The 95,325-nt window shown below is 74.3% G+C and carries 90 protein-coding genes, 1 tRNA gene and 2 pseudogenes (1 of these 93 cut by a window edge); 52 read left to right on the top strand and 41 right to left on the bottom strand.

Annotation, left to right across the window (positions count from 1 at the left end; all coding sequences use genetic code 11):
- The 6 genes and pseudogenes from A3CO_RS38480 to A3CO_RS34530 all read right to left on the bottom strand — a co-directional run.
- Positions 1-104, bottom strand: a pseudogene (locus tag A3CO_RS38480) (IS481 family transposase); the annotation flags it as partial.
- Positions 105-318: 214 nt separating this feature from the next.
- Positions 319-786, bottom strand: a complete 468-nt coding sequence (locus tag A3CO_RS0126810) for a methylated-DNA--[protein]-cysteine S-methyltransferase (RefSeq protein ID WP_018335348.1) — start codon at positions 784-786, stop codon at positions 319-321.
- A 38-nt stretch (positions 787-824) separates the two neighbouring features.
- Positions 825-1,103 carry a MoaD/ThiS family protein gene (locus A3CO_RS0126805; protein ID WP_018335347.1) on the bottom strand — a complete coding sequence of 93 codons (279 nt, stop codon included), beginning with the start codon at positions 1,101-1,103 and terminating at the stop codon, positions 825-827.
- Positions 1,103-2,182: a GTP 3',8-cyclase MoaA gene (gene moaA / locus A3CO_RS0126800; protein WP_018335346.1), complete on the bottom strand. Its 1,080-nt coding sequence runs from the start codon at positions 2,180-2,182 to the stop codon at positions 1,103-1,105. Before moaA ends, A3CO_RS0126805 begins: the two co-directional genes overlap by 1 nt.
- 1,307 nt (positions 2,183-3,489) lie before the next feature.
- Positions 3,490-4,839, bottom strand: coding sequence for a heparin lyase I family protein (locus tag A3CO_RS36390; protein ID WP_018335344.1), 1,350 nt, complete (start codon positions 4,837-4,839; stop codon positions 3,490-3,492).
- 37 nt (positions 4,840-4,876) lie between these two features.
- Entirely contained in the window at positions 4,877-6,187 is a 1,311-nt protein-coding gene (locus A3CO_RS34530) for a hypothetical protein (protein WP_018335343.1), read from the bottom strand.
- 196 nt (positions 6,188-6,383) lie between these two features.
- Here A3CO_RS34530 and A3CO_RS34525 point away from each other — a divergent pair, with 196 nt between their 5' ends.
- On the top strand, positions 6,384-7,037 hold the full coding sequence (locus A3CO_RS34525) for a helix-turn-helix transcriptional regulator (RefSeq protein ID WP_018335342.1): 654 nt from the start codon (positions 6,384-6,386) through the stop codon (positions 7,035-7,037).
- Here the strand turns inward: A3CO_RS34525 and A3CO_RS0126775 are convergent.
- Positions 7,021-8,226, bottom strand: a complete 1,206-nt coding sequence (locus A3CO_RS0126775; protein ID WP_018335341.1) for an acyl-CoA dehydrogenase family protein — start codon at positions 8,224-8,226, stop codon at positions 7,021-7,023. The genes A3CO_RS34525 and A3CO_RS0126775 overlap by 17 nt on opposite strands.
- A gap of 138 nt (positions 8,227-8,364) precedes the next feature.
- Between A3CO_RS0126775 and A3CO_RS0126770 the strand changes: the two genes are divergently transcribed.
- From A3CO_RS0126770 to A3CO_RS34520, 5 genes are all read left to right on the top strand, one after another.
- A complete protein-coding gene (locus A3CO_RS0126770) occupies positions 8,365-8,769 on the top strand; it encodes a TOBE domain-containing protein (RefSeq protein WP_018335340.1) in 405 nt (134 codons plus the stop codon).
- 23 nt (positions 8,770-8,792) lie between these two features.
- Positions 8,793-9,560, top strand: a complete 768-nt coding sequence (gene modA / locus A3CO_RS0126765; RefSeq protein WP_018335339.1) for a molybdate ABC transporter substrate-binding protein — start codon at positions 8,793-8,795, stop codon at positions 9,558-9,560.
- A 10-nt stretch (positions 9,561-9,570) separates the two neighbouring features.
- Positions 9,571-10,347: an ABC transporter permease gene (locus A3CO_RS0126760; RefSeq protein ID WP_026205047.1), complete on the top strand. Its 777-nt coding sequence runs from the start codon at positions 9,571-9,573 to the stop codon at positions 10,345-10,347.
- Positions 10,344-11,420: a sulfate/molybdate ABC transporter ATP-binding protein gene (locus A3CO_RS0126755; protein ID WP_018335337.1), complete on the top strand. Its 1,077-nt coding sequence runs from the start codon at positions 10,344-10,346 to the stop codon at positions 11,418-11,420. Before A3CO_RS0126760 ends, A3CO_RS0126755 begins: the two co-directional genes overlap by 4 nt.
- 139 nt (positions 11,421-11,559) lie before the next feature.
- Positions 11,560-12,867, top strand: coding sequence for a sensor domain-containing phosphodiesterase (locus tag A3CO_RS34520; RefSeq protein WP_018335336.1), 1,308 nt, complete (start codon positions 11,560-11,562; stop codon positions 12,865-12,867).
- A 6-nt stretch (positions 12,868-12,873) separates the two neighbouring features.
- Here A3CO_RS34520 and A3CO_RS0126745 read toward each other — a convergent pair whose 3' ends face one another.
- Entirely contained in the window at positions 12,874-14,064 is a 1,191-nt protein-coding gene (locus A3CO_RS0126745) for a phosphorylase family protein (protein ID WP_245561609.1), read from the bottom strand.
- Positions 14,065-14,178: 114 nt separating this feature from the next.
- On the opposite strand from A3CO_RS0126745, the gene A3CO_RS0126740 reads away from it, so the two are divergent.
- Together A3CO_RS0126740 and A3CO_RS0126735 are read left to right on the top strand one after the other, a co-directional pair.
- Positions 14,179-15,819, top strand: a complete 1,641-nt coding sequence (locus A3CO_RS0126740; RefSeq protein WP_018335334.1) for an AMP-binding protein — start codon at positions 14,179-14,181, stop codon at positions 15,817-15,819.
- 188 nt (positions 15,820-16,007) lie between these two features.
- Positions 16,008-16,394 (top strand): cold-shock protein, encoded by a 387-nt coding sequence (locus A3CO_RS0126735; RefSeq protein WP_026205046.1) that lies wholly within the window; start codon positions 16,008-16,010, stop codon positions 16,392-16,394.
- 28 nt (positions 16,395-16,422) lie between these two features.
- Here A3CO_RS0126735 and A3CO_RS36385 read toward each other — a convergent pair whose 3' ends face one another.
- The gene (locus A3CO_RS36385) at positions 16,423-16,941 is read right to left on the bottom strand and encodes a DUF2771 family protein (RefSeq protein ID WP_018335332.1); all 519 of its coding nucleotides are present in this window, start codon (positions 16,939-16,941) and stop codon (positions 16,423-16,425) included.
- Complete coding sequence (locus A3CO_RS34505) at positions 16,941-18,494, bottom strand: MFS transporter (RefSeq protein WP_051086100.1); 1,554 nt, start codon at positions 18,492-18,494, stop codon at positions 16,941-16,943. Before A3CO_RS34505 ends, A3CO_RS36385 begins: the two co-directional genes overlap by 1 nt.
- Positions 18,495-18,665: 171 nt before the next feature.
- Between A3CO_RS34505 and mfd the strand changes: the two genes are divergently transcribed.
- A complete protein-coding gene (mfd, locus tag A3CO_RS0126715) occupies positions 18,666-22,319 on the top strand; it encodes a transcription-repair coupling factor (protein WP_018335331.1) in 3,654 nt (1,217 codons plus the stop codon).
- Positions 22,320-22,393: 74 nt separating this feature from the next.
- On the opposite strand, the gene A3CO_RS0126710 is transcribed toward mfd, so the two are convergent.
- Entirely contained in the window at positions 22,394-22,627 is a 234-nt protein-coding gene (locus A3CO_RS0126710; RefSeq protein WP_018335330.1) for a hypothetical protein, read from the bottom strand.
- Positions 22,628-22,698: 71 nt separating this feature from the next.
- Here A3CO_RS0126710 and A3CO_RS0126705 point away from each other — a divergent pair, with 71 nt between their 5' ends.
- The 7 genes from A3CO_RS0126705 to A3CO_RS39865 all read left to right on the top strand — a co-directional run bounded on the left by A3CO_RS0126705 (position 22,699) and on the right by A3CO_RS39865 (position 30,426).
- Positions 22,699-23,655 carry an asparaginase gene (locus tag A3CO_RS0126705; protein ID WP_033415077.1) on the top strand — a complete coding sequence of 319 codons (957 nt, stop codon included), beginning with the start codon at positions 22,699-22,701 and terminating at the stop codon, positions 23,653-23,655.
- A 19-nt stretch (positions 23,656-23,674) separates the two neighbouring features.
- Positions 23,675-24,685 (top strand): hypothetical protein, encoded by a 1,011-nt coding sequence (locus A3CO_RS0126700; RefSeq protein WP_157647860.1) that lies wholly within the window; start codon positions 23,675-23,677, stop codon positions 24,683-24,685.
- Positions 24,682-25,608, top strand: a complete 927-nt coding sequence (locus tag A3CO_RS34500; protein ID WP_018335327.1) for a nucleoside triphosphate pyrophosphohydrolase — start codon at positions 24,682-24,684, stop codon at positions 25,606-25,608. Before A3CO_RS0126700 ends, A3CO_RS34500 begins: the two co-directional genes overlap by 4 nt.
- A gap of 81 nt (positions 25,609-25,689) precedes the next feature.
- Complete coding sequence (gene efeU, locus A3CO_RS0126690) at positions 25,690-26,535, top strand: iron uptake transporter permease EfeU (protein ID WP_018335326.1); 846 nt, start codon at positions 25,690-25,692, stop codon at positions 26,533-26,535.
- Positions 26,536-26,571: 36 nt separating this feature from the next.
- The gene (gene efeO, locus A3CO_RS0126685; protein WP_018335325.1) at positions 26,572-27,714 is read left to right on the top strand and encodes an iron uptake system protein EfeO; all 1,143 of its coding nucleotides are present in this window, start codon (positions 26,572-26,574) and stop codon (positions 27,712-27,714) included.
- Positions 27,711-28,943: an iron uptake transporter deferrochelatase/peroxidase subunit gene (gene efeB, locus A3CO_RS0126680; RefSeq protein WP_018335324.1), complete on the top strand. Its 1,233-nt coding sequence runs from the start codon at positions 27,711-27,713 to the stop codon at positions 28,941-28,943. The genes efeO and efeB overlap by 4 nt, the downstream gene beginning before the upstream one ends.
- A 64-nt stretch (positions 28,944-29,007) precedes the next feature.
- Positions 29,008-30,426: a lytic transglycosylase domain-containing protein gene (locus A3CO_RS39865; protein WP_018335323.1), complete on the top strand. Its 1,419-nt coding sequence runs from the start codon at positions 29,008-29,010 to the stop codon at positions 30,424-30,426.
- Positions 30,427-30,570: 144 nt separating this feature from the next.
- Here A3CO_RS39865 and A3CO_RS0126670 read toward each other — a convergent pair whose 3' ends face one another.
- Positions 30,571-30,966, bottom strand: coding sequence for a tetratricopeptide repeat protein (locus A3CO_RS0126670; RefSeq protein WP_018335322.1), 396 nt, complete (start codon positions 30,964-30,966; stop codon positions 30,571-30,573).
- 147 nt (positions 30,967-31,113) lie between these two features.
- Here A3CO_RS0126670 and eno point away from each other — a divergent pair, with 147 nt between their 5' ends.
- The 8 genes and pseudogenes from eno (at position 31,114) to A3CO_RS36370 (ending at position 39,242) form a co-directional block, all read left to right on the top strand.
- Positions 31,114-32,400: a phosphopyruvate hydratase gene (gene eno / locus A3CO_RS0126665; protein WP_026205044.1), complete on the top strand. Its 1,287-nt coding sequence runs from the start codon at positions 31,114-31,116 to the stop codon at positions 32,398-32,400.
- Positions 32,401-32,408: 8 nt separating this feature from the next.
- Positions 32,409-33,005, top strand: coding sequence for an FtsB family cell division protein (locus A3CO_RS36380; protein ID WP_018335320.1), 597 nt, complete (start codon positions 32,409-32,411; stop codon positions 33,003-33,005).
- A gap of 21 nt (positions 33,006-33,026) precedes the next feature.
- Positions 33,027-33,506: pseudogene (locus A3CO_RS0126655) on the top strand (DUF501 domain-containing protein); the annotation flags it as partial.
- Positions 33,507-33,886: 380 nt separating this feature from the next.
- Complete coding sequence (locus A3CO_RS0126650; protein WP_018335318.1) at positions 33,887-34,858, top strand: Ppx/GppA phosphatase family protein; 972 nt, start codon at positions 33,887-33,889, stop codon at positions 34,856-34,858.
- Positions 34,855-35,559 carry a uracil-DNA glycosylase gene (locus A3CO_RS0126645; protein ID WP_211214569.1) on the top strand — a complete coding sequence of 235 codons (705 nt, stop codon included), beginning with the start codon at positions 34,855-34,857 and terminating at the stop codon, positions 35,557-35,559. The genes A3CO_RS0126650 and A3CO_RS0126645 overlap by 4 nt, the downstream gene beginning before the upstream one ends.
- A gap of 10 nt (positions 35,560-35,569) precedes the next feature.
- Positions 35,570-35,643 (top strand) — tRNA-Leu (locus tag A3CO_RS0126640).
- Positions 35,644-35,901: 258 nt separating this feature from the next.
- Complete coding sequence (locus A3CO_RS36375) at positions 35,902-36,780, top strand: PIG-L deacetylase family protein (RefSeq protein WP_018335316.1); 879 nt, start codon at positions 35,902-35,904, stop codon at positions 36,778-36,780.
- A gap of 242 nt (positions 36,781-37,022) precedes the next feature.
- On the top strand, positions 37,023-39,242 hold the full coding sequence (locus A3CO_RS36370) for a SpoIIE family protein phosphatase (RefSeq protein WP_157647859.1): 2,220 nt from the start codon (positions 37,023-37,025) through the stop codon (positions 39,240-39,242).
- A gap of 72 nt (positions 39,243-39,314) precedes the next feature.
- On the opposite strand, the gene A3CO_RS34480 is transcribed toward A3CO_RS36370, so the two are convergent.
- Positions 39,315-39,578: an antitoxin gene (locus A3CO_RS34480; protein ID WP_018335314.1), complete on the bottom strand. Its 264-nt coding sequence runs from the start codon at positions 39,576-39,578 to the stop codon at positions 39,315-39,317.
- 268 nt (positions 39,579-39,846) lie between these two features.
- On the opposite strand from A3CO_RS34480, the gene A3CO_RS0126620 reads away from it, so the two are divergent.
- Positions 39,847-40,650 carry a Bax inhibitor-1/YccA family protein gene (locus A3CO_RS0126620; protein ID WP_018335313.1) on the top strand — a complete coding sequence of 268 codons (804 nt, stop codon included), beginning with the start codon at positions 39,847-39,849 and terminating at the stop codon, positions 40,648-40,650.
- Between the two features lie 69 nt (positions 40,651-40,719).
- On the opposite strand, the gene A3CO_RS0126615 is transcribed toward A3CO_RS0126620, so the two are convergent.
- The gene (locus A3CO_RS0126615) at positions 40,720-41,958 is read right to left on the bottom strand and encodes an acetyl-CoA C-acetyltransferase (protein ID WP_018335312.1); all 1,239 of its coding nucleotides are present in this window, start codon (positions 41,956-41,958) and stop codon (positions 40,720-40,722) included.
- Between the two features lie 128 nt (positions 41,959-42,086).
- On the opposite strand from A3CO_RS0126615, the gene A3CO_RS0126610 reads away from it, so the two are divergent.
- Together A3CO_RS0126610 and A3CO_RS0126605 are read left to right on the top strand one after the other, a co-directional pair.
- Positions 42,087-43,463, top strand: coding sequence for a cystathionine beta-synthase (locus A3CO_RS0126610; RefSeq protein WP_018335311.1), 1,377 nt, complete (start codon positions 42,087-42,089; stop codon positions 43,461-43,463).
- A 112-nt stretch (positions 43,464-43,575) separates the two neighbouring features.
- Positions 43,576-44,727, top strand: coding sequence for a cystathionine gamma-synthase (locus tag A3CO_RS0126605; protein ID WP_018335310.1), 1,152 nt, complete (start codon positions 43,576-43,578; stop codon positions 44,725-44,727).
- A 97-nt stretch (positions 44,728-44,824) separates the two neighbouring features.
- Here the strand turns inward: A3CO_RS0126605 and A3CO_RS0126600 are convergent, their stop codons facing one another.
- Positions 44,825-45,067, bottom strand: coding sequence for a hypothetical protein (locus A3CO_RS0126600; protein ID WP_018335309.1), 243 nt, complete (start codon positions 45,065-45,067; stop codon positions 44,825-44,827).
- A 308-nt stretch (positions 45,068-45,375) separates the two neighbouring features.
- On the opposite strand from A3CO_RS0126600, the gene A3CO_RS0126595 reads away from it, so the two are divergent.
- Positions 45,376-46,596, top strand: a complete 1,221-nt coding sequence (locus A3CO_RS0126595; protein WP_018335308.1) for a threonine ammonia-lyase — start codon at positions 45,376-45,378, stop codon at positions 46,594-46,596.
- 6 nt (positions 46,597-46,602) lie between these two features.
- On the opposite strand, the gene greA is transcribed toward A3CO_RS0126595, so the two are convergent.
- Positions 46,603-47,097 carry a transcription elongation factor GreA gene (greA, locus tag A3CO_RS0126590; protein WP_018335307.1) on the bottom strand — a complete coding sequence of 165 codons (495 nt, stop codon included), beginning with the start codon at positions 47,095-47,097 and terminating at the stop codon, positions 46,603-46,605.
- Positions 47,098-47,396: 299 nt separating this feature from the next.
- Between greA and mca the strand changes: the two genes are divergently transcribed.
- The 4 genes from mca (at position 47,397) to A3CO_RS0126570 (ending at position 51,494) form a co-directional block, all read left to right on the top strand.
- Complete coding sequence (mca, locus tag A3CO_RS0126585) at positions 47,397-48,308, top strand: mycothiol conjugate amidase Mca (RefSeq protein ID WP_425393427.1); 912 nt, start codon at positions 47,397-47,399, stop codon at positions 48,306-48,308.
- Complete coding sequence (locus tag A3CO_RS0126580) at positions 48,308-48,622, top strand: hypothetical protein (protein WP_018335305.1); 315 nt, start codon at positions 48,308-48,310, stop codon at positions 48,620-48,622. Before mca ends, A3CO_RS0126580 begins: the two co-directional genes overlap by 1 nt.
- 45 nt (positions 48,623-48,667) lie before the next feature.
- Complete coding sequence (locus A3CO_RS0126575) at positions 48,668-50,677, top strand: thioredoxin domain-containing protein (protein WP_018335304.1); 2,010 nt, start codon at positions 48,668-48,670, stop codon at positions 50,675-50,677.
- A gap of 163 nt (positions 50,678-50,840) precedes the next feature.
- Entirely contained in the window at positions 50,841-51,494 is a 654-nt protein-coding gene (locus tag A3CO_RS0126570) for a hypothetical protein (RefSeq protein ID WP_245561607.1), read from the top strand.
- Here A3CO_RS0126570 and trhA read toward each other — a convergent pair.
- A complete protein-coding gene (gene trhA, locus A3CO_RS0126565; RefSeq protein WP_018335302.1) occupies positions 51,485-52,156 on the bottom strand; it encodes a PAQR family membrane homeostasis protein TrhA in 672 nt (223 codons plus the stop codon). The two genes, A3CO_RS0126570 and trhA, sit on opposite strands and share 10 nt — an antisense overlap.
- Positions 52,157-52,261: 105 nt before the next feature.
- Between trhA and A3CO_RS0126560 the strand changes: the two genes are divergently transcribed.
- Entirely contained in the window at positions 52,262-53,041 is a 780-nt protein-coding gene (locus tag A3CO_RS0126560; protein ID WP_018335301.1) for an isoprenyl transferase, read from the top strand.
- A 139-nt stretch (positions 53,042-53,180) separates the two neighbouring features.
- Here the strand turns inward: A3CO_RS0126560 and A3CO_RS0126555 are convergent, their stop codons facing one another.
- Positions 53,181-53,690, bottom strand: coding sequence for a hypothetical protein (locus A3CO_RS0126555; RefSeq protein WP_026205041.1), 510 nt, complete (start codon positions 53,688-53,690; stop codon positions 53,181-53,183).
- 342 nt (positions 53,691-54,032) lie between these two features.
- On the opposite strand from A3CO_RS0126555, the gene A3CO_RS34475 reads away from it, so the two are divergent.
- Both A3CO_RS34475 and phoH2 read left to right on the top strand, forming a co-directional pair.
- A complete protein-coding gene (locus tag A3CO_RS34475) occupies positions 54,033-55,316 on the top strand; it encodes a hypothetical protein (protein ID WP_018335300.1) in 1,284 nt (427 codons plus the stop codon).
- A gap of 352 nt (positions 55,317-55,668) precedes the next feature.
- Complete coding sequence (gene phoH2, locus A3CO_RS0126545) at positions 55,669-57,000, top strand: RNA 5'-3' helicase PhoH2 (RefSeq protein ID WP_018335299.1); 1,332 nt, start codon at positions 55,669-55,671, stop codon at positions 56,998-57,000.
- Positions 57,001-57,148: 148 nt separating this feature from the next.
- On the opposite strand, the gene A3CO_RS0126540 is transcribed toward phoH2, so the two are convergent.
- The 6 genes from A3CO_RS0126540 to glpX are packed head-to-tail and all read right to left on the bottom strand — an operon-like array spanning position 57,149 to position 64,131.
- Positions 57,149-58,588: a GuaB1 family IMP dehydrogenase-related protein gene (locus tag A3CO_RS0126540; RefSeq protein ID WP_018335298.1), complete on the bottom strand. Its 1,440-nt coding sequence runs from the start codon at positions 58,586-58,588 to the stop codon at positions 57,149-57,151.
- Positions 58,589-58,618: 30 nt separating this feature from the next.
- Positions 58,619-58,840, bottom strand: a complete 222-nt coding sequence (locus A3CO_RS0126535) for a hypothetical protein (RefSeq protein ID WP_157647858.1) — start codon at positions 58,838-58,840, stop codon at positions 58,619-58,621.
- Between the two features lie 47 nt (positions 58,841-58,887).
- Positions 58,888-60,054 carry a glycosyltransferase gene (locus tag A3CO_RS0126530; protein WP_018335296.1) on the bottom strand — a complete coding sequence of 389 codons (1,167 nt, stop codon included), beginning with the start codon at positions 60,052-60,054 and terminating at the stop codon, positions 58,888-58,890.
- A 29-nt stretch (positions 60,055-60,083) separates the two neighbouring features.
- The gene (locus tag A3CO_RS0126525) at positions 60,084-61,583 is read right to left on the bottom strand and encodes an ATP-dependent DNA ligase (protein WP_018335295.1); all 1,500 of its coding nucleotides are present in this window, start codon (positions 61,581-61,583) and stop codon (positions 60,084-60,086) included.
- 2 nt (positions 61,584-61,585) lie between these two features.
- On the bottom strand, positions 61,586-62,995 hold the full coding sequence (locus A3CO_RS0126520; RefSeq protein WP_018335294.1) for a class II fumarate hydratase: 1,410 nt from the start codon (positions 62,993-62,995) through the stop codon (positions 61,586-61,588).
- 53 nt (positions 62,996-63,048) lie between these two features.
- Positions 63,049-64,131, bottom strand: coding sequence for a class II fructose-bisphosphatase (gene glpX, locus A3CO_RS0126515; protein WP_051086098.1), 1,083 nt, complete (start codon positions 64,129-64,131; stop codon positions 63,049-63,051).
- Positions 64,132-64,190: 59 nt separating this feature from the next.
- Here glpX and A3CO_RS36365 point away from each other — a divergent pair, with 59 nt between their 5' ends.
- Positions 64,191-64,739: a DUF4245 domain-containing protein gene (locus tag A3CO_RS36365; RefSeq protein ID WP_018335292.1), complete on the top strand. Its 549-nt coding sequence runs from the start codon at positions 64,191-64,193 to the stop codon at positions 64,737-64,739.
- 77 nt (positions 64,740-64,816) lie between these two features.
- Here A3CO_RS36365 and A3CO_RS0126505 read toward each other — a convergent pair whose 3' ends face one another.
- From A3CO_RS0126505 to A3CO_RS0126490, 4 genes are read right to left on the bottom strand one after another with little or no spacing between them, the layout of a single operon-like run.
- A complete protein-coding gene (locus A3CO_RS0126505) occupies positions 64,817-65,785 on the bottom strand; it encodes a hypothetical protein (RefSeq protein WP_018335291.1) in 969 nt (322 codons plus the stop codon).
- 6 nt (positions 65,786-65,791) lie between these two features.
- Positions 65,792-66,037 (bottom strand): exodeoxyribonuclease VII small subunit, encoded by a 246-nt coding sequence (locus tag A3CO_RS0126500; protein WP_018335290.1) that lies wholly within the window; start codon positions 66,035-66,037, stop codon positions 65,792-65,794.
- On the bottom strand, positions 66,034-67,308 hold the full coding sequence (gene xseA / locus A3CO_RS0126495) for an exodeoxyribonuclease VII large subunit (RefSeq protein WP_018335289.1): 1,275 nt from the start codon (positions 67,306-67,308) through the stop codon (positions 66,034-66,036). The genes A3CO_RS0126500 and xseA overlap by 4 nt, the downstream gene beginning before the upstream one ends.
- Positions 67,305-67,853: a lipid droplet-associated protein gene (locus A3CO_RS0126490; RefSeq protein WP_018335288.1), complete on the bottom strand. Its 549-nt coding sequence runs from the start codon at positions 67,851-67,853 to the stop codon at positions 67,305-67,307. Before A3CO_RS0126490 ends, xseA begins: the two co-directional genes overlap by 4 nt.
- Positions 67,854-67,961: 108 nt before the next feature.
- On the opposite strand from A3CO_RS0126490, the gene A3CO_RS0126485 reads away from it, so the two are divergent.
- Positions 67,962-68,957 carry a 4-hydroxy-3-methylbut-2-enyl diphosphate reductase gene (locus A3CO_RS0126485; RefSeq protein WP_018335287.1) on the top strand — a complete coding sequence of 332 codons (996 nt, stop codon included), beginning with the start codon at positions 67,962-67,964 and terminating at the stop codon, positions 68,955-68,957.
- Between the two features lie 78 nt (positions 68,958-69,035).
- On the opposite strand, the gene A3CO_RS36360 is transcribed toward A3CO_RS0126485, so the two are convergent.
- From A3CO_RS36360 to A3CO_RS0126470, 3 genes are all read right to left on the bottom strand, one after another.
- A complete protein-coding gene (locus tag A3CO_RS36360) occupies positions 69,036-70,196 on the bottom strand; it encodes a DUF6542 domain-containing protein (protein ID WP_157647857.1) in 1,161 nt (386 codons plus the stop codon).
- Positions 70,197-70,300: 104 nt separating this feature from the next.
- The gene (locus tag A3CO_RS34460; RefSeq protein WP_018335286.1) at positions 70,301-71,593 is read right to left on the bottom strand and encodes a DNA recombination protein RmuC; all 1,293 of its coding nucleotides are present in this window, start codon (positions 71,591-71,593) and stop codon (positions 70,301-70,303) included.
- 46 nt (positions 71,594-71,639) lie between these two features.
- On the bottom strand, positions 71,640-72,146 hold the full coding sequence (locus tag A3CO_RS0126470) for a methylated-DNA--[protein]-cysteine S-methyltransferase (RefSeq protein ID WP_018335285.1): 507 nt from the start codon (positions 72,144-72,146) through the stop codon (positions 71,640-71,642).
- Between the two features lie 95 nt (positions 72,147-72,241).
- Here A3CO_RS0126470 and ychF point away from each other — a divergent pair, with 95 nt between their 5' ends.
- The 3 genes from ychF (at position 72,242) to A3CO_RS0126455 (ending at position 74,961) form a co-directional block, all read left to right on the top strand.
- Positions 72,242-73,315: a redox-regulated ATPase YchF gene (gene ychF, locus A3CO_RS0126465; protein ID WP_018335284.1), complete on the top strand. Its 1,074-nt coding sequence runs from the start codon at positions 72,242-72,244 to the stop codon at positions 73,313-73,315.
- 163 nt (positions 73,316-73,478) lie between these two features.
- A complete protein-coding gene (locus tag A3CO_RS0126460) occupies positions 73,479-74,663 on the top strand; it encodes an FAD-dependent monooxygenase (RefSeq protein ID WP_026205038.1) in 1,185 nt (394 codons plus the stop codon).
- Between the two features lie 25 nt (positions 74,664-74,688).
- Positions 74,689-74,961, top strand: coding sequence for a hypothetical protein (locus tag A3CO_RS0126455; protein WP_018335282.1), 273 nt, complete (start codon positions 74,689-74,691; stop codon positions 74,959-74,961).
- A 37-nt stretch (positions 74,962-74,998) separates the two neighbouring features.
- On the opposite strand, the gene A3CO_RS0126450 is transcribed toward A3CO_RS0126455, so the two are convergent.
- The gene (locus tag A3CO_RS0126450; protein ID WP_018335281.1) at positions 74,999-76,018 is read right to left on the bottom strand and encodes an LLM class flavin-dependent oxidoreductase; all 1,020 of its coding nucleotides are present in this window, start codon (positions 76,016-76,018) and stop codon (positions 74,999-75,001) included.
- A gap of 82 nt (positions 76,019-76,100) precedes the next feature.
- On the opposite strand from A3CO_RS0126450, the gene A3CO_RS0126445 reads away from it, so the two are divergent.
- A complete protein-coding gene (locus A3CO_RS0126445) occupies positions 76,101-76,589 on the top strand; it encodes a VOC family protein (RefSeq protein WP_018335280.1) in 489 nt (162 codons plus the stop codon).
- Between the two features lie 31 nt (positions 76,590-76,620).
- Here the strand turns inward: A3CO_RS0126445 and A3CO_RS0126440 are convergent, their stop codons facing one another.
- Together A3CO_RS0126440 and A3CO_RS0126435 are read right to left on the bottom strand one after the other, a co-directional pair.
- Positions 76,621-77,280, bottom strand: a complete 660-nt coding sequence (locus A3CO_RS0126440) for a phosphonatase-like hydrolase (RefSeq protein ID WP_018335279.1) — start codon at positions 77,278-77,280, stop codon at positions 76,621-76,623.
- Complete coding sequence (locus A3CO_RS0126435; RefSeq protein ID WP_018335278.1) at positions 77,277-78,383, bottom strand: TIGR03364 family FAD-dependent oxidoreductase; 1,107 nt, start codon at positions 78,381-78,383, stop codon at positions 77,277-77,279. Before A3CO_RS0126435 ends, A3CO_RS0126440 begins: the two co-directional genes overlap by 4 nt.
- 61 nt (positions 78,384-78,444) lie before the next feature.
- Between A3CO_RS0126435 and A3CO_RS0126430 the strand changes: the two genes are divergently transcribed.
- Positions 78,445-79,164 carry a GntR family transcriptional regulator gene (locus A3CO_RS0126430; RefSeq protein ID WP_018335277.1) on the top strand — a complete coding sequence of 240 codons (720 nt, stop codon included), beginning with the start codon at positions 78,445-78,447 and terminating at the stop codon, positions 79,162-79,164.
- A 72-nt stretch (positions 79,165-79,236) separates the two neighbouring features.
- On the opposite strand, the gene A3CO_RS0126425 is transcribed toward A3CO_RS0126430, so the two are convergent.
- Positions 79,237-80,430, bottom strand: coding sequence for a methyltransferase (locus A3CO_RS0126425; protein ID WP_018335276.1), 1,194 nt, complete (start codon positions 80,428-80,430; stop codon positions 79,237-79,239).
- 112 nt (positions 80,431-80,542) lie between these two features.
- The gene (locus A3CO_RS0126420; RefSeq protein ID WP_018335275.1) at positions 80,543-81,310 is read right to left on the bottom strand and encodes an isocitrate lyase/PEP mutase family protein; all 768 of its coding nucleotides are present in this window, start codon (positions 81,308-81,310) and stop codon (positions 80,543-80,545) included.
- A 303-nt stretch (positions 81,311-81,613) separates the two neighbouring features.
- Here A3CO_RS0126420 and A3CO_RS0126415 point away from each other — a divergent pair, with 303 nt between their 5' ends.
- Positions 81,614-82,321, top strand: coding sequence for a GPP34 family phosphoprotein (locus tag A3CO_RS0126415; RefSeq protein ID WP_018335274.1), 708 nt, complete (start codon positions 81,614-81,616; stop codon positions 82,319-82,321).
- Positions 82,322-82,432: 111 nt separating this feature from the next.
- The gene (locus tag A3CO_RS36355; RefSeq protein WP_018335273.1) at positions 82,433-83,047 is read left to right on the top strand and encodes a hypothetical protein; all 615 of its coding nucleotides are present in this window, start codon (positions 82,433-82,435) and stop codon (positions 83,045-83,047) included.
- Between the two features lie 2 nt (positions 83,048-83,049).
- On the opposite strand, the gene A3CO_RS0126405 is transcribed toward A3CO_RS36355, so the two are convergent.
- The 3 genes from A3CO_RS0126405 to A3CO_RS0126395 form a co-directional block, all read right to left on the bottom strand.
- Positions 83,050-83,505, bottom strand: coding sequence for a hypothetical protein (locus A3CO_RS0126405; protein WP_018335272.1), 456 nt, complete (start codon positions 83,503-83,505; stop codon positions 83,050-83,052).
- Between the two features lie 61 nt (positions 83,506-83,566).
- Positions 83,567-84,721 (bottom strand): MFS transporter, encoded by a 1,155-nt coding sequence (locus A3CO_RS34450; RefSeq protein WP_084682210.1) that lies wholly within the window; start codon positions 84,719-84,721, stop codon positions 83,567-83,569.
- A 4-nt stretch (positions 84,722-84,725) separates the two neighbouring features.
- Entirely contained in the window at positions 84,726-85,019 is a 294-nt protein-coding gene (locus A3CO_RS0126395) for a 4a-hydroxytetrahydrobiopterin dehydratase (RefSeq protein WP_018335270.1), read from the bottom strand.
- An 8-nt stretch (positions 85,020-85,027) separates the two neighbouring features.
- Here A3CO_RS0126395 and A3CO_RS0126390 point away from each other — a divergent pair, with 8 nt between their 5' ends.
- Positions 85,028-85,462, top strand: a complete 435-nt coding sequence (locus A3CO_RS0126390; RefSeq protein ID WP_018335269.1) for a (deoxy)nucleoside triphosphate pyrophosphohydrolase — start codon at positions 85,028-85,030, stop codon at positions 85,460-85,462.
- An 8-nt stretch (positions 85,463-85,470) separates the two neighbouring features.
- Here the strand turns inward: A3CO_RS0126390 and A3CO_RS38475 are convergent, their stop codons facing one another.
- Positions 85,471-85,746: a hypothetical protein gene (locus A3CO_RS38475; protein WP_157647856.1), complete on the bottom strand. Its 276-nt coding sequence runs from the start codon at positions 85,744-85,746 to the stop codon at positions 85,471-85,473.
- 156 nt (positions 85,747-85,902) lie between these two features.
- On the opposite strand from A3CO_RS38475, the gene A3CO_RS36350 reads away from it, so the two are divergent.
- The 6 genes from A3CO_RS36350 to A3CO_RS0126355 all read left to right on the top strand — a co-directional run bounded on the left by A3CO_RS36350 (position 85,903) and on the right by A3CO_RS0126355 (position 94,025).
- Positions 85,903-87,978 (top strand): ABC transporter substrate-binding protein, encoded by a 2,076-nt coding sequence (locus A3CO_RS36350; protein ID WP_169510974.1) that lies wholly within the window; start codon positions 85,903-85,905, stop codon positions 87,976-87,978.
- A gap of 153 nt (positions 87,979-88,131) precedes the next feature.
- A complete protein-coding gene (locus A3CO_RS0126375; RefSeq protein ID WP_033415028.1) occupies positions 88,132-89,913 on the top strand; it encodes an ABC transporter family substrate-binding protein in 1,782 nt (593 codons plus the stop codon).
- 80 nt (positions 89,914-89,993) lie between these two features.
- Positions 89,994-90,992: an ABC transporter permease gene (locus A3CO_RS0126370; RefSeq protein WP_018335265.1), complete on the top strand. Its 999-nt coding sequence runs from the start codon at positions 89,994-89,996 to the stop codon at positions 90,990-90,992.
- The gene (locus tag A3CO_RS0126365; RefSeq protein WP_026205031.1) at positions 90,985-91,923 is read left to right on the top strand and encodes an ABC transporter permease; all 939 of its coding nucleotides are present in this window, start codon (positions 90,985-90,987) and stop codon (positions 91,921-91,923) included. The genes A3CO_RS0126370 and A3CO_RS0126365 overlap by 8 nt, the downstream gene beginning before the upstream one ends.
- 3 nt (positions 91,924-91,926) lie before the next feature.
- Positions 91,927-92,970: an ABC transporter ATP-binding protein gene (locus A3CO_RS0126360; protein WP_018335263.1), complete on the top strand. Its 1,044-nt coding sequence runs from the start codon at positions 91,927-91,929 to the stop codon at positions 92,968-92,970.
- On the top strand, positions 92,967-94,025 hold the full coding sequence (locus A3CO_RS0126355) for an ABC transporter ATP-binding protein (RefSeq protein ID WP_018335262.1): 1,059 nt from the start codon (positions 92,967-92,969) through the stop codon (positions 94,023-94,025). The genes A3CO_RS0126360 and A3CO_RS0126355 overlap by 4 nt, the downstream gene beginning before the upstream one ends.
- A 64-nt stretch (positions 94,026-94,089) precedes the next feature.
- Here the strand turns inward: A3CO_RS0126355 and A3CO_RS0126350 are convergent, their stop codons facing one another.
- Complete coding sequence (locus tag A3CO_RS0126350) at positions 94,090-94,947, bottom strand: aminoglycoside phosphotransferase family protein (protein WP_018335261.1); 858 nt, start codon at positions 94,945-94,947, stop codon at positions 94,090-94,092.
- 17 nt (positions 94,948-94,964) lie between these two features.
- Between A3CO_RS0126350 and A3CO_RS0126345 the strand changes: the two genes are divergently transcribed.
- On the top strand, positions 94,965-95,325 hold the beginning of the coding sequence (locus tag A3CO_RS0126345; protein ID WP_018335260.1) for an MFS transporter. Its footprint extends 845 nt past the window's final position; 361 of the gene's 1,206 nt are visible here — the first part of the coding sequence; its start codon is at positions 94,965-94,967; the stop codon falls past the right edge of the window.

Below are 95,325 nucleotides of genomic sequence, written 5' to 3'. Positions count from 1 at the left end.
TGGAAGCGGATCGCGGCCGCGGCGATCGGCCAGTTCTGCTCGACGATCAGACGCGCGAGCTTCAATCGGCTGCGCGGGGTCAGTGCCGCGTTAGCGTGGGCCACGGAGGACCTCCCGGTGGTGATGGGTGCCGTCAGACAGCTCCACAGCACTCCCGAGAGGTCCTCCCCTCAAGATCATTCAGACCGTGTCGTCACACCGGTTCAACCAACGTGTCCGGTCAGTACACCTAGCCGCGCGCCGAGTGGTCCCGCAGCGTCGTGAGGAACCCCCGTCGGCAGCGACGCGGGACCACTCGACGGTGCACCGGGTGCTCGGTCAGAAGAGCATGGTGTCGGCGGCCTCGAGGTCGAGCAGCGCGCGCTTGGTCCCCAGGCCGCCCGCGTAGCCGGTGAGCGAGCCGTCGGCGCCGACCACGCGGTGGCACGGCACGACGATCGCCACGGGGTTCCGCGCCATCGCACCGCCGACCCGGCGGGAGTCCGAGAGCGGGAGCCCGACCTTCGTCGCGAGCGCGCCGTAGGTGATCGTCGTGCCCCACCCGACGTCGCGCAGCCCGTCGAGGATGCGGCGGTCGTGGGCGCCCGCCAGGTCGACCGGGACGGTGAACTCCCGCAACCCGCCGTCGAGGTAGGCGTCGATCTCGCGGCGCGCGAGGTCGAGGTGCTCCGTCCCGACGTCGGGCGGGGTGGGGCTCGTCGGGGCGGTGAACCCCAGGAGCGTCAGCCCGTCCGCCGAGGCCGCGAGGTACAGCGGCCCGATCCGTGTCTCGTGCACGACCGTCATGTCCGGGAGAACACCCCGAGCCGCCCGGGTGTTGCGGGTCAGCCCCCGGCGAAGGGCGGCAGCACGTCGACGACGGCGCCGTCGGCGAGGACCTCGTCACGCGAGTGCACGGCGGTGCCGTCGAGCAGGAACGACGACGCGGCCAGCACCTTCACGAGTGCCTCGCCGTGGTCCGAGGCGATCGCCTCGACCAGCGCGGCGACGGTGGTCCCGGTCGGCACCGTCAGTGCCTCCGAGCCGCAGCCCGCGGCGGCCTTCGCGCCGGCGAAGTAGCGGACCGTGACGGTCAGGGTGCGGGTCTCGAGCGAGCTCGTCATCATCCTCCGATCGCGCTCATGGGACGGTCGGGCTGCAGGAACCCGGGGTCGTCGATGCCGTGGCCGGGCTTCTTGCCCCACATCGCGACCCGCCACGCCGCGGCGATCTCGGCATCGGTGCCGCCGCCGCGCAGGAGGGACCGTAGGTCGTTCTCGGAGCGGGCGAACAGGCAGGTGCGCACCTGACCGTCGGCGGTCAGCCGCGTGCGGTCGCAGGTCCCGCAGAACGGGCGGGTGACCGACGCGATGACGCCCACGCGGGCCGGGCCGCCCCCGGGGCGCTCCCACCCGTCGACGAGGAACCGCTCGGCCGGGGCGCCGCCGCGCTCGGCCGGGTCGGGTCGCAGCGAGAACCGGGTCTGCAGCGAGGCGAGGATCTGCTCGGCGGTGATCATGCGGTCGCGCTGCCAGGAGTGACCGGCGTCGAGCGGCATCTGCTCGATGATGCGCAGCTCGAAGCCCTCGGCCAGGGCCCAGCCGAGCAGGTCCGGGGCCTCGTCGTCGTTCAGACCCGGCATGAGCACCGTGTTGATCTTGATGGGACCGAGGCCCGCGTCACGGGCGGCCGCGAGGCCGTCGAGGACGTCCCCGAGCCGGTCGCGCCGGGTGATCTCGGCGAACCGCTCCGGGCGCAACGTGTCCAGCGAGACGTTGACCCGGTCGAGGCCGGCGTCCGCGAGGCGCCGGGCCCGCTTCGTCAGGCCGAGGCCGTTGGTGGTGACCGACATGTCGGGCTTCGGGGTCAGCGCCGCCGTCGCCGCGACGATGTCCTCGAGGCCGCGCCGGAGCAGCGGCTCCCCGCCGGTGAACCGGATCTCCTGCACGCCGAGGTGCTCGACCGCGATGCGCACCAGTCGGACGACCTCGTCGTCGGTGAGGGCCTGCTCGGTCGGCATCCACTCCAGGCCCTCCGCGGGCATGCAGTAGGTGCAGCGCAGATTGCACCGGTCGGTCAGCGAGACCCGCAGGTCGGTCGCGACCCGGCCGTAGCGGTCGACGAGGCGGGCGTCGGAGGGGCGGTCCGCGGCGGTGTCCGACGTCCCCGGAACGGACGGGACGCCGAGGTCGAGGATGGTCATCGCCGTCCACCCTAACCACGATCGAGGACCTGCGTGAGCAGCATCTCCGCAGGTCGGGGGCATGACCCGCAGATGCGGGGACCACCCCGAGGTGATCACGCACCTGCGGCTCGGGTCGGCCGGAACCGTACGATCGGAGGGGAGCGGGACAGCCGAGGCCCAGCGCGCCGCCGGGGTCGCGGATCCGGGGCCCGGGCGTCCGGATCCGCGACCTCCGCCCGCCGGTGGTGAGGTCGCCGTCGGCGCCGCCGCCCTCCGGACCGGCACGCGTCGGCCGTCCCCCAGCCGGGTGACACGCCGAACGAAGCGGACGTCCCGGGACGCCCGGGCGGGCGTCACTAGCGTCGGACCGTGACCACCACGGCGATCCGGCCGCCCACGACGGGTCCGGGTCCCGCCCGACGCCGGCGGCGCGGACGCGGCGTGCTGGCGGTCCTGCTGCTGCTCGTGGTCGTCGTCGTCCTCGGGGGCCTGGCCCTCGCCGCCGACGCCCCGCTGCGGCCGGTGACCGCGACCGTGGTCCGCGGCAGCGTCGTGCTGTCGGCCCACGTCGACGGCACGGTGGTGAGCCGGCGGAGCTCGGCCGCGTCCTTCCCGGTCGACGGCGTCGTCGCGTCGGTCGACGTCACGACGGGCGGTGAGGTCCGGGCGGGGGACGTGCTCGCGACCCTCGACGAGAGCGCCGTCCGTCCCCGCCTCGACGCGGCGCGCGCCGCGCTCGTGGCCGACCAGCGGGCCCGCGACGCCGCGGCCCGGGCGCCGGTGCCCGTGCCCGTATCGGTGCCTGCGCCCGTGCCGCCGCCGGTGCCCGACCCGGTCGCGATCGCCCGCCTCGACGCCACGATCTCCGCCGACCGGGCGACGCTCGCGGAGGCGCAACGGGTGCTGGACGGCGGCGTGCTGCGCGCCGCCCAGGACGGCACGGCGACCGTGGTCCGGGCGCAGGTGGGCGACCGTGTCACCGCGACCTCGCCGCCCGTCGTCGAGATCGCGGACCTCACGGGGCTCGCCGTCCGCGTCGGGATCGAGCCCGGCCAGGTCGCCGCCGTCCCCGTCGGGCGGCCGGCCGTCGTGACCACGACCGGCCCGCCGCGGTGGGGCGAGGTCGCCGACGTCGCCCCCGTGCCCGGACCCGACGGGCGCTACGCCGTCACCGTCGACGCCCCGCTCGGGGGCGCCGACCGGATCGGCGTCCCGGCCCGGGTGGACATCGTGCTCGAGCGCCGGGACGGGGTGCTCGTCGTGCCGGTCGCCGCCCTGCACCCGGGACCCGCCCCGGGTACCGCGACCGTCGAGGTGCGGCGGGATCAGGGCACGGGGACGGTGACCCGGACGGTCGGGGTCGGGCTGGTCGGCGACGGCGCCGCGGAGGTGCTCGTCGGCCTCGCGGCCGGTGACGAGGTGGTGCTCGGCGCCGGGCTCCCAGCGACGGCGGAGTAGGTCTCGCCGAGCCGGGCGACGCCGAGGTCGGCGGTCGCGGTGCCCGCGTTCGCCGTGTCGCGGTAGAGCCCGACCTTCCAGTAGCTCTGCTTCCCCGGGTAGAGCGTGCCGCCGGGCGGGCGGAAGCCGGCCACGGTCTGCTTCCCGTCGAGCCAGACGTCGACCCGGCCCTTGCCGGGGTCGGAGGAGAAGACGATCCCGACGACGATGTCCACGGGCCGCCCGGTCACGGCCGGCCCGACGTCGGTGGCGAACAGACGCGAGCCCCCGGGCCGGCCGAAGCCACCGCCGAGCCGGAACTTGCCGTCCTCGACCCGCAGTTCCAGGGGCGGCGAGCCGGTGCCGTCGTTCTTCCACTGCGTGGCGAGCTGGAAGCCCGACGGCTTCAGCGGGAACGACGGCGGCAGGGTGTAGGTCAGACGGAAGAACCGCGTCTCGCCCTCGGAGAACTCGGCGACGTCGGGCTCGACCTCGGCCCGCTGCGAGCCGCTGGGCACCGTGAACCGGATGGCCCGCGGCGGCCCGTCGACGACCTTCACCGACGAGCTGCCGGTGATGTTGTACGGCGTGTCCTTGAACCCGCCCAGGCCCTTCGTCGCGATCGCGCCGTCCCAGACGAGGCCCGTGGTCGACGGGGCGGGGGTGGCCCCGCTCGTCACGGCGGCCGGCCGCGCGGTGGGGACCGTCGTGGTGGTCGCCGGGGCCGTGGGCTCGGCGGTCAGCCAGACCCCATGGGCGGCAGGGACCGCGGACCCGTCGGCGGCGCCGCGCAGGAGCAGCCGGACCTGCACCTCCGCGGTGGGGGCGGCGAAGCGCGCGGGCGCGGCGTCCCGGACGGCGAGCCACGGTCCCCACGTGCCGTCGGGGGCCAGGCCGCGGGCCTGGAGGTCGACCGCGGTCCCGGCCGGGGTGTCGGCGGCGACGGTGCCCGCGAGGCCCGCGGCCGGCGCGAGCAGGCGGCGCGGGGCCGTCGTCAGGACCCCCTCGGTGCCGGGTCGGGCGGGGCGGACGCCACCGTCCGCGACGAGCACACCGGAGTCGTCGCCGCCCCCGAGGGCGAGCTCGGCGGCCCAGCTCTCGCCGGGCCCGGTCGGGGTGACGATGGCCGGGCCCGCGGTGGCCGTCGTGCCGGCCAGCAGGAGGGCCGCAACGACGGCGCCGCCGAGTCCCGCGATCCGACGGCCGGCCCTCGGTGATCCGGCGGCCGTCCCGACCACCGCAGGTGCTCGATGACCGTCGGCCGGTCGTCGGCGCTCAGCACGTCGGGACATCGGGGACCTCCAGAGCGGTGGCGGGGACGTACTGACCGGTGCCGAGGCGCAGCCAGCGCGCGGCGGGCGACGTCGTGGTGGTCGACGGCCTGGTGGTCGACGGCGCGGAGATGGTCGTGGGTGCGGTGGTGGGCGTCGGACGGGCCACGGCCGCCGGGTCCACCGCGGCGGCGGTGACGGGGGAGGTCGTCGGCGGTGGACCGGCCGGGGCGGAGCACTCGACGAGGACCCGGGAGCGGGGTGCGATCGCCCCGATGTCGGCAGCGTCGGGCGAGGGCGCGGAGCGGACCGTCAGCGGGTCGTCGCCGCGGGTGGTGCCGGCGGGCCCGGTGCCGGTCCAGAGGTAGGTGACGTCGACCGGGGAGTTGTCCGCGAGGCGGAGATCGCGGCGGAACGTGCCGTCGGCGAGGTCGATCCCGGCGGGGTTCGCCACCTTCCGGCCGAAGCCGTCCCGGCCGTCCGCGTACCCGTCGTCGTGCGCGGCCTGGGCCTGGGGCACGCCCCGGCGGAGGTCGCCGAAGGACTGGCGGTCGGTGTTCCAGTAGTCGTCGCGGACGTTCCACGGCCCGACGTCCCAGACCGGCGCCCACGTGCAGCGACCGTTGTCGGCGCAGATGCGGACCGTGTAGTCCCCGGCGCCGTCGGGGGCGAGGCCGCGGCGGGAGGGCAGGGCGACGAAGCGGTCCTCGGTGACGATGCGGTGCCCGTTGGCGGTGGTGTTCCCGACGAGCCCGATGCGGGTGGCGAACACCCGGGCCGTGAAGGGCGCGGTCGCGACGGTCGTCGCGAGCCGCCGCGGCGCGGGGGTCGCGTCCGCGGTGAGCCAGAGGCGGCGCAGCGCCGGGCCCACTCCGCCGTCCCCGGCCACCAGGGTCACCCGCACCTGCACCTGGAGGGTCGCGGCGGGCAGCTGGGCCGGCCCCCGGTCGGCCGTCGGGATCCACTCGGACCAGGACCCGTCGTCGCGCAGTCCCCGGACCGCCACCAGGACCTGGGAGCCCGGCGGCGTGTCCGCGGTGGCGGCCGCGGACACCCGGTCGGCCACGGCGCCGAGCCGGCGCGGGGCGAGCAGCAGCGTGCCCTCGGCGGGGGCGGGGCCGGCCGTCGTCGTGCGGGCTGTGGTGTCGCGCAGCCGCACGGCGCCGTCGGTGGCGACGACGTCGACGTCGTCGCCGTCCGCGACGGCGAGCTCGGCCGCCCAGGTCTCCCCGGAGGGCAGTGCGGGCAGTGCGGGCAGTGACGGCAGGGCTCGCGCCACGGGGGCCGCGGGGAGGGCCAGCAGCGTCGCGGCCACCGTCAGGACCAGCCTCCAGCGCTTCGCTCTCCGCACTCGATCATGCAATCGGGCACTGCCCTGCACACGCAATCGATGCACGCGTGACGCATGTGAGTGATGACCCGCGGGGTGAATTACATCGGTGTCGTCATGATCGGCGCGCCACCGGCGCCACGGTCGTGCCACCCGGTAGAGCTACGACGTCCACGATCGTGTGAAGGAGCTGCGCGCGATGGGGCGCACCTGTCTGGTGCACGACGAGCGGGAGCAGACCCGTCGGCGCCTCGAGCTGTTGCTCGCGGGCTCCGGCGAGGCCGACGAGGTCGTGGCCGCGACCGACCTGGCCGACCTGCTCGCCCGGGTGGCGGCCGGCCCGGCGGACGTCGTCGTGCTGGGCATCTCCCGGTCGGGCACCGTCGCGTCGACGCTCGCCGCGGTCCGGGGTGCGGCGCCGGGCGTGCCGGTGCTCGTGGCGGGTCCGTCGGACGATTCCGCCGCGGTCGCGGAGGCGCTCGCGGCCGGGGCGGTGGGCTACCTGCGGTGGGACGCACCGCGGGCGATGACGCGCACGCTGGCCGCGCTCGCGGCCGGTTCCTCGCCGGAGGAGGAACTGCTCACGCCCCCGGCCGAGGGCGTCCACCTGGACCGGGCCACCCAGCGGGAGCTGGACCTGTCGGCGCGCGAGGTGCAGGTGCTGATCGGGCTGAGCCGGGGGATGACCCACGCCGACATCGGCGGGCGGTTGTACGTGTCCGCGTCGACCGTGAAGTCGCACGCGGCGCGGCTGTTCCGCAAGCTCGACGCGACCGACCGCGCGGAGGCGGTCGGCCGCGCCTGGGCGCTCGGGGTGTTCAGGCGCGGCTCTTGATCTCCACGCGGGCGACCGAGCGCAGGTGCACCTCGTCGGGCCCGTCGGCGAGGCGGAGCGCGCGGGCCCAGGCGTAGGCCGAGGCGAGCGGGAAGTCGTCGGACACCCCGCCACCCCCGTGCACCTGGATTGCACGGTCGATGACGCTGCACGCCATCCGCGGGCAGACGACCTTGATCGCGGCGATCTCGCTCGCCGCGCCCCGGGACCCCACCTTGTCGATGAGGTCCGCGGCCTTCTGCACGTAGAGGCGGGCCTGGTCGATCTCGATGCGGCTCTCGGCGATCTGCTGCTGGACCACGCCCTGGTTCGCCAGCGGGCCGCCGAAGGCGATCCGCTCGTTCGCCCGGCGCACCATCGCGTCGAGGGCGCGCTCGGCCATGCCGATGAGGCGCATGCAGTGGTGGATACGGCCGGGGCCGAGGCGGGCCTGCGAGATGGCGAAGCCGCCGCCCTCCTCGCCGAGCAGGTTCGACACCGGGACCCGCACGTCGTGGAACTCGATCTCGCAGTGCCCGTGCTGGTCCTGGTAGCCGAACACCGGCAGGGCCCGGACGATGTTCACGCCCGGGGTGTCGCGCGGCACGAGCACCATCGACTGCTGGCGGTGCTTCGAGGCCTCCGGGTCCGTCTTGCCCATGACGATGAAGATCGCGCAGCGCGCGTCCGCGGCACCGGAGCACCACCACTTCTTGCCGTTGATGACGTACTCGTCGCCCTCGCGGCGGATCTCGGTGGTGATGTTGGTGGCGTCGGAACTCGCGACGTCGGGCTCGGTCATCGCGAAGGCCGAGCGGATCTCGCCGGCGAGCAGCGGGACGAGCCAGTCCTGCTTCTGCTCGGCGGTGCCGAACAGGTGCAGCGTCTCCATGTTGCCCGTGTCGGGCGCCTGGCAGTTGATCGCCTCCGGTGCGATCACCGGCGACCACCCGGTCACCTCGGCGACCGAGGCGTACTCGAGGTTGGTCAGACCGGACTCGGACGGGAGGAACAGGTTCCAGAGGCCGCGGTCGCGGGCCTCGGCCTTGAGGGTCTCGACGACGGGCGGCAGCTCGTGCTCGGCGGGGGTACCTCGGCGCGCGTCGCGAAAGGCGTCGTACTCGGCCTCGGCGGGGAGGATCGACTCCTCCAGGAAGGCGCGCATCCGCTTGGTGTAGTCGTCTGCCACGGCGCTGGGGGCGAAGTCCACGTCCGCGACTCTCCCACCGGTGGGTGCGGTGCGCGAGGGTGGTGATCCACGCGATCTCCACCACGGTCACCCGCCGTCCCGAAGATGCTCCCCCTTCCGGGTCACCACAGCCGTACCTACGTGCCTAGACTGCGCGCCGTGACGCACTTCCGGATCGCCGAGGCGGCTCGTCTGCTCGGGGTCAGCGACGACACGGTCCGTCGCTGGACCGACGGCGGCGCCCTACCCGTCGAGGCCGACTCCAGTGGCCGCAAGGTCATCGCCGGGGCCGACCTCGCGGCGTTCGCGCGGGCCCAGGCCCACGCCACGCCCGACCCGTCGGGCGTCGGGCGCTCGGCCCGGAACCGCTTCGTCGGCCTGGTGACCGACATCCAGAGCGACAAGGTCATGTCGCAGGTCGAGATCCAGTGCGGTCCGCACCGCGTCGTGTCGCTCATGAGCACCGAGGCGGTGCACGAGCTCGCCCTCGAGGTCGGCTCGCTCGCGGTCGCCGTCGTCAAGGCCACCCACATCATCGTCGAGACCCCTGGAGGAACCGCGTGAGGACCCGCTTCCGTGCCGCGCTCATGGCCGGCACCGCTGCCGTGCTCGGGCTCGCCCTGACCGCGTGCGGCGGATCCGATTCCGGCTCCGGCGCGCAGGCGCAGGCGCCCGCCCGCACCCTCACGGTGTCGGCGGCCGCCTCGCTCACGAGCGTCTACCAGCAGCTCGGCACCGAGTTCCAGAACGCGAACCCCGGCACCACCGTGAAGTTCAACTTCGGCGGCTCGGACGCGCTGGCCCAGCAGGTCGTGCAGGGTGCGCCGGCCGACGTGCTCGCGACGGCGAGCTCGAAGACGATGCAGACCGCGGTGCAGGCCGGGAAGATCCAGGGCGAGCCCGTCGTCTACGCGACGAACTCGCTGCAGATCGCGGTGGCCCCGAACAACCCGAAGGGCATCACCTCGCTCCAGGACCTGACCAAGCCCGGCGTCGTCTCCGTGGTCTGCGCTCCCGCCGTCCCGTGCGGCGCGGCCGCCCAGGCCGCCGAGAAGGCCGCGAACGTCATTCTGACGCCCGCCAGCGAGGAACAGGACGTCAAGGGCGTGCTCAACCGCGTCCAGACCGGCAACGCCGACGCGGGCCTCGTCTACGTCACCGACGTGAAGTCCACCGCCGGCAAGGTCGCCGGCGTGAGCTTCCCGCAGGCCTCGGCGCAGGGAGCGATCCAGTCCTACCCGATCGGCGTGGTCACCGGCTCGCAGAACGCCGACCTCGCGCAGAGCTGGATCAACTTCGTCCGCAGCCAGCAGGGCACCGCGGCGCTGCAGCAGGCGGGGTTCGTCACCAAGTGACCCCCGCTTCGTGAGGACCACGGTCCCGCGGTTCCTCTGGGTGCCGGCGGCGCTCGCGTGGCTCCTGGTCGCGATCCCCGTCGCGGGGCTCGTCCTCCGGGTGGACTGGCCGAACTTCCTCGGCCTCGTCACGACGCCGTCGGCGCTCGCGGCCCTGCGTCTCTCGCTGGAGACCGGGCTCGCGACGATGGCGCTCTGCCTGCTGTTCGGCGGTCCGCTCGCCGTGGTCCTCGCGCGGTCGTCACTGCCCGGCCTGCCGTTCATCCGGTCGGTGGTGCTGCTGCCCCTGGTGCTCCCACCCGTCGTCGGGGGCCTGACGCTGCTGTTCCTGTTCGGGCGCACCGGCCCGGTCGGCGGGTTCCTCGACCGCGAGTTCGGGATCACCATCCCCTTCTCGACGGGGGCGGTGATGCTGGCCCAGACCTTCGTCGCCATGCCGTTCCTCGTCGTCTCGCTCGAGGGGGCGTTGCGGACGGCGGGGGAGCGCTACGAGGCGGTCGCGGCGACGCTCGGAGCCTCACCCGCGACCACGCTGTGGCGGGTGACGGTGCCCGTCGTCCTGCCGGGCCTGATGTCGGGGAGCGTGCTCGCGTTCGCCCGCGCGCTCGGTGAGTTCGGCGCGACGATCACGTTCGCGGGCTCGCTCGAGGGCACCACCCGCACCCTCCCGCTGTTCATCTATCTGGAGTCGGAGAGCGACCTCGACGGTGCCGTCGCGATGTCGCTCGTCCTCGTCGTCGTGGCGATCCTGGTGATCGTCGTCAGCCGCACCCGGGATTTGCGGTGAGCCGCCTCGAGGTCGACGTCGCGGTCACCCGCGGGTCGTTCGCACTCGACGTCTCGGTGACCGTGGAGTCCGGCGAGGTCGTCGCGGTGCTCGGCGCGAACGGCGCCGGGAAGTCGACGTTCCTCGGCGCGCTCGCGGGGCTGTACCGCCCCGACCGGGGCTCGATCGTGCTCGCCGGCCGCGCCCTCGACGACGTGCCCGTGCACCGCCGGCGGGTCGGTCTGCTGAGCCAGTCGGCACTGCTCTTCCCCCACCTCACCGCCCGCGACAACGTCGCCTTCGGGCCGCGCTCCACCGGTTCCCGACGACGGGCCGCGCGGGAGACCGCGGACCGCTGGCTCGCGATGGTGGACGCCACGGCCCTCGCCGACCGGCGGCCCGCCGAGCTGTCCGGCGGCCAGGCCCAGCGCATCGCCATCGCGCGCGCGCTCGCCTGCGACCCGGAACTGCTGCTGCTCGACGAACCCTTCGCGGCGCTCGACGTCGACGTCACCCCGGCCGTCCGGTCGCTGCTGCGCCGCGTGGTGCGCGCCGCCGGGGTGACCACGCTGATGGTCACCCACGACGTGCTCGACGCCGTCGTCCTCGCCGACCGCCTCGTCGTGCTCGACGGCGGCCGCGTCGTCGAGTCCGGCCCGACCGCCGAGGTGCTGCGCCGGCCGCGGTCCGCCTTCGCGGCGCGCATCGCGGGGCTCGACCTCGTCCCGGGCCGCTCCTGCCGGGAGGGCCTGCGGACCGCGGAGGGCACGGTGATCGGAGGCGTGCACCCGGAGCCGGTCGCCGACGGGGAGCCGGCCGTGGCGCTGTTCTCCCCGGCCTCGGTGGCCGTGTTCCGCGACCCGCCGAAGGGATCGCCGCGCACGATGGTGCCGGTCCGGCTCGCCGCGATGGAGCCGCACGGCGAGCTCGTCCGGCTCCGCGCGGGCGTTCCCGACGACGGGCCGGGCTGGGTCGACGGCCTCGCCGCCGACGTCACCCCGGCCGCCGTCGCCGACCTCGGCGTCGAGCCGGGCGACGAGCTGTGGTTCACGGTGAAGGCGGCCGAGGTGGAGGTCTACCCGGCGGGCCGGTGAGGACCGGACTCACTCCGTGCAACGCCCGCATCACCCCAACGTGTCGGTGGTTGGACCCCGTCGGCGGTTACCGTGGCCCTCAAGCGAAGTCGATATACCGGATCCGAGGATCGGGGCGGACGCCGGAGGAGGGGGCGGGATGGCGGTCGAGACCACGGAGGACGTGGACGCGGACCTGCGCGCCGTCCTCGCCGAGCGGTCGATCCGCACGGTCTTCCAGCCGATCGTCGAGCTCCCGACCCGTCAGGTCGTCGGCGTCGAGGCCCTCACCCGGGGACCGCGCGACACGGCCCTCGAGCGCCCGGACGCCCTGTTCGCCGCCGCGCGGGCGGCGGGGCTCACGGGGGAGCTCGACCGGCTCTGTCACGACGTGGCCCTCACCTGGTGGGAGACGGCACGGCCGCCCGCCGAGCTGCGGCTGTTCCTCAACTGCGAGCCCGCCGGCCTGGGCGCCACCTCGTGGGCGGCCCTCCTCGCCACCATCGCGCGGTACCCGGAGGTGCAGGTCGTCGTCGAGATCACCGAGCGCGACCTGGCCCGCGACCCCGCGGAGCTGCTCACGTTCACCGAGCACCTGCGGGCGGCGGGAGTGGGGATCGCCCTGGACGACGTCGGGGTGGACGCCGACTCGCTCGCGCTCATGCCGTTCCTCATGCCCGACGTCGTCAAGCTCGACATGGGCATGCTGCGCCGAACCCCGGACAACGCCCTCGTGCGGGTGCTCTCCGCGGTGCGGGCCCATGCCGAGCGCCGGGGGGCGCTGGTCCTCGCCGAGGGGGTGGAGACCCTCGAGCACGAGCGCCTGGCGATCGCCTTCGGCGCCACCCTCGCGCAGGGCTGGTACTACGGGGCGGCGCGCCCACTGCCGGAGCACTGGCTCCCGGGCGGACTGCCGCGGCCCCGGTGGCCCCTGCCGCTGCACGGCCTGGACCAGGTGACGCCGGTCGGGAGCCCCTACGAGCTGGCGACGGCCCGGCACCCGGCGGTCCGCGTCCCGGTCGATCTGTTGATCGCGATGCGGCGGGAGCTCGAGGACGTCGTCGGCCGGAACGCCGGCCTCGCCGTCGTGCTGATCACGTGCCTCGATCCGCGCAACACGCCCGCCGAGCTCGCCGAGCACTACGCGGCCCTCGCGACGCACGCCCGGTTCGTCGGCGCCCTCGGGGCCGACATGCCCGCGGAGCTCGTCCCCGGGTTGCGCGGCTCGGCGCTCGCCCCCGGCGACCCGATCGCGCGCGAGGCGACCCTCGTCGTCGTGAGCCCGCACTTCGCCGCGGCCCTCGTCGCCCGCGAGCGCCGCGACGTCCACCCGGGCGAGCGCCGGGTCTTCGACCACGTCCTCAGCTACGACCGCACCCTCGTCGTCGAGATCGCCCGGTCCCTCATGGCGCGGGTGCTCCCGCTCGCCGACGACGAGCCGCTCCCGGAGGAGCGCCGGTCGGCGTGACGCGTCCTACGTGTCCGACGGCCCGCCGAACAACGGCTCGTCGACCGAGCGGATCTCTTGGCCGGGCAGCCCGCCCGGGTGCTCGCGGCGTACCCGGTCGAGCGCGGCAAGCGCGATCCCGAGGTGGTGGCGCTTGGAGGTCTCGTAGAACGTCTGGGCGTCGGCGGAGAGCTTCGGCGAGCCGTGCAGCGGCTTGTCCGAGACGCAGAGCAGCGTCGCGTTCGGGATGCGGTAGCGGAACCCGTTGGCGGCGATCGTCGCGGACTCCATGTCGACGGCGACGCTGCGGCTGGTCTGCATGGCCGCGAGCGTCAGCTTCTGGTTGAGCTCCCAGTTGCGGTTGTCCGTGGTGTGCACGGTGCCGATCCGGTACTCGGCCCCCGCGTCCTCCAGCGCCTCGAGCAGGAACGTGTTGAGCCGGTGGTTCGGGATCACCGGCACGTTGAGCGGCAGCACCTCGTCGAGCACGTGGTCGAAGCGCTGGTAGCCGGTCGCCAGGACGAAGTCGCCCTTCTGCTGGTGGTTCCGCAGCCCGCCGCAGTGCCCGATCATGATCATCGTGTCGGGGCGCAGGACCGCGACGTGGTCGGTCGCGGTCTTCGCGTTGGCCGGCCCGACACCGATGTTCACCAGGGTCACGCCGTCGCCCTCGGGCAGCACGTGGTGGTAGGCGGGCATCTGGACGTCGTGGTCCGGGCGGACGGCGTCGGGCCAGCGCTCCAGGAACGCCTCGACGTGCATCCCGTAGTTGGTGAACAGCACGTGCCGCTGGAAGGCCGCCGCGGGCGTGCCCGTGTAGTGGCCGAGCCGGTCGGTCGAGAGCTGCATCCGCTCGGGACCGAACAGGAAGAGCTTCTTGGAGCGGGCGTCGACCCGGTCCTCGTCGAGGGCGGCGAAGAACGACGGGTCCTCGAAGGCCAGCGCGGGCCGCGCCGGTCGCACCGTGATCCGGGCGCCCGCGCGCAGGAGCGCCTCGAGCTCGCGGCACAGGTAGCGCCGGATCGCCGCGGTGCGGGAGAACTCGCCGGTCAGGCGCGGGTTGACCGCCGACCAGGGGCGCACGACCTCGATGGTCGAGTACCAGCCGTCGTCGTCGATGGCGCCGAGCGTGTCCACCAGGCGGGCCACGGCGTCGTCGTAGGTGTCCAGGGCCGCGCCGTCGGCGCTCGCGGTGGTCCGGGGGTGGGTGGCGGTCACGGCACCCGATGCTCCCAGCTGGTTCCCGACGGCGGGGCGGCGAGGGTTCACGCTGTCGGTGGGTCGTGCGATCGTGAGGTGGACCACGATCGGATCCGTCATGGAGGTCATCCGGTGAGCGCCCCAGCCGTCCCGTCCTACGCATCCGGAATCTCGGACGAGCCGCTGCTCGGCGACACGATCGGCGACAACCTCGACCGCACGGTCGCCCGCGTCCCCGACGGCGAGGCGCTCGTGGACCGGGCGCAGGGGCTGCGCTACACGTGGTCGGAGTTCCTCGCGGAGGTCGACGCGCTGGCGCTGGGCCTGCTGGACCTCGGGATCGTCAAGGGCGACCGGGTCGGCATCTGGGCGCCGAACTGCGCGCAGTGGACGCTGCTGCAGTACGCGACGGCGAAGGTCGGCGCGATCCTCGTCAACGTCAACCCGGCCTACCGCACCCATGAGCTCGAGTTCGTGCTGAACCAGGCCGGGGTGCGGCTGCTGGTGGCGGCGCGGGAGTTCAAGACCTCGAAGTACGCGGAGATGATCGAGGAGGTCCGGCTGGGCTGCGCCGCGCTGGAGACGGTGATCATCACCGACTCGCCCGAGTGGTCGGCGCTGTTCGTCGACGGCGACGTGTCACGGGTGCGCGCGGTGCAGGCGGAGCTGTCGGCCGACGACGCGATCAACATCCAGTACACCTCGGGCACCACCGGGTTCCCGAAGGGTGCGACGCTCTCGCACCACAACATCCTCAACAACGGCTACTTCGTGGGCCGGCTGTGCGGCTACACCGAGGCCGACCGGGTGTGCATCCCGGTGCCCTTCTACCACTGCTTCGGCATGGTCATGGGCAACCTGGCGTGCTCCAGCTCGGGCGCGACGATGGTCATCCCGGCGCCGGGGTTCGACCCGAAGCTCACGCTCGAGGCGGTCGCGCAGGAGCGCTGCACCTCGCTGTACGGGGTGCCGACGATGTTCATCGCCGAGCTCTCGCTGCCCGACGTCGACTCCTACGACGTCTCGAGCCTGCGCACCGGGATCATGGCGGGCTCGCCGTGCCCGGTGGAGGTGATGAAGCAGGTCGTCGAGCGGTTCGGGATGACCGAGGTGTCGATCTGCTACGGGATGACCGAGACCTCGCCGGTGTCCACGCAGACCCGCGCGAACGACTCGCTGGACCGCCGCGTCTCCACCGTCGGGCGCACGATGCCGCACCTGGAGTCGAAGGTCATCGACCCCGAGACCGGCCTGACGGTGCCGCGCGGGACGCCGGGTGAGCTGTGCACCCGCGGCTACTCGGTGATGCTCGGGTACTGGGAGCAGCCCGACAAGACCGCCGAGGTGCTCGACCGGGCGCGCTGGATGCACACCGGCGACCTCGCGGTGATGGACGACGAGGGCTACGTCAACATCACCGGCCGGATCAAGGACATGGTCATCCGCGGCGGCGAGAACGTGTACCCGCGGGAGATCGAGGAGTTCCTCTACACCCACCCCGACATCCTCGACGCGCAGGTGATCGGGGTGCCCGACCAGCGCTACGGCGAGGAGCTCATGGCGTGGGTGCGCCTGCGCGACGGGGTCGACGGGCTCACCGCCGAGCAGGTCCGTGAGTTCGCCGCCGGCAAGCTCGCGCACTACAAGATCCCGCGCTACGTGCACGTCGTCGAGGAGTTCCCGATGACCGTCACCGGCAAGGTCCGCAAGGTCGAGATGCGCGCCGCGTCCGTGGAGCTGCTGGGCCTCGAGGCCGCCGCGCCGACGGCGTAGGCCGCCTCCCCCGGAGGCAGCGGAGCGTCGTCGCTGCCACGGGACGACAGCCACGACGCTCCGCTGTCACCGACGGCGCGCGGCCCTCATCTCCGACGACTCGGCGGGCCGTGCGGGATACGATGGTGGGACGCGCTCCGGCACACTGCCGGGGCGCGTTCTCGTCGACGAGAGAACGGGTGAGCACGGTGCCGACCGGCAAGGTCAAGTGGTACGACGCCGAGAAGGGGTTCGGGTTCCTCTCCCAGGAGGAGGGGGCCGACGTCTACGTCCCCAAGGGGTCCCTGCCGCGTGAGGTGGAGTCCCTGAAGTCCGGTCAGCGGGTGGAGTTCGGCATCGCCGAGGGACGCCGCGGCCCGCAGGCGCTGCAGGTCCGCCTGGTCGACCCGCTGCCGTCGGTCGCGGAGGCCAAGCGGCGGTCGCCGGACGAGCTGCACGGGCTCATCGACGACATGATCAAGCTGCTCGAGATCAAGGTCCAGCCCGACCTGCGGCGTGGGAAGTACCCCGACCGGCGCAACACGAAGAAGCTCGCCGAGGTCGTCCGCGCCGTCGCCCGGGAGCTGGAGGGCTGAGCGCCGGCCGGACGGGCCCGGCCGACGGTCAGCCGGGGCCCGTCGCGGTCAGCACCCACGTCGAGCGGGTGGAGAACAGGCTGCCCTGCGGCGTGACCGTCTGGCTGGCCCCGAACTGCTGCACCTCCACGCGCTGGAGGCGCCAGCGGGGGTCGGGGAGCACCAGCCGGAACTGGCCGCGCGCGTTCGGCGGGAACACCTGGCTCCGCCCGCTCTGCTGGGTACCGGTCTCGTCGAGGTAGGCGAAGGCGACCTGCCACGGCGTCGCCAGCACGGCGTCGGGAACGGTCAGGTCGAGCGCCACCCCGGCCGGCAGCGGCAGCGTCGCGACGTTGCCCGGGTCCGTCCGGCAGTCGGTGACCATGAGGTCGCAGTAGACCGTGGGCTCGGCCTGGACCGTGGCGCCGCCCGCGGCGAAGGTCACCGCACCCGGATCGTCGGGACCGGAGGAGACCACGAGCACGGTCACCACCGCGACCACCACCACCACGATCGCGACGACGGCGATCCAGGCCCAGCGGGGCACCGCCCGCAGCCGGGTGAGCATCAGGCGGAACGGCGGGGGAGCAGCGAGCGGCCGCGTGAGGTCATCACGGTCTGCACGGTACCGATCACCAGCACGCCGCTGATCACCGTGAACCCGATCCACCACGTCGGGGGCAGCAGCACCCCGAGCGTGCCGCCGAACACCCACGTGAGCTGCAGGATCGTCTCCGACCGCCCGAACGCCGAGGCGCGCGCGGCCTCCGGCATGTCCTGCTGCACCACCGCGTCCAGGCACACCTTGAGCAGCGCCGAGGCGGTCGCGCCGACGAGGCCGACCACGGCCGCCGTCGCGAGCCCCACCAGGACCGCGGCGGCGACGGTCGACGCGAGGGCCGCGCACAACGCGGTGATCAGCAGCCGGTCCGGCCGGTCGAAGCGACGCCGCGCGCCGAGCGCGTTCCCGAGGAACCCGCCCGCCCCCGCCGCGGCACCCACGACGCCGAGCAACAGCAGCTGGCGGCCCGGCGTGCCCTCGGTCTGGGCCTTGACGACGAACGCGGCGAAGAGCGTCAGGAACCCGGTGAGCGCGCGGATCGTCCCGTTCGCCCACAGGGCCGTGACGACCTGCTGACTCATCCGCACCCGCCGTCGGGACGTCCCGGGGCGGTCCCGACGGCCCGGCTCCGCTTCGCTGCGCGGGCGGGGGATGAGCACCGTCTCCATCTCGCCCGCGGTGACCTCGACCCACCGCGGGATGCGCAGGCAGAGCCAGACGGCGAAGAAGCAGATGCCTGCCGTCAGCCACGCCGCGCCCGGCGAGCCGAACAGGTACGACACGCCGGCGGCGATCGCCCCGAACACCCCGGACGCGACCAGGCCGAACACCGTGAGCCGGGAGTTGGTGGTGACCAGCGTGACGCCCGGTGGCAGCACGCGGGGGGTGACCGCGGCCTTGAGCACGCCGAAGGACTTCGACAGCACGAGGATTCCCAGCGCCGCGGGGTAGAGCGCCCAGCTGTCCAGGTACAGCGCGAGGACGACCGCGAGGGCGCCCTGACCCGCCGTCGAGACCGCGAGGGCGACCCGTCGGCCGCGCTGGACGCGGTCGAGCAACGGGCCGACCACCGGCGCGATCAGGGCGAACGGCGCGACCGTGATCAGCAGGTAGAGCGCGACCTTGTCCTTCGACTCCGCGCTCGCGGCCGAGAAGAACAGGGTGTTGGCGAGCGCGACGGCCAGCGTGGCGTCGGAGGCGTAGTTGGCCATCCACGCGTAGGTCAGCGCGGTCAGCCCGGAGCGGTCGGCCCCGTCGGCGGAGGCGGCGCGGTGGAAGGCCCGGATGCCCGCCCGGGTCAGGTTCCGCGTCCGCCACGCGGCGACCCGGGTGACGGTGATCTTGCGCGGTCCGGTGTCGCCCTCGTCCTGGCCGGTGAGCCGCCGCGTGGGCCGGGGTTCCCGACGGGTGTCGCGGTCGGTCTCGCGGTCGGTCTCCCGATGGGTCCCCCGGTCGGTCCCTCGGTCGGTCTCGCGGTCGGTCCCGCGCTCGCGCCGCCGCCCGGCCGACCAGCCGGCACGGCCGGTGTCGGCGTCGGGGTCGGGCTCGGGGCGGGACACGGGTCCATCGTCGCCCACGACGGCCGGATGATCACCGACGATGTGTTCCTGGCGTCGGGTGACGGCGGTGACGCATCGCTCTCGTGGGCCGCCGGGAAGCCCGGAGGCTGTCGGGGTGTTCTCGTAGACTGGCCATCGATCCTCCCCACCTGCTCAGGAGTCGGTTCCCGGGTGTCTCCCGCTGCGCTGTCCGAACTCACCGCGGTCGTGCTCGCCGATCCCGGCCTGCGCGACGTCGTCGACGCCGCCGGGCGCGACGCCGCAGTCGAGGGCCCCACGGCCCTGCGCCCGCTGCTCGCGGCGGCCCTGGCGTCCGGGGCGCAGCGCACCGTGCTGGTCGTGTGCGCCACCGAGCGCGAGGCCGACGAGCTGGCCGCCTCTGTCGGCGAGCTGATCGGCCCGGAGGTCGTCGCCTACCTGCCCAGCTGGGAGACGTTGCCCCACGAGCGGCTGTCCCCGCGGGCGGACACGGTCGGTCGGCGGGTCGACATCCTGCGGCGCCTGGCCCACCCCGGCGACGCCCCGCTGCGCATCGTCACCACCGCCACACGGTCGCTGATCCAGCCGCTCGTGCCGGGCCTGGGCGACCTCGAGCCGGTCGTGCTCCGCGAGGGCGTGGAGATCGAGCTCGGCGAGCTGTCCGAGCGTCTGGTCGGCCTGGCCTACGCGCGCGTCGAGATGGTGGAGAAGCGCGGCGAGTTCGCCGTGCGCGGCGGCATCGTCGACCTCTTCCCGCCGACGGCCGACTCCCCGGTGCGCGTCGAGTTCTGGGGCGACGAGGTCTCGGAGATGCGCTGCTTCTCGGTGGCCGACCAGCGGTCGCTGCCCGACGGGCCGAACGCCCGCCCCACCGAGGTCGTCGCGCCGCCGTGCCGCGAGCTGCTGCTCACCCCCGAGGTGCGCGAGCGTGCCGCCCAGCTGCACACGGTGCACGGGAACGACGCCGCGCTCGGCGAACTGCTCGGCAAGGTCGCCGCCGGCATCCCCACCGAGGGCATGGAGTCGCTCATCCCGGCGCTGCTGCCCGGCGAGCTGCGCCTGCTGCCGGAGTTCCTTCCCGACGACGGGTCGGTCGTCGTCTGCCACCCCGAGCGGGTGGCGCGGCGCGCGGCCGACCTGGTGCGCACCGGGCAGGAGTTCCTCGAGGCCAGCTGGCTGGTCGCGGCCGACTCGGCCGAGGGCCGCGCCCCGATCGACCTGGGCGCCTCCGCGTACCGCGACCTCGACGTCGTGCGCGCCACCACGCGCGAGGCGGGCCACCCCTGGTGGACGCTCTCGAGCCTCGCCACCGACCCGGACCTCGAGGACGACTCGGTGACGAGCGACGGGGTGCGCGTCCTGCGCACCGGGATCGTCGGCGTCGACTCCTACCGGGGTGACTGGGAGAAGGCCGCCGTCGACCTGCGGGCCCACGCGGCCACGGGCGGCGCGGCCCTCGTCGTGCTCCCCGCCGCGGGCACGGCCGAGCGGGCCGTCGAGCAGCTGCGCGAGTTCGTCGGCGAGGACGTGCCGGTGGTGTCGGGCCGCGCGGAGCCCCGCCCCGGCAGCATCGTCGTGACCCGCGGCCGCCTGGCCGACGGGTTCGTCGCCGAGGCGAGCGGCCTCGTCGTCGTGACCGAGGCCGACCTCACCGGCGCCCGGAACGCCGGCGCGGACACCCCCACCAAGCGGGCGGCCGTGAAGCGCCGCAACGCGGTCGACCCGCTGACGCTGCAGCCGGGCGACTTCGTGGTCCACGCCCAGCACGGGATCGGCAGGTTCGTCGAGATGACCCAGCGGACCACGGGCACCGGCAAGGCCGCCACCACCCGTGAGTACCTGGTGCTGGAGTACTCGTCGTCCAAGCGCGGGCAGGCGTCCGACCGGCTGTTCGTGCCCACCGACCAGCTCGACCAGATCAGCCGCTACGTCGGCGGCGAGCTGCCGACGCTCAACAAGCTCGGCGGCTCGGACTGGTCGAAGACGAAGTCGAAGGCCCGCAAGGCCGTCCGCGACATCGCCGCGTCGCTGGTGCAGCTCTACGCCGCCCGGCAGGCCGCGCCCGGCCACGCGTTCGCCCCGGACACCCCGTGGCAGCGCGAGATGGAGGACGCGTTCCCCTACACCGAGACGCCCGACCAGGCGAGCGCCATCGACGAGGTCAAGGCCGATATGGAGAAGGCGGTCCCGATGGACCGCGTCATCTCCGGCGACGTCGGCTACGGCAAGACCGAGATCGCGGTGCGCGCGGCGTTCAAGGCGGTGCAGGACGGCAAGCAGGTCGCCGTGCTCGTCCCGACGACGCTGCTGGCCCAGCAGCACCTGCAGACCTTCACCGAGCGGATGCGCAACTTCCCGGTCACCGTCCGCGGGCTGTCCCGGTTCACGGCGGGCAAGGAGGCCGAGAAGACGATCAAGGGGCTGGCCGACGGGACCGTCGACGTCGTCGTCGGCACCCACCGCCTGCTGCAGACCGGGATCACCTGGAAGGACCTCGGGCTCGTCGTCATCGACGAGGAGCAGCGCTTCGGCGTCGAGCACAAGGAGCACATCACCGGGCTGCGCGCCCACGTCGACATGCTCTCGATGTCGGCGACGCCGATCCCGCGCACGCTGGAGATGAGCCTCGCGGGCATCCGCGAGATGTCGACGATCCTCACCCCGCCCGAGGAGCGGCACCCGACGCTGACCTACGTCGGCGCCTACGACGACAAGCAGGTGGCCGCCGCGATCCGCCGCGAGCTGCTGCGCGACGGGCAGGTCTTCTACATCCACAACCGGGTGCAGTCGATCGACGACACGGCCGCGAGGCTCCGGCGGCTCGTGCCCGAGGCGCGCATCGCGACGGCGCACGGGCAGATGGCCGAGGAGCGCCTCGAGCGCACGGTCAACGAGTTCTGGGAGCGCGAGCACGACGTGCTCGTCTGCACCACGATCGTCGAGAACGGCCTCGACATCTCCAACGCCAACACGCTGATCGTGGAGCGGTCGGACACCCTCGGGCTCTCGCAGCTCCACCAGCTGCGCGGTCGGGTCGGCCGGGGGCGGGAGCGGGGCTACGCGTACTTCCTCTACCCGACCGACAAGCCGCTGACCGAGACCTCGCACGAGCGGCTCGCCACCATCGCGCAGCACTCGGAGCTGGGCGCGGGCACGGCGGTCGCGATGAAGGACCTCGAGATCCGCGGCGCCGGCAACATCCTCGGCGCCGAGCAGTCCGGGCACATCGCGGGCGTGGGCTTCGACCTCTACGTCCGCCTGGTCGGCGAGGCCGTCGAGGCGTTCAAGAAGCACACCGACGCCGCCGGCGACGACGAGCCGCTCGCCGAGGTGCGGGTCGACCTCCCGATCGACGCGCACGTGCCGCACGACTACGTCGACACCGAGCGGCTGCGCCTCGACGTGTATCGCAAGATCGCCGAGGCGACCGATGCCGCGGCGCTCGACGCGGTGAAGGAGGAGCTGGTCGACCGGTACGGCGAGCCGCCGGTGCCGGTGACCAACCTGCTCGCGGTCGCCGCGTTCCGGCAGGCGTGCCGGCGCTACGGGATCACCGAGGTGTCGGGGCAGGGCAACCAGATCCGGTTCGCGCCGGTCGACCTGCCCGAGTCCGCGCAGATGCGGCTCAAGCGGCTCCACCCTCGCGCCCAGCTCAAGGCGGCGTCGCAGACGTTGTCGCTGCCGAAGCCGACCGAGGGCTCGTCGGGCGCAGGTGGCCAGAAGGGCCCGGTGAAGATGGGCGCCCCGCCGCTGCGCGACCTCGAGCTCCTCGCCTGGTGCGAGCAGCTGTTCGTCGCCCTCTACGGCGAACGGCCCGCGGCCGCGAAGGTGCCGGCCGGGGTGTAGCGCTCGTCGCGAGGGTGACGCCGGGCAGGTTCCGCGGCACCGGAGCCTGCCCGGTGTGGACGTCGCGAGGCGCCCTACGGCCCGCCGAGCACGAGCAGGAACACGGTCCCGGTGGTCTGGCCGTTGCCACCGCCGGCGGTGCACGAGGCGCTGACGAACAGGATCACGGCGAGGATCACCAGCAGGGCGAGGACGCCGCCGAGGATCGCCCCCACCGGCAGACGTGAGCGTCCGCCGGCGGGCTTCTGCTCGGCGTCGGGGCGCTTCTCGAACAGCGTGGGGTCGGGACGGTCGTTGTCGCTACTCACGGGTCGGGCTTCCCGTCCCCGGCCCCGTCGATACACACCCTCGGGAGTGATGTCCGCCTAGGGTGCGCGGCGTGACCCGACTCGCGCTCCTGGCCACCGGCGGCACCATCGCGACCCGTGCCACCGCCGACGGGCGCGCCGTCTCCGCCACGGCCGCCGACCTGCTCGCCACGGCGGGCACCGACCTCGACGTCACGCCGGTCGACGCCGCAGGTCGGCTGAGCTTCGCCGCCACCCTCGACGAGCTCGCCGCCCTCGCCCGCACCGTCCGCGAGACGTGCGCGAGCTACGACGGCGTGGTCCTCACCCACGGCACCGACACCCTCGAGGAGACCGCGGCGCTGCTCGCGCTCACCCACGACGGCGCGACGCCGGTGACGATCACCGGGGCCCAACGTCCCTTCGACGACCCGGCGCCCGACGGCCCGACGAACCTCGCCGCGGCCCTGCGGTGGGCCGCCCACGGCCGTCCCGGGGTCACCGTCACCTTCGCCGGCCACGTGTTCCCCGCGATCGGCGTGCGGAAGGTCGACGCCGAGGCGCTCACCGCCTTCGCCGCACCCGGCCGGGGAGCCCTCGCGGCCGCCGACGTCGACCGGGTCCGCGAGCACGCCGTCGCCCCGCCCACCGAGCTGGCCGACCCGCCCCCGACCCTGCCGCGCGTCGACGTCGTCGCCCAGTACGTCGGCGCCGACGACCACGCGATCACGGCGGCCGCCGACGCCGGGGCGCGGGGAGTCGTCATCGCCGCGTTCGGCGCCGGGAACGCGACCCCACCGGTCGTCGGGAAGGCGCGGGAGCTGCTCGAGCGCGGGATCCCGGTGGCGGTGGCGAGCCGGACGGGATCGGGTCCCGTCGCCGGGCTCTACGCCGGCGGGGGTGCCGAGCTCGCCCGGGCGGGCGCGCTGTTCGCCGGCGACCTCTCGCCGTGGCAGGCCCGGCTGCTGCTCGCCGTGGCGCTGGCGGCGCACCCGGACGACCCGATCGGGGCGGCGCAGGAGTGGATGGTGCGCGTCGGGGTCGCGTGACCATGAGAAGGTGTCGCCCGTGCTGCGCCGGATCGTCCTCGCACTGGTCGCGCTGACCGCCCTGACCGCCTGCTCCACCACCACGGCGCCCCAGGTGGGAGCCGGGACGGCGGCCGTCGTCGGGAACGTCGCGATCCCCTCCGACCTCATCGAGAGCCGGCTGCGCACCGCGGCCCCGATCCTCGCGCAGGCGGTGGACCAGCAGGCGCAGCAGGAGGGACGCCAGGGCTCCGGGCTCGACGCGGCGACCCTCGCCGACCAGAGCCGCGAGCTGCTGACCACCTCGATCCTCCACGAGGTCATCGCCGAGGCCGGGCGGCGCGAGGGCATCGCCGTCGACCCGGCGCAGGTCGAGCAGCGGGTCGCGGCGGCCGGGGGCGTGCAGGCCGCGACGTCCGCGGGCTACGACCTCGACACGCTGCGCCAGCTCATCACCGACCAGCTGGTCGTCGCCGAGATCGGCCGCCGCCAGTTCGACCGGCTCCAGGTGACGGTCGACGTCGGGACCTTCGGCGACAAGGCCACCGCCCAGCGGGCCGCCGCGCAGCTCGCCGTCGACCCCGGGCCCGGACCGCTGGCGACGCTGCCCCCCGAGGCCCGCATCGTCGCCTCGACGCTGCGGCCCGGCACCACGCAGCCCGGCGAGCAGGTGCGCACGGCGTCGTCGCTGCTCTTCGGCCTGCCCGGCCGCACCGTCAGCATCTCCGCGCCGCAGCAGCAGACCGCGCCGGGGACACCGCAGCCGGACCCGACGACACAGCCGTGGACGGTCGTCCGCGTCCGCGACCGCTCGCTGAACGCCCCGGCGCCGAGCGGCTCCACCGTGCCCGCGGCGCTCGTCGACACCCGCACGATGATCCAGTTCGGGCTCCGGGCGATCCAGCCGCTCGCCGACGAGATCGGGGTGCAGGTCAACCCGCGCTACGGCACGTGGGACCCGACGCAGGTACGCGTCGTCGCCCCGCCGTCCGCGGCGGGGACCATCACCCCGCTCGCGCCGACCGTGACGTTCGGCCCCTCCTCCCCGTGACCCTCCCGCCCGGCCACCCGCTGATCACGGTCCCCGTCGACCCCCGGCTCGGCGCGGTCCTCCCCGCGGGCGCGGTCCGCCTCGTCGCCGCCGCCCCCGCGGTGCTGCTCGACCCGTCCCTGCCCGAGCCGGTCGCGGCGCGCTTCGCCGCGGAGCTCGGCGCCGTTCCCCTTCCCGACGACGGCTCGGGGCCGGAGGGGGCCGTCGTCCTCGTCGCGGGCGCGGACCCGCAGGCGCCGGCGGGCGCCGAGCTGCTCGCCGCGGTCGCCGTGATGGACCGATTGCGCTCGCCCGGCGGCTGCCCCTGGGACGCGGAGCAGACCCACGAGAGCCTGCTGCGCTACCTCGTCGAGGAGACCTACGAGCTCTACGACGCGGTCGCGGCGGGCGACGTGGCGGCCACCCGCGAGGAGCTCGGGGACGTGCTCCTGCAGGTGCTCTTCCACGCCCGGGTGGCGGCCGAGGCCGAGGGCTACGACGTCGACGACGTGGCCGCCGAGCTGGTCGCGAAGCTCGTCGGCCGCCACCCGCACGTGTTCGCGGGCACGGATGACGTCGCCACCGCGAGCGACCAGGACCGCCGCTGGGAGGAGCTCAAGGCCACCGAGAAGCAGCGGGAGTCGGTGCTCGACGGGGTCGCGCTCGCCCAGCCCGGCGCCGCGCTGCTGGCCAAGTACGTCAGCCGGCTCCGCCGCGCGGGCGTCCCGGACGACGTCCTCGCGGCCCTCGCGGCGACCGACTCGGAGGTCGCCCGTGCGGTCGTCGCGGCCGCCGGACCGGGCGGCGACCCGGAGGGCGAGCTGCGGGCCGCGGCGACGGCGTTCGCGGCGCGGGTGCGGACATTGGAGACCTTCGAGGCCGGTTCGTTCCGAGATGTCGCGTTCTGGCGTCGCGCTGCGCGACGTGCCGGTTTCGTGAAGTAGTCGCCGACCCGGCGCTTCCGTCACCGGCCAGAGAAGGCTAGCCTCACCTCACTTCGAGTGGATCGACGTGAGGACGGACGGATGCTGGGCAACGCTCTGATCGGCCTGCGAGAGGGCCTCGAGGCCTCGCTGGTGGTCAGCATCCTCGTGGCCTTCCTGGTCCAGACCGACCGACGCCGTGAGCTCCCCCGGGTGTGGCTCGGCGTCGGGGCCGCGATCGCGGTGAGCATCGGCGTCGTCCTCGTCCTCACGCTGACCGAGCAGGCCCTCACCTTCGAGGCCCAGGAGACGTTCGGCGGCGGCCTGTCGATCATCGCGGTCGGGTTCGTCACCTGGATGATCTTCTGGATGCGCCGGGCGGCGCGCTCCATCTCGACGGAGCTGCGGGGCGGCCTGGAGAAGGCCATCGCGATGGGTCCGGTGGCGGTCGTCGTGATGGCGGCCCTGGCGGTCGGCCGTGAGGGACTCGAGACCGCGATCTTCTTCTTCGCCGCGGTCCAGGCCGCGGGCTCGACGACGGGGCCCCTGATCGGCTTCGTCATCGGGATCGCCGCGTCCGTGGTCATCGCGTACCTGATCTACCGCGGCGCGCTGAGCCTGAACATGGGGAAGTTCTTCACCGTCACCGGCGTGCTGCTCGTCTTCGTCGCGGCCGGCATCCTCGCGTACGGCGTCCACGACCTGCAGGAGGCCGGCGTCCTGCCCGGGCTCTACACGCTCGCGTTCGACGTGAGCGCCGCCGTCCCGGCCGACTCCTGGTACGGCACGCTCCTCAAGGGCGTCTTCAACTTCTCGCCGCAGACCACCGTGCTCGAGGCGGCCGTCTGGGTCCTCTACGTGGCCGTCGTGCTCACCCTCTTCGTGCGGCCGGTGCGCCGGACGGCGCCGCCCGCCGACCGCGGGACCCCGGCCGCCAGCGCCGCCTGAAATTCCCCCCCACGCCTCGTCCTCGACAGGAGAACCGTGTCTGCACGTCCCGTCCTCGCGACGCTCGCCGCGACCCTGGCCGCCGTCGTCGTCTCCGGGTGCACCAGCACCGCGACCCCGCAGAGCGCCCCCGGGCAGCCCGGCCCGATCTCGGTCACCGCGAGCGACACGTCCTGCGACCTGTCCGCCGCGACCGCGCCCGCCGGGACGGTCTCGTTCACGATCCGCAACGCCGGGTCGAAGGTGACCGAGTTCTACCTCTACGGCGCGGGCGACCGCATCATCGGCGAGGTCGAGAACATCGGCCCCGGTCTCACCCGACCGCTCACCGTCGAGGTCCCGCAGGGCGGCACGTACACCACCGCCTGCAAGCCGGGCATGCTCGGCGACGGCCTCCGCGCGCCCTTCACCGTGACCGGCAACGCCGCCACGGCCGTCGAGGGCGACGCGGGACTGGCGGCCGCGGTGCAGGGCTACCAGCGCTACACCACCTCGCAGACCGAGGCCCTCGTCGCGAAGACCGGCGAGTTCACCGACGCGGTCAAGCGCGGCGACGTCCCCGCGGCGCAGGCACTCTTCCCCGTCAGCCGCACCTACTGGGAGCGCATCGAGCCGGTCGCCGAGTCCTTCGGCGACATCGACCCGAGGATCGACGGCCGGGAGGACGACCAGCGCGACCCGGGCGTCGCGTTCACCGGCTACCACCGCCTGGAGAAGGACCTGTGGGTCACCGGCCTGCAGCCCGACTCGGGCGCGATGGCCGACCGGCTGATGGCCGACGTGCGGGAACTGCAGTCGCGGGTCGGCACCGTGCAGCTGACCCCGCTGCAGATGGCGAACGGCGCCAAGGAACTGCTCGACGAGGTCGCCACCCGCAAGATCACCGGCGAGGAGGACCGCTACTCGCACACCGACCTGTTCGACGTCCGCGCCAACGTCGACGGCTCGCAGGCCGCGGTGTCCGCGCTGCGCCCGGTGATCGACCAGCGCGACCCGGTGCTCGGGCAGACCCTCGACCAGCGCTTCGCCGCCCTCGACGCGCTGCTGGAGAACTACCGCGCCGGTGACGGCTTCAAGCTCTACACCCAGCTGACGCCGGACGACACGAAGAAGCTGACCGAGGCCGTCGACGCCGTCGCCGAGCCCGTCAGCCAGGTCGCCGGGGTCATCGCGGCATGAGCCTGCGCGGCTTCACCCGGCGTCGGCTGCTCGGAGCGGCCGGCGCCGGGACCGCCCTGGTCGGCGCCGGCGTCGCCGGGGGCTACCTCGCCGGGTCGTCCACCGAGCCGGGCCCTCCGGAGCAGGCGGTCGTCCCGTTCCGCGGGGTCCACCAGGCCGGGATCGTCACCCCCGCCCAGGACCGGCTGCACTTCGTCGCCCTCGACGTGACCGCGACCGGCCCGATCCTGCGGCAGGCCGTCGTCGCGCTGCTCAAGCGATGGACCACGGCCGCCGAGCGCATGACGGCGGGCGCGGAGGCGGCGCCGGGCGGCGCGATCAACCGCAACCCGGCCGCCCCGCCGACCGACACCGGCGAGGCGCTCGACCTCCCGGCCGCCTCGCTGACGCTGACCTTCGGCATCGGCGGCTCGCTGCTCGACAAGCTCGGTATCCCGCGGCCGGCCGCGCTCGCCGACCTCCCGCCGTTCCAGCGCGATCGCCTGGACCCGGCGCTCTCCGGGGGAGACCTGTGCATCCAGGCGTGCGCCGACGACCCGCAGGTCGCCGTGCACGCCGTGCGGAACCTCGTGCGGATGGGCTTCGGGACGACGGCGGTGCGCTGGTCGCAGCTCGGCTTCGGCCGGACCTCCTCGACCTCGACCACCCAGCAGACCCACCGCAACCTGTTCGGGTTCAAGGACGGCACGAACAACCTCAAGGCCGAGGACACCGCCGCGCTCGACGAGCAGGTCTGGGCCACCCCCGCCGACGGCGCCCCGTGGATGGCGAACGGCACCTACCTCGTCGCGCGCCGCATCCGGATGCACGTCGAGACCTGGGACCGCACCTCCCTCACGGAGCAGGAGTCGCTCACCGGGCGCACGAAGGGGACGGGCGCGCCGATCGGCGCGGCCGACGAGTTCGCCCCGATCGACCTCAGCTCCCCGATGATCGCCGACGACGCCCACATCCGGCTCGCCTCGGCGTCCTCGCTCGGCGGCGTGCGGATCCTGCGGCGCGGCTACAACTTCGTCGACGGCAGCGACGGCGCGGGCCACCTGAACGCGGGCCTGTTCTTCCTCGCCTTCATGCGCGACCCGCAGCGGCAGTTCGTCCCGATGCAGAGTGCCCTGGCCCGGCATGACCGGATGATGGAGTACATCGAACACACCGGATCGGCCGTCTTCGCCTGCCCGGGCGGGCTCGCCGACGGCGCCTACTGGGGACAGTCCCTGCTCGAGGCATGACCCGCCGTGACACGGGACCGGGCCGGACGAAGATCGCGGTGACCGGCCCGTAACCTGATCCGCGATGAGCACGAGCGTCGACTCCCACCGCGGAGCGGGCCCGTCCGACGAGGACGGCGAGCCCGACGACGTCACCGCACCCCTCCGCCGTCCGGCGCCGGACGGCCCGGAGACCGAGCGCCTCCCCGTTCCCGACAACGGGTGGCGCGGCCGGGCGGGCGCGGCGCCCGCTCCCGCCGGGTGGTTCGACGAGGGACCGGCGCCCGCAGAGTCGCCCGATGTGGACCCGGCTGCGTCGCCCTCGTCCGTCGTGGACCCGGGCGAATCCGCCGCGCCGGTTTCGCCGGCGTCCGCCCCGCCCTCCGATCCCTCCGCCGAGGCCTCCGCGGGGATGCCGGTGGTCGAGGCGACGGGGGAGAGCCCGGCCGTCCGGTCGCGCCGCCGCTCCCGCGGGCTCCGTGTCCCGTCGGCGCCGACGGCCGCCGTGCGGGCGGGGGCCGCGACCCCGCCGCCCGTGGACGCGGTGGCGACCCCGTCGGACACCCCGACCGGCACCGGCCGGCCGCGGCCGACCCCGGGGCCCCGTCCCACCCCGGCCCCGCGCCCGACGGGGACGCCGGACCCGTCGTCGGGCGGTCCGGTGCTCCCGGTGGGCGGACCGCCCCCGCCGAGCACGCCGAAGGAGCCCCCGAAGAAGCACACCGCGGCACTCGGGCGGCTCGTGCTCGTGCTCGTGCTCGTGGCGGCGGTGGTCGGCACGGTCGTGGTGCTCCAGCAGCGCAGCCAGTTCGGACGCACCGACGCCGGTGCCGACGAGATCCCGGCGCTCGAGGTCGCGCCCGCGCAGGTCGACCTCAACACCGTCGGGCAGCCGACCGCGGTGGCGCCGCCGTCCGCCCTGCTGCCGGGGACCGCGACCGCGGCGGCGCCGGGCCGCGCGCCCACCATCTCGGCGTGGGCGAACGGGCTGGCGCCCCGGACGAACATCCCGCCGATCGCGCTCCAGGCCTACGGCATGGCGGACCTGGCGATGCGCAAGCTCGACCCCGGCTGCCACCTCAGCTGGGTGACCATCGCGGGGCTGGGGCGCATCGAGTCGAACCACGGCCGCTACCGGGGGGCGACGATCGCCCCGAACGGCGCCGTGTCGCCCCCGATCATCGGCGTCCCGCTCGACGGCACCAGCGGCAACCGGGCGATCGCCGGGAGCGGCGGCGGCTACGACCGCGCGGAGGGCCCGATGCAGTTCATCGAGTCCACGTGGGCGCGGTGGGGCTCCGACGGCAACGGCGACGGCATCGCGGACCCGAACAACATCTACGACGCCGCGTTCACCGCCGGCCGCTACCTCTGCGCGGGCAACCGCGACCTGGCCACGGGCGAGGGGTGGCGGGACGCGGTGCTCTCGTACAACTACTCCGACGACTACGGCCGCCGGGTCTACGCGGCCGCCCAGGCCTACGCCAACAGCACGTCGCCGTAGATCACCGGTCCTCCGGCGGGCTCCCGGGGCCCCCGGTGACCCCGCCAGGGGACCGTTGATCACGGCAGCGCGGCCCGGATGACAGCGAAGCGTCGTTGCTGCCACTGGGTGACAGCAACGACGCTCCGCTGTCATGGAGGTCGGCTACGCCCCCCGGCGCAGCGCGATGGACGCGCTCACCTCGCCGAGCGCCTCCTGGTACTCCGGACGCGGGTCCATGGCGGCGGCCATGCGGAGCTGGGCGCGCGCCTCGGGGAGCCGGGACTGGCGCTGCAGGCACCGACCGAGGGCGAAGCGGGCGTAGTGGTCGGCGGGGTCGAGCTCGAGGACCCGGAGGAACCCCGCCTCGGCGCGCCGCAGCTGGGCCGACGCGAGATAGGCGCGCGCGGCGAGCAGCTGCACCGACGCCGCCTCGCTCTCGGTCTCGGGGAGCGTGCCGAGGGCCTTCAACGCGTCGAGCGGACGTCGGTCGTCGAGCAGCTGCTCCGCCCGCCGGAAGGCGGTGACACCGGATTCGGAGGACCAACGCGGCGTCGACATTCCCGCACGGTAGGACCCGAACGGCGCCGACGCGAGGGGTGAACCGGGGTGCCCGCGGTGTGACGCTGCGTGGCGCGGCTCGATCACGCTGGTGGAGCGGTTAGAGTCGGCGCCCGACCAACGGCGAACAGCATGGAGGCGGAGCCCGTGGCGGTCATCGAGCAGGTCGGCGCACGGGAGATCCTGGACTCCCGCGGCACCCCGACGGTCGAGGTGGAGGTGGCGCTCGACGACGGGACGCTGACGCGCGCAGCCGTCCCCAGTGGCGCGAGCACCGGTGAGCACGAGGCCGTCGAGCTCCGCGACGGGGACAAGGGTCGTTACCTGGGCAAGGGTGTCGAGAAGGCCGTGTCCGGCGTGCTCGACGAGATCGGCCCGGGCATCGTCGGGATGGACGCCACCGAGCAGCGCGTCGTCGACCAGAAGCTGATCGACCTCGACGGCACCCCCGACAAGTCCCGCCTCGGCGCGAACGCCCTGCTGGGGGTCTCCCTGGCGGTGGCCCGGGCGGCGGCCGAGTCCGCCGAGCTGGACCTGTTCCGCTACATCGGCGGGCCGAACGCGCACGTGCTGCCGGTGCCGATGATGAACATCCTCAACGGCGGCGCCCACGCCGACTCCGGGGTGGACATCCAGGAGTTCATGGTCGCGCCGATCGGCGCCGAGACGTTCCGCGAGGCCCTGCGCTGGGGCGCGGAGGTCTACCAGGCGCTCAAGTCGGTGCTCAAGCAGAACGGCCTGTCGACGGGCCTCGGCGACGAGGGCGGGTTCGCCCCCTCGCTCGCGACGAACCGCGAGGCGCTCGACCTCATCGCCACCGCGGTCGGCCAGGCCGGCCTCACCCTCGGGCGGGACGTCGTCCTCGCCCTCGACGTCGCCGCGAGCGAGCTCTACTCCGACGGCACCTACACCTTCGAGGGACAGAAGCGCTCCGCCGCGCAGATGAGCTCGTACTACGCCGAGCTGATCGACGCCTACCCCCTGGTCTCGATCGAGGACCCCCTCGGCGAGAACGACTGGGAGGGCTGGGCGCGGATGACCGCCGACGTCGGCGACCGGGTCCAGATCGTCGGCGACGACCTCTTCGTCACCAACATCGAGCGGCTCGAGGAGGGCATCGAGCGCCGCGCCGCGAACGCGCTGCTGGTCAAGGTCAACCAGATCGGCACGCTGTCCGAGACGCTCGACGCGATGAGCCTCGCCGGCCAGTACGGCTACCGCTCGATGATGAGCCACCGCTCCGGCGAGACCGAGGACACCACGATCGCCGACCTGGCGGTCGCCACCAACTGCGGCCAGATCAAGACCGGTGCCCCGGCGCGCTCCGAGCGCGTGGCCAAGTACAACCAGCTGCTGCGCATCGAGGAGGCGCTCGGCGACGCCGCCCGCTACGCCGGCGACCTCGCCTTCCCGCGCTTCGACCCGGAGGCCTGAGGCCCCCGATGGCCGCCGCCCCCGCTCCCGACCAGGGATCCGTCCCGACGACGGGTGCGGGCGCGGCCCGGTCGCGGGGCCGGCAACGGGCCCGTCAGGGTCCGCGCCGCGATCCGCAGCGGGCCGCCCTGCGGCGGCACCCGTTGTCGGGTCGCGGGCGGAACACCCCGGCGGCGGCCCAGGCCGCGGCGCGGGCGGTCCACGCCACGCGCGGCGCGCTCGGGCTGTCGACGGCGCGGCGCGCGGCGCTGCTCGCCGTGGTGGTCTGCGCCCTGGCGCTGACCGTCGCGGTCCCGCTGCGCAACTACGTCTCGCAGCGCCACGAGCTCGCCGCCGTCGCCGCGCAGCAGCAACGGCTCGACGCCGAGGCCGCGCAGCTGCGCGCCGAGCGCACGGCGATGGACGACCCGGCCCACGTCGAGGCCCTCGCCCGCGCCCGCCTCGGGTACGCGCGGCCGGGGGAGACGCCCTACCGCGTGGAGCTGCCCGGGGACGCCGGCCGGGTGGCGGCGCAGGCCGCCCCGATCGCGCCGTCCGAGGCCGACCTGCCCTGGTACACCCGTGTCGCCCGGGGGACCCTCGGGACCCCGACCACCCAGCCCTGAGCGACCTGACGTCAGGAACCCATGGAGCCCGTCGTCGAGGGCGACCGCGAGGCGGTCGCCGCCCAGATCGGCCGCGCCCCGCGCGGCCTGCGTGCCGTCGCGCACCGGTGCCCGTGCGGCCTGCCCGACACGGTGCAGACCGCCCCGCGCCTCGAGGACGGCACGCCGTTCCCCACGCTCTACTACGCCACCTGCCCGCGCCTCACGTCCCGCATCGGGTCCCTGGAGGCGGAGGGGCTGATGCGCGAGCAGACCGACCGGCTCGCGACCGACGCGGAGTTCGCCGCCGCCTACCGCGCGGCCCACGAGCGCTATCTCGCCGAGCGCGACGCGATCGAGCCGCTGGGCACCGACGTCAGCGCGGGCGGCATGCCGGAGCGGGTGAAGTGCCTGCACGTCCACGTCGCGCACACCCTGGCCGCCGGGCCCGGGGTGAACCCGGCCGGGGACGAGGCGTTGGCCCTGCTCCCCGCGTGGTGGGCGGCGGGGCCGTGCGTGGCGGTCACCCCCGAGGAGTGGTCGTCCGGGTCGCCCGCGACGGGATTTCCGGACGGTCGGGGCGGCACGCAGCGTCGCGACGCCGAACGACACGGGTGATCACGTGCCACGGCCCGGTGTCGGAACCGGTTCCGGATTGCTCCGGGGGCCCGCGACGCGCGACCATGGTGCGGTCGCCGGGAACGGCGACCCGGTTCACCGGTGGTGCGGACGGCCCACCGGTCCGCGGGGTTCTCCGCCGGACCCCCGCGGGTGCCAGGACCGGCCCCCGGGAGGCGACACCCGCCGTCCGCCTCCCGGGGGCCGGTCCGTGCCCCGACGTCGGAGCGCCGTCGGACCCCTGCCGTAACCTCACGCGCGACCATCCGCCGGAGGGAGCGCCCATGCCGCGCGTCGCGGCCATCGACTGCGGGACCAACTCGATCCGCCTGCTCGTCGCCGACGTGACCGTCCGCGAGGACGGCTCGCAGTGGCTCACCGACGTGCACCGCGAGATGCGCGTCAACCGCCTCGGCCAGGGCGTCGACGCGACGCACCGCATCGCGCCGGAGTCGCTCGCGCGCACCAAGGAGGCGCTCCTCGCCTACGGGGAGATGCTGCGGCGCACCTCGACCACCACCGTGCGGCTGTGCGCCACCTCGGCGACGCGCGACGCGGAGAACCGCGACGAGTTCTTCTCGATGGTGCGCGACATCCTCGGGGTCGAGGCCGAGGTGATCACCGGCGAGGAGGAGGCTCGCCTCTCGTTCGCGGGCGCCGTGGCCGACCTCGATCCCGACGAGGGGCCGGCCGTGGTCGCCGACGTCGGCGGCGGGTCCACCGAGCTGGTCGCCGGGACGTGGGACGCGGTCGCGGCGGAGGTGGCGGCGGCGTACTCCGCGAACGTCGGCTGCGTCCGGCTCACCGAGAAGGTCCTGCACGACGACCCGCCGTCCGCCGCGCAGGTCGCCGAGGCCGAGGCGTTCACCCGCGAGACCCTCGCGCCGGCGTTCGAGGCGGTGGACGTCGCCGACGTGCAGACCTGGGTCGCGGTGGCGGGGACCGCGACCACGATCGCCGCGGTCGCCATGGGCCTGCGCACCTACGCACCCGAGAAGATCCACCTGGCCCGGCTCGGGCTCGACGAGGTCCGTGAGACCTGCCTGCGCCTCGAGGCGATGCCGCGCTCGGAGCGCGCCGCGCTGGGCCCGATGCACCCGGGGCGGGTGGACGTCATCGGCGGCGGCTCGCTCGTGGTGCGGGTCCTCGCCGAGGAGCTGGCCGAGCGGGCGGGCGTCACCGAGCTCGTCGTCTCCGAGCACGACATCCTCGACGGCATCGCCCGGGAGTGCGCGCGGGCGAGCCGCACGCAGTGAGCGCGCTCGACGCACTCGACCGCGAGATCAGCGAGTGCCGGGCCTGCCCCCGGCTCGTGACGTGGCGCGAGCAGGTCGCCCGCGAGAAGCGGGCCGCCTTCCGCGACCAGACCTACTGGGGCCGGCCCGTGCCCGGCTTCGGCCCGGGGGACGCCCGGCTCGCCATCGTCGGCCTCGCCCCCGCGGCGCACGGCGCCAACCGGACCGGGCGGATGTTCACCGGCGACCGCTCGGGCGACGTGCTCTACGCGGCCCTGCACGCGGTCGGCCGCGCGTCCCAGCCGACGGCGACGTGGCCCGGGGACGGCCTGGAGCTCTCCGGCGTCCGCATCGTCGCGCCGGTGCGCTGCGCCCCGCCCGAGAACAAGCCCACCCCCGCGGAGCGGGACACCTGCCGGCCGTTCCTCGAGCGGGAGCTGGCGCTGCTCACCGAGGTCCGGTCCGTCGTCGTGCTGGGCGGTTTCGGCTGGCAGGCGCTGCTCCCGGTGCTCGACGCCGGGTGGGTGGTCCCGCGGCCGCGGCCCCGGTTCGGGCACGCGGTGCAGGTCGAGCTCGCGTCCCGCCGGCCGGAGCGCGACCCGCTGCAGCTGTTCGGCTGCTACCACGTGAGCCAACAGAACACCTTCACCGGCCGCCTCACTCCCGCCATGCTGGAGGAGGTCCTGGCCGCGGCCGCGCGGGCGGCGGGCCTGCGAGACTGACGGAGGCAAGGCCCCTGTAGCCCAATCGGCAGAGGCAGGCGACTTAAAATCGCCGCAGTGTGGGTTCGAACCCCACCGGGGGCACGTCACCGAGCGTTCACCCGCTGTCGGCCCCGGGTCGGGCGAGTCGTCGTCATCTCATCACCGCAGCGTCGCTCCGGCGAGAGACGGCGGACGCGGCGACCTCACCCGGCCGCGTCATCCTCGTGGCGACGGAACCGAGGGGGTGCAGCACCGCGTGACCGTTCGCGTCCTGCCCCGGACCGCTCGGCGTTCCCGGTCGTGTGCTGCTCCGAACGGGCGACGTCCATGGGACAGACTTCCGACGGGGAGGTGAGCAGGGTGGCTGACTTCGCGGAGGCGTCCGACGCTGCGCGGGAGACCGACGCGTCCGTCCGGGCGCCCTGGTCCGCGCTCGAGACGCTGCGTCCGCTGACCCTGCGGTCGTGCCGCCGCATCGTCGTCGTCGCGCCGCACCCGCGGGACGAGATCCGCGCCGCCGGCGGGCTGCTGCGGCGGCTGGGGTCGCGGCACGCGGAGGTCGACGTGCTCAGCCTGACCGAGCGGCCCACCCTCACCTGCCCGCCGCCCTCCCTGGTCGAGGACACCGTGCGGGACGGGCGGCTCCCGGACGTCGTCGCCGACGGTCCGCTCGGCCTGGACGACCTGCTGGGCGCCGACCTGGACGACCTCGACGACGACCTGACCCCCGAGGACGACGACGTCGACCCGGACGAGGCGGCGGCCGAGGCGGCCTACCGCGCGCTCGGCCTCTCGGTCGTGCGCCGCCACCGGCTCGGACTGCCCGACGGCGGGGTGGCGGCGGCCGAGTCCGACGTCGTCGCAGCCATCAGCGAGATCGTCGGCTTCTCCGACGACCCGGGCGGCCTGTGCGTGCTCGCCCCCTGGTCGGGCGACGGGGACGACGACCACGAGGCGGCGGGGCGCGCCGCCGAGGTGGTCACCGCCGCCTACCGGGTGCGCCTGGTGCGCTGGCTGGACCGGGCGTGGACCTGGGCCGGGCCGGACTCGTCCGAGGTCCCGTGGCGCCGGGCGCGCCAGGTGCTGCTCACCGACACGCTGATCGAGCGCAAGCACGCGGCCAGTGCGGCCTTCACCGCGGCGCTGCGCGCACCGGGCCGCGACGCCTCCGACACCGAGCACGACGCCGAGCTGCCCGACGGGTGGGCCCCGGGGCCGCGCGAGGTCTTCCTCGTCTGACGGCCGGTCGCCGTGTCCCGTACACCGTCCGTTGCATCCCAGTCCGACGCATCACGGCGAGGACCCCGGTCCGGGGCATCCCCGCCATCCGTGTCGGGCCGAGCTTGCCGCGGGTGGCTAGGCTGCCCGGGGTGACGGGCAGGTCGAACGGGGACGGGCACGCCGGCGACGGTGCGGCCCCGACATCTCGTTCCCGGGGTGCCCGCGAGACGACGCTGACGGGAGGAGTCGGGATCGAGCACGTGGAGACCGCAGAGGGCGCGCAGTGGAGCCCGACGACGGACGCCCCCGGCACCGGGTCTGACGACTCCGGAATGGCCGACGCGGCTGCGCGGGTCCGCGACAGCGTGACCTCCGACGCGGGCGGCGGCGATCTCCCGCAGGTCCTGCACACGGCACCCGCCGCGGTCGCGCTGATCGACCTCGACGCCGGCACCGTCACCTACGCCAACGGGTCCGCGCAGGACCTGACCGGCGGCAAGGCGCAGCTCCCGCTCGACATCGACGCCTGGAGCGAGGCGGCCGGCCTCACCGACCTGTCCGGCCGGCCGATGCGCGATACCGCCTCCCCGCTCTCCCGCGTGGCCCAGGGGATCCCGGTCTCCGGGGAGCCGGTCGCGGTCGCCGACGCCGCCCGCAAGGGCTCCGAGGCCACGGTGGAGGAGCGGGAGGAGGCCGAGGGCCGCCTGCTCTGGGTCACCGGCTTCCCGCTCTCCGAGGCCGACGACGACGAGCGTCGCCGGCTCGCCCTCGTGGTGTTCCTGCAGCTCTCCGGGGCCGGCGCCCAGCGCCACCTCGAGATGATGCGCGACCGCGCCGTCGTCGCCACCGAGCTCTCCTTCACGATCTCCGACCCGAACCGCGAGCAGAACCCGCTGGTGTGGGTCAACCCGGCCTTCACCCGGCTCACCGGCTACGACCTCGACGAGGTGCTCGGGCGCAACTGCCGCTTCCTGCAGGGGCCCAACACCGACCCGACCTCGATCTCGCGGATCCGCAGCGCGCTCGCCGACGAGCGGCCGATCACCGAGGTGCTGCTGAACTACCGGCGCGACGGCACCGCCTTCTGGAACCAGGTGTCGATCTCCCCGGTGTTCGACGGCGGCGGACGCGTCGTCAACTTCGTCGGGGTGCAGGCCGACGTCACCGAGCGGGTGATGGTCGAGAACGAGCGCCGCGCCGCGCTCGCGGCCGCGGAGGAGACCCGCGAACAGCTCCGGCTGCTGACCGACTCCACGGCCGCGATGACCGCCTCGCTCGACTCCGGCGGCGCCGCCCGCGCCCTCGCCCGCATCGTCGTGCCCGCGCTCGCCGACTACTGCTGCGTCGACCTCCTCGAGGAGGTCGGGGACCCGTCGTCGTCGAACCGGGTGGCGGTCAACCACCGGGACGACTCGAAGACGGGCACCGTGTCCGCGCTGGGCCGCTGGATCACCCCCACCGAGGACGGCGACCCGGTCGACCGCGTCCTGGGCGGCGGCGCGCCGTCCCTGCTGCCGGAGCTCCCGGTGCGGCCCGAGGGGTTGCGGGAGGACACCGAGCTGCTCGGCCACTACGAGCAGCTGCGGCCGCGATCGGCGATCGTGGTCCCGCTGCGCGCCCGCGGCCAGGTGCTGGGGGCGCTGACCCTCGGCACCGAGCTGCCGTACGGCCGCCGCTACTCCCAGCGCGACCTCTACCTCGCGAGCGACCTCGCGGCCCGCGCCGGCCTCGCCGTCGACAACGCCCGGCTGTACGCGCGGGAGCACGGCGCCGCGGAGACCCTGCAGCGCAGCCTGCTGCCGGCCGTGCCCGAGGTCCCCGGCCTCACCGTGGCCTCGCGCTACCTCGCCGCCACCGACGGCGCCCAGGTCGGCGGCGACTGGTACGACCTGCTGCCGCTGCCCGACGGTGCCGTCGGCATCGCCGTGGGCGACGTCGTCGGCCACGACCTGCGGGCCGCGGCCGCGATGGGTGAGCTGCGCGGTGTGCTCCGCTCGTACGCGTGGGAGGGCCTGGGCCCCGACGCGGTGATCGACCGGTGCAACGACCTCGTGCAGGGCATGCACATGGCGGCGATGGCCACGGCCGTCTTCGGTCGCCTCGAGCGCCCGGAGGACGGCGAGGGCTGGATCCTCGGCTACTGCAACGCCGGTCACCCGCCACCGCTGCTGCGCCGGGTCGACGGCTCCGTCGAGATGCTCACCGGGAACCTGTCCCCGCTGATCGGCGCCACCCGCTCCGCGGCGCGTGACTGCACCGAGGTCCACCTGCATCCGGGCGACCTGCTCGTGCTGCACACCGACGGGCTGATCGAGGCGCCGGGCAACGACCCCGACGAGCGCACCGACCTCCTCGCCCGCACCCTCGCCGAGGCCCCCGACGTCGACGACGTCGGCGCGATCTGCGACCGGGTGCTCGAGGTGCTCGGCGCCGACGGGCTGCGCGACGACGCGGTGCTGCTCGCCGTCCGGCTGGGCTGACCCACCCCCCACACCACGACGGCCGGTGCCCCTCTCGTGTGGAGGGGCACCGGCCGTCGTCGTGTGGAGCTGCTACTGCTGCGGCGGGGGCGGCGGCTGCTCGCCCTGCGGCGGCGGGGGCGGGGCCTGCTCGCCCGCCGGCGGCGGGGCCTGCTCGCCCTGCGGCCCGTGCAGGTAGTCCTTGGCCTTCTGTGAGGCCTGGTCGAACTGCTGGTCGTGACCGGCGAACTTGCCCTTGAGGGCGTCGCTCCCCTTGTCGACGAAGCTGTCGGCCTTGTCGGGGTTCTGCCCCGCCCACTCCTTGGCCTTGTTCACCATGTCGCCGAGGCCTGCCACGACGAACCTCCTGGTGTTCTCGGGTACACGTACTCCGGACACTCGGAGGGTGACCCGGTCCGCCCGCTTCCATGCCCCGGCGGGCCGAACAGGATGGTCAAGTTCCCTCGTATGCTGGACCCGGTCACACAGCGCGCTGCCCGGTCCGTCCGGATCGCGTCGTTCAGTGCAAAAATTCTTTTACCCGTGCGGGAACCCGGGCCCCGGGTCGCGCGTTGGGACCAGTGAGAGCGGTCGACCGGCCGCTTTGTGCACGTGAGGAGGACGAGTGCGCACCAGCAGCAACCCGGCGTTCCGCAACCTGCCGACGTCACCCGGTGGGTACGCGCGGTTCGGGGACGCGCCGGCGGGCCTGGGCGGTGCCTTCGGGGGAGGCCCGGGCGGCCCCATGTCCACGGCGGGCGCGGGCGACCGGCCCCTGACCGTCGACGACGTCGTCCAGAAGACCGCGCTCAACGCCGTCATCACCATCGGTGTGGGCATCGCGGCCGCGATCCTGCTCAGCCCGATCCTGGGCATCCTGGGCTTCGTCGTCGGCCTCGTCGTCTCGCTGATCATCATCTTCAAGCAGAGCTCCAACCCGGCGCTCGTGCTGACCTACTCGGTGTCGCAGGGTCTGGCCCTGGGCACGATCACCGGATTCCTCGAGGCCTCGAGCAACCGGTACGCGGGCATCGGCTTCCAGGCCGTCGTCGGCGTGGTCGGCGTCTTCGTCGGCATGCTCGTCGTCTACAAGACCGGCGCGATCCGCGTGACGCCGCGCCTGACCAAGATGGTCGTCGGCGCCGTCATCGGCGTCGTGGTGCTCATGCTGGTCAACCTGGTGGTGTCGTTCTTCAGCGCCGGCGGCATCGGCCTGCGCGACGGCGGCCCGCTCGCGATCATCTTCTCGCTGGTCTGCATCGCGGTCGGCGCGTTCATGCTGCTGCTCGACTTCGACCAGGCCGACCAGGCGGTCAAGGCGGGCGTGCCGGCGAAGTTCGCCTGGTACCTCGCCTTCGGCTTCATGACGACGCTGGTCTGGCTCTACATCGAGATCCTGCGGCTGCTGAGCTACTTCCGCGGCGACTAGTCGCCCCGACCGACGACGGCCCGCCCCGGGGACTCCCGGGGCGGGCCGTCGTCGTCGTGGGACCCGCCGTCAGGACAGGCGCTCGAGCACCATCGCCATGCCCTGGCCACCGCCGACGCACATCGTCTCGAGCCCGATCGTCGCGTCCTTCGCGCGCAGGCCGTTCAGCAGCGTGGTGGCGATGCGCGCCCCGGTCATGCCGAACGGGTGGCCGACCGCGATCGAGCCGCCGTGGACGTTGAGCTTCGACTCGATCGTCTCGTCGGTGAGCCCGAGGCCGCGGGCCGAGGGCAGGACCTGGGCGGCGAAGGCCTCGTTGATCTCGACGAGGTCGACGTCGTCGATCGACAGCCCGGCGCGGCGCAACGCCTGCTGCGAGGCCCCGACCGGCCCGAGGCCCATGATCTCGGGCGAGAGCCCCGTCACGCCCGTGGAGACGATCCGGGCGAGCGGGGTGATGCCGAGGTCGGCGGCGCGGGTCGAGGACATGACCACCACGGCCGCGGCGCCGTCGTTGAGCGGGCACGCGTTGCCCGCGGTGATGCGCCCGTCGGGGCGGAACACCGGCTTGAGTCCGGCGACCGCCTCGTAGGTGGTGCCCGCCCGCGGGGAGTCGTCGGCCGAGACCACCGAGCCGTCGGGCAGCGTCACGGGCGTGATCTCGCGGGCCCAGAAGCCGTCGGCGTTCGAGCGCTCCGCGAGGTTCTGCGAGCGCACCGCGAACCGGTCCATCTCCTCGCGGGAGACGTCCTCCAGCAGCGCGACGTTCTCCGCGGTCTGCCCCATCGCGACGTAGGCGTCGGGGAGCAGGCCGTCGGCGCGCGGGTCGTGCCACTCCGACGCACCGGCGGCGGCGGTCTCGGCGGTCCGGGCCTGCGCCTCGTCGAACAGCGGGTTCTGCGTGTTCGGCAGCCCGTCCGAGGAGCCCTTCTCGAAGCGGGAGACGGTCTCCACCCCGGCCGCCACGAAGACGTCGCCCTCGCCCGCGCGGATCGCGTGCGCGGCCATGCGGATCGTCTGCAGCGACGAGGAGCAGTAACGGGTGATGGTGGTGCCGGGGACGGTGTCGAGCCCGAGCTGCACGGCCACGATGCGGCCCATGTTGTAGCCCTGCTCGCCCCCGGGCAGACCACAGCCGAGCATGAGGTCCTCGACCTCGGCGGGCGGCAGCGAGGGCACCTGGTCGAGGGCGGCGCGCACCATCTGCGCGGCGAGGTCGTCGGGGCGCATGCCGGCGAGCGTCCCCTTGCGGGCCCGGCCGATGGGGGAACGGGCGGCGGACACGATCACGGCGTCGGGAGTGGCCATGACCTGCACCTTAGGCGCGACGCCGGGCGACGGAGCGCCGCGGAGGTGCACCCCACGGACCGGCCCCGGTCGGCGGTGATTCGCCGCACAGCCACGTCGTGGCCGACGGTCTTCGGCAGGATGGTGCCATGCAGTACGCCGAGCACGTCGCCGACCTCGTCGGACACACCCCGCTGGTGAAGCTCAACAAGGTCGTGCCGACCGGGCCGGACGCGCCTCTGGTGCTGGCGAAGGTCGAGTACTTCAACCCCGGCGGCAGCGTGAAGGACCGCATCGCCGAGAAGATGATCGACGCCGCCGAGGCGTCGGGGGAGCTGAAGCCCGGCGGCACGATCGTCGAGCCGACCTCGGGCAACACCGGCATCGGGCTCGCGATCGTCGCCCAGCAGCGCGGCTACCACTGCATCTTCGTGTGCCCGGACAAGGTCTCGCCGGCCAAGCGGGACGCGTTGCGCGCCTACGGCGCCGAGGTGGTCGTCTGCCCGGCGGCGGTCGAGCCCGACCACCCCGAGTCGTACTACTCGGTCTCCGACCGCCTCGCCCGCGAGACCGAGGGCGGCTGGAAGCCGAACCAGTACGCGAACCCGGCCAATCCGGCGTCGCACGTGGAGTCGACGGGTCCCGAGATCTGGGAGCAGACCGACGGGCGCATCACGCACTTCGTCGCGGGCGTCGGCACCGGCGGCACGATCTCCGGCACCGGGAAGTACCTGAAGGAGGTGTCGGGCGGCCGGGTGCAGATCATCGGCGCGGACCCGCAGGGCTCGGTCTACTCCGGCGGCGACGGGCGGCCCTACCTCGTGGAGGGCGTCGGCGAGGACTTCTGGCCGACGACGTACGACCGCGAGATCGCCGACCGCATCCTCGCCGTCTCCGACGCCGACTCCTTCCACATGACGCGGCGGCTGGGCCGGGAGGAGGCGCTGCTCGTCGGCGGCTCCTGCGGGATGGCGACGGTCGCCGCGGCGCGGCTCGCCGCGGAGCTCGGGCCCGACGACGTCGTCGTCGTGCTCCTGCCCGACGGCGGGCGCGGGTACCTCTCCACGGTCTTCAACGACCAGTGGATGCAGTCCTACGGGTTCCTCTCGGCCGACACCGCGGAGTACACCGTCGGCGACGTGCTGCGCCTCAAGGACGGATCGATCCCCGACCTCGTGCACGGGCACCCGAACGAGACGGTCTCCGACATCGTCTCGATCATGCGGGAGTTCAGCGTCTCCCAGATGCCGATCGTGCAGGCCGAGCCGCCGGTGATGATGGCCGAGGTCCGCGGCGCGGTGACCGAGCGGGACCTGCTCGACAAGCTGTTCACCGGCAAGGCGGCGCTCACCGACAAGGTCGCCGACCACCTGGCGCCCGCGCTGCCCACGGTCGGCATCGCCGAGCCGCTCTCCGAGGCCATGGAGAAGCTGCAGGGCGGCGACGGCCTGCTGGTCATCTCGGACGGACGCCCCGCGGGCATCGTCTCGCGGGCCGACGTCCTCGCCTTCCTGGCCGGGCGGTAGGGCCCGGGGTCGTCAGCGGTGGCACACGGCTGACGGCCGGTGTCAGCGGTGGCACACGGCTGACGGCCGACCCGGCCCGACCCGTCGTCGGGAATCCGGGCAGACTGGCCCGGTGAGTCAGGACCACGGTTTCGCCACCCGCGCCATCCACGCCGGCCAGGAGCCGGACCCGACCACCGGCTCGGTCGTCGTCCCCGTCCACGCGACGTCGACGTTCGCCCAGGACGGGGTCGGCGGGCTGCGCTCGGGCTACGAGTACGCCCGCACCGGCAACCCCACCCGCGCCGCGCTGGAGACCCAGCTCGCCGCGCTCGAGGGCGGGCGGTTCTGTCGGGCGTTCGCGTCGGGCATGGCGGCGGAGGACACGCTGTTCCGCGCGGCGCTGCGCCCGGGCGACCACGTGATCATCCCGATCGACGCCTACGGCGGGACGTTCCGGCTCGTCTCCACCGTGCTCGCCGACTGGGGCGTGCGGTTCTCGGCGGTCGACCTGTCCGACCTCGCGGCCGTCCGCGCGGCGGTGCTGCCCGAGACGAAGCTGCTGTGGTGCGAGACGCCCACCAACCCGCTGCTCTCGATCGCCGACATCCCGGCACTGGCGGGGATCGCCGACGAGGTGGGCGTGAAGCTCGTCGTCGACAACACCTTCGCCTCGCCCTACCTGCAGCAGCCCCTCGGACTCGGGGCCCACGTGGTGCTGCACTCCACGACGAAGTACCTCGGCGGACACTCCGACGTGGTCGGCGGCGCGGTGATCACCTCCGACGAGGCGCTGGCCGCCGACCTGGGCCGGCTGCAGAACGGGATGGGCGCCGTGCCCGGGCCGTTCGACTGCTTCCTCACCACCCGCGGCATCAAGACCCTGGCCGTGCGGATGGACCGGCACTGCGACAACGCCGAGCGCGTCGTCGAGGCCCTCGCCGCCCACGACGCGGTCTCGACCGTGCTCTACCCGGGGCTCGCCACCCACCCGAACCACGAGGTGGCCGCCAAGCAGATGCGGCGCTTCGGCGGGATGGTGTCGATCCGGCTCGCCGGCGGGGAGCAGGCGGCGCGGGCGCTCTGCGCGGCCACGACCGTGTTCACCCTCGCCGAGTCGCTCGGCGGTGTGGAGTCGCTGATCGAGCACCCGGGCGCCATGACCCACGCGTCGACGGCGGGCTCCCCGCTGGAGGTGCCGTCGGACCTGGTGCGCCTGTCGGTCGGCATCGAGGACGCCGACGACCTCGTCGACGACCTGCTGACCGCCCTCGGCCGGCTCTGACCGCCCTCGGCCGGCTCTGACCGCCCTCGGCCGGCTCTGACTCCCTCCGGGCCGCTGGCTCTCTCTCGGGGCCGCTGGTTCGCGACGCCGGGGCGGGTCAGCCCCGGCGGGCGTCCGCCTGGTCGTCCGCGGAGCCGTGCGGGGCGGTGTGGCCCGGCGTCACCAGCCCCGGCACGCTGCAGCCACCGACGTAGACGGCGCCGTGCTGCGTGCTCACGAGCGTGCCCGGGTCGTCGCACCCGGCCTGCTCGACGGTGAACACGGCCGCCCCGGCCAGCGCGGCGGCGACGACGAGCGGCGCGACCATCCCGGCCCGGGTGGCACGTCGACGCGTCTCCATCCGATCCTCCCCTGGAATCTCACGCTCTCACCACAGGCTACCGAGGACGTCCGGTGCGCGGACCCGTTCGGTTCGGGCCGTCCGGTCGGCGTCGACGCCCACGCGGCGACCGGACCGTGGGACGGTCCGTACGGCATCCGGTTGCCCGCCCGTCGCGGCTCGGAACCGGTCGGCGACGTCACCGTGGTGCCGGGAACTCCCGCCCGATCGGCCCTCACGTCCCGCGTGAGGGGAACCCTCGCGCGCTCGTGCGGCCCGAGGGTTCCCCTCACGCGGCAACCGGGGCGGGCTGGGGCACCATGCACGACGTGCCGACCCTCGTCACCCGCGCCGACGTCGAGGCCGCCCGCGCGGACCAGCACGGCGTCGTGCGGCGCACGCCCGTCGAGCCGTCCCGGGTGCTGTCGGCCCCGGCCGGCGGACCGGTGCTGCTCAAGTGCGAGAACCTGCAGCGCACCGGGAGCTTCAAGATCCGGGGTGCGTACCGCCGCATCCAGCGGCTGTCCGACGCCGAGCGCGCCCGCGGCGTGGTGGCGGCCAGCGCCGGCAACCACGCGCAGGGCGTCGCCCTCGCCGCCGGCCTGCTGGGGGCCGAGGCCACCGTGTTCATGCCCGCCGGTGCGCCGCTGCCGAAGCTCGCGGCGACCCGCGGCTACGGCGCCCGGGTGGAGCTCGTCGACACGTTCGACGCCACGCTCGTCGCGGCGCAGGAGTTCGCGGACCGGACGGGTGCGGTGCTGATCCACCCCTTCGACCACCCCGACATCATCGCCGGGCAGGGCACCGTCGGGCTCGAGATCGCCGAGCAGGTCCCCGACGCGCGGACGGTGGTGGTGTGCACCGGCGGCGGTGGGCTCGTCGCCGGGATCGCGGCGGCCCTGCACGGCACGGGGATCCGGGTCGTGGGGGCGCAGGCCGAGGGCCTCGCGGCGTGGCCGGTCTCGCTGGCGGCGGGCGTCCCGACGACGGTCACCGGCGCCACCATCGCCGACGGCATCGCCGTGCCCCGCCCGGGCGAGCTGACGTTCGCCCAGGTGACCGCGCAGGTCGACGAGATCGTCACGGTCTCCGAGGAGGCCCTCAGCCGCGCCGTGCTGCAGTCCCTGGAGCGCAGCAAGCTCCTCGTCGAGCCCGCCGGCGCCGCGGCCGTGGCGGCGATCGCCGAGTACCCCGGGCGGTGGGAGGCGCCCGTCGTCGGGCTGGTCTCCGGGGGCAACGTCGACCCGCTGATGCTCGCCGAGATCGTCCGGCGGGGCATGGTGGCGGCCGGGCGCTACGCAGGCCTGCGCGTACGCATGCCCGACCGCGCGGGCTACCTCGCGGACCTGCTCGCCCTGGTCGGGCGGCTCGGCGGCAACGTGGTCGACGTCGAGCACCGGCGGCTCGGGGCGTCGGCCGACCTGGGCCCGCTCGCGCTGGGCACGGTCGAGGTGGCGCTGACGCTGGAGGCCCGTGGCCCCGAGCACCAGGACGCGATCCTCACGGCGCTCCGCGACGCCGGGCACGTGGTCGCGGAGGGAGCCGTCTGAGGCCGATCAGGGCGAGTACGGCTCCGCCGAGACCAGCGTGACCTCCATGGACCCGCCGTCGGGGAGGTCGTAGCTCACGGTGTCCCCGGCCTTGGCGCCGATGAGGGCGGAGCCGAGCGGCGAGTTGGGGGAGTAGACCTCGATCGAGCCGGCCGACCCCTCCTCGCGGGAGCCGAGCAGGAAGGTCTCGGTGTCGTCGTCGCCCTCGAAGCGCACGGTGAGCACCGTGCCCGGGACGGCGGTCCCCGACTCGGTGGGCGTCTCGCCGACCTTCGCGGTGTGCAGCAGCTCCTGGAGGTGGCGGATGCGGGCCTCCATGACGCCCTGCTCCTCGCGGGCGGCGTGGTAACCGCCGTTCTCCTTGAGGTCGCCCTCCTCGCGGGCGGCGTTGATCTTCTGTGCGATCGCCGGACGCTGGGCCACCAGGTCGTCGAGCTCGGCCTTGAGGCGGTCGTGGGCGTCCTGGGTCAGCCAGGTCACCTGGGTCTGCGTCTCGGTCACGGCGATCAACTCCTCGGGGTCCGGTCCCGCGGGCGCGGGGCGGCGGCCTGCACGCGCCGCGGCCGGGCGGGGTGCCCGGACGGAGGCGGCCACAGACGGAAAAACACGACCCGCGGCATGCGGGCCGTGTCGGTGGACACTAACACGGTCAAGGCCCCGGAGAGCCGGTACGAACTTCCCCGCCGAGAGGTTCCCGGATCTCCCGAGAAAGTCACACGACCCTGCCTACCTGCGACGATCGGCGTGACGGGGTGCGGTGACCCGGTGGGCGCGACGGGCTGTCGGGGGGTCGGGGGATGATGGTGTACGTGGGAGATCAGCTGCGACTGATGTCGGTGCACGCGCACCCCGACGACGAGTCGAGCAAGGGGGCGGCGACCTGTGCGCGCTACGTCGCCGAGGGCGTCGAGGTCATGGTCGTCACGTGCACGGGAGGGGAGGCCGGGAGCATCCTCAACCCGGCCATGGACCGCCCCGAGGTGCTCGCCGACATGGTGGGGGTGCGCCGCGAGGAGATGGCGCGCGCCGCGGAGATCCTCGGCGTGCAGCACCGCTGGCTGGGGTTCGTCGACTCGGGGCTGCCCGAGGGCGACCCGAAGCCACCGCTGCCCCCGGGCTGCTTCGCGCTCGAGCCGATCGAGGTGCCCACCGAGGCCCTCGTCCGGGTGATGCGGGAGTTCCGGCCGCACGTGGTGGTGACCTACGACGAGAACGGCGGCTACCCCCACCCGGACCACATCCGCTGCCACGAGGTGTCCATGGCCGCCTGGGAGGCGTGCGGCGACCCGGACCGGTTCCCCGGGGCCGGCGAGCCGTGGCAGCCGCTCAAGCTCTACTACTCGCACGGGTTCTCCCGGGCGCGCATCGTCGCCTTCCACGAGGCGATGCTCGCCACGGGCGAGGAGTCGCCGTACGCGGAGTGGCTGGAGAACTGGGACACGTCCTCGCGTCCCGACCCCGGCGCCCGCGTCACCACGCGCGTGCGCTGCGCCGAGTACTTCCCGGTGCGGGACCGGGCGTTGCTCGCCCACGCCACGCAGATCGACCCCAACGGGCGCTGGTTCCAGACGCCGATGGAGCTGCAGCAGCGGGTCTGGCCCACCGAGGACTACGAGCTGGCCCGCTCCCTCGTCGGTGACCCGGCGGACACCGAGTCCTCCGAGGACGGCGACCTGTTCTCGGGCGTGCGCGAGCAGGTGCTGACGTCGTGATGCCCGCCTCGCTCGTCATCCTCCTGGCGCAGGCCCAGCCGCCCGCCCCGGGCTCCGACCGCGGGGAGGAGTTCGGCAAGACCTCGCCGATCGCCCTCGTGGTCATCCTGCTGCTCGGCATCGCCACGTTCCTGCTCATCCGCTCGATGACCAAGCGGCTGCGCAACGTCCCGGAGTCGTTCGACCAGCCGGAGTCGTTCGACCAGCCGGGGGAGGGCGGCGAACCGGCCCCGGACGAGGACGGGACGCCCGACCCGTCGTCGGGACCCGTCGACTCCCCGTCACGGAGAGGCCGGACGACCCCCGACGGCTGACCCGACGGCGGAACGGTCCGGTGACGCCGTGCGACCATCGACGGCATGGCCAACCGGCTCGCCGACTCGACCAGCCCCTACCTGCGCCAGCACGCCGACAACCCGATCGACTGGCGGCCGTGGGAACCGGGCGCCTTCGCGGAGGCCCGTGAGCGCGGGGTGCCGGTGCTGCTGTCGGTCGGCTACTCGGCGTGCCACTGGTGCCACGTCATGGCGCACGAGTCGTTCTCCGACCCGGAGGTCGCGGCGTTCGTCAACGAGCGGTTCGTGGCGATCAAGGTGGACCGCGAGGAGCGCCCGGACGTCGACGCGGTCTACATGGAGGCCACCCAGGCCATGACCGGCCAGGGTGGCTGGCCGATGACGTGCTTCCTGACGCCGACGGGCGAGCCGTTCCACTGCGGCACCTACTACCCGCCCGAGCCGCGGGGCGGCATGCCGTCGTTCACGCAGCTCGTCGCGGCCGTGGCGAAGGCGTGGGAGACCGACAACGACACGGTGCGCGAGGCGGCGTCGGGCATCGCCGAGCGGCTGGCGGGGGTGGCCCGGTCACTGCCCGCGGCGCCCGTCGACGCCGAGGTGCTGGCGGGGGCCGTCGCCTCGCTGGAGTCCGGGTTCGACGCGAACCACGGCGGCTTCGGCGGCGCTCCGAAGTTCCCGCCGTCGTCGGTGTGCGAGTTCCTGCTGCGCCACCACGAGCGCACGCGCAGCGCGGCGGCCTGGCGGATGGTCACGGCGACGCACGAACGCATGGCCCGCGGCGGCCTGCTCGACCAGCTCGCCGGCGGGTTCGCCCGGTACTCGGTCGACGCCCGGTGGGTCGTGCCCCACTTCGAGAAGATGCTCTACGACAACGCCCTCCTGCTGCGCAGCTACGCGCACGAGGCCCGGCTCGGCGGCAGCCTGGCCCGGCACGTCACCGAGCTGACCGCCGCCTTCCTGCTCCGCGACCTCCGGACGCCCGAGGGGGCCTTCGCCGCGGCCCTCGACGCCGACGCGGCCGGGGTGGAGGGCTCGACCTACGTCTGGTCGCCCGCCGAGCTGGTGGAGGTCCTCGGTCCCGAGGAGGGCGCGTGGGCGGCGGACCTGCTCGGCGTCACCGCCGAGGGCACCTTCGAGGAGGGCCGCTCGACCCTCCAGATGCCGGTCGACCCGGTGGACCCCGCCCGGTGGCAGGCCGCGCGCAAGGCCCTGCTGGCGGCCCGGGCGACGCGGCCGCAGCCCGCGCGGGACGACAAGGTCGTCGTCGCGTGGAACGGGCTCGCGATCACCGGCCTCGTGGAGGCGGCCACCGCCCTCGGGCGTCCCGACCTGCTCGCGGCGGCCCGGCGCGCCGGCGGGATGCTGCTCAAGGTCCACCTCGTCGACGGGCGGCTGCGGCGGACGTCGCGCGACGGCGTGGTGGGGGACGCCCCGGGCGTCCTGGAGGACCACGCCGCCCTCGCCGAGGGTCTGCTCGCGCTCCACCAGGCGACCGGCGAGGCCCGGTGGCTCGACGAGGCGTGCCGGCTGCTCGACCTGGCGCTCACCCACTTCGCCGACGCCGACCCCGGCCTGTTCTGGGACACCGCGGACGACGCCGAGGCGCTGGTCACCCGTCCCCGGGAGATCACGGACGGCGCGACCCCGTGCGGGTCGTCGGTGCTCACGTCGGCGCTCCTGACCGCCTCGGTGCTGGTCGGGCCCGAACGCTCCGCCCGGTACCGGGAGGCCGCCGACGCCGCCCTGACGACGGCGGGCACCCTCCTCGCCCGCCACGCCCGGTTCGCGGGCGGCTGGGCCGCGGCCGCGGAGGCGGCGCTGACGGGGCCCCTGCAGGTCGCGGTGGTGGGGCCGAGCGCGGCCGACCGGGAGGCGCTGGTGAGTGCCGCCCGTCGGCACGCCCCGGGCGGCACCGTCGTCGTCGGCGGCGAACCCGACGCGCCGGGCGTGCCGCTCCTGGCCGAACGCCCCCTCGTCGACGGCCGGCCCGCCGCCTACGTCTGCCGCGGCTTCGTCTGCGAACGGCCCGTGACCACGCCCGACGAGCTCGCGGGGGCCCTGCACACGGGCTGACTCCCGATGGCAGCGAAGCGTCGTTGCTGTCGCCCGGTGACAGCAACGACGCTTCCCTGGCGCGGGGGGACGGTGTCCGCCCACCGCGAACCGACTCGACCGCTGCATGCTCGTAATGCTGTAATCACAGCATCGGCAGTGCAGGACGAAGGAGTCGATGATGATGGTGGGACGAGGACACCGGGGCCGTCCGAGCGGCGGCGGCCGGGTGAGCCGGGGCGGACGCCCGGCGGGCGATCTGCCCGCGACCGACGACCTCGAGGCGTGGCTGGCCGGGCGCCTGCCGGAGGGCTGGTTCCTGGGCGCCCCCGAGGTGACGGTGGACCGCGAGGAGATCCTCATCGTGGGTCAGCTGGCCGCCCCGGAGGTCGAGGGTGACGCCGCGGCGCGGGCCGCGAGCGCGGTGGGCCGGATCAGCCGGTTCCGCGAGGAGACCCGCGAGGACCGGATGGAGATCGCCCGGCAGGCCGAGCACCGCTACGGGCGCAAGGTCGCCTGGGGTGCGCGCATCGCGGACGGCGACGGCGGGGTCGAGGAGCTGTTCACCACGCTGTCGGTGCCGGTGATGACGCGGCTGCGCCAGCCCGAGCGCCGGGTGCTGGACACGCTGGTCGACGCCGGGGTGGCCCGGTCCCGCTCGGAGGCGCTGGCGTGGGCGGTGGCCCTGGTCGGCGAGCACACCGAACCGTGGCTCGCCGAGCTGCGCGAGGCGATGAGCACGGTCGACGAGCTCCGCACCCGTGGGCCGCGCCTGGACCCGCCGTCGGGAACCCCCGACGAGGGGCCGGGCGAGGAGCCGACCGACGATCAGGCGTAGAGCACGAGCCAGATCGCGATGTGGTGACAGATCGCGGCGATGACCGTCGCCGCGTGGAAGAACTCGTGGTAGCCGAAGGTGGCGGGCCAGCCGGCCGGGCGCCGGAAGGCGAAGCACAGCGCACCGAGCGTGTAGAACGCGCCACCCACCACGAGCAGCACGAACGCCGCCACACCCCCGCGCGCGAGCAGGTCGGGCAGCACGAACACCGCGACCCACCCCAGGGCGAGGTAGATCGGGACGCCGACCCAGCGCGGGGTGTGCGGGCGCAGCAGCTTCAGGGCCGCGCCCGCCACCGCGCCGGTCCACACCACGGCGAGCACCACCAGCCCGGTGGTCTCGGGCAGGGCCAGCACGGCGAACGGCGTGTAGGTCCCGGCGATGAAGACGAAGATCATCGCGTGGTCGAGGCGCTTCATCGTCGTGAGGGCGCGGGGTGAGACCCACGACCGCCGGTGGTAGAGCGCGCTGATGCCGAAGACGCCGAGGACGGTCGCCGAGTAGACGGCGACCGCGGCGGCGGCCCCGCCGGAGACGGTCGCCCCGGCGAGCGCGATGAGGGTCGCGCCGGCGGCGATGCCCACGGCGAAGGACCAGAGGTGCAGCCACCCCCGCAGCCGGGGCTTGCCGGGTGTCGTCGGAGCGGTGTCGACGATGGTCACGCCTCGGAAGAGTACGACAGCAGCCCGTGGAACCGGAGAACTCCTGGGGTCGGGCGGGTGACGAGGGGGTCGGTCCGCGGGGGCGGCGGCGTAGCCTGGTCGCCCGTGAGCGTCCGCGCAGGGGTCCGTGAGCTGGCGGTCTCGCTCTACGAGCGACGGCTGCGTCGCAAGGTCGCGGCGAGCCACCCGCCCCGTCACGTCGGGGTGATCCTCGACGGCAACCGGCGGTGGGCGAAGGAGGTCGGCCTCACCGATCCGAGCGACGGGCACCGGGTCGGGGCCCGCAAGATCGTCGACATGCTCGACTGGGCCGACGAGGCCGGGGTCGAGGTCGTCACGCTCTTCATGCTCTCCACCGACAACGTGGGGCGGCCGCCGGAGGAGCTCGAGGCGCTCCTGGAGATCATCGCCACCGCCGTCGAGGGCCTCGCGACGCCGGACCGCGACTGGCGGCTGCGCGTCGTCGGCGCGCTGGACCTGGTGCCGCCCGCGACCGCCGCGCGGCTCACCGCCGCGGCGGACTCCACCGAGGGACGCGGCGGGATGCAGGTCAACGCCGCGGTCGGCTACGGCGGGCGGCAGGAGATCGCCGACGCGGTGCGCAAGCTGCTGCTGCGCCACGCCGAGGCGGGGACGTCGATCGAGGAGCTCGCGGAGGTCCTCGACGTCGACCACATCGCGGAGAACCTCTACACCTCGGGCCAGCCCGACCCGGACCTGGTGATCCGTACCTCGGGTGAGCAGCGCCTCTCCGGATTCCTGATGTGGCAGTCGGTCTATTCGGAGTTCTATTTCACCGAGGCCTTCTGGCCGCAGTTCCGGCGTATCGATTTCCTGCGGGCGCTGCGGGACTACTCGGAACGCAACCGCCGTTTCGGCGGCTGATCGCGGACACGACGAACCGGCGTACCCGTGCCATCCCCCGATGGGCACGGATACGCCGGTGCGTCTTCTCATTCCTCCGGTCCCGACGGCGGGTGCGGGTCCGCTCCCACAGTGCGCACCCGCCGTCGCGGACCGTCGATCAGCCGGCGTTGTTGTACGCGCTGAGGAGGCCGAGCTGGTTGATCGGGGCCTGCACGTTGAGGCCGTTGGCGCCGATGAGCTGGTTGCCGAAGTTGTAGGAGTCGCCGTTGCGGGCCGAGGCGTTGCCGTTGCCGCCGCCGTCGCGCCCGTCGCGGGCGTCACCGGTGCGGGCGTTGCCGTTGCGGCCGTGCCCGTGGTCGCTGCTGTTGTCGTACGAGCTCAGGACGCCGAGCTGGTTGATCGGGGCCTGCACGTTGATGCAGTTCAGGCCGACGAGCTGGTCGCCGAAGTTCGCGCAGTCGCCGTTGCTGGCCGAGGCGTTGCCGTTGCCGCCGTGCGAGTGGCCGTGGCCGTGGTCCCGACCGTGGTCGCCGTCGTGGTCGTGGCCCCAGCTCTGGGACTGACCGCCCGAGTCGCCCGGCCAGTCGCCGGCGAACGCGGTCCCGGAGAGCGCCGCCACGCCCGCCGCAGCACCGAGGACGACCATTCCCGCCTTCTTGAGCAGCATTCCGAGAATTTCCCCTCGTCAGAGCGCGATTCCCCGATCAGGGACCGGGTGACCGCTTTCGTGTGTTCCAGCCCCACGGACGGTGCGGCTGATGACGTGAAACCTAACGGGCGACCCCGGCCGTGGGTATCGGCAGATCCCCGATCGAGTGGCACCTACTTCGTAGGGCGACTTGAGTGCATTCTCCGGGTGAGACGTGGGTGGAATCGCACGCAGCGCACTGCCCGGTGAGCGCATTCAGCTGGCGCTGCGTGATCCACCTCGACACCCGTCCGTCGTATTCAGCGACGCGGTGTCCGCTCCGAGGCCCGATCCGCCCACGACGGGTAACGTTCCCCGACGGTGGACGGAACGGACGGCGAGGGCCTCGACGGGGTCGCGTGGGACTACGTGCGGCTCGGGCTGCGCCTCGGACGCGTGGTGCCCGGCCTCGTCGACGCCCACCTCGGTGACGCCGCGGCGGCGGAGCGTGCGACGGCCGGGCCGTCGCCCATTCCGGAGGACCTGCGCCGCGAGGCGGTCGCGCTGCGCCACCGGCTCGCCGGCCACCCCGGGCGGCGGGCGGAGTACCTCGACGCCCAGCTCGCGGCGTGCGAGGTCGTCGCCTCCCGCGCCGCCGGGGCCACCGCGGAGTTCACCGCCGAGGTCCGCAGCTGCCTCGGCGTCGCGATCGCCGCGGGCGACGAGGACCGCTACCGCGCCGCGCACGACGCCCTCGCCGCCCTCCTCGGGGTCCCGCTGCGCCGCCTGCCCGCTGCCATGGCCGCGTTCCGTGACGCGGACCGGGTGCCGCCGGAGGTCCTGCGCGAGGCGACCGCCGCCGTGCTGGCGGGGCTGCGGGAGGCGACCGCGGCCGCCGTCGGGCTGCCGGCGGGGGAGCGGGTCGACCTCGAGGTGGTGACGGGCGCCCCCTGGGCGGGCTTCACCCGACGGACCGGGCCGCGGCGCTCGACGATGCAGGTCGCCGTCGACGCGGGGCACCGGTGGAGCCACCTGCCGCTGCTCGCCGCGCACGAGGCCTACCCCGGTCACCACTTGGAGGCGGCCCGGACCGAGGGCACGCCCCGGCCCGAGCGCACCCTCCTGCTCGCCCGGACGCCGCAGAGCCTCGTGGCGGAGGGCGCGGCCGAGCTCGGACTCGAGGCCGTCGTCGGGCCGGGCTGGGGACCGTGGGCCGCCGAACGCCTGGCGGGCGTCCCCGGGGCCCCGCGGCCCGAGCGCGCCGCGCTGGGCGAGGCCGTCGAGACCGCGAGCGAACCGTTGGCGAGCGTGCGGCAGGACGCGGCGCTGCTCCTGCACGGCTCGTCGGCCCCCGACCGGGAGGACCGGGCCCGGGCGCACCTGCGGCGGTGGCTGCTCGTCGACGACGACCGCGCCGGCCGGATGCTCGAGTTCCTCGTGCACCCGCGCTGGCGGATCCACACCTCGACCTACGTCGAGGGCGCCCGGCTCGTGCGCCCCTGGCTCGCGGCCCGCCCGCCCGGGACGACCCCGGGACAGCGCTTCGCGCGCCTGCTCGACGAGTCCTGGACCCCTGCGATGCTGCGCCGCGAGATCGACACCGCGGCTCGCGGCGAGCGGTACCCCCGACACGTCGACGACACGCCGATGTCGCCCAGCGTGTGACCTGCGACCCGAAATTGTCACGCTCGGCGCGCGACAACGACCGGTCACCGGCTGTACCGTCCGCCTCGACGGCGCCGTAGCGGATGCGGACCGTCCGGGGAGGCCGGAGAACGTGACGGGTCGGTTCGGGACACGGTGCCGCGGCACCGTCGGGGCGTGGACCCCGACGGCACGTGCGGTGCCCGACCCGGCCGACACGGCGGGAGGGCCGGCACCCGGTCCTCGCGCGCGGCGCCGGAGAGGGAGGTCCCCCGGCGGGGGACCGCCCCGACGGCACCGGATCACGACGTAGGTCTTCTCGTCCCAGCGAGGACGTGGTCGTGGGTGTCGCGACCGCCACGAGGGAGTAGCCGTGAGCGCAGAGCACGTCGCACAGCCCCCGTCGGTCACCCCGATCACGTACGTCCTGGACACCTCGGTCCTGCTCAGCGACCCGTGGGCCCCCACCCGCTTCGCCGAGCACGAGGTCGTCGTCCCGCTCGTCGTGATCACCGAGCTCGAGGGCAAGCGCCACCACCCGGAGCTCGGCTGGTTCGCCCGGGAGGCCCTGCGCCTCCTCGACGACCTCCGCATCACCCACGGCCGCCTGGACCAGCCGATCCCGATCACGCCCGAGGGCGGGTCGCTGCGCATCGAGCTGAACCACACCGACCCGTCGGTCCTTCCGGCGGGCTTCCGCACCGGTGAGAACGACGCGCGCATCCTGGCGTGCGCCGCGAACCTCGCGGCCGAGGGTTCGCGGGTCACGCTCGTCACCAAGGACATGCCGCTGCGCGTCAAGGCCGCGGCGGTCGGGCTGCCGGCCGACGAGTACCACGCCCAGGACGTCGTGACGTCGGGCTGGACCGGCATGGCCGAGGTCGCGGCCGAGCCCGGGGAGATCGCCGACCTCTTCGCCGACGGGCTCACCGAGGTCGAGGCGGCCCGCGAGCTGCCCTGCCACACCGGGCTGCGCCTGCTCGCCGGCGGTTCCTCCGCCCTCGGGCGCGTGACGCCGGACAAGCAGGTCCGCCTCGTGCGCGGCGACCGTGACGTCTTCGGGCTGCACGGCCGCTCCGCCGAGCAGCGCATCGCGATCGACCTGCTGACCGACCCCGACATCGGGATCGTCTCCCTCGGGGGCCGCGCCGGCACCGGCAAGTCCGCGGTCGCGCTCTGCGCCGGCCTCGAGGCCGTTCTCGAGCGCCAGCAGCACCGCAAGATCGTCGTGTTCCGCCCGGTCTACGCCGTCGGCGGGCAGGACCTCGGCTACCTGCCCGGCGGTGAGAACGAGAAGATGGCGCCCTGGGCGCAGGCCGTCTTCGACACCCTCGGTGCGCTGGTCTCGACCAACGTCGTCGAGGAGGTCATCGAGCGCGGCATGCTCGAGGTGCTCCCGCTGACCCACATCCGCGGGCGCTCGCTGCACGACGCGTTCGTCATCGTCGACGAGGCCCAGTCGCTGGAGCGCAACGTCCTGCTCACCGTGCTCTCCCGGCTCGGCACCAACTCGCGGGTCGTGCTCACCCACGACGTCGCCCAGCGCGACAACCTGCGCGTCGGCCGCCACGACGGCATCGCCGCGGTGATCGAGAAGCTCAAGGGCCACCCGTTGTTCGCCCACGTCACGCTCACCCGCTCCGAGCGCTCGCCGATCGCCGCGCTCGTCACGGAGATGCTGGAGGGCGAGGCGCACGGGGGCTGATCACCCGTGGCCGTCCTGAGCGAAGGGCCCCTTCGGTCGAACAGATCGACCGGGGGGGCCCGTCGCTCACCACGGGGCCGTTCGCGCAGGTGACGTCAGGCAGGCCGGCGGGCGCCGGGCACTGCCTGGTGTGCACCTCGGCGGGGACTCACCACCCCGTCGGGAGCGGCCTACCCTCCGCGAACCCGGACGCCGACTGGATCCCCAGCACGGCGCGGGCGTGGAACTCCTCGAGGGACGCAGCGCCCGTGTACGTGCACGCCGAGCGGACGCCGGCGCAGATGGAGTCGAGCAGGTCCTCGACGCCGGGCCGCGCCGGGTCGAGCCGCATCCGCGAGGAGGAGATGCCCTCCTCGAACAGTCCCTTGCGAGCCCGGTCGAACGCCGAGTCGGTGCGGGTCCGGGCGGTGACGGCCCGCTTCGAGGCCATGCCGAACGACTCCTTGTACGGCGCGCCGTGCTCGTCGCGCTGCAGGTCGCCGGGGGACTCGTAGGTGCCGGCGAACCACGAGCCGACCATGACGGCGGACGCGCCGGCCGCGAGGGCCAGCGCGACGTCGCGCGGGTGCCGCACCCCGCCGTCGGCCCAGATGTGCTTCCCGCGTGCGCGGGCGGCCGCGGCGCACTCGGCCACGGCGGAGAACTGCGGTCGGCCGACGCCGGTGGCCATGCGGGTGGTGCACATCGCGCCGGGCCCCACCCCGACCTTCACGACGTCCGCGCCCGCCTCGATGAGGTCCACCGTGCCGGCCGCGGTCACGACATTGCCCGCTACCACCACGGCGTCGGGCGCCGCCTCGCGGACGATGCGCAGCGCGGCGATCGTCTTCTCCTGGTGGCCGTGCGCGGTGTCGACCACGAGCACGTCGACCCCGGCGGCCACGAGTTCCTTGGTGCGGGTTGCAACGTCGCCGTTCACGCCCAGGGCCGCCGCCACCCGCAGCCGCCCGTCGGCGTCCACCGCGGGCGCGTAGACCTCCGCGCGCAGCGCGCCGGTGCGGGTGAGCACGCCGGCGAGGCGCCCGTCGGCGTCCACCCCGAGCGCGAGGTCGCCCGCCCCCGGGGCGGACAGCGCGTCGAAGACCTGCCGCGGCTCGGTGCCGACCGGCACCGTCACCGCCGGCACCAGCACGTCGGCGAGCCGGGTGAAGCGGTCGACCCCGGTGCAGTCGGCCTCACGGACGACGCCGAGCGGCCGCCCGCCCTCGTCGGCGACCACGACCGCGCCGTGGGCCCGCTTGCTCACCAGGTTCAGCGCGTCGGCGACGGCCTCCCCGGGGGCCAGGACGACGGGGGTGTCCCACACCGTGTGCCGCGACTTCACCCCGGCGACCGTGTCGGCGACCGCGGCCGGGTCGACGTCCTGCGGGATGACGGCCATGCCGCCGCGCCGCGCGAGCGTCTCGGCCATCCGGCGTCCGGACACCGCCGTCATGTTCGCCGCGATCACCGGGATCGTCGCGCCCGAGTGGTCGGCGACCGCGAGGTCGACGTCGAACCGGGAGGTGACGTCGGAGCGCTCGGGGACGAGGAAGACGTCGTCGTAGGTCAGGTCATGGGCAGGGATGTGCCCGTCGAGGAACCGCACGTGCGCACAGGTTACCGGCCCGGTGGGCCGTCAGCGACGAGCTTCGTCGACCCGGGCCTCGGCCTCGTCCACGAGCGTGTCGAGGTCGACGCCGACCACCCGCTCGCCGCGGTGCGCCTCGAGCAGCGCCTCCACCTCGGCGGCGACGTCGGGCTCGACGACGCGCACCTCGTCCGGCATGCCATCGGCGTCGCGGGCCAGGGAGATCGCGACGACGGAGGTGGGCCCGTGCGTGGTCAGGCGGAGCTCCATGTCCTCGAGTGTGCTCCGTCGGGGCCGGTGCTCCCAGGTCGCGACCGTCACGTCCCGACGAGCGAGACGAGCAGGTCGACGGCGGCCGTCACCGGCGGCAGCGCGAGCATGGCCCGCTGCGCGGCGCGGACCCGGTCGCGCGCCGTCGCGTCGTCGAGCACCGCGCTGAGGCCGGCCGCGAGCGTGGCGCCGTCCACCTGCCGGCCGAGGCCGAGTGCCGCGATCCGGCCCGCGCTCGCGAACTGGTCGCCGAACTGCGGGAACGCGACCAGCGGGACGCCGTGGCGGACGGCCTCGCGCACCGTGTTGTAGCCGCCGTGGGTGACCATCGCGTCGGCGACCTGCAGCAGCAGCGGCTGCGGCACCCACCGCTCGAGGTGGACGTGCGGTGCGGGCGCGACGTCGCACTCGAGCCCGCCCGTGGCGACCACGACCTCGGCGTCGACCCCGTTCACCGCGGACACGAGCGCCCGCAGCCCCGCGGCGGGGTCCGCCGGCGGCGCGCCCGGGGCCGCCCGCCGGTCCGCGCCCTGCATCATCGGCAGCGCGGTGCCGAGCGAGGCCAGCACGAGCCGCCGCCCGGCCGGGAGCGTCGCGACCCACTCCGGCAGCCGCCCGCCGCGGTCGACCTCGTCGTCCTGGCGGAAGGCGAACGCGTCCGGCAGCCACGGCGGGGCGAACGAGAACGCGGCGGGCATGCAGTCCAGCCGGCCGTACGGCGCCAGCGCGTGCGGGTCGCGGGGTGCCGGCAGCCCGAGCTCGGTGCGGCACGCGGTGAGCAGCGGGCCGACGTGCAGCGGGTCGAGCACGTGGGCGGCCCCGGACGGCGCGGGCAGGTGCGGTACCCGGAGCTCCTCGGCGTGGAGCATCCCGGCGAGCTCCCCGCCGTCGCGCAGCACGAGGTCGACCGGACCGAGCTCCCGCAACGCCCGGACCTCCTCGACGAGGTGCTCGCCGGCGAACACCCGCGCGACGACGGCCCCGGGTTCGGCGTCCGGCCCCAGGGCGCGGATGCGCGGGATGAAGCGGGCCGCGGCCTCGGCGAGCGGCACCAGCACCGGCGCGACCCGCACCGGCGACCCGTCGAACGCCGACGCCAGGTCCGGCGGGCAGGCCACCACCACGTCGTGCCCGGCGGCGCCGACGGCCCGCACGAACGGCAGGACGGCCCGGGCGTGGGACGGGGACCCGGTGACGGTCGCGAGGAGGCGCACGCGCCGGGGGTGCCCCGTCGTCGGGCCGGTCAGCGCCGCAGCGCCCGGAGAGTGTCGAGGGTGTCGGTCTCGGCGAGCGGCTTGTCGTCGCGGTAGCGGACCACCCGCGCGAAGCGCAGGGCGACACCGCCCGGGTAGCGCGTCGAGGTCTGCACCCCGTCGAGCTCGATCTCCACGACGATCTCCGGCCGCAGGTACACGGTGTACGCGTCCCGCGAGGTCTCGTACTGCGGGAACGTCTCGGTCTGCCAGCGCAGCGTCTCGTCGGTCATGCCCTTGAAGGTCTTCCCGACCATCACGAACCCGTCGTCGGTGCGGGCGCCGAGATGGATGTTCGACAGCCAGCCCCGCCGTCGTCCGGAACCCCACTCGCACGCCAGGACCACGAGGTCGAACGTGTGCGACGGCTTGATCTTCTGCCAGGCCTTCCCGCGGCGCCCCGCGGTGTAGGTCGAGTCGAGCGCTTTCACCATCGAACCCTCCTGGCCCGCGGCGAGCGCCTCGTCGATCGCCTGCGCCGCCCGCTCGGGCGTCGGCCGGACGACCGACGGGATCACCCGGTCCCCGACGATCTCCGCGAGTTCCCGACGACGGGTCTCCAGGGGTTCGTCGACCAGGTCCCGGCCGTCGCGGTGCAGGCAGTCGAAGAACCACGGCTGCATGGCCCCGTTGCCGAGCCCCTTCATCGACTCCTGGAACGCGCGCGGCCGCCCGTCCTCCGCGACGGCCAGCGTCTCCCCGTCCAGCACCACCGTGTCCACCGGCAGCGTGCGGGTGAGCGCGACGATCTCGGGCACCGCGTCGGTGATCTCGTGCAGCGTGCGCGACCAGACCCGCACGTCGTCGCCGGACCGGTGGACCTGGATGCGGGCGCCGTCGAGCTTGTGCTCGACGACGATCTCGGTGCCCAGGTCGGCGAGCGTGTCCGCCAGCGAGTCGCCGGGGGAGGCCAGCATCGGACGGACCGGGCGCATCACCTCGAGCCCGACCGCTTGCAGGGCGGCCACCGGGTCGTCCGTGGTCAGCGCCGTGCGCGCGGTCTCCGGCAGCTGCCCGGAGAGCATGAACGCCCGGCGCACCACCTCGGCCGGGACGTCAGCGGCCGCCGCCACGGCTTCGACCATCAGGCCCTCGAGCGCACCCTGCCGGAGTTCGCCGCCCAGCAGCCGGACCAGGAACCGGCCCTCGTCGGCGGTGGCGGCGCCGAGCAGCGCCTCGAGCTCCGCGGTGCGCCGGGCGCCCACCCCGCTGCCGGACCCGGCGAGCGCCGCGAGCCGGTCCAGGGACGCCTCGACGTCGGGAACCTCCAGCGACGGCTCGCTTGCGGGAGAGACGTCGAGGCCGGACAGCGTGCGCCACCCGATCCCGGTCCGGCCCTGGAGCATGAACCCCGCGAGCCACGCCGTGACGGGCGCGACCTCGTCGGGCGCCGCGTCGGCCAGGACCGCCGCGAGCGCGGCGGTCTTGGCCTTGCGCGACCGGGTCGCCCCGACCTCGCCGGAGGTCGCGACGACCCGGGAGAACAACATGCTCAGGAATCCACCCGCGTCATGGCCAACACGTCGAGCGCGGTGTCGAGCTGCTCCTGGGTGAGCTTGCCGTCGCGGACGTAGCCGTCGGCCTCGATGACCTCGCGGATCGTCTTCCGCTCCTTCATCGCCTTCTTCGCGATCTTCGCGGCCTCCTCGTAGCCGATGAGGCGGTTGAGCGGGGTGACGATCGCCGAGGACGACTCGGCGTAGCGGCGGCAGGCCTCCTCGTCGGCCTCGGTGCCCTCGAGGACGCGGTCGGCGAGCAGGCGCGCGGCGTTGGCGAGCAGGCGGGCCGACTCGAGGATGTTGCGCGCCATGACCGGCATCATGACGTTGAGTTCGAGGTTGCCCTGGGTGCCGGAGAAGCCGACGGTGGCGTCGTTGCCGATGACCTGGGCGCAGACCATCATCGTGGCCTCGCAGATCACCGGGTTGACCTTGCCCGGCATGATCGAGCTGCCCGGCTGCAGGTCGGGGATGCGGATCTCGGCGAGCCCGGTCGAGGGGCCCGAGGACATCCAGCGGATGTCGTTGGCGATCTTGTAGAGGCTGACGGCGACGGTGCGCAGCGCGCCGGACACCTCGACGAGGCCGTCGCGGGCGCCCTGGGCCTCGATGTGGTCGCGGGCCTCGGTGAGCTCGGGGATGCCGGTGGCCTGGCGCAGCTCCTCGACGACCTTGCCGCCGAAGCCCTCCGGGGTGTTGATCCCGGTGCCGACCGCCGTGCCGCCGATCGGCAGCTCGCCGAGGCGGGGGAGGGTCGCGCGGAGCCGCTCGGCGCCGTGGGTGCACTGGGTGGCCCAGCCGCCGGCCTCCTGGCCGAGCGTGATCGGGACGGCGTCCATGAGGTGCGTCCGGCCGGACTTCACGACGTGCTTCCAGTCCTGCGCCTTGCGGTTGAGCACCGAGGCCAGGTGGTCGAGTCCGGGGATGGTGTCGCGGACGACGGCCTCGGTGGCCGCGAGGTGGATCGTCGTCGGGAAGACGTCGTTGGAGCTCTGCGAGGCGTTGACGTGGTCGTTCGGGTGGACCTTCGAGCCCGACGCGCGCGAGGCGAGGGTCGCGATGACCTCGTTCGCGTTCATGTTCGAGCTGGTGCCCGAGCCGGTCTGGAACACGTCGATCGGGAACTCGCCGTCGTGCGCGCCGGAGGCGACCTCGTCGGCGGCCGCCGCGACGGCGTCGGCGATCCCGGCGTCGAGCACACCCAGGTCCTTGTTCACGCGGGCGCACGCACCCTTGACCAGACCGAGCGCGCGGATCTGGGCCGGCTCGATCGGGCGGCCGGAGATCGGGAAGTTCTCCACCGCGCGCTGGGTCTGGGCCGCGTAGAGCGCCTGGGCGGGGACCTGGACCTCGCCCATCGTGTCGTGCTCGGTCCGGTACTCCTGTGCGCCGTTGCTGCTCATGGCTGGAATCCTCGCCCCTGACCCCGACGGGCACACCCCGGGGTCGGCACGACTCACACCCAGGGCGACTCCTGCACGCCCTCGTCGTCGCCCCCGACGTCGAAGCTCGAGTACTCGCGCAGCTTCGAGAGCCGGTGGTAGCCGTCGATGAGGCGCACGGTGCCGGACTTGGACCGCATCACCAGCGACTGCGTGGTGGCCCCGCCGGCGCGGTAGTGCACGCCGCGCAGCAGGTCGCCGTCGGTGACGCCGGTGGCGCAGAAGAAGATGTTCTCGCCCTTGACCAGGTCGGTGGTGTGCAGGACCTGGTCGAGGTCGTGCCCCGCGGCGAGGGCCTTCTCGCGCTCCTCGTCGTCCTTCGGCCACAGCCGGCCCTGGAAGGAACCGCCCAGGCAGGTGATCGCGGACGCGGCGATGATGCCCTCGGGCGTGCCGCCGATGCCGAGCAGGATGTCGACGCCGCTCTCGGAGCGGGCCGCCGCGATCGCCCCGGCGACGTCGCCGTCGGAGATGAAGCGGATGCGCGCCCCGGCGTCGCGGATCTCCTGCACGAGCTGGTCGTGGCGGGGCCGGTCCAGCACGCAGACCGTGACGTCGCCGACGCCGCCGCCCTTGCGCTTCGCGATCGCGCGCAGGTTGTCCTTCACCGACCGCGTGATGTCGACGACGTCGGCGTACTCGGGCCCGACCGCGAGCTTCTCCATGTAGAAGACGGCCGACGGGTCGAACATCGCGCCCCGCTCGGCGACCGCGAGCACGGCGAGCGCGTTCGGCATGCCCTTCGCCATCAGCGTGGTGCCGTCGACCGGGTCGACCGCGACGTCGCACTCCGGGCCCTCGCCGTTCCCGACCTCCTCGCCGTTGAACAGCATGGGCGCCTCGTCCTTCTCACCCTCGCCGATCACGACGACGCCGCGCATCGTCACCGACCCGATGAGCTTGCGCATCGCGTCGACGGCCGCACCGTCGCCACCGTTCTTGTCCCCGCGGCCGACGAAGCGGCCGGCGGCCATCGCGGCCGCCTCCGTCACCCGGACGAGTTCGAGGGCCAGGTTCCGGTCCGGGGCCTCGGGACGACGGCGGGTGGGAGAGGTCACCGGGTGCGCTCCTTCTTCCAGCGGGCGAGGGATCGCCATCCTCCCAGATCAGGGCCTCGTCCGGCGGCGCGTCGGGCGCCACTGGAACGATGGAGGCCATGAGTTCGCCGCAGCCGGACCGCACCGGAGGGATCCGACCGTTCGCGGTCGGCACGATCGTGCTCGCCGTCATCGTCCTCGCGCTGACCGGACTCACCCGCGCCTGCTCGGTCTCCGCCCCGGGCACGGTCGACCGCGGCTCGGTGCAGCGCATCGACGTCGCGGGCGTCACCGCCTCCGCCGCGTCCACGCTGCCGTTCCGCGTGGTCGGCCCGCAGCTGCCCGCCGACTGGATCCCGCAGTCCAGCGACATCCGCGACGTGGCCGGTGGGCGCGCGTTCCGGCTCGGCTGGCTGACCCCGGAGAACGGCTTCCTCCGCCTCGTGCAGTCGAACGGCACGGAGGCGGGCCTCGTCGCCTCCGAGCAGGGCGACCCGCGCGCCGGGGCTCCGGTCAGTGCGGGCGGGCTCACCTGGGCGACCTATCGCGGCCAGCGCGACGAGGCGATGTGGGTGACCGACGTCGGCGGGGTCCGCTGGCTCGTCACGGGCAGCGCGCCCGCGAACCGGTTCGTCCAGCTGATCACCGCCGCGCGGCAGTCGCCCTGACGTCGGTCGGCCGAGCGTCAGCGGTGGCACACGGCTGACCCTGGACGTCAGCGGTGGCACACGGCTGACCCTGGACGTCAGCGCGGGGGCGGACCCCACCCGGCGTCGTCGCGGGTGACGTGCTCCCGCCACTCCTGCACCCAGCCCGCAGTCGGGTCGGCCGCGGGCGCGGACCGCGGCAGCGCCTCCCGGCGTTCCTCCCGACGAGCAGCGTCGTCCGGACGAGCGGCATCTTCCCGACGACGGGGCGGGTCGGCCCGGGCGGGCTCCTCCCGGTCCGTGACGGCCGGCGGTGGCTCGTCGCCTCGTCGGGACGGGGTGCCGGCAGCGTCGGCCCAGGCTGCGGCGGCAACCCCCTCGCGGGCGAGCGAGTGCACGCTCTCCCGCATCGCGCGGGTCGACGCCGCGCGCAGCTCGGCGGAGAAGACAGGAAGCGGGGCGAACCGGCCGAAGGTGTCGCGCAGGAAGTGCGCGAGCAGCGTCGCCGTCGAGCGGGAGCGCCACATGGTCCAGCCGACGTAGAGGTCCCGGCCGTAGGGCTGGACCAGCAGCATCGCCCGCTCCGCGCGCTGGCGGAACAGCAGGACCGGCACCCCGGCGACCGTGCTCGGCGCGACCTCGGCGGGCGTGCGGCGGGCGCGGGCGGCGCGGGAGACCCAGTCGTAGGCGCCCCGGGCGGCCCCGGCGCGGTTCTCGAGGAGCCGGGAGTACTCGGCGATCGGCTCCTTGGCCGGCGCGAAGAAGGCCGCGACGCCCGCGAGGTAGAGCACGACGATCACGGCGAGCAGCACGTTCATCACGAGCCGCCCCGTGATCGACGGTCCCGAGGTGGACGCGAGGTAGTCCAGCAGCAGCCAGATCACCAGCAGCACGGTCGGCGCCACGAGGAACGCCAGGGCCCGCATCAGGTGCGGCGAGAGCATCCGCCAGGAGACGACGTCCTCGACGAGCACGTCGGGATCGCGGTGGAGGCGGGTCTCGTCGTGGTAGCCGTCGTGCGCGTCGGCGATCGCGCGCTCCCAGGCCTCCTCCGGCGGGTGGCTCATGGGACGTCAGTGTGACTCACGGGGCGGTTCCTGCGACTCCGCCTCCCGGAGCACCGCGTCGACCTTCGCGCGGGCGCCCGCGAGGTGCCGCTCGCACACCCGGGCCAGCGCCTCGCCGCGTTCCCAGAGGGCGAGCGAGTCCTCCAGCGACAGCCCGCCGGCCTCCAGCTTCGCGACCACCTGCGCCAGCTCGTCGCGGGCCTGCTCGTAGCCGGGTTCGTCGTCGGCCATGGGGTCCTCCTCCGCCGTCATTCCGCGGCCTCGCCCGGCGTGGTCTCCTCCGGCGCCGCCTCGACCCGGGCGGTGACGGCGCCGTCGGCGAGCCGGACCCGCAGCAGGTCGCCGGGCCGTGCGTCGGCCGCGGACCGCAGCACCGGGGAGCCGACCTCCCCGCCGCGCTGCACGATCGCGTAGCCGCGGGTCAGCGTCGCGGCCGGGCCGAGGGCGGTCAACGACGCGCGGCGATGGCGGATGTCGGCCTCCCGCTCCCGCAGCCCGCGGTCGACGCTGCGGCGGGCGCGGTCGGTGAGCGCCACGATCTCGCCGGCCCGGGCGTCGACGGTGCGCAGCGGGTCGGCCAGCACGGGGCGGGCCCGCAGCCGCGCGATCAGGGCGTCCTCGCGCTCGACCCACGCGTGCAGCGCGCGGCGGGCCCGGGTGCGCAGCGCGGTGAGGTGCGCGGTCTCCTCGGCGAGGTCGGGCACGATCCGCTTCGCGGCGTCGGTGGGCGTCGCGGCGCGGACGTCGGCGACGTGGTCGACGAGCGGGGTGTCGGGCTCGTGACCGATCGCGGTGACCACCGGGGTGCGGCAGCGGGCGATCCCGCGGCAGAGGGCCTCGTCGGAGAAGGGCAGCAGGTCCTCGACGCTGCCGCCGCCGCGGGCGATGACGATGACCTCGACGGCGGGGTCGCGGTCCAGCGCCTCGAGCGCGTCGAGGATCTGGGGCACCGCCTGCACCCCCTGCGTCGCGGTGTTCTCCACCCGGAAGTGGACGGCGGGCCACCGCGTCGTCGCGACCGTGACGACATCGTGCTCGGCCGCGCTCGCCCGGCCGGTGATCAGGCCGACGCAGCCCGGCAGGCGGGGGAGGCGGCGCTTGCGGGCCGGGTCGAACAGACCCTCGGCGGCGAGCAGGGCGCGGAGCCGCTCGATGCGCGCGAGGAGCTCACCGACGCCGACCGCGCGGACCTCGTCGACGCGCAGCGACAGCGTGCCGCGACCGAAGAAGAACGAGAACTTGCCGTGGACCACCACGCGCTGGCCCTCGGTCAGGGCCTTCTCGCGGACCAGGGCGGTCGGCGCGGTCAGCGACAGCGAGACGTCGGCGGCCGGGTCGCGCAACGTCAGGAAGGCGGTGCCGGTGCGGGCCGAGAGCTGCGTGAGCTGCCCCTCGACCCACACCGGTCCGAGCCGGTCGATCCACTTCGAGACCTTGAGCGCGACCGTGCGCACCGGCCAGGGGGACTCCGGGCTGGTGGTCGGCTCGGAGCCGCCCCCCGTCGCTGCGCCCGCCCCGGTCACTGCTCCGCGGTGAGGGTGGCGATCCGGTTGGTCAGCATCGTGACGAACGGCGGCCTATCGGCGTGCGCCGACTCCCAGGCCAGCAGCTCGGTGAGGTCGTCCACCGAGAGCGTGCGCAGCCGCGCCCGCAGCTGCGCGATGGTCATCGACTCGTAGCCGGGCAGGGCGTCCGGGGTGATGCTCGGGGTGTCCTCGGCGATCCCGACGGCGGGTGCGTCCGCACCCCGGGGCCGTGCGTGGCCGTTGGTGGCCGCCTGCTCCAGCGGCGGGCGCTTCGGCGCGGTGATGGCGCGGCCGGTGTCGACGTCGTCGTCGAAGCGGGCCCAGGACGGGGCGTCCTCGACCGGGCGCCCACCCTCGAGCGCGGTGTCGCCCTTGATGGCGAGCTCGGTGACGACCTGCTGCGCCCGCATGGACAGCTGCAGCACGGTGCTCACCGCGGTGATCGGCAGGCCGACGATCGTCCGGGGGAGGGCCTGCACCTCCTCGACCGCGGTGACGACCAGTCCGGCGGCGACACGCACCGGGAACGGCAGGGAACTCATGACCCCACCCTGCCAGCACCGGGCGGTGGTGTGCGAATCGCCACGAGGGCGCCGGTCACACCTCCGCGGGCCCGTCGTCCCGATCGCCGCATCCGTACTCTCGGGGGCATGTCCGTCACCTCGTCCACCGGCCTCGGACCGACCGCCGCCCCGCAGAAGGTGCTGCTGGCCAAGCCCCGCGGCTACTGCGCCGGTGTCGACCGTGCCGTCGTCGCCGTGGAGAAGGCCCTCGAGACCTACGGGCCCCCGGTGTACGTGCGGAAGGAGATCGTCCACAACCGTCACGTCGTGAACACCCTCGCCGCCCGCGGCGCCGTGTTCGTCGAGGACACCGCGCAGGTGCCCGAGGGCGCGACGGTCGTCTTCTCCGCGCACGGGGTCTCGCCGGCGGTGCACGCCGAGGCGGCCCAGCGCGAGCTCAAGACGATCGACGCCACGTGCCCGCTGGTGACGAAGGTGCACCAGGAGGCGAAGCGGTTCGCCCGCGAGGACTACGACATCCTGCTGATCGGCCACGAGGGCCACGAGGAGGTCGAGGGCACCTCCGGCGAGGCCCCCGAGCACATCCAGGTCGTCGACGGGCCGGCCGCGGTCGACTCGGTCGAGGTGCGGGACCCGGAGAAGGTCATCTGGCTCTCGCAGACCACGCTCTCGGTCGACGAGACGATGCAGACCGTCTCCGCGCTGCGCGAGCGGTTTCCGGCGCTGTCCGACCCGCCGTCCGACGACATCTGCTACGCCACCCAGAACCGCCAGGTGGCCGTGAAGGCGATGGCGCCGCAGTGCGAGCTCGTCATCGTGGTGGGGTCGAAGAACTCGTCGAACTCGGTGCGCCTCGTCGAGGTGGCGCTGCAGGCCGGGGCGAAGGACTCGCACCTGGTGGACCACGCCGGCGAGATCGACGAGGCCTGGCTGTCGGGGGTGTCCACCGTCGGTGTGACGAGCGGGGCGTCGGTGCCGGAGATCCTCGTCGGCGAGGTGCTGCACTGGCTCGCCGACCGTGGGTTCGGCGAGGTCGAGGAGATCACGACCGCCAACGAGAAGCTCACCTTCTCCCTCCCGCGCGAACTCAAGCGCGACATGCGCCCCGACGCCGTGCGCTGACGCGCTCCGTCGTTCGCGAGGGTGACGCGAGACAGCTCCGGGCGGCCCGGAACCAGCGTGGTGTGACCCTCGGCGAGCTCAGCGCGGTGGGCGCTCGGGCGGCCGTTCGCGGACCGGATGCACTCCGGGTGGACGTCCGCCACCGCGGCGTTCCTCGCGGAGCCGTTCCTCCCGCATCCGCTCCTCGCGGCTGCGCGCGTCCCGGGCGGGCGGCGGCTGGTCGCGGGGCGGGGTCTTCTCGCGGGGCGAGGTCTTCTTGCGGGCGGGCGGTACCTCGTCGCGGCCCGCGCCCTTGAGCGGCGAGCGCTGCGGGGTCGGGCCGGGCGGGGCCTCGGCGGCGCCCCGAGCGAGGCGTTCGCGGTCGCCCTCGGGGCGGCCGCCGTCGGCGCGGTCGTCGCGCCGGTCCTCGCCGCGGTCCTTCGGACGCTTCTTGGCGGGCCGTTCACGACGGGCCCGGTCGCGGTCGGCGAGCTCCTGCTCCCGACGCTCGCGCTTGGCCCGATCGCGCTCGAGCATCTCGCGGTCCCGCTCGGCGCGCGCCCGCTCCTGGGCCCGCCGCCGTTCGCGCTCGGCCTGGTCGCGGCGCTCGGCGGCCTCGGCCCGGTCGCGGTCGTCCCGCCGCTCGCGGTCGTCCCGTTGGTCACGGTCGTCGCGCCCACGCTCCCGGACCCGGCCCGGCGCGGCGGCCTCGCGACGGTCGCGCTCGTCGCGCGCCCGGTCGTCCCGCGGTCGGCCGGTTGCCGCCGGCCCCGACCGCACCGGCTCCCGACGTTCCCCGGCCTCCGCCGGCCGCCACCGTTGGACCCGTATCCGGGCGAACCCGATGAGCACGCACAGGACGGTCGTCACGGCCATCGCCGGGAACCCGTTGATGAGAGGGGCGCCGACGGCCAGGGCCGTGGACACGAGGCCCCCGGACTTCGGCAGCGTCCCGGTCGCCGCGATGGCCACCGGGATCGACACGGCGAGCAGCAGAGGCGGCTGCACCATCGGCACGAAGACGTCGCGGCGCTGGGCCAGGACGGCGGCGAGCACGCACCCGCCCGGGTACGCCGCGAGGAAGACGACACCGAGCGTGCCGCTGCGCAGGACGTCGACCGCCACGCCGCCCGCCGTCAGGACGAGGGCGAGCAGCAGCACTGCCCACCACCGCAGGCCTCGGACGCCCGGAAAAGCGGACGCCTCGCCCACCTCGGCAGGACTCGCCGACGTCGTCGCGCCGTCCCGCGTCGTGGTCACCCGATCACGGTAGCGGGCGCGCCGACGACCGCTGGCGCCCCTCGGCGCGAGACATAGCACGTGTACCGCGGACGCGCCGCGTACCGAGCGTCCCGGGTCCGGGATCAACCGGTCAAGCGACGCACCTCGCCCTCGTCCGGGCCGTCGACCGCGTCGACCCCGTCGTGCTCGCCGGCGAGCTCCGGGGCGCCGGGGACCCGGGCCCGGCGGTCGACCTGCTCGACCTCCTCGAGCGTGCCCCGGGTGACCGACAGCTCGGAGAACCGCCGCGCCGTGACGAGCACCCGCGACTCCAGCGACCCGACCGTCTCGTTGTAGGCCCGCACCCCGGCGTCGAGCGACCGGCCGAGCTTGCCGAGGTGCCCGCCGAGCGTGCCGAGCCGGGCGTGCAGCTCCCGTCCGAGCGCGTGGATCTCCGCCGCGTCCCGCGCGACCGACTCCTGGCGCCACGCGTAGCCCACCGTCCGCAGCAGCGCGATGAGCGTGGTCGGCGTGGCCACCACGACGTCGGCGGCGAACGCGTGCTCCAGCAACCCCGGGTCGGCCTCGAGCGCGGCGGACAGGAACACCTCGCCGGGTAGGAACATCACGACGAACTCCGGTGTCGGGTCGAAGCTGCGCCAGTACGCCTTGCTCGAGAGGCCGTCGGCGTGGGCCCGCACCTGCCGGGCGTGCGCGGCCGTCCGCTCGCGGCGCGCCCGGTCGTCGGGGGCCTCCAGGGCCTCCAGGTACGCCGCGCAGGGGACCTTCGCGTCGACCACGACATGCTTGCCGCCCGCCAGCCGCACGACCATGTCCGGGCGCTGCGCCGCGCCCTCCGCGCCGCCCGTCGACTGCCGGGTGAAGTCGCAGTGCTCGACCATGCCGGCGAGGTGCACCACGCGCTCGAGCTGCATCTCGCCCCACCGCCCGCGCACGTGCGGGGTCCGTAGCGCTGTGGCCAGGGCCCGCGCCTCCCCGGCGACGCCGCGAGCCGATGCGGCGACCGCGCCGACCTGCTCCCGCAGCCCCGCGAACGCGGCCTCCCGCTCGGACTCCGCGCTGCGCATCTGCCCCTCGAGCCGGTGCAGCGTCGCCGCCACCGGATCGAGCAGGGACGAGACCGCGTGCTCCCGCTCGCGCATCCGCGAGTCGGCCAGCCGCGAGAACTGCTCCGAGTTGGACGCCAACGCCTCCGCCGACAACGCCGCGAACGACTCCCGTGCCGCCGCCCCCGCCCGCCGTTCGGCCTCCAGCTCCGCGCGCGCCGCGGAGGCCGCCGCGCCCCACCGTCGCGTCGCCTCCGCGATCGCCGCCTCCTGGCGCGCGCCGGCGAACCGCGTGGCCACCAGCGCCCCGCCGAGCGCGCCGAGCAGCAGGCCCAGGAGCAGGCCCACGAGGACGCCGGAGATCGTCATGCCGCGCACGGTGGCACAGGGGTCCGACAGTCTCGATCACCGCAGGTCACGGCCAGTTCGCCTCCATCTCGAGCAGCTTGGCCTTCACCTCCAGGCCCCACCGGTAGCCGCCGAGCGACCCGTCGCCCCGGCGCACCCGGTGGTCGGGGACGAAGAGCCCGACCGCGTTGTTCTGGCACGCCTGCCCGGCGCCACGCGGGGCCAGCGGCCGGCCGGCCAACGTCGCGAGCTCGGTGTAGGACACCGGCGACCCGGCCGGGATCTCCCGCATCCGCGCCCACAGCTCCTGCATGAAGACGCCGCCGTGCTGGCGGACCGGCACCGTGGCCGCCGCCGCCGGGTCGCCCGCCAGCCAGGCCCGGACGGCCGCCGTCACGTCCCCGAGGTCGTCGCGCTCGACGACCTCGGCGGGCGCCAGCGACGCGTGGATGAGCGGCAGGAGCCGCACCTCGGGATCGGGCGTGAAGCCGGCGGCGAGGACGACGCCGTCGGCGTCGACCACCGCGGTGAAGGGGCCGAACGGGGTGTCGAGGGTGGAACGCGAGCCGATCACGGGAGTCTCCGCATCCGTCGTCGGGAAAGGGCCTTCACCCGCTCCGACGCACGCCCGACCGCTGCGGATCCATGCAATCCCTAGACTGGACTCCCGTGAGCTTGACCCTCGGCATCGTCGGCCTCCCCAACGTGGGCAAGTCGACGATGTTCAACGCCCTGACCAACAACGACGTCCTCGCCGCGAACTACCCGTTCGCCACGATCGAGCCGAACGTCGGTGTCGTCCCGCTGCGCGATCCGCGGCTCGACCGGCTGGCGGCGATGTTCTCCTCGGAGAAGGTCGTTCCCGCCACGGTGAGCTTCGTCGACATCGCGGGCATCGTCGCGGGGGCGTCCGAGGGCGCGGGGCTCGGCAACAAGTTCCTCGCGAACATCCGCGAGGCGGACGCGATCTGCCAGGTCGTCCGCGTCTTCACCGACGACGACGTGGTGCACGTCGACGGCCGGGTCGACGCCGCCGCCGACATCGAGACGATCGCGACGGAGCTCGTGCTCGCCGACCTGCAGACCGTCGAGAAGGCGGTGCCGCGGCTCGAGAAGGAGTCGCGGATGCAGAAGGACCGCCGGGCGGTGCTCGAGGAGGTCCAGAAGGCCGCGACGATCCTCAACGAGGGCCGCACCCTCTTCTCGGCCGGGATGAACTCGCCCGCGCTGCGCGAGCTCAACCTGCTCACGATCAAGCCGTTCCTCTACGTCTTCAACGCCGACGAGGGCGTGCTCACCGACGACGCGCGGCGCAAGGAGCTCGCCGAGCTCGTCGCGCCCGCGGAGGCCGTGTTCCTCGACGCGAAGGTCGAGCAGGAGCTGCTGGAGATCGACGACGAGTCCGCCGCCGAGCTCCTCGAGTCGATCGGCCAGACCGAGCCCGGCCTCGACGCGCTCGCCCGCGCGGGCTTCCGCACGCTGGGCCTGCAGACCTACCTGACGGCGGGTCCGAAGGAGTCGCGCGCCTGGACGATTCCCGTGGGCGCCACCGCGCCCGAGGCCGCCGGCGTCATCCACACCGACTTCCAGCGCGGTTTCATCAAGGCCGAGATCGTCTCCTACGACGACCTCGTCGCCGCCGGCTCCATGAACGCCGCCAAGACGGCGGGGAAGGTCCGCATGGAGGGCAAGGACTACGTCATGCAGGACGGCGACGTCGTCGAGTTCCGCTTCAACGTCTGAGCCTTCCCGACGACGGGTCGCTCCGGTCCTGCATCCATTCTCGCCACGCTCGACGTGGGGCTGTCCCGGGGCGTCCCCGGGAGGACCTTCCTCGTCCCGGAGACCGTCTGACGCTGTCGGACCCCCGTCCTACGATCCCGCCCCAGGCGGACAGGGGGGCGTCATGGGTGGGACGAGAGTGTTGGTGGCGGGGGCGAGCATCGCGGGGCCGGCGCTCGCGCACTGGCTGCGGCGGCATGGGGCCGAGGTCACGGTGGTGGAGCGGGCACCCGCTCTGCGCCCCGGCGGGCAGGCGGTGGACGCCCGCGGCGTCACCCGCGAGGTGATCCGGCGCATGGGCCTGGACGGGGCCGTGCGCGCGGCGCGCACGGAGACCGCCGGGGCGCACACGGTGGCGGCGGACGGGACCGTGCTCGAGACCCACCGCGCGAACGACCACGGCGGCGACGGGTACATCGCCGAGATCGAGATCCTGCGCGGGGACCTCTCGCAGGTGCTCTACGAGGACACCCGCGATGACGTCGAGTACGTCTTCGGCGACCGGATCGCCGCGCTCACGCAGGACGCCGACGGGGTCGACGTGACCTTCGCGGGCGGTGACCGTCGGCGCTTCGAGCTCGTGATCGGCGCGGACGGGCTGCACTCGGCGCTGCGGGCCCTCGTCTTCGGGCCGCACGAGCGCTTCGTCCGCCACCTCGGGCTGGTGCTGGCCTTCTACAGCGTGCCCAACGACTTCGGGCTGGACCGCTGGCTGCTCGAGTACCAGGACCGGGCGACCGGGCGGTCGGCGCTTCTGCGGCCCATCGCCAACGCCACGCGGGCGATGGCCATGTTCTCGTTCCCCGCCACGGAGTTCGCGGTCGACCACCGCGACGTCGAGGCGCAGCGGCGGCTGCTCCGCGACGGTGTGGCCGACCTGGGGTGGGAGACCCCGCGGCTGCTCGCGCACCTCGACGACGCGCCGGACTTCTACCTCGACCAGGTCGCGCAGGTGGTCATGGACCGGTGGTCGAGCGCGCGGGTGGCCCTGCTCGGGGACGCGGCCTGCAGCGCGTCCCCGATGTCGGGGCAGGGGACCGGGATCGCCCTGGTCGGCGCCTACCTGCTGGCCGGCGAGCTGGCTGCCGCCGGGTGGGACCCGGCGGTCGGCTTCGCACGCTGCGAGGAGCGGATGCGCCCCTTCGTCGACGCGAACCAGGAGATCGGCCGGATGCACGTCGAGAGCCTGCGGGCACCCGATCCCGACGCGGGGCCGCCCCCGGAGCCCGACATGGCCGCGCTGACCGCGCTCGTCGAGCGGGCGATCAACGGCGTCGAGCTGCCGGACTACGCGGGTGTGGCCTCCTGACCCTGTGATCGGGGACACTGCCCGTGTGACGGCGTACCGCGTGCACTTCGTGACCGATCTGATGCGGCTCGACGACGACGGGATCGACGATCTCGTCTGGCGGCTCGCCGAGGTCGGCGGCATCCCCTCGGCCCCGGACGGGGCGCTCGAGGTCACCGGGACCACGGACGCGCCGGACGCGCGGTCCGCCGTCGACACGGTCGGCCGGGTGCTCGAGCACGCGTTGAAGGCGATGAACCGCCCGTGCCACGTCGTGGGGGTGCAGGCGGGCGCGGTCCGGCTCTACGAACCGTCCTGACGACGGGTCCTGGCCGGACCCGTCGTCGGGAAGGGGCTCAGCGCCAGCCGAGCTCGGGAGCGAGGTGGGTGAGCACGCTCTCGATGACGTGGGCGTTGTAGTCCACGCCGAGCTGGTTGGGCACGGTGAGCAGCAGCGTGTCGGCCGCGGCGATCGCCTCGTCCTCGGCGAGCTCGGCGATCAGCTTGTCGGGCTCCCCGGCGTACGTCTTGCCGAAGCGGGCGTTGCCGCCGTCGAGGTGGCCGACCTGGTCGGTCGAGTGACGCTCCCGCCAGAACAGCTGCTTGTCGAGGTCGGAGACGATCGGGAAGACGCTGCGGCTGACCGACACGCGGGGCGTGCCCTCGTGGCCGGCCGCGGCCCACGCGTCGCGGAAGCGCTGGATCTGCTCGGCCTGCAGGCGGTGGAACGGCACGCCGGTGTCCTCGGTGAGCAGGGTCGAGCTCATGAGGTTCATGCCCTGTTCGCCGGCCCACTCGGCGGTCGCGCGGCTGCCCGCGCCCCACCAGATGCGCTCGCGCAGCCCCTCGGCGTACGGCTCGATGCGCAGCAGCCCGGGCGGGTTCGCGAACATCGGCCGCGGGTTGGGCTGCGCGAAGCCCTCGCCCTGCAGCGCCTCGAGGAAGATCCGGGTGTGTTCGCGGGCCATGTCCGCGTCGGTCTGCCCCTCGGCCGGGGCGTAGCCGAAGTACCGCCACCCGTCGACGACCTGCTCGGGGGAGCCACGGCTGATGCCGAGCTGGAGCCGGCCGCCGGAGATCAGGTCGGCCGCGCCCGCGTCCTCCGCCATGTACAGCGGGTTCTCGTAGCGCATGTCGATGATCCCGGTGCCCAGCTCGATCCGGCTCGTCTTCGCCCCGGCGGCCGCGAGCAGCGGGAACGGCGACGCGAGCTGCTGGGCGAAGTGGTGCACCCGGAAGTAGGCGCCGTCGGCGCCCAGCTCCTCGGCCGCGACCGCGAGGTCGATCGACTGCAGGAGGGAGTCCCGCGCCGACCGCACCATCGAGTGCGACGACGGCGACCAGTGCCCGAAGGAGAGGAACCCAATCTTCTTCACAGTTGAAGCAACAACTCTCTCGTGCGGCTGATTCCCGATGGCGGGAGTCGATGATCCCCGACGCCGGGTCCGATCCACCAGCGTGACGCGTCTGGCGATGCTCGACGACGTCGCGGCCGACCGGTCGACCCGCCGGGCCGAGACACGTCCACGCACCTGGTCTGGCGGTGGCGACGAGCCGACACTGATCGACGTGTTCACGGCGATCCACCACGTGCAGCTCGCCATGCCGGCGGGCCGGGAGGACGAGGCGCGGGCGTTCTTCGTCGGCGCGTTGGGAATGGGCGAGGTGGCGAAGCCGCCGGTGCTCGCCGCGCGCGGCGGGGCGTGGTTCCGGGGCGGAGGCGTGGAGCTGCACCTCGGGGTCGAGGAGCCGTTCGCCCCGGCGCGGAAGGCCCACCCCGGGCTCGTCGTGGACGACATCGAGGAGGCGGCGCGCCGCGTCGGGCAGGACGTCGAGTGGGACACCGACTTCCCGGGCTTCCGACGCTTCTACGCCCACGATCCCTTCGGCAACCGCCTGGAGTTCCTGCAGCCGCTCCGACGATGCGGCGAACCTGCCACTGGGTGACAGCAACGACGCTTCGCCGTGACCGGGCGGGTCACGTCCGGACGGCGAGCCCGAGCAGTTCGGGGAGGTCGGCGACCCCGCCCACGACGTGGGTCGGGTGGGCTGCGGCGAGTTCGCCGCGGCTCTGGGCTCCGGTGAGGACCCCGACGACGAGGGCCGCTCCCGCGGCGAGGCCGGCCTCGACGTCGAGGACGGTGTCGCCCGCCGCGAGCACGGCGGACGGGTCGTCGACGCCGGTCATGGCCATGGCCCGCCGGATCATCGCCGGCGACGGCCGGCCGGCGCCGACCTCCTCGGCGCACACCACGCCGTCGACCTCGAGCCCGACCACCTCGAGCAGGGGGTCGGTCACCTGGCGGTCGAAGCCCGTCGTCAGGACCACGGCGACACCGCCGGCGCGGAGGGCGGCGAGCGCCTCCGGGACGCCCGCACAGGGCCGCGGCGGGACCTCGGCGTACGCGGTGCGGAGCCGGTGCACGAACTCGGTGTGCAGGTCCTCGACCTCGGCCAGCCCGGTCAGGGCCCGCAGCGCCTCCCGCTTGTCGGCGCCCATCCAGCGGCGGATGTCCTCGTCCTCCGGGGTGGCGCCGTGGTCGGTGACGACCTCGGCGAGGACGCGGTACACCGCGCCGCCCTCGTCGACGGTGGTGCCGGCGATGTCGAGGGCGGCGAGACGGATGTCGCTGCTCACGGGTGCTCCAGGAGGGTGTCGAGGACGGAGGGGGCGAGTCCGAAGGCCGTCGTCATACCGATTCCGGAGGTCACCGAGACGGCGACGACGCCGGGTGCGAGCGGTGCCCGCAGGAACTCGCCGGGCGCGGAGGCGTAGGTGCCCTGCCAACGGCGGACGACCTGCAGGTCGGCCTGCAGCAGGGCGCGGGTCTCGGCGAGCAGTAGCTCGTCGAGGATCTCCTCCGACCAGGGTTCGGGGGTGCGCGCGTAGCGGTGGGTGTCGCCGACGACCAGGTCGCCGTCGGGGAGCTGGGTGAGCATGTGGTTGACGACGGCGTCGAGCATCTCCGGGCGCTCGGTGCGCCAGCGTTCCCGCAGCGCGGCCGCGCCGGGCGTCGCCGCGAGGGCGGGGTAGCGCAGCATCGAGCTGCCCGTGAGGACGGCGGGCGCGATCCGCACCAGCGTCACCGGTCGCAGCTGGAGCATCTGCAGCGTGCACCGCTCCAGGGCGGCCTCGTCGGCGACCGCGGGGGCCAACCGGTCGAGGTCGTGGCCGACACAGACCACGACGTGGTCGGCCGCGAGATCGCCACGCCCGGTGCGCACACCGCCCGCGTGGACGTCGAGGACGGGCGTGCCGCGCAGGACCGTCACCCCCGGCTGCTGCTCGAGGTGGTCGAGCAGGCGCGGCGCGGCGACCCGCTGCTCGACCCGCACGTCCCGGGGCAGGAACGCCCCGCCGAGCAGGCCCTCGGGGTGGACCGGGAGCCGGTCGGCGACCTCGGCCGCGCTCAACAGGCGGACCTCGTCGTCGCGCAGGCCCGCGAGTTCCTCCAGCGCTGCGAGCTCCTCCTCGGCCCGCGCCACCACGACGGTGCCGCACTCGGCGACGTCGAAGCCCGCGGCCTTGCCGGCGCGCAGCCACGTCCCGCGGGCCCGCCGGGCGAACTCGAGCGCCTCGCCGGCCTGGGCCGTGAAGCAGCCGTGGCCGAAGTTGCGGACGGACGCGCCGACCGGGTGGTCGTCGCGTTCGACGACGGTCACGGACAGGCCGCGCTCGGTCGCCTCCAGGGCGTGGGCCAGGCCGACGATGCCGCCGCCCACCACGATCAGGTCGCTCACGGGCAGCCACGCTCGTCCTGGGCACCGCACTTGTCAATACAAGTTGGGGTAGTGTTCACCTGTGGCCGCCGAAGCGTTGCACCGCACCGTCGCCGCGAGCCTGCGCGCGCGCATCGGCCGCGGGGAGCTCGCCGTCGGGACGCCCGTGCCGTCGGAGGCCGCGCTGTGTCGCGAGTTCGGCGCCTCCCGCGGCCCGGTCCGCCAGGCGCTCGCGGCCCTGCGCGACGAGGGCCTGATCGGCGGGGGACAGGGCCGACGCGCGGTGGTGCTCACCGACGTGCCGGGGCAGCCGTTCGAGTCGTTCCAGTCGTTCACCCGCCGCGCGGAGCTGACCGGGCACCGGCCGGGGCAGCGCACCTGCCACATCGGCCGGCGGGTCCCGGACCCGCCGGCCGCGGCCGCGCTCGGACTCGAGCCCGGCGAACCCGCCGTCGTGCTGCTGCGCCTGCGCCTGCTCGACGACCGCCCCGCGATGGTGGAGCGGACGACCTTCGTCGCGCCCGTCGGCGACCTGCTGCTCGACGCGGACCTCGACGCCGGGTCGATCTACGCCGTCCTGATGGCGGGCGGCGTCGATCTCCACGCCGCCCGCCACACGCTCGACGCCGTGCCCGCCGACGCGACGGACGCCCGGCTCCTCGAGGTCGCCCCGGGCGCGCCGCTGCTGCGCGAGCGTCGCGTGACCACCGACTCCCGGGGGACGCCGCTCGAGTGGTCCGACGACCGGCACCGGCCCGACGTCACCACGATCACCCTCATGACCGTGCGCGCCCGCTCGTGACCGTGGTCCCGAAGGCCGGAGCGAGGTGCTGCTCCTGTGAGCACACATCCGTGTCAGGACACGGAGAAGTACTCACCGGCGCAGCACCTGGCAGGTCCGCGGCGCGGAGCCCGCGGCGCGCGTGAAGGTGTAGCGGAAGGTGCCGCCGGGCTCGGCGGTGCGGCGGAGGTCGGCGATCCCGGCGTCGAACGCCTCGGGGGTGGCGAGCCCGGCTGCAACGGCGGGTTCCCGGACTCCGGCGATCATCGCGGTGAAGGTGCGCAGGACGAACGCCTCGGCGGGTCCGGCGTCGTCGACCCGGACCTCGCGCGGTGAGGTGAGGACGTCGGCGAAGCCCGCCTCGGCAAGCAGCGCACCGAGCCGGCCACCGATCATCGGGTCCCCGCCGGCCTGGCGTTGCAGCACGACCTGGCAGTCGACCGCGGCCCGCGCGGCCGCGCTGTCCGGGGTGAATTCGGTGCTGGCGTGGTCGCCCTCGATCACGGTGATCGTCCCGCCCGGACGGAGCGCGTCGCGCACGGTCCGCAGCACCGCGAGCGGGTCCGACAGGTGCTCGAGCACGAAGCAGACGACGACGTGGTCGATCGGCCCGAGCCCGGCGTCGGGAAGGTCGTGGACGTCGAGCCGGCGGAAGGTGACCCCGGCGGCGAAACCGGCCGACCGGACCCGTCGTCGGGCGCGGGCGAGCGATTCGGCCGAGACGTCGATCGCGGTGATGCGGGCGCCCGGGCTGCGGCGGGCGATGACCGCGGTCTGGGCGCCGACGCCGCACCCGACCTCCAGGATGTGGCTCCCCGCGGGGAAGGCAGTGTCGTGGTGGAGGAGGTCCTCGAGGGCGTCGGCCTGGTCGGCGAGACGCGCGCCCTCCTCGGCGCGGTAACCGTGGACGTACCCGTCCACCATCGTCATCGCCGAGATCACCGACATGACCGAGCCCTCGCCGTCGAGCGCGGCCCGGAGCCGGTCACGCAGGCGGACCGACCGCTCGATCTCGGTCTCGAGCCGCTCGAGGTGGTCCTGCAGTACGGCCGTCGCGTCGGGCGTCCGCTCGTCCAGCGCCGTGCCGATGGCCTCGAGACCCAGCCCGGTGCGCCGCAGCGCGAGGGCCCGGTAGAGCCGGGTGACGTCGGGGCCGCCGTAGCGGCGGTGCCCGCTCGTCGTCCGGTCGGGACGCACGATGCCGACCTCGTCCCAATGCCGCAGCACCCGCACCGAGAGGCCCGACGCCGCCGCGAGTTCGCCGACCGTCCACGTCCGTTCGTCCACCCGACGGACGCTAGGTCCTCACACCGTGGGAGGTGCCAGGTGCTGCGCCTGTGAGCAGAAATCCGTGTCGGGACACGGAGAAGTACTCACAGGCGCGCAGCGCACCTGCCGCTCAGTTGAGCTTGCGGACGTTCTGTGCGAGCCCGCCGTGCTCGTAGGCGCGCTCCGCGAGCTCCGCGAGGGCGGTCAACGCGGTGTTCTGCGACCAGGGGCCGAAGGAGATGCGGGCGAGCCCGATGCGCTGCGCGGCCTCCTGCGAGATCGACCCGGGGATGCCGATCATGTTGACCTTGCGCTCGCCCAGCGCCGAGACCAGCTCGGTCCACTGCGACTCGTCGAGCTTGCCGGGCACGAAGAAGTTCGACGCGCCGGCGTCGAGGTAGGCGCGGCCACGCTCGATGGCCTCCTTGAGGGCCTCGGACGGGTCGCTCACCTTGAGGAACGCGTCGGTGCGGGCGTTGAGGACGAAGTCCACACCCTCCTGCTGCGCCGCGGCGACGGCGGCCTCGACGGCCTTGACGGCGTCGGCCAGCGGCTTCATCTGGTCCTCGAGGTTCGCCCCGACGATCCCGACGCCGATCGCGCGGGCCACCGTGCCGCCCGGGTCGCCGTAGCCGGCCTCGAGGTCGGCCGAGACCGGGAGCGAGGTCTGGCGGGCGATCAGGCCGACCTCGGCGATCATCTCGTCGCGCGGGATGTTCTCGCCGTCCTCGTAGCCACGCGACGCGGCGATGCCGTGGCTGGCGGTGGCGAGGGCCTTCGTGCCGGGGATCTCGGACACGACCTTGGCGGTGATGGCGTCCCAGACGTTCACGACGCGCAGCAGTTCGGGCGCGGCGTGCAGCGCCTGCAGGTCCGTGGCCTTGTCAGCAGTGCTCATGTCGGCAGGAAACCCTCATTGTGCACAACCGATTTCCTCCTGTGCGGTCAGTCACCCGAATCGGGGACACGGCATCCCGGTCATCACGGTTTCCCGACGACGGGTCCTCGCCGCCGCCGCGGCGGCGATCCGGGACCTGACATTCTGATCTCGGCGTGTCGCCGGAGCGGCGCGGACGGGTGGTCCCTCCGGTGCGACGACCGGTCGGCGGGGCCGAAGATCGACGATCGGTGAGGGCGAGCGGTCGATCCGGGCGCCCGACCGGGTGAGATCTCCTCGGGTCGTGTGCCTACGCTGTCCGCCGTGCGTTCCGAACGATGGTCGGCCCCCACCCGGGAACTGACCCTGCCCGAGCGCATCGCGTGGGTGCTCGGCGACGAGGACGGACGTCCGGTCTCGAGCCTCACCGAGCCGGCGGGGCTGCTCGTCGCCGCCGCGATGGTCGAGCTGTTGCTCGACGCCTCCCTGCTCGACGCCGGGTCCACCTACCGCCGCGGGCCCGTCGAGCCGACCGACCCGCTGCTGTGCTGGGTCGCCGATGGCCTGCTCCGCCCGGGCGGGCACAAGAGCGACCTCGGGCACGCGGTCACCGGCCCCCGCGGCGCCCAGATGATCCGCCGCACCATGGACCGGCTCGTCGAGCGCGGCCTCGCCCACCGCGAGCCGCGCCGGGTGTTCGGCTACCTCGCAATGCCGGTGTTCGGTTCCGCCCTGCGCGTGCACGAGACGAACGCGCTGCACCACGACCGCAGCGTCGTCCGCCAGGTGCTCGACGGCGCCGAGCCCGACGAGGACACCGCGATGGTGGTCGTCCTGCTCCACCACGGGCGCCGGGTCCGGGCGCTGCACCCGCTCGACGTGCCCGCCGCCGGTGGACGGGCCCGCGCGATCGCCGCGGGACGCTTCGTCCGGCCGGGGATCGACCAGGACATCGTCCGGCTCGTGAGCCCGACGGTGCAGACGGTGCTCGCCGCGCTGACGGCCACCGAGGTCCTCAGCTCCGGCGGCTGACCCGTCCGCTAGCACGTCCTCCGAGGTCGGATCGACGAGGGGTCCCGATCGGGGCCTCGGCGGTCTAGTCTCGTGGAGTTCCACGCGCAGCGTTCCTCCAGGGGGCAGCCCATGCCGAACACGCAGCCGTCGTCCGCCACGCCCGAGGGGCTCCCCGTGCTGGAGGCCGGCGCCCATCGCGACGCCCGCTCCGGGAGCTGCGTCATGGAGTACGTCTCCGTGCTGGCCGGCGAACGCTTCACCGATCGACCCGCCTGCACGCACCCGGCGGTCGCCGCGCTCGCCTGGCAGGTCAACGACGCCGTCTCCCACGAGGTGCGTCAGCGACTCGGGCTCCGCGCGGTGGACCTGGTCGGGGCCGGCCGCGGGACCGACGGGCCCGTGCGCCCGCTGGTCCTGGCCGCCGTGGCCCGCGCCGGGCTCGCGCTCGACCCCGGCAACCGCTTCTTCACCCGGCTGGTCCGCCGGGTGTCCGCCGCGCAGGAGCGGGCCGCCGCCCGACGCGCGGCCGGGCAGGACGCCGGCGACGGCGGGGGTGGTCGCGTCGCGACGCTGCTCCACGTCGGGCCGGTCAACCACGCCTGCGCCCACCTGCTCGTCGCCGCCCGCGCCGCGGGTCTCGACGGGGCGGGTCGGGACGCGATGATGCTGGCCCTGCTCGACGACTGCCTCGCCTCGCTGCGCGGGGCCCGGACGGAGATCGCCGCCCCGGCCGCCGCCGGCTGACCTCAGCCGAGCCGCACGCACGTCCCGGCGACGACCTGCAGGCACACCCGCGCCACCGGCTCCCGCGGAGCCGGGGACGCGGCACCCGGAGCCGCGCTCACCGGGGGAGACGCCGCCGTTCCCGACGACGGGTTGCGCGGCGCCGCGGCGCGGGCGCCGGGCATCGGGGCGGGAGCGGCCTCCGGGACGACGGGGCCGTTGCCGGAGGTCGCCGCCGGGGCCGTCGGCCGGACCGCCGGCACCGGCGGCGGCAGGGGCGCCGGGGTGGTCGTGCCGGCAGCCGGGCCCACCACCGCGAGCGGCGCGAGCACGGTGGACGGGGCGACGACGGCCGGGGCGGTCGTCGCCGGCACCGCCGCGTCGGCGTCCTCGGCGACGCGCGTGAGCACGGTCGCCACCTGCGCCACGAGCATCATCGCGAGAGCGCCACCGGCGACGGCGAGCAGCATCCGGCGCATGACTCCGTTGTCGGGCCGGTCGCGCGCGGTATTAGCGGTGACGGGCGTCGACGGCCCGGGTTCACCCGACCGTCGCATCGCCGGTCGCCGAGCGCCGCCACGTTGCTCCGAGCGCGACCGTGCAGGCCAGCGCCGCGACCGCGAACGACCAGGGCGCCCCCGACGCGCCGAGCACCGCCGCCAGTGCCGTGGCGCCGATGCCCGTGCCCGCGTCGTACGCCGTGTTCCACACGCTGCTGGCGGTGCCGGAGCGGCCGGGTCCGGCGCGGTCGAACAGCGTGACCAGCGTGTCGTTCTGCACGGCGCCGAATCCCAGCCCGACGAGCCCGGCCCCGGTCACGACGACGGGTGCGCCGCCGGCGAGCAGCCCCCACGCCGCGACGGCCGCGCCGAGGGCGGTGACCACGAGGGCGGGCCGGGTGATGCGGCCGGCGAGCCGGAACCGGTCGCCGAGTTCGCCGGACACGGCCCGCCCGACGAGCTGGGCAAGCGTGAGCGCGAACAGCGAGACCGCGGCCGTGCCGCTCGCCGCCGCTCCGACGAGCGGGAGCACCGTGATCACCCCGCCGGCGCTCGCCGCGCAGACGAGCATCACGACCCACGGCCCGGCGACCGTGCGGACGTGGAGCGCCCGTCCGTGCGCGACCGGCCCCGACCGGTCGTCGGGAAGGACCCGGCGGGGGAGCAGCAGCGTCGCGGGCAGGGCGAGGAGCGGCAGTGCCGCGCCGAGGAGGAGGACGGGGGTGGGGCCCAGGTGCGTCCACGCCCAGACGCCGCCGGTGAGGAGCACGAGCTGCGGGAGGCCGATCGCGATGCCGTACACCCCCGTGGCGCGGCCGCGGATCCGCGGCGGGACGAGGTCGGAGACGAGGGCGGCACCGGTCACCGTGAGCACGCCGAAGCCGATCCCGCGCACGACGGCGACGGGCACGAGCAGCGCGAGCGAGGAGCTCAGCGGCAGCAGCGCGGCCGGGACGCCGAGGCCCAGCGCGGCGAGGGCGAGGGCCGCACGGTGCCCGACCGCGCGCAGCAGGGCCGGCACGCCGAGCTGGGACAGCACGGTCGCCGCCATGAAGACGCCGGTGACCGCCCCGGCGAGACCCGGGCCGACCCCGCCGTCGGAGGCCCACAGCGGCAGCACCGGCAGCAGCAGCGCGTAGCCGCCGAACGTCGCGAGGGTCGCCGCGAGGACGGCGAGGAAGGGGGCGCTGCGCAGCGGGTCAGGAGTGCGCGTCGATGGCGGCCGAGATCTTCGCCGCGAGGTCGGGGTCCTTGGCGGTGAGCCCGCCCTCGGAGTGCGTCGAGAGCCGGAACGTCAGCGTGGAGTACCGGATGTCGATGTCCGGGTGGTGGTCCGCGGCCTCGGCCTCCTGCGCGACCGCGTCGACGACGGCGATGGCGTCGAGGAAGCCCGGCAGCTGCGCCGTCCGGACGAGGGAATCCCCGTCCCGTTCCCAGCCCGGCAGGTCGGAAAGAGCGGTCGCGACGGCGTCGTCCGAGAGCAGGTCGGCCATGGGAGGTCATGATGCACGTGATCGCCGACGACGGGGGAACGGACGTGAAGATCGTGGTGGGCGCCGCGGTGGTGCGCGGCGGCCGGCTGCTCGTGGCGCAGCGGGCCGAACCCCCGGACATGCGGGGGCGCTGGGAGCTGCCCGGCGGCTCCGTCGAGGACGGCGAGTCCGAGGCCGACGCCCTCGTGCGGGAGCTGCGCGAGGAGCTCGCGTACGCCGTCGTCGTCGAGGAGCGGCTCGGGCCGGACGTGCCGGTGACGGGGCGCTCGGGCGAGTCGCTGGTGCTCCGCTTCTACCGGTGCCGGCCGGCCAACGGGGCCGAACCCGTCGCGCTGGAGCACCTGGCGCTGCGGTGGGTGCGCGCCGACGAGCTCGACGGCATCGCGTGGCTCCCGGCCGACGAGGTGCTGCTGCCGGCCCTGCGGGCGGCGCTGGAGAGCTGAGGGCCGGGTCAGGCCGCGCGGGCGCGCTTGACGGCCTTCGCCAGGTCCTTGCCGGTGAGCCCGGACTCGGCGGCGCGGGCCGCGCGCATGAGCACCACCGGGCAGCCCTTGCAGCGCGGGGTGGACCGGCAGCACTTCTTCTTCGCCCGCTTCGCGCCGGTGATCGCGCAGGCCTGCACCGGGTCGACCGCGACGGGGCGGGGCGGCGGACCGGCGGCGACCCGGTCCCGGGGCCGCAGACGCGCGAGGGCGTCCACCCACGACGACGCAGCAGCCTTCCCCATGAGGTGAGGCTAACCTGATCGACTGCTCGCGGGAAAGGGCCGAACGCGGGTCAGACAGGGTCGCGTGTCACGATGTCTCGCCCCCGGGACCGGACGCCTCCCGAGGGCCCGTCGCTCCGCTCGCCGAGTCCGAGAGGCACTGCTCACCGCCCCGTCATGAGAGCTCTCCTGGTCGCCGTGCTCGCCGGTCTGCTGGTGCTGGCCGGGTGCTCGTCGTCGCCCCCGCCGGTGGTCGGCCAGGCGCCGACGACGGCGGTGCGACCGCGGCCGCAGCTCGAGCCGGACCCGACGCAGCTGCGCATCGGCGTCGACGACCTCGGGATCGGGTTCAACCCGCACCGCATCGCCGACCTCACGCCGACGAGCCGCGCCACGGCGTCCCTGGTCCTGCCCAGCGCCTTCCGCGTCGGGCCCGACGGGGTGCGCCGACCGGACCCGACCGTGGTGACCTCGGCGCGGGTCACGTCGACCCGCCCCTACACCGTCTCCTACGAGATCACCCCCGCCGCGGCGTGGAGCGACAACGCCCCGATCGCGGCCGAGGACTTCGTCTACCTGTGGCAACAGATGCGCTCGCAGCCCGCGGTGGTCGACGCGGCCGGGTACCGGGCGATCTCCGACGTCCGGTCGCGGGCGGGCGGCAAGGCCGTCGACGTGGTGTTCGACCGGCCGTACCCGGCGTGGCCGACGCTGTTCGACTCGCTGCTCCCCGCCCACCTGCTGAAGGACGCGCCGGGGTCCTGGGGCGGCGCTCTGCAGGACAGCATCCCGGTCTCCGGCGGGCCCTACGCGATCCGGCTCGTCGACCGCATCCGCGGCCAGGTGACCCTGGTCCGCAACAGCGTCTACTGGGGCACCCCGGGGGTGCCGGACCAGATCGTGCTGCAGGCCGCCGACCACGCCTCGCTGATCGACCGGGTGCGCACCGGGGACGTGCAGGCCACCCAGTTCCGCGCCGACGGCGACGACCTCGCGGCCCTGAACGCGCTCGCCGCCGCCGCGCCCGGCCCGGCCGGCCCGCTGGCCGTCCGCACGGTGCCCGAGGCGCAGCTCGTGCAGCTCGCGCTGCGCTCCGACGACGGCCCGCTGGCGGATCCCCGGGTGCGGCGGGCCGTCGTCTCGCTCCTGGACCGTGACGCCCTGATCGCCGCCGGCGCGAACGGCGGGCCCGGCACCGCCCTGCGGGCCGACGCCTACGCGACGGCGCCGAGCGAGCCCGGCTACCGGCCGACGATCACCGCCGACGCCCCGGCCCGCGCCCCGGACCGGGCGGCGGCGACGCGGCTGCTCGCCGAGGCCGGCTACCTGGTGGGCCCCGACGGCCGGTGGACGCGCGACGGCTCCCCGTTGCGGCTGCGCCTCGCCGCCCCGTCGCAGGCCTCTCCGTTCGGTCGGCTCCTCACCACCGTCGCCGCGCAGCTGAACGCCGCCGGGATCGGGACGACGGTCGTCGCGGACGCCGGGGCCAACCCCTTCCCGCCCGGCCGGGGTCCGATCCCGTCGGACACGCCGTCGGTGGTGGCGACCCCGTCCGTGCCCGGGCCGCTGACCTCCTCGGCCGTCCCGGGGACGACGACGACCTCGCCGCCGCCGTCGTCCACGACCCCGTCCACGACGACGTCCGCGGCGGGGACCACCACCTCGGTCCCGCCGATCCCGAAGTCGCCCTCCGACATGGCGGTCGCCGACCTCACCGTGCTCGCGCTGCCCGTCGGGCCCGACCCGATCGCCGGGCTCGACTCGATCGTCGGCTGCCCCGGCCGCCAGGCCCCGACGACCTCCGGGGTGTCGCCCGCCGTCCCGCGCACCACGACGGCGACCGCCCCGCCGACCACCTCGCCGGTGCCGCCGCCGACCACCACCAACGCCGCACCGACGTCGACGCCGCAGGCGCCCACCACGACGACCGCCGCCCCGCTCGCGGCCCGGGGCACGCCGGAGGCCTCCGAGGCGCTGTCGGTGACCGGGTACTGCGACCCGACGCTGCAGTCGATCCTCGACGGCGCGTCCTCCGGGTCGATCGACGCCGACACCGCGCTCGCGCTCGCCGAGCCGATGCTCTGGCGGGCCTCGCCGCTGGTCCCGCTCTTCCAGGCGACGTCCACGCTGGTGGCCCCGCAGACCCGGACGGACGCGATGGTACCGCCGTTCGGCGTAAGCCCCTTCGCCTCGGCGGACCGGTGGGCGCCCCCCGCCCGGCAGGCCCAGGCGAACGGCGACGCCAACAACTAGTCCGAGGTCGTGCCCCGTTCGAGTGTGCCCGACCGGACACTGGGCGACGAACTCGTGACACGGAGGCAACACCCTGGGGTAGCGGAACAGGTCTGGACCACTTAGGTTCCCCCCGGCGGCGATCCCGCCTGTCAAACGTCTTCTGGAGGTGTGGTGACCAGGTTCACCAGGCGCGGTCGGTCGCGCTGGATTGCTGCCGGGGCGTTCGTCGCCGCCGGTGCGCTCGTGCTCTCCGCCTGCGGCGGGGGCGGGGGCGACAACAACTTCGGCTCCACCACTGCGCCCCAGGCGAAGGGTCGGCAGGGCAACACCTACGTGTCGCCCCAGGTGCCGTCGGGCCCCGCCGTCACCGTCGCCGCCGACACCGCGTACACGGCGTACAACAACGACACCGCGGCGAACAACACGGTCTACAACCTGTACGCCTCGCTCCCGGTCCTCGCCTCGGCGACCGTCCTCGACAACGACGGCACCCCGCTGGTCAACGGCGACATGATGGCCGGCATCACCGAGGTCTCGACCAACCCGCAGGTCGTGCAGTGGAAGACGAAGCCCGGGGTCACCTGGTCGGACGGCCAGCCCTGGAACTGCAAGGACTTCTACCTCGCCTACCTCGCCGGCAGCGGCAAGATCCCCGGCTTCACGGCGGCGAGCTCGAACGGCTACGGCAACATCGGCCAGGCGCAGTGCCTGGACGACACGACCTTCCAGGCGACGTTCGCCCAGCCGTTCGCCGACTACATCGGCCTGTTCAGCCAGAACAACGGTGACCTGCTCCCGGCCCACGTCCTCGAGCAGAAGACCGGGGTGGCGGACATCCGCCAGATCAACCCGCAGTCGCCGCCCGACGTGCTGGCCCGCATCACCCAGTTCTGGAACACCGGCTGGAACGGCTTCGACAAGTCCGTCATGCCGGCGTCGGCCCAGTACCAGCTCGACAGCTGGGTGCAGGACCAGTCGGTGACGATGACCCGCAACCCGGCCTGGAAGGGCAACCCGGGCGGACCGGAGCGGATCACCTACCGCAACATCGCCGACGCCACGGCCGCCGCGCAGGCGCTGCAGAACAACGAGATCCAGGTGACGGCGAACCAGCCGGACGTCAACGCCGCGAACCTGCTGCGCAGCCTCTCCGCGCAGGGCGTGAAGTTCCAGGCCACCTCGGGTGCCTCCTACGAGCACCTGGACATGAACTTCAAGAACCCGCTGTTCGCCGACAAGGCCGTCCGCACCGCGTTCGCCCAGTGCGTCCCGCGCCAGGACATCACCGACAAGCTGGTGAAGGGCGTGCAGCCCGACGCCGCGCCGCTGCAGAGCCTGATGTTCCTGCCGTCCCAGAAGGGCTATCAGGACTCCTACTCCCAGCTCATCGGGACCGGGAACGCCCAGCAGTCCGCCCAGACCCTCACCCAGGACGGCTGGGTCAAGGGACCGGACGGCGTCTTCGCGAAGGCCGGGAAGCCGCTGCAGTTCCGCATCAGCCACACGAACGTGCCCCGGCGCGTGCAGACCGTGCAGCTCATCCAGGCCGCGTGCGGCCAGGCCGGCATCAAGATCGTCGACGACAACGACCCGAACTTCCTCGACACCCGTCTCGGGGCCGGTGACTACGACGTCGCGCTCTACGCCTGGCAGAACGACCCGTTCACGTCGTCGCACGAGTCGATCTACAAGACCGGTGGCTCGCAGAACTACCAGGGCTACTCGAACCCGCAGCTCGACGCCCTCATGACCCAGGCGTCCGGGAACCTCGACCCGAACGGCTACCTCGCCCAGTGGCAGCAGGCCGACAAGCTGATGGCGCAGGACCTCCCGTCGATCCCGCTCTACGTCCAGCCCAACACCGTCGGGTACACGGACAAGATCGACAACGTCTGGTACCAGCCGAACCTCGGTGCGATGCTGCACGCGAACGAGTGGGCGGTCAGCCAGTAGCTCGGCCTACAGGTCAGCGACGCCCGACGGGGCCGGCGATCCCGGCCCCGTCGGGTGCGCTCGACGGAAAGAGGTGACACGTGGCCGCGTACATCGTGCGGCGCGTCCTGATCTCGATCGGCGTCCTCCTCGTGGCGTCGTTCCTGCTCTACGTGATGGTGGCGAGCTCGGGTGACCCGCTCGCCGGCCTGCGGGCCCGGCCCGGGATCACCCCCGAGGCCATCGACGCGACGGCCCGCCAGCTCGGGCTCGACCAGCCGATCCTGGTGCGCTACTGGGAGTGGCTGACCGGGATCCTGTCCGGCAACTGGGGCACGAGCGTCGCGCTCGGGCAGGCCCAGGCCCAGGTGCTCCCCGCCGTGGGCAGCGCGCTCTGGGTGACCATCCGGCTCGTCGTGATCGCGGAGATCATCGCGCTGCTGGTCGGTGGGGCGGTCGGCGCGATCGCCGCGCTGCGCCAGTACTCGATCACCGACTACACCGCGACGACGCTGGCGTTCGTGCTGTTCGCGATGCCGGTGTTCTGCATCGGCATCATCCTCAAGGTCTACGGCATCCAGTTCAACGTGCTGCTGATCGACCTCGGGCTCGACCGCTGGCTCACGACGGCGGGTCCTCCCGCCGGCGGGTTCACCGGGTCCCCCGGCGAGGTGTTCTTCAAGTTCACCGGCGCGTACCTCCTCCCGACGATCGCCCTCGCCGCGATCAGCTTCGCGGCCTACAGCCGGTTCCAGCGCGCCTCGATGCTCGAGACCATGCGGTCGGACTACGTGCGCACCGCCCGGGCCAAGGGGCTCACCGAGCGGCAGGTGGTGCTCCGGCACGCCCTGCGCAACGCACTGCTGCCGGTGACCACCTACTTCGCCTACAACTTCGGCGCCGTCTTCGGCGGGGCGATCGTCACCGAGCAGGTGTTCGGCTGGAACGGGATGGGCTCGCTGCTCGTCCGGTCCATCCAGCAGTACGACCCCAACATGCTCATGGGTTGGCTGATCGTCACGGCGACCATCGTCGTGCTGTTCAACCTCATCGCGGACATCGCGTACAGCTACCTCGACCCGAGGATCCGTCTTGGCTGAGACGACACAGGCCACCCCGACCCTCCACCCGGGCAAGGTGCCCGACCCGCCGTCGGGACGCTCCGACGGGGGCGACGTGGGAGGCGCGTTCCTCTCCCAGGGCCAGTTGGTGCGGCGGCGCTTCCTGCGTCACCGCGCGGCCATGACGGCGCTGACGATCCTGGTGCTGTTCATCCTGTTCGTCTACATCGCCCCGTTCTTCCTGGGCTACTCGCTGACGAACCTCTCGGCCGGCTCCTACGAGGACCCGAGCCCGGCGCACGTCTTCGGCACCGACCAGGTCGGCGCGGACGTGTTCTCGCTGGTGATGAAGGGCTCGCAGTTCTCGCTGCAGATCGGGTTCATCGCGGCGATCATCTCGACGGTGGTCGGGGTGCTCCTCGGCACCACCGCTGGCTACCTGCGGCGCGGGACCGACACCGCCGTCTCCCGCGTCACCGACCTCTTCCTCGTCGTCCCGCTGCAGGCCGTGGCCGCCATCCTCATCGCCGGGCTCGGCGGGTCCTGGTGGCTGGTCGGGCTCATCCTCGGCTTCTTCCTGTGGATGCCGATCGCCCGCGTGACCCGGGCCGAGGCCCTGGCGCTCTCGCAGCGGGAGTTCGTCGAGGCGGCCCGGGCCTCCGGCGCGACGACATGGCGGATCGTGACCCGGCACCTGGTGCCGAACATGATCGGCACGATCGTGGTGAACGCGACCCTGACCCTCGCGCTCGCCGTCCTCACCGAGGCGGCGCTGTCGTTCATCGGGCTCGGCGTGCAGATCCCGGACACCTCGCTGGGGCTGGTGCTCAACCAGAACTACACCCAGCTCGGGACGCGTCCGTGGCTGTTCTGGGCGCCGTTCGTGGCGATCGTGCTGATCTCGCTGACCATCAACTTCATCGGCGACGGGTTGCGCGACGCGTTCGACCCACGCCAGACCAGGCGGTAGGACATGTCCCTGCTCGAGGTGGACGGCCTGTCCGTCACGTTCCCCTCCGAGGACGGCGAGGTGCACGCCGTCCGTGACGTGAGCTTCACCGTGGAGCCGGGCGAGGTGCTCGGCGTCGTGGGGGAGTCCGGGTCCGGCAAGTCGGTGTCGCTCATGGCCGTCCCGCGGCTGCTGCCCGCGACCGCCCGGGTCACCGGTTCGGTCCGGTTCGACGGGACCGAGCTGGTCGGCGCGAAGTCGGAGACGCTGCGGGGGCTGCGCGGCTCCGAGATCGCCATGATCTTCCAGGACCCGATGAGCTCGATGAACCCGGTGCACACCGTGGGCCGCCAGATCGCCGAGGCCCGGCGGGCGCACGCGGCGGTGTCCAAGGACGAGGCGTGGCGCGACGCCGTCGCCGCCCTGGCCCTGGTGGACATCCCGCAGCCGGAGACGCGGGCGAAGCAGTACCCGCATGAGTTCTCCGGTGGCATGCGCCAGCGCGCGATGATCGCCATGGCGATGGTGAACCGGCCGCGCCTGATCATCGCCGACGAGCCGACGACGGCCCTCGACGTCACGGTGCAGGCCCAGGTCCTGGAGGTGCTCGACCAGGCCCGCGTCGAGTCGGGCGCCTCGCTGGTGCTCGTGAGCCACGACCTCGGCGTCGTGGCGGGGACGGCCGACCGGGTGCAGGTCATGTACGGCGGGACGATCGTCGAGACCGGCCCGACCGAGGAGGTCTTCGAGCGGCCGCGCATGCCCTACACCGTGGGGCTGCTGTCCTCGCTGCCCGCGGTCGACCAGATCGGCGGCCGGCTGCACCCGATCCCCGGGGCCCCGCCGTCGCTGGTGTCCCTCCCGCCGGGGTGCTCGTTCGCGCCCCGCTGCCCCCTCGTCGAGGACGCCTGCCGCGAGGCGGAGCCGGAGCTGGTGGCGGTGGGCACCGACCACCTCTCCCGGTGCCGGCGCTGGCAGGTGCTCGCCGAGAGCCCGACCGAGAACCTCTTCTCCCGGACGGATACGGCGAGCGGAGCGACGGGAACCGAGATGGAGGTGTCCGCATGAGCGCACCCAGCACCGAGGCGCACCCCGGGACGGCGGGCGAGCGCGACGGCGCGCTGCTGCAGGTCCGCGACCTCACCACCACGTTCCCCGTCCGCAGCCAGGGGGTCCTCCGGCGGGTCGTCGGGAAGGTCCAGGCCGTCACGGAGGTCTCGCTCGACGTCGACGCCGGCGAGACCCTCGGGGTGGTCGGCGAGTCCGGCTGCGGGAAGTCCACGACCGGCCGCTCGATCCTGCAGCTCATCAGGCCCGACTCCGGGTCGGTGCGCTACGACGGCCGCGAGCTCGTCGGGCTCTCCGCGAAGGAGATGCGGCCGCTGCGGCGCGAGCTGTCCATGGTGTTCCAGGATCCGTTCGGCTCCCTCGACCCGCGCCTGCCGGTCTCCGAGCTCATCGCGGAGCCGCTGCGGATCCACCAGGTGTACCCGTCGGAGTCGGACCTGCGGGACCGGGTCGACGAGCTGCTCGGGCTGGTCGGGCTGAAGTCCGAGCACCGCAACCGCTACTCGCACGAGTTCTCGGGCGGGCAGCGCCAGCGCATCGGGATCGCCCGGGCGCTGGCGGCGGACCCGCGGGTGGTGGTGCTCGACGAGCCGGTGTCCGCGCTCGACGTCTCCGTGCAGGCCGGCGTGGTCAACCTGCTCGAGGACCTGCAGGAACGGCTCGGCCTGTCCTACCTGTTCATCGCCCACGACCTGTCGGTGGTCCGCCACATCTCCGACCGCGTCGCCGTGATGTACCTGGGCAAGGTCGTCGAACTGGGTGACGCGGCCTCGGTCTACGAGAACCCGCGCCACCCCTACACGCAGGCGCTGCTCTCGGCGGTCCCGCTGCCCGACCCGGCCGCGGAGCGTCGTCGACGGAAGTCCCGCGTGGTGCTCACCGGCGACATCCCCAGCCCGGCGGACCCGCCGTCGGGCTGTCGCTTCCGCACGCGGTGCCCGAAGGCGCAGCAGCGCTGTGCCGACGAGGTCCCGGTGCTGCGGGCGAGCGACCCGGCCGGCACGCACACGTTCGCCTGCCACTTCCCGATGGGCGACGCCGACTCGGCCGCGTGAGCTCCGACCCGTGCTGACCGGACGGCACTCCCGCTGCACCGAGGTGAGCGGGAGTGCCGTCCGGTCATCCGGGGTGCTGGGCCAGCCGGACCAGCGCTGCGGTGTGCGGGCTGTCCGGGGCGGCCCGCAGCGCCGCGACCGCGTTCGCCGGGGCGAGGGCGCGGCACCAGGCGTGCACCCGGTCGGGGTCGAGGCCGCCGAGCTCCCGGGCGAGGCGGTCGACCGTCGCGTCCAGGGCGTCGGGGTCGAGCAGGACGAGGTCCACGAGGTCGAACGTGCGGTCGCCGAGGTGCGGGCGGGGATCGATGACGACGGCCCCGTCCGGCCCGGTGAGCAGGTTCGCCGGGTGCAGGTCGCCGTGCACCACCCCGGGGTGACCGCACTCCGCCCCGAGCTCGGCCGCCCGCTGCGCGGCGGCGTCGAGCAGGTCGAGCGGGATCCGGTCGTCCAGGGCGTCCTCGACGACCTGCTCGCGCACCCGGCCCAGCCAGAACGCGATCCGCGCGCCCAGCGGGGGCAGGTCCGGCAGCGGGCCGTCGGCCGCGAGGAGGTCGCGCAGCGCGGGCAGGACGTCGAGCACGCGGGTGCTGGCCGGCAGCGCGGTCCCCGGCCGGACACGGGCGAGGAGCAGCGCGCCCGCGTCGTGCTCGAGCAGGTCGACCACGTGCTCCTGCGGGGCCCAGTGCCGCAGCGCCGCCGCCTCCGTCGTCGCGATCCCGACGTCGGGTGTCAGCTTCAGGACGCCCCGGTCGGCCGGGACCACGAGCCCGGAGTTCCCGGAGAGCACCGGGCCGTCCGGCGTCACGTGCCACCGTCGTGCGAGCCGCTCCACCCGCGCCGGGACGGCGGCGAGCCACCCCTCGACGTCCGGGCCGTGGCGGACCAGCATCCGCCGCCGCGCCTCGTCGGGGACCTCGATCATCGCTCCAGGGTGCCGACGTGAGCCCATGGCGGCGACGGGGTTTCCCGTCCCTGGTCACGTCCGCGACCGTCAGCGAGGTCGGCAGCCAGGTCAGCGTGCTGGTGCTGCCGGTGATCGCGGCGACGGTGCTGGCAGCCACCCCGTGGGAGATGGGCGTGCTGTCGGCGGCCGGGATGGCGCCGTTCCTCGTGGTGGGGCTGCCCGCGGGGGCGTTGGTCGACCGGTGGCGCCCGCGGCGGGTGATGGTCGTGTGCGACCTGGTCCGGGCCCTGCTGCTCGTCACGGTGCCACTGACCGCGTGGCTGGGCGGGTTCTCCCCGGGCCAGCTCGTCGCCGTCGCGTTCGCCGTCGGGGTGGCGACCGTGTTCGGCGACGTCG

This window comes from Actinomycetospora chiangmaiensis DSM 45062, from assembly GCF_000379625.1.
Lineage (GTDB): Bacteria > Actinomycetota > Actinomycetes > Mycobacteriales > Pseudonocardiaceae > Actinomycetospora > Actinomycetospora chiangmaiensis.
This window is presented reverse-complemented; position numbering and strand designations above follow the sequence as displayed.

Bases quoted from the DNA above. Each gene is read 5' to 3' on its own strand.
- A3CO_RS0126350 (WP_018335261.1), bottom strand. From the start codon at position 94,947: ATGATCGAGGTCCCCGACGAGGCGCGGCGGCGGATGCTGGTCCGCCAC.
- A3CO_RS0126390 (WP_018335269.1), top strand. From the start codon at position 85,028: ATGATGCACGTGATCGCCGACGACGGGGGAACGGACGTGAAGATCGTG.
- A3CO_RS0126505 (WP_018335291.1), bottom strand. From the start codon at position 65,785: ATGAGCCACCCGCCGGAGGAGGCCTGGGAGCGCGCGATCGCCGACGCG.
- A3CO_RS0126405 (WP_018335272.1), bottom strand. From the start codon at position 83,505: ATGCGCCGGATGCTGCTCGCCGTCGCCGGTGGCGCTCTCGCGATGATG.
- modA (WP_018335339.1), top strand. From the start codon at position 8,793: ATGGCCGGCACCGCTGCCGTGCTCGGGCTCGCCCTGACCGCGTGCGGC.
- A3CO_RS0126500 (WP_018335290.1), bottom strand. From the start codon at position 66,037: ATGACGGCGGAGGAGGACCCCATGGCCGACGACGAACCCGGCTACGAG.
- A3CO_RS0126395 (WP_018335270.1), bottom strand. From the start codon at position 85,019: ATGGCCGACCTGCTCTCGGACGACGCCGTCGCGACCGCTCTTTCCGAC.
- A3CO_RS34460 (WP_018335286.1), bottom strand. From the start codon at position 71,593: ATGACGATCTCCGGCGTCCTCGTGGGCCTGCTCCTGGGCCTGCTGCTC.
- mca (WP_425393427.1), top strand. From the start codon at position 47,397: ATGGTGTACGTGGGAGATCAGCTGCGACTGATGTCGGTGCACGCGCAC.
- A3CO_RS0126650 (WP_018335318.1), top strand. From the start codon at position 33,887: ATGCCGCGCGTCGCGGCCATCGACTGCGGGACCAACTCGATCCGCCTG.
- glpX (WP_051086098.1), bottom strand. From the start codon at position 64,131: ATGGCGATCCCTCGCCCGCTGGAAGAAGGAGCGCACCCGGTGACCTCT.
- A3CO_RS0126535 (WP_157647858.1), bottom strand. From the start codon at position 58,840: ATGGAGCTCCGCCTGACCACGCACGGGCCCACCTCCGTCGTCGCGATC.
- A3CO_RS0126570 (WP_245561607.1), top strand. From the start codon at position 50,841: ATGGTGGGACGAGGACACCGGGGCCGTCCGAGCGGCGGCGGCCGGGTG.
- A3CO_RS36365 (WP_018335292.1), top strand. From the start codon at position 64,191: ATGAGTTCGCCGCAGCCGGACCGCACCGGAGGGATCCGACCGTTCGCG.
- A3CO_RS0126810 (WP_018335348.1), bottom strand. From the start codon at position 786: ATGACGGTCGTGCACGAGACACGGATCGGGCCGCTGTACCTCGCGGCC.
- A3CO_RS0126610 (WP_018335311.1), top strand. From the start codon at position 42,087: ATGCAGTACGCCGAGCACGTCGCCGACCTCGTCGGACACACCCCGCTG.
- A3CO_RS0126355 (WP_018335262.1), top strand. From the start codon at position 92,967: ATGAGCGCACCCAGCACCGAGGCGCACCCCGGGACGGCGGGCGAGCGC.
- A3CO_RS36385 (WP_018335332.1), bottom strand. From the start codon at position 16,941: ATGCTCACCCGGCTGCGGGCGGTGCCCCGCTGGGCCTGGATCGCCGTC.
- A3CO_RS0126460 (WP_026205038.1), top strand. From the start codon at position 73,479: ATGGGTGGGACGAGAGTGTTGGTGGCGGGGGCGAGCATCGCGGGGCCG.
- A3CO_RS36350 (WP_169510974.1), top strand. From the start codon at position 85,903: ATGAGAGCTCTCCTGGTCGCCGTGCTCGCCGGTCTGCTGGTGCTGGCC.
- A3CO_RS0126360 (WP_018335263.1), top strand. From the start codon at position 91,927: ATGTCCCTGCTCGAGGTGGACGGCCTGTCCGTCACGTTCCCCTCCGAG.
- A3CO_RS36380 (WP_018335320.1), top strand. From the start codon at position 32,409: ATGGCCGCCGCCCCCGCTCCCGACCAGGGATCCGTCCCGACGACGGGT.
- A3CO_RS0126525 (WP_018335295.1), bottom strand. From the start codon at position 61,583: ATGTTGTTCTCCCGGGTCGTCGCGACCTCCGGCGAGGTCGGGGCGACC.
- A3CO_RS0126575 (WP_018335304.1), top strand. From the start codon at position 48,668: ATGGCCAACCGGCTCGCCGACTCGACCAGCCCCTACCTGCGCCAGCAC.
- A3CO_RS0126520 (WP_018335294.1), bottom strand. From the start codon at position 62,995: ATGAGCAGCAACGGCGCACAGGAGTACCGGACCGAGCACGACACGATG.
- A3CO_RS0126600 (WP_018335309.1), bottom strand. From the start codon at position 45,067: ATGGAGACGCGTCGACGTGCCACCCGGGCCGGGATGGTCGCGCCGCTC.
- A3CO_RS38475 (WP_157647856.1), bottom strand. From the start codon at position 85,746: ATGGGGAAGGCTGCTGCGTCGTCGTGGGTGGACGCCCTCGCGCGTCTG.
- A3CO_RS36355 (WP_018335273.1), top strand. From the start codon at position 82,433: ATGCCGAACACGCAGCCGTCGTCCGCCACGCCCGAGGGGCTCCCCGTG.
- A3CO_RS0126615 (WP_018335312.1), bottom strand. From the start codon at position 41,958: ATGGCCACTCCCGACGCCGTGATCGTGTCCGCCGCCCGTTCCCCCATC.
- A3CO_RS34520 (WP_018335336.1), top strand. From the start codon at position 11,560: ATGGCGGTCGAGACCACGGAGGACGTGGACGCGGACCTGCGCGCCGTC.
- A3CO_RS0126485 (WP_018335287.1), top strand. From the start codon at position 67,962: ATGTCCGTCACCTCGTCCACCGGCCTCGGACCGACCGCCGCCCCGCAG.
- efeU (WP_018335326.1), top strand. From the start codon at position 25,690: ATGCTGGGCAACGCTCTGATCGGCCTGCGAGAGGGCCTCGAGGCCTCG.
- A3CO_RS0126490 (WP_018335288.1), bottom strand. From the start codon at position 67,853: ATGAGTTCCCTGCCGTTCCCGGTGCGTGTCGCCGCCGGACTGGTCGTC.
- efeB (WP_018335324.1), top strand. From the start codon at position 27,711: ATGAGCCTGCGCGGCTTCACCCGGCGTCGGCTGCTCGGAGCGGCCGGC.
- moaA (WP_018335346.1), bottom strand. From the start codon at position 2,182: ATGACCATCCTCGACCTCGGCGTCCCGTCCGTTCCGGGGACGTCGGAC.
- A3CO_RS39865 (WP_018335323.1), top strand. From the start codon at position 29,008: ATGAGCACGAGCGTCGACTCCCACCGCGGAGCGGGCCCGTCCGACGAG.
- A3CO_RS0126555 (WP_026205041.1), bottom strand. From the start codon at position 53,690: ATGCTGCTCAAGAAGGCGGGAATGGTCGTCCTCGGTGCTGCGGCGGGC.
- A3CO_RS0126670 (WP_018335322.1), bottom strand. From the start codon at position 30,966: ATGTCGACGCCGCGTTGGTCCTCCGAATCCGGTGTCACCGCCTTCCGG.
- A3CO_RS0126420 (WP_018335275.1), bottom strand. From the start codon at position 81,310: ATGAGCACTGCTGACAAGGCCACGGACCTGCAGGCGCTGCACGCCGCG.
- A3CO_RS0126805 (WP_018335347.1), bottom strand. From the start codon at position 1,103: ATGACGAGCTCGCTCGAGACCCGCACCCTGACCGTCACGGTCCGCTAC.
- A3CO_RS0126580 (WP_018335305.1), top strand. From the start codon at position 48,308: ATGCCCGCCTCGCTCGTCATCCTCCTGGCGCAGGCCCAGCCGCCCGCC.